Origin of the sequence: Peribacillus sp. FSL K6-5616 (assembly GCF_038008245.1) — a bacterium.
Lineage (GTDB): Bacteria > Bacillota > Bacilli > Bacillales > DSM-1321 > Peribacillus > Peribacillus frigoritolerans.
The window spans coordinates 3,448,188-3,563,530 of the sequence record NZ_JBBOYT010000001.1 but is presented as its reverse complement, the minus strand read 5'-3'; the positions used below and the strand labels follow the sequence as shown (position 1 = coordinate 3,563,530).

The window sequence follows — 115,343 nt, the reverse complement described above, 5'->3', positions numbered from 1 at the left end:
AGGCCCGCATAAGAAAATGGATTACTTTAATAAAGGGTGCTGAGATGGAGTACTTTAGATGGATATAGTAAAAGATTTAATATCAAACTATGGTTATTTTGCGATATATGGATTGTTGGCCATTGGGATCATTGGCTTGCCGGTACCTGATGAGTTCATGATGACTTTTGTCGGCTATTTGTCATCCATTTCCGTTTTGAATGTCCAGGGAGCATTCCTTGTCAGTTTCCTTGGCTCGATATCCGGGATGCTTGTCAGTTATTTCATCGGGAAAAAGGTGGGGAAGCCTTTTTTGAGGAAGCATGGTAAGTGGATCAAAATGACCCCCGCGAGGTTGGAAAAATTGGAGAAATGGTTCAATAAATACGGTCCATGGACGATTATCATAGCCTATTTCATCCCAGGAGTCCGTCACTTCGCCAGTTACATTTCCGGTATGAATGGAATGGGGAAACGAAAATACTTTATCTTTGCAGGAGCCGGGGCATTCAGCTGGTGTTTGGTATTTACGACTTTTGGCTATTTCATCGGTGTGTTGACTTAACGCAAATAAAACTTACAACATTTCTTTATTGAATCAGAAAATCCCGTTTCTGAGTATTAGAAACGGGATTTTCCATTTCTGCTTTAATTATTGAGCGGAGTATCCGCCGTCGATGACAAGCTCGGCACCAGTTACGTATGAAGCTTCATCGGATGCTAGATAAAGCACGGCATTTGCAATATCCGCCGGCTGACCTAAACGTTGTAATGGAGTTGCCTTGATCATTTGGTTCACTAGCTCTTTTGATTCTTCTAATTTTTGAGTCATCGGTGTTTCGATGATACCAGGGAATACGGCATTGACACGGACGCCCATACGGCCATATTGCGTTGCGGCAGCCTTTGAAATAGCACGAACGGCACCTTTTGAAGCTGAATAAGAGTTTAAGCCCATTCCGATTTGCGCAGTAAAGGAAGAAATGTTTACAACTGCACCACCTTTACCTTCTTTAGCCATGTGAGGAACAACGTGTTTCATTCCAAGGAATGGTCCAAATCCATTGATGCCTAACATTAGCTGCCAATCGGCCAATGTCGTATCGTTAATGCCTTTTTCCGTTGAGATACCGGCATTGTTTACCAAAATGTCGATTTTGCCAAATTTAGCGATAACTTCATCCGTCACCTTTTTCCAGCTTTCGTCTGAAGATACATCAAGTACAGTTCCATGGACGTTAGCCAGTTCATTCACGGCAGCTACAGCTTTTTCATTGATATCGGCAGCAATGACTTGTGCTCCTTCTTTTGTGAATAGGTCTACCATTTCCCTGCCCATACCAGATGCACCGCCAGTGATAATGGCTACTTTATCAGTCAATCTTCCCATCATGATCACTCCTAATTGGTTGTTATAATGATGAATGTATGTTCAAGCATAGTTCAAAAGTTATATGATCAACGAGCATTACTATAACTCTTTCAAGAATCGTCAAGGATTTTATTTTCCGGCTTGCGAAATGCCTTTTTCTTGCTGGATAAAAATGGACTTCCCATAACCCCTGCGGGTTGAAAGCGATATCAATCTTTCAATTTTCAAATTTTGATACGTAAATGATCCAGATTTAAAATGGCTTTTACCCGTTCTATTTAAAACGTTCCACAAGTAATCTTGTAGAGGCATCTCTTGCATGTTGGGGAGCACCATATGTACAATTCTATTGATTAAAATTGAATACTGCAATCTTTTTGTACTTTAAATACAAATTTTTATAACGACATTCCATTTCTAACTTTTCAGAACTTTTATGTACATAGGAGGTCATCATTTTATGAATAATAGAGTATATCTTTCCTTGGCCATCCCGCTTACGATTTCGACAATGAGTACCCCCTTGCTCGGTGCGGTCGATACGGCTGTGGTTGGAAAGTTGAGTGATCCCGCTTATATTGGCGGGGTGGCTGTCGGAACGATAATCTTTAATACGATGTATTGGCTTTTTGGTTTTCTTCGGGTCAGTACATCTGCCTTCGCTGCACAAGCGGAAGGGGCAAGGGATGAAAAGCAAACCCTGATGTCCTTGATTCGGCCTTTTTTCATTGCAGCGATCATCGGTCTGCTTTTTATCGTGATCCAAAAGCCCATTTTGAATGTATCGTTAGGCGCAATCGGTCCGGAATCGGATGTTTCCGCCTTTGCCGCAGATTATTTCGGCATCAGGATATGGGGCGCACCATTTGCTCTATTGAATTATGTCATCTTAGGCTGGTTAATGGGGAAATCGAGGATAAAAACGTCTTTGTTCATTCAAGTTTTCATGAACGTGATGAATATAATCTTATGCCTCGTTTTCGTTAATGGCTTTTCATGGTCTGTATCAGGGGTTGCTGCCGCTACACTGATATCAGAGATTTCCGCTTTTTTACTGGGCTTGTGGGTCATCCGGAAAGCGGTTAACGTACCGGATTCTTTTTCAATCCGGGAGGGGTTCGATCGGGCTTCCCTGAAAAAAATGATGGTGGTCAACAGGGATTTATTCATCAGGACCATTTGCCTGATCACGGTTTTCAATCTTTTTACGGCCAAGGGAGCGACTTTCGGGACAGAGACCCTGGCGGCCAATGCCGTACTCATTCAAATCCATTACCTGATGGCCTATTGCTTTGATGGCTTCGCGAACGCGTCAAGCCTTCTGGTCGGGAAGGCGATTGGTTCGAGAGATATAAACCTTTATAAAAAAACACTCTCACTATCGGCGCGGTGGGGCTTGTATGCCTCGTTCATACTTGCCGCATCTTACTATCTTTTCAGCGATGAGGTCATTCTCTTATTCACGGATATTCCCGGCGTCATCGAATTGGCCCATGAATATGGACTTTGGATAGTCCTATTCCCATTCAGTGCCTTTATCGGACTCATTTTTTATGGAGTGTTTACCGGTGCGACTGAAGCCGTTCCAGTAAGGAACTCGATGCTTCTGGCACTGATGGCTTTTTTAATAGTCCAATTCGCAACAGTCAGCAATCATGGCAATCATGGTTTATGGCTTGCATTCCTGGCTTTCAGTTTAGGACGTTCTTTGTTTTTAGCATTATATATCCCAAGACTGAACAGAAAAGTAACAGTGTTAATGAATGACGATAGTCTAATGAAATCATCCTCTTTTTAATAAAAGAGGGTGTTTTTTTATTTTTGTAAGGAATTTTATCGGTAGTTTGATGTTAGCAATATTGCGGGAATACGAAGAATAGGTAGCAAGGCTTGGCGAATGTGGTAGTAAAAGTGATAAAATGAAAAATATATATAAAAGAGGAGTTGTCATATTTTGAGTGAATTGAATTGGCGAGAAGAAGTTGAAAAACGGAAAATGGACTTATTGCTTGACACACAAAACTTATTGAAAATAAAAAGTGTACTTGATGAAGAACACCCGACAGAGGAGGCCCCACTCGGTAAAGGGGTGAAGGAAGCGCTTGATTTCATGCTTCAATTAGGCGAAAAAGACGGTTTTACTGTGAAAAATGTCGATAATGTCGCTGGTCATATCGAAATGGGGGAAGGCGAGGAGTTAATCGGGATTTTATGCCATGTCGACGTGGTACCAGAGGGAGATGGCTGGAGTTCGGATCCGTTTGGCGCTGAAATCCGCAATGGCCGCATATATGCCCGTGGGGCAATCGATGATAAAGGGCCGACTATGGCTGCCTATCATGCGATGAAGCTGGTCCGGGAGCTAGGAGAACCTTTGAACAAACGTGTGAGGATGATCATTGGAACCGATGAAGAATCGAACTGGCGCTGCGTTGACCGGTACTTTGAAGTGGAGGAAATGCCTTCGATCGGCTTCGCACCAGATGCTGACTTCCCGATCATCAGTGCGGAAAAAGGAATCTGGGATTTCTCGGTTATCCATCCTGCCGATGCAGGAAATGGCACGAACTCAGACGTGAATGTCATCGAGTTTTCTTCAGGTCGAAGGACGAATATGGTACCGGATTTTGCGACGGCTATTGTGGAAACGGACAACACTGCTGAAGTGGCTGCAAACTATCAGGATTATTTGCAAAAGTACTCATTGGAGGGGCAAGCCGTTCCGCAAAAAAATCAAGTGCTGCTTGAAATGAATGGTGTTTCGGCACACGCGATGGAGCCGAACAACGGAAGAAATGCAGGTCTGCATTTAGCCGTATTTTTAGCTGATCTCACTCTTGATCCGCATGCGAAAGCCTACTTCACTTTCATCAAGGATCGTTTGTTCGAAGATTCCCGCGGAAATAATTTAGGTGTGGCGTATTCGGATGAGCAAACAGGAGAATTGACGATCAATGCCGGCGTTTTCAATTATTCTAAACAAGGCGACAGCTCGATCGGTTTCAGCATGCGTTATCCGGTCACGTTTGAGTGGGAACAGCAAAAGGCGGCGCTGGAAGAAAGGCTTGCGGCATATAATTTGAAAGTGAAGACCAATTCGCATTCAACTCCGCATTATGTGGACAGTGAAAGCTTCTTGATCAAGACGTTGCAGGAAGTGTATGAAGCGGAGACAGGTGATAAAGCCGAGCTTCTTTCGATTGGCGGCGGCACATATGCCCGTTCATTGAAAGAAGGCGTTGCATTTGGCCCGCTTTTCCCAGGCAGCGAAGACATTGCGCATCAGAAAGATGAATATATTGATATTGGGGATATGCTTAAGGCTACGTCCATTTATGCACGTGCCATTCATGAATTGGCTAAATAAGAAGCAAAGAGGGAGAAAGACATGGGAAAAATCATTTTTAACGGCGACCTTAAAAGCAGGTCCGAAGTAAAGGTAGATATTGAAGACCGGGGATATCAATTCGGTGATGGCGTCTATGAAGTCATCCGGGTTTATAATGGCGAATTATTTACGGAGGATATGCATCTGAACCGGCTGATCGACAGTGCGAAGTTGATTCAGATGAAAGTTCCCTTTACCATCGCGGAAATCAAAAACCGCATGAAAGAGCTGATCGCTGAAAATCAACTGAAGGACGGTATCGTCTATATGCAGCTGACAAGAGGAGTATCTGCGCGTACACACTCTTTTCCAACTGCAGAGGTTGAACCGGCCTTTGTCGCCTATACAAAGGAAATGCCTTATACAGGCAAAATGAAGCCAGGGGTCAATGCTGTTACCACCGACGATATACGCTGGCTGCGCTGTAATATCAAGAGTTTAAATCTACTGGGAAATATAATGGCTAAACAGCAAGCGGTGGAAGCCGGCTGTGATGAAGCGATCCAGCATCGTGATGGTACGGTGACGGAGGGAAGTTCGTCAAATGTCTCAATCGTGGTGGATGGTCAACTTAAAACGCATCCGGCCACAAACTTGATCCTGAATGGAATTACCCGTCAGGTGATGCTGAAGCTTTGCGCTGATCATGGGATTCCCTATGTCGAAGAAGCCTTCACGGTCGAGGACATGATGGCAGCCGATGAAGTTCTTTATACAAGCACTAGCGTCGAAGTGACACCCATCATTAATATCGATGGCCAATCGATTGCAGCCGGGGAACCCGGTCCGATAACTCAAAGACTGCAAAAACTGTTTTCCGAGGAAATCGAGAAGCAATGCGGTTCCGTTAAATAGAGGAATGCCCCTTTGCCACTAATGGCAAGGGGGTTTTTTTATCTGTGTAGCCGGAAGCGAGATGGCCTTTCCCCGAATTCCCGATCACGTTAATTACATCGATATGCAATCCTCTCTTTTGACATTTTAAAAAACCAGGAATATACTTGCTAATAACCTAAAAAGTTTACCTATTGCAACAATTTGAGTTACGTGTAAAAGGAGTAGAAATAGATATGTCCGATGTGTTGCATCAATCTTCTTCGAGAGGAATAAAAAATCTGCTTCCCTATCTGGGGCCTGCCTTCATAGCAGCTGTTGCCTATATTGATCCAGGGAATTATGCGACCAATATTACAGCCGGATCTAAATATGGCTATACGTTATTATGGGTTATCTTCGCCTCCAATTTAATGGCTGTGCTAATCCAATCACTATCAGCTAAATTGGGGATAGCCACTGGAAAGAACCTTCCGGAGCTATGCAGGGAAAAATTTTCGAAAAAAACATCTTTCTTATTATGGATTCAGGCTGAAGCCGTTATAATGGCAACCGACCTAGCTGAATTCATAGGAGCCGCACTAGGGATTTATTTACTATTTGACTTACCGTTGATCACATCGGCAATCATAGCAGGGATTGGTTCCTTTGCCATTCTGGAAATCCAGCGCAGGGGATATCGAACATTCGAAGCCCTGATCACGGTCATGATATTTGTCGTTGTGATAGCTTTTGGCGCTCAAGTTTTTTATGCAAAACCTGACACTTCAGCCGTTGTTTTAGGACTCTTCACTCCGAAATTCGACGGAGTGGACAGCATTTTACTATCGGCCGGCATGCTTGGAGCCACCGTTATGCCACATGCGATATACCTCCATTCCTCTTTGACTCAAAGACGGATAGTCGGAGTAAACGATTTGGAAAGAAAAAGGATTTATCGTTTTGAGCTAATTGACATTGTCATCGCCATGTTGATTGCAGGTGCGATCAATGCCGCCATGGTCATCGTTTCAGCTGCCCTATTTCATAAGAATGGAGCACTAGTGGAGGACTTGGATGTTGCCTATCAACAATTCGGGGCCATGATTGGACCATCAGTCGCGATGTTCTTCGGAATAGGATTATTATTTGCCGGTTTATCGAGCTCATCCGTTGGTGTAATGACAGGTGATGTTGTCATGCAAGGATTCATTAAAAGACATATTCCGATTTATTTAAGAAGGGTCATTACTACCGTCCCGCCCCTGCTCATAATATTATGGGGAGTGAATCCATCCAAAGCGCTTGTGATGAGCCAAGTTGTACTCTCGTTTGGCATCGCGTTTGCCTTAGTGCCATTGATCATGTTTACAAGCAATAAAAAAATCATGGGCAGCCTGGTCAACCATAAAATCACCTCGGGCGCCGCTTGGCTTATAGCTGTACTTATTATTGGACTGAACTTGTTCCTGCTTTACGAAACACTGTTCAGCTAACATGGAAATGGCAGGGGAGGACCGATTCTTGGTCCTTTTTTGCTGTGTTTTTCGTTAATCGACCAGCCCGAAAAAATATATCCCGGACCTGCGTATGATCCGTGGGGCTTCGTTCATAGTATGGTAGATTAGGGATATTCCTGTGGAGGGAATATTTATTAGGAAGCCCAGGAAAAGGTATAGGCAATGGGAATTATGGTAAAATTAAAGGGAAAACAGGAAGGAATGGAAGTGACCATGAATACTCATTTTTTCTTTGCTTTAGTATTGCCTGATGATATTAAGGCCTATTTAAATGCTGTTACGGAACAACTAAAGCCAGACTTTCCATTTAAGAAATGGCTGCATCCAGCCGATTATCATATTACGATGGCATTTTTGGGCAATGCTCCCGATACATTGAAAGAGGATGCTTTGGGGCGTGTGGGAAGCGTGCTTGCCAATGAGGCCTCATTCGGCTTGGAGCTCGGCGATATTGGCGGTTTCGGCAAGAGTGACAGTCCAAGGATTCTTTGGGCAGGCGTCAAGCAGCAAGAAAGGCTTTTTTCCATTCAAAGGAAAGTCTATAATTCCTGTATCGAAGCGGGTTTTGAACTTGATAAAAAGCCGTTTAAGCCTCATATTACACTGGCAAGAAAATTCGAGGGGGAAAATCCCTTTTCGCTGGAGGGCGTTCGCCAGATGGCGAATGTGCAGGATAAGCATTTTGAAGCAGATCAGGTTGCGTTATATCAAACACATCTTGGAGCTTCCCCTTCATACGAGAAGATTTTCACGATAAACCTCCAAAAATAGAAAGATGGGTGGTGGTCGAATGGCACAGCTCATAAAGATGCAAGATTATATTTCCCGGTATGAGCAGGATATTTATCGTTATCCTACCCAATTTGCACGGTTGAAAAAACAGCAATGGGATAGATTGAAGGCTGCTTATAATGCGGGTGACCTAGATCAGTTGTATAGCGAACATACTGAAAGTGAAACACAGGTCAAACTTGATCCGCCTCAGGAAGATTCGAAGCGCCTGTTTAAAAAGGTGAAAGGCATATTCCGCCGGACAGGTAAACAGGAGTCAGAGGCGGAAGAACTGCCGGTGCCGAACCAGATTGAAGATACTAATGTTTTTTCATTAAGATTTCCGTTCCGGCCAGCCAGTCTCGATGAATTAAAGCAAAATTTTTTAAATCAATTGCTTCGTTTTCAAATGAAATGGGGGAGTTCGACGCTTCGTGAAAAGTCATTTGTGGACCAATCATTCTTTTTGGATGAGAGGCTCCGCTTTTTTCTGCAGCGTTTTCCGGATACGTTTCTCGTATTATATAAACCTATCTTTCTTTTGAAAAATGCGCCTGTTGAAGTCGAAGTCATTTTATTGACCCCGGTTGATGCTTGGTGCATCACATTTCTGGAAGCGGAAGAAGACGCTGCTTTCATCGGGTCAAGTGAACGGTTCTGGGTCCGCAGGCATCATAAGCACCCTGATAAAAAAGTGCTCAATCCTTTGCTTGGTGCAAATCGGATGACGAACATCGTCTCCCAGTTATTTGAGCTATATGGAGTGAACATGCCGATTAAAAAGGTGATTTTATCCCGGAATGGATATGTCGATTATCCCGAAGCCCCTTATGATATTACGATATTGGACAAACGGACCTTCCCGGAATGGTTCGAAAGGATGCGGGCCATATCGTCTCCGCTCAAGGCACAGCAGTTAAAAGGGGCACAGGCTTTGCTTGAATATTGCCAAACTACATCCAGCCTGCGCCCTGAATGGGAAGCGGAGTATAACCAAACGGATGGAAATCAGCATGCCGCACCTTAAAGAAACGGTGTATTTCATTGTCAATCCAATGGCAGGAAGTGGAGAGAGTTTGAAGGTTTGGAAAAAAGCCGAGAAAATACTGCAATCAAAAGCTGTTCCCCATGAGGTGTTTTTTACACGGGAAAAGGGGCATGCGCTAAGATTGACGATGGAGATCCTATCAGGGACGAAGCAGGATACCCGGATGATCGCTGTCGGGGGAGATGGCACGATCAATGAAATGATAAATGGCGCCATTGGTTTCCCCCACGCTATCATCGGCTCCCTTGCGGCTGGATCGGGCAATGATTATGTAAGGGGCATTCAAAAAACCGAGAGTGTGGAAGAAGCTCTTTCTTTATTTCAGGATAATGCCTTTAGTGCCATTGATATCGGACAGTTCGAGACGAATGGCAAGATGGGGTATTTCGTGAACAGCCTTGGAATGGGCATTGATGCTGAAATTTCCGATGAAGCGGAACGTTCCCCCCTGAAAAAATGGTTTAATTTTGTCAGAGCGGGTAAATTAATTTATCTGTTCATTTTTATAAAAAAGATAGTGACTTACAAGCCCGGCTGCATGGAATTGATCATTGATGGAGACCGGCATCTTTTGAAAAAGGTTTGGTTCATCGTCATTGCGAACCAGTCCTATTTTGGCGGCGGGATGAAAATTTCACCGATGTCGAAGCTGGATGATGGCAGGTTGAACGTGATTGCGGTCCATGATATTCCTTTGTTGAAATTATTGACCGTCTTCATCACCGTTTTATGGGGCGGTCACCTGAACATTAAAAATGTTGATTCTTTTTCCGGTAAAATGATAAAAATGAAGAATGAAGGGTCAGTGAAAATCCAGTCTGATGGGGAAATTGTTGGTAGGAACGAAGTAGCTGCAGTGGTTCTGAAAGAGAAATTGCGCGTCATGTTACAGGCTGATAACCGATACAAAAATATGAAATGATTTATTTGTTTTTGTTTTATGCGTATAATCGTTTTATAGTACTTGACGAAGAAACCGTTTTTCAACTAAAATTTAATTTATGGCTATTGTTTAATTGCTCAATAGCTATATGGCTATTGTTTAATTGCTCAATAGCTATTTTTTTATTTCTCTAAAATGAGGATGTTTTTAATTGCGGGTATCATCCCGATGCAAGTATATATGCAGCTTCGCCAGCAGGCGGATTTTTTATAAAACATGGACTCAAAGTAGTGGTAATACATACACTAGGTGAACGTACCCACATTTGTATGATTAAGCGAGGAAATCGAAGGTGAACCAGTTGGAACATTTATTAGGTCAGGAGTGGGATATATCCCCTGCTGGAGGAGCTACGGGAGAAGCCTTTATTGCCGAGAAAGAGGGGCAGAAGCTCTTCCTTAAACGAAATTCATCGCCATTTTTAGCTGTTCTTTCAGCTGAGGGCATTGTTCCAAAGTTAATGTGGACAAAACGCCTGGAAAATGGGGATGTAATTACGGCCCAGCATTGGATGGAAGGCAGGGAGCTATCTCAGCAGGAAATGAACAATATAAGAGTCGCAAAGCTGCTTCAAAAAATTCATCAATCCGATCCTTTGTTAAGCATGCTCAAAAGGCTTGGGAAATCCCCTTTACGACCTGAAAGTATACTTACAGACATAGAAACCGGGTTATCTTCGGATGTTACGGACATTCCGATTATCAAACAGGCCATCCATTTTTTACAGAACAATCTCCTGTTGATTGAATGCGACGAAAAAGTCGTCTGTCATTGTGATGTGAACCACAATAATTGGCTCATGACAGAAACGGACGGATTGTTCCTGATTGATTGGGACGGAGCGGTCATAGGCGATCCGGCCATTGACCTCGGCATACTCCTTTATTCATATGTCCCGAGGGAAGAATGGAATCAATGGCTTGCCCGTTACGGCAAGAAGCTTGACGCAGGCCTGGAGATGAGGATGAAATGGCACACGGTTTCACAACTTGTGCTTTCCATCCAATGGCATCATCGCAGGAAGCGGTACGAGGAAAGAAATGAATTACTGCAAAAACTGGAAGCGTTATTGATGTTCAGCTGATCAGAATTGATCTATATCATCCACCCACTGGGACAGGTCGTTCTGGTGGGTTGAAATATGTGCATCTAAATCGGCGGTACCGATGCCCGTCTGGCTGTATTCGTAAATCTCCGTCAGTATCGTTTTCACATTGCTGTCAATTTCCATATTGATCATTAAGGATTTGACGAGCCTTTCAACCTGTTCACATTCAGAAACGGATCCGCAGCAGTCTGTTTGGTGGTTGGTCAATATATCTTTCAATAGTGACATTTGGTGTTCATGGGAAAGCGGCATATAATACCTCTCCTTTCTTAAACATGGATTCAAGGGATACCCAGGTGGTACTCGCCTGCCCTTCACTTATTTATGGTGTGTTTTGCTGAAAGTTTTATACATGAAAACTACAGTGACTGTCGCCTGGATGGCCGGCAGTTTTTTTATTTGATCAGTGGGTGTTTCCTGAAAAAATCAACTTGCAGGAATCCATACACTCGTGTTATGGTTTGAACGATTATATTATAAATAGGGGTGTCATCATGCGTTTAAGAAATAAACCTTGGGCTGAAGACCGTTTGAATGATTTTCCACAATATGTAATTCAGCAGCCGGTGAGCCATAAAGGTAAATGGCATGAAGTTTTCGGAAACGATAATCCGTTATATATTGAAGTGGGTACGGGAAAAGGCCGTTTCATCACAGAAATGGCAAAGGCCCATCCTAATGTGAATTTCATTGGAATTGAAGTATATGGAAGCGTCATTGTCGCAGCATTGGACTTGCTGATTGAAGCGGATGTTCCAAATTTAAAGCTGTTGAATGTTGACGCAGCGAACTTAGGGGACTATTTTGCAAAAGGTGACGTGGATCGCGTCTACTTGAATTTCTCTGATCCATGGCCGAAATCACGTCATGCAAAACGTCGGTTAACATATAAGACCTTCCTCGAAGTATATGAAGGCATCCTGCCGGACAAAGGCGAGATTCACTTCAAGACGGATAATCAAGGGTTATTCGAATCTTCCTTGAAAAGTATTTCCGAATACGGCATGCTCTTGAAATTTGTAAGCCTTGATTTGCATAACAGCAGTTTTGAAGGCAACATCATGACTGAATATGAAGAAAAGTTCTCGAGTAAAGGCAATCGGATATACCGATTGGAAGCAATGTTCCAATAATCAACGATCAGAAACCAGGTGCACAGCATCTGGTTTTTTTGTTTATGATTTACGGGATGACTTGATTGTTATCAATTTCAATATATGGAAGCGGGTGTTAAACTAAAGGCAGAGGAGGGGTAAAATGGAAACGATGCAAATAGGGGAAATAAAATTAACATGGTTGAATGGCGGTGTGACACACTTGGATGGCGGTGCGATGTTCGGTGTTGTACCGAAACCGCTTTGGTCCAAGAAGTATCCCGTTAACGAAAATAACCAAATCGAGTTACGTACGGATCCGATTTTGGTGCAGGCCAATGGATTGAATATGCTTATAGATTCCGGTATTGGCAATGGAAAGATGAATGACAAGCAGAAACGGAATTTTGGGGTGACGGAGGAATCCAATCTTGTCGAAGATCTTGGCAGACTTGGAATTCAGCCAAATGATATCGATTACATTTTAATGACCCATCTACATTTCGATCATGCCTGCGGGTTGACGAAACGTGAAGGTGAAACTTGGGTGCCCGTTTTCGAGCGTGCAGAAATCATCACGACCAAAACGGAATGGGCGGAAATGAAAAACCCGAATATTCGTTCAAAAAGTACATATTGGTCAGAAAACTGGGAGGCTGTAGCTTCTCTTGTACGTCCTTTTGAAGGGGAACAGGAAATTACGGCTGGCATTAAAATGATCCATACCGGGGGGCATAGTGATGGACATGCGATCATCATCATGGAAGATGGCGGGGATAGATTGATCCACATGGCAGATATCATGCCGACGCACGCGCATGCGAATGTCCTCTGGGTCCTCGCTTATGATGATTATCCCATGACTTCCATCGAGGCGAAGGAAAAGTGGATGAAATCCGGACTGGAAAATGGGTCCTGGTATAGCTTCTACCATGATGCCCAATACTGTGCCATCAAATGGGATGCAACGGGTAAGGAGATACTAGCCGAATTGAAACGGAAGCGTTAAGAAGGAAAGCAAAAGGAGGACGTCATCTTGACGGCCCTCCTTTTTTTGTTTCAATCATTTTGTGCATTAAGCTCCAATATCGTTCCTGTCGAGGCATCTGCAACAAATTCGAATTGCTCGCGTTTACCTTCTGTATTTCTGGTGATCCCGCCTTTGTACACTTCATAGTCCAAATCGTTTTTTGTATAGTTCTCCGGCTTCATCAAGATCCATGAGCCATATATATTTCCGTCCTTTTTGACTGTTTCCTTCACTTGGGCCAAGACTTTATCGGGAGAAGGTTTACTTGATTGATCCAATAATTGTTTTGCTGCATAGCCAGCAGCAAACCCGGCTGCAGTACCTAGTAAAAACGTTTTCCAATTCATTGATTTCTCCTCCATTGCATTTTATAAAATCACTTCTTCTAGTATACAGAAGAACGCTTTATTTGACTAATAATTTGAAATTTTACCCATAAACTGATAAATTAGAACTTTCTAGTGTAACATGATGCTAAGTTTTGTAAAATAGAAAGAAACAATACATAGTTAGGGGTAGAAAAATGAATCATGAGACTTTGGAGCTTTTTAAAACATTGACGGAATTACCGGGAGCCTCGGGAAATGAACATGCAGTTCGGAGTTTCATGAAGAGTGAGTTGGAAAAGTATTCGGATGAAATCGTCCAAGATCGCCTTGGCGGAATATTTGGGGTAAAAAGAGGCAATGAGGATGGGCCGACCGTCCTGGTTGCCGGGCACATGGATGAAGTGGGATTCATGGTCACATCCGTAACTGAAAATGGAATGATCCGCTTTCAGACCCTAGGAGGCTGGTGGAGCCAAGTGCTTTTGGCACAAAGAGTCGAGATCATAACCGATAACGGTCCCGTCATTGGTGTCATCGGTTCGATTCCGCCCCATTTGCTTGATGAATCGCAACGCTCAAAACCAATGGATATCAAAAATATGCTGATTGACATTGGAGCGGATGATAAAGAAGATGTGAAGAGAATCGGTATTAAGCCCGGTCAGCAGATTGTACCGATTTGTCCATTCACGCCGATGGCCAATGAGAAGAAAATCCTCGCAAAAGCGTGGGATAATCGTTATGGCTGCGGACTTGCGATTGAATTGTTAAAAGATTTAAAAGGTGAAACGCTGCCGAATGTCTTATATTCCGGGGCAACCGTGCAGGAGGAAGTGGGATTACGGGGTGCGCAAACTGCAGCTCATATGATCAAACCGGATCTTTTCTTTGCTTTGGATGCAAGTCCGGCGAACGATATGTCCGGCAGTAAAAGTGAATTTGGCCAGTTGGGAAAAGGGGCACTGCTCCGCATTTTTGATCGTTCGATGGTTACGCATCGCGGCATGAGGGAATTCATCCTTGATACGGTCGAATCGAATGAGATTCCGTATCAATATTTCGTTTCCCAGGGCGGCACGGATGCAGGGCAAGTCCATATTGCAAACGAAGGCATTCCAAGCGGGGTGATTGGCATTTGTTCCCGCTATATTCATACACATGCATCCATGATTCATATTGATGATTATGCCGCTGCCCGTGAACTGATAGGGAAATTGGTTCGTTCCTGTGATAAAACGACATTCGAGACCTTGATAAAAAACGGTTGATGGAGGAAGCTGAAATGGAAAGGGATGCTGTCATAATCCTTTTCCATCAGCTTTTTTTTACATAGAAGGAAGGTAATTATATTGAAAATAGCAGTAGGAAGTAAGAATCCCGCGAAAGTAAGTGCCGTGCTTGGTGTATATGAAGATGCTGAAATCATTTCGCTTCAAGTGGGGAGCGGGGTTCCGGAACAGCCTTTTTCAGACGAGGAAACGATGGAGGGGGCCATGACACGTGCCCGGAATTGCTTGATTCACAGTGATGCCGATGTGGGCATCGGACTTGAAGGCGGTGTCGTGAAAATGGGACAAGCCCTGTTTCTGTGTAATTGGGGCGCAATGGCCACGAGGGACGGTGAGGTCTTTGTAGCTGCCGGAGCGAGAATCCCGGTTCCGGGAATCGTTGCCGGGAAGCTGCTGGAGGGTGAAGAGTTGGGCCCGGTGATGGACGCCTTCACAAAGCAAGAGAATATTAGCAAAAAGGAAGGGGCGATCGGCGTATTTACAAATGAGCGAATCACCAGGGGCGAAATGTTCCTTCATATCATGAGGATGCTAGCCGGTCAACACGAATATAAGCTGAAAATGAGAAAGCACGATTTATGAATCACTGTCATGGAAAGGCGTCTTCGAATGGAACGAACACTGCCAAAACTGAGCAGAATAGGACAGGGTTTTATTGAGCGGTCTTGCTACTATAGTGACAGGGGGTGAGCGGATATGGGGTGGGTAGAGTCAATCCAAAAGGCCATCGACTATATCGAAGAGCACTTATTGGAGGACCTTACGATCGAGAGCATTTCCAGGCAGGCGAATGCTTCGGCTTTTCATTTTCAACGGACCTTCACCATTTTAACGGATATTTCCATTGGTGAATATATCCGGCGTCGAAGACTGACTTTAGCGGCCCAGGAGATATCATCCGCAAATGGCAAGGTCATTGATTTAGCCTACAAGTACGGCTATGACACCCCCGAGGCATTCTCAAAAGCTTTTCGAAGGCAGCATGGGGTTTCTCCAAGCGAAGCGCGAAAGTATATGGGGAAGCTGAAATTCTATGAACGCCTGATGATACAGGTCATTCTGAAAGGGGCAAAACCGATGAAATACAATATCCTTGAAAGGGATTCCTTTCAATTGATTGGAATCAAGCAAGAGTTTTCCTTGGTTAATGAAGAGAATTTGATTGGGATTCCAAAGTTGTGGGAGAAAGTCAATTCGAATGGAACAGGAGATAGGTTAGCGAAGTTGAACAATGGCCAAATAGATGGCTTGCTTGGTGTATGTGTCGATAAGCGGGCTGTGGAAAAAACTGAAACGATGGATTATTGGATAGGTGCAGAGTATGCCGGGAAAGTGCCTGAAGAGTTTTCGACCCTTACGATACCGGCTTCCAAGTGGGTTGTATTTGAAGTTCACGGACCTATGCCTGATAGCATGCAACAAGCTTGGAAGCGGATTTTTTCCGAATGGTTCCCTACAAGCGGTCATGAACATGCCGGAACTCCTGAATTGGAAGTATACGACAATGCGGATGCTTCAAACCCTGACTATTACTCCGAAATTTGGATTCCGATTAAAAAGGGATAGTATTCAACCATCAAAATCAATCGTTATTCGCTTGCAGGGGGTTAGGCATCTAATTTGCCCCTGCAAGCTTTTTTATTTGTAAATATGAAATGATCAGCCCTTCATTCTTGTACTGGTTAAGGACAGGGAGATTTACAGGCCGTCTTCAAAAATATAAGAAAGTACCTTCATGGCCTGGTTCACGGATTCGACCGTGACACTCGCCTTTTCCGATAATTCCTTTAAGGCATGGTGATGGGTTTCCGGCCGAATCAAAATAAGCGGTTTTCCCAGGGAAATGGCGGTGCTTGCGTCCATGGCAGTATTCCACTGCTTGTATTTCTCGCCAAACAGAGCGACGACAAGATCGGCTTTTTTCATCAAAAGACCTGTCCGCAAATTATTGATTTGGGAAGCGGCTGCATCCTTCAGGATAGGATTCGGCTGTTCCCCGAGGACATCTTCACCGATATTATCGGAGCGTTCATGATTTTCCATCGGGCCGACGAATTCTAATGGAAGCTTCAGTGCAGCGGCCTTATCTCTCAACTCACTTCTCCAATTTGAATGGATTTCCCCAGCAAGATAAACGGTTAACTTCATTGTTTTCCTCCTCGATATTAAAATTGCTTTCATTGTACCATGTTTTTTAGAAAATGGATGAATTCCATAAATAAGGATAATATTATCCATAAGGTAGTAAAAGAGACGGCTGGAGGAATGACGATGGCTTTATCGAATAAGAATTTCCTTGTTATCCTGTTGATAAGCAGTTTGATCGTAGGCTGCTCAGGGATCGAGAGACAAACCGAAAAGGCAATGAAGGCTGCTGAAGTGGCTTTTCGTGACGATGAAAAACAGCCCAATCAAGAGGCAGGGCTAATTCAGGTCCATCTGCCAAAGGATTTTAAAGTAGTGGAAGAACATGATAATAACTTGATTTTACAAAAAGGTGATCAGATTTATATATTATTTGTCAATCCAAATGAAAAAGAAGACAGCTCCGTGTTATATTTGGCGATTAAGGAACAAGAGGATCAATTTGAAGTGCTGCATTCTTTTCAAACTGATGATAAATTCGGCTTTATTTCAATTAAAGAAATACCGAAAGAAAAGTATGAGCTTGCAGTGGGGATCGGCGGGGTGAAGCTGACAACGGAAACGGATAAAGACCAATTAAAAACCGATGCAAAACAAATGATGGAAATCGTTTCATCCGTGCCTCAGAAATAAGCTGACCCCTGCCTTTCGACCAATCCGTATTAATGGTTGATTCGCGGAGAGTCTGGTATGATGGGATTATAAAAACTAAGGTGTCATTTAGAGCAGGAGGAATATTCAAATGGAAAAATTACAAACCGTCGAGCAATATGATGCATTGAAAAATGAAGGCAAACATATCTTTCTTTTTTCCGCTACATGGTGTGGAGATTGCCGTGTAATCGAACCGATAATGCCGGAGATAGAAACGAAATTTCCTGACTTTACATTCATTTATGTGGACCGTGATGAATTCATCGATGTGTGTGCGGCTAATGATGTATTCGGTATACCAAGTTTCATCGCCTATGATAATGGTAAAGAGCTAGGCAGATTCGTAAGCAAGGATCGCAAAACGCAAGAACAAATTGAGGAATTCATTCAATCACTATAATCAAAATCCCCTTCTCGCTGGGGATTTTTCAATGAAGAGGAGGGTCAGTCATGAAAATGGACAGCACGAAGCTGAAAAATATTTTGAAGGAACGTTTAAAGGATGAGGGTCGGACATTCAAATTCGATAGCAAGCAAGATACGTTACGGGTGGAAAATGTGAAGACCGGGAAAGGGATCACCATCGAGTTGCCTCCTGTACTTGCTAACTATGAAAACGTACAGGAAAAGGCCATCGATGAAATTATTTATTACGTGGAAGAGGCCCTGAATGTAATGGGGGAAGAACACAGCATGGAAGGCAAGGAGAAATTCATTTTCCCAGTCATCCGCTCGACCTCCTTTCCAATGGAATCGGAAGACGGAAATCCGTTTTTATTCGATGAGCATACAGCTGAAACCCGGATTTTTTATGCCCTTGATTTAGGTAAAACCTACCGTCTTATAGATGAAAAGATGATTCAACGGGAAAATTGGCAGGGTGACAGGATCCGTGAAATTGCCCTTTTTAATGCCCGTTCCCTCTCCACTGAAATGAAGTCGGATATCGTTGCAGGTAATGCATTTTATTTTTTGAACACGAATGATGGATATGATGCCAGCAGGATCCTGAATGAATCATGGCTTCGGGAAATGAAGGACAAGATCGAGGGAACCATGGCTGTGGCCATTCCCCATCAGGATGTCATCATCATTGCCGATGTGAAGAATGATACGGGCTATGATATTCTGGCGCAAATGGCGATGAGCTTCTTTGCCAGCGGTCATGTTCCGATAACGGCTCTATCATTCCTTTACGAAGAAAATGAGTTGGAGCCCATCTTCATTATGGGTAAAAACAAAAAGCGTGAACAATAATATAGAGAATCACAAAAGGACCGTGTCAGCATCTGGCAGCGGTCCTTTTAAGTTTGATAGAGTTTATAATTCTCTTGTAGTTGATATTTATTTTTTAATCGGTGATAATATAATTGTAATATTTTGAAAATATGGATAAAAAATAGAACGAGATTGAGGCGCCAAGGAGCAAGTACCAAAAATATCCTTTGGAGCTAAACCCTCTGTCCGTTTTATCGTCCAATATAGAGTAACGAATTACGCTGTTATTCAACGGGGCTTGATGTATAAATGTCCACGAAAGGCACACCTGACCAAGGGGGAGAATAATCGTGAACGTGAAAAGCAAATTAATGAACATGCTGGAAGCCCGTAAAGGGGAAATCGTTCAAATCCGCCGTCATTTACACGAAAATCCGGAACTATCCTTCAAAGAAGAGAAAACGGCACAATATATCATTGATTTTTATAAGGGGAAAGATGTGTCGATACAAACGAATGTAGGAAATGGTTTAGGGATCATCGTAACGATCGAAGGCGGAAAACCTGGGAAAACGATAGGTCTCCGTGCCGATTTCGATGCATTACCGATTACAGAAGAAGCGGAGGTCCCGTTCCGTTCAAAAAATGAAGGTGTCATGCATGCCTGCGGACACGATGGGCATACCGCTTATTTATTGGTACTGGCAGACTGCATCAATGAGCTGAAAGACTCCCTATCAGGTACGATTAAAATAATCCATCAACATGCAGAAGAGACACCCCCAGGCGGAGCAAAAAGCATGATGGAATCAGGGGCTTTGGATGAACTGGATGCTGTTTTTGGAATCCATTTATTTCCGTCGCATCCAGCAGGGGTTGTCGGGTATCGCGGCGGCTATTCGATGGCTGGACGGACCTATTTCAAACTTGCGATAAAGGGTGTGGGCGGTCATGGTTCCTCCCCGCATATGGCGAATGATGCAATTGTGGCAGGGGCCCATTTCGTGACAGCCGTACAAACCGTAATCAGCCGTCGCTTGAACCCTTTTGATATGGGCGTGGTCACAATTGGCTCCTTCGATGGAAAAGGAAGCTTTAATGTCATTAAAGATCGTATAGAAATTGAAGGGGATGTCCGTTATATGACAGCTGAAACCCAACAGCTGATCGATAAGGAAATCCACCGGATCGTCAAAGGGATAGAAACGGAATTCGATGTTCAGTGCGAACTTACATATGTGCCCGATTATCCTCCGCTATATAATGACCCTGAACTGACTGAATTCGTGAAGAATAGCCTGGAAAGCATGAATGACAAAGAGATCAAGAAGGTTGTCGAATTTCCGGTTTTTTCAGGTTCAGAAGATTTTTCGTATTATGCAGAAAAGATACCAGGCTGCTTCTTTTACATTGGCTGTAAACCGAAAGGGGTGGAGAAGGCTTATTTCAATCACCATCCTAAATTCGATATTGATGAAGATGCCCTTTTGATCGCTTCCAAATCAGTGGCGCAGGTTGTTTGCCGTTTTTATGAATGGAACTAGTCCCTTGGTCTTTGTTTGCAAAAAAAACGGAGAAACCCACAAAACACCGTTCGGTATTAACGAACGGTGTTTTATGGGTTGCGACAGGCATTTGGATTCTGCCGGAGGTTTCATGAAGGATGATGCAATGAATTGGCCAGTCTGTTTTCAAGTCAGCATGAAAACTTAATCTCTTTGTAAACGCGATTTAATAGCTGTGTTTTATTTAAATAGTAGACTAGGGGCTAATGTTATTTCGCGATGATAGGTTTAAACCCATTCCGGAAGGGGTTTAATAGGGTAGGAGTTATGCGAAATACGTTTAGGTAGTAAGAATGCGATAAAAAAGTAGATACTAATCCAATTTAGCTTAAATTTTCTCGATATTTTTAAAATAACTGGTAGAATTAGTTACATAACTACAGATGTAGAAAGAGTGATAGTTTTGAAATGGCTAAATAAGATGAAAAAATGGTTCCAAGCAGAGGAAATTATTGAAATCGAAGAGATTATTATAGATGAACCGCTTGATGAAGAGACATTGAGGAAAATGGATTTTTCGAAGCTTACGAAGTCAAAGAAAGAAGAAATAAAGGTTTACAATCAAAAAGTGGAAAAAATGTCCCAGACGCCAGACCCGGATACGAAAATCCTGTTTCAATATCCAAAAGGCCAGTTCAAGTTTCCGCTCATTCCAGACCGGGAGCAGAATAAAAGAAAACCTAGGGAAAGAAACAGGGAAGACAACGAACCCAAACAGGGGAAGAATGTGACTAAAGAAACAACGAGAAGGCCTGTAAGGGATCCTGAACCAAAACGGAGAAGCTTTGACCGGGAGGAAACTTCAAAAATAGTCCCGTCAAATACTCCATTCCGCCCAACGGAAATCCCATCACCCATTTACGGGTTCCGTCGTCCGGAAAAAAAAATAGTCCCTTCTGAAGAAATTGTCGAATATGAATTGGAAAGCAAAATGCCCATCCTTAAAAAGGAAGAACCCGCTATCGAGATTCCGGTATCGATCCCTGAAATCTCAAAAGATGCGTCACATGAGGAAATGACGGAAGAACCCGCCATTCTTATACCGGAACAAGCGGAAAAAAAAAGGGAAGATACGGAGATACCCGCTTTCTTTCGTAGAAATTCCATTGAGTCATTGCCAGAAGAAGCGGTAAGCGAGCCTAACATCATTGAGCCTGAGGTAGAAAAAGAGGCCATTGAACAGGACCAAGTCGATTTTGGACGCGAAGTCGCTGTATCCATCATGGAACAGGCGGACGACACACGGCCTGAAGCGATATCGGTTCATGGGGAGGCAGCTGTACAATCAATTCAACCATCCGTTAGTCAAGGGACAATGCCTGAAAGTGACTCATCTGAGGCAATACCTGAAGTGCAGCCTAAAAGTCCGAAAAAACATATTCCATTTAATGTGATGATGCTTAAGCAAGATCGGGAAAAAAATGGCTTCATGAATAAAATGATGCCGAAAAAAAAAAGCCTTAATCCGGAAAGGGCAGTAGTTTCACCTGATAAACGAGCTATGGATGATGCTGCCCAAATGGAGGCAGGACAAGTGGAACCATCCGCCATTCCCGAACGGAAGCCGGAGGAAGGCAGAGTTATGCCGAAAGAGGAGACTCTGGACATTACACCTGCCTTTTTGGACACCGAAACCGCCGCCGAGCCTGAAAATACAGGTGAATCCATTATTGGTTCCGACCCTAAGCCGCTTCTAGAACAGGAATCCCCCATTTCTGGAGATGGGTATCAAGAAGCCGTTTTAACAGAGACAGCGGAAAGTGGCCAGGGCAATGCCCTTGAAGTTTTTGAATCCGTGGAAGCGGATGATAATCCATACTATGTGTTTCCGAATATCGAATTGCTGACACCTCCCACTTATGCTGTGCATGATGATGAGTGGCTCGGGGAACAGACTGTATTACTTGATCAGACATTGAAAAATTTCAATGTCCGTGCAAAGGTCGTCAATGTCACCCAAGGACCGGCAGTCACTCGTTTCGAGGTGCATCCGGAGCCGGGAGTGAAGGTGAATAAAGTGACGAACCTGATGGATGACATCAAATTAAGCCTTGCTGCCCAGGATATGAGGATGGAAGCGCCCATTCCGGGTAAACATACAATCGGCATCGAGATTCCGAACAGGAAAAGCAAACCGGTATTTTTGCGTGAGGTTTTGGAAAGTACTGAGTTTCAAGAGCATGAATCACCGCTTGCCGTGGCTTTAGGACTCGATATATCCGGTCAGCCGATTATCACGGATTTGAGAAAGATGCCGCATGGTTTGATAGCCGGGCAAACGGGATCGGGGAAAAGTGTCTGTATCAACACCATGCTGGTCAGCTTGCTGTATAAAGCGACGCCGCAGGAGCTGAAATTACTGTTGATCGATCCGAAAATGGTCGAGCTCGCCCCATATAACCGGATCCCGCATTTGGTCAGTCCAGTCATAACCGATGTAAAAGCCGCTACGGCTGCGTTGAAATGGGCTGTAGAGGAGATGGAACGGCGCTATGAATTGTTTGTACATGCCGGTGTACGTGATATCACCCGCTTTAATGAACAAGCGGAAAAAGCCGGTCAATATTCAAGCAAGCTGCCTTATATCCTGGTGATCATCGATGAGCTTGCTGATCTAATGATGATGTCCCCGGCTGATGTAGAGGAAGCGATTTGCCGGATTGCTCAAAAGGCCCGTGCCTGCGGCATCCATTTGATTGTAGCCACTCAAAGACCTTCAGTCGATGTCATAACTGGATTGATCAAGGCAAATATCCCGACAAGGATCGCTTTTTCGGTTTCTTCACAAGTCGACTCCCGTACAATCATCGATAGCGGCGGTGCAGAAAAACTTTTGGGAAGAGGGGATATGTTATTCGCTGAAAACGGCTCTTCAAAAACGGTGCGCCTGCAAGGGACTTTCGTGAGTGATGAAGAAATCGATCAAGTGGTCAACCATGTTAAACGGGAGCAGCAGCCGAAATACCTGTTTGAACAGGAAGACTTGCTGAACAGGGCCCAGGTTACGGAAGAAGCGGATGAACTGTTTTTCGAGGCATGTGAATTTGTCGTGAGCCAGCAGGCCGCATCTGCATCGAGCGTCCAACGGCGTTTCCGTGTCGGATATAACCGTGCAGCGCGCCTAATAGAAATGATGGAGCAACAGGGAGTCGTTTCCGAATCCAGGGGCTCAAGACCGAGGGATGTATTGATTACGGAAGAAGAGCTGGAATTTTTACATGTTAATTAAGAGAACCTAATAAAAGGAAATTGTATATAATGTGAAAGGGTGAAAACCCTTTTTTATCACCTTAATTGAGGGAAAAGCCAATGATTTGATAAATTGGCATCTGCCTGACATGGATGAATGAATAAAAAAGTGATATAATAGTTTTTTGTTGATGAATGATTGAAAATAAAAGCTTGAAAACCTATGAAGAAATTGCGTTACTAACAAGTCTCGTAATGGAAAAACAAATAAAAGATGACGTCATATACTGTCATACAGGTAGACGATTGGTGGAGGTTCGCTTTATGACTGCTTACCATTTTGTGGGAATTAAAGGGTCGGGTATGAGTGCTCTTGCACAAATACTGCATGATATGAATATTGAAGTGCAGGGTTCCGATTACGAAAAAGAATTTTTTACACAATTGGCATTAGAGAAAGCCGGGATTAAAATCCTTCCTTTCAACGAGGAAAATATTCAACCTGGAATGACCATCATTGCAGGAAATGCGTTTCCGGATAGTCATCCGGAAATCTTGAAGGCAAAAGAACTTGATTTGCCGATTATCCGTTATCACCGTTTCCTAGGTGATTTCATGAAAAACTTCATCAGCGTGGCAGTTACGGGAGCGCATGGTAAAACATCGACGACCGGCTTACTTGCCCATGTAATGGGGGGCGCTAAACCGACATCCTTCTTGATTGGGGATGGAACGGGTAAAGGAATCGTGAATTCTGATTACTTCGTTTTCGAAGCATGTGAATATCGCCGTCATTTCCTTTCCTATTATCCGGATTATGCAATCATGACGAATATCGATTTTGATCATCCTGATTATTACGCTAATGTCGAAGACGTGTTCGAGGCTTTCCAAACGATGGCCCTTCAAGTCAACAAAGGCATCATTGCGTGCGGGGATGATGAGCATTTACCACATATTCAGGCGAAAGTACCGGTTATTTTTTACGGATTTGCAGAAGGAAATGATTTTCAAGCGAAAAATGTTTCCGTCACTCCGGATGGCACGACTTTTGATGTGCATGTAAGGAACAATTACTATGATACATTCACTATTCCTACTTTTGGAAAGCATAATGTGTTGAATGCACTTGGTGTCATTGCACTTTGTAAATATGAAAACTTGGATACGGAAGCTGTGAAAGCCCAATTGCGGACTTTTGGCGGAGTTAAACGCCGGTTCTCCGAAAAGGAAATCGGAAGTCAGATCATCATTGATGATTATGCACACCATCCGACCGAGATCTCTGCAACTGTTGACTCGGCGCGTCAGAAATATCCAGAGCGTGAAGTTGTTGCTGTATTCCAGCCGCATACTTTCTCGAGAACGCAGGCATTCCTGGATGAATTCGCCGACAGCTTGAATTTGGCCGACAAAGTATACTTATGTGAAATTTTTGGATCTGCCCGTGAACATCAAGGAAAGTTATCGATTGAAGACCTTCAAGATAAGATTCCGGGTGCCGAGCTGATTACGGAGAACACAACATCTATATTGCAAAACCATGATAACAGTGTCGTGTTATTCATGGGTGCGGGGGACATTCAAAAGTTCCAAGCAGCCTATGAGCATTCACTGCAGGTAAAATAAAAAAAACGACCATCCGTTAGTAGCGGATCGGTCGTTTTTTTATTGGGTTATTTTAAATTTTCCGGATTTAAATTTTCCAGTTCCGGTAAAACGAAGCGTCCGTCCTTACGTATCAAGACGTCATCAAAGTGGATTTCCCCGCCGCCATATTCAGGCCGCTGGATATTGACCAGGTCCCAGTGAATGTCTGAATGGTTTCCGTTAAAGGCATCATCATAGCATTGTCCTGGAGTGAAATGAAAACTTCCATCAATTTTTTCATCAAAGAGGATATCTTGCATCGGGTGTAGAATATAAGGATTTACACCAATTGCAAATTCACCGACATATCGTGCGCCTTCATCAGTATCAAAAATTTTGTTGATGCGTGCCGTATCATTCGCAACCGCTTCAACGATTTTTCCATCCTTGAATGTCAACTTCACGTTTTCAAAAGTAAAACCCTGATATGGGGAAGGAGTATTATACGAAATCACTCCATTGATGGAATCTTTAACTGGAGCCGTATATACTTCACCGTCAGGAATGTTCAGCTCACCCGCACATTTGATGGCTTTAATGTCTTTGATGGAGAAGGTTAGATCCGTACCGGGCCCAGTTAAGCGGACCTTATCCGTTTTATCCATCAAGTCGACAAGGTTGTCCATTGCAGCGCTCATTTTGCCATAGTCGAGGTTGCAGACTTCGAAATAAAAGTCTTCGAATGCTTCTGTGCTCATTTTGGCTAATTGGGCCATGGAATTTGTCGGGTAGCGAAGTACGACCCATTTTGTTTTTGGTACGCGGATATTTCTATGTACTTTACCGACTGTCTGTCCATGAATCGCCATCTTCTCGGAAGGGACATCGGATTGTTCATTGATATTATCCCCGGCACGAAGCCCGATATAAGCATCCATCTGCTTCATTACGTTTGCTTCAAACTCACCCATCATCTTGTACTGTTCTTCTTTGGCACCCATCAGCAAGGCCCGATCCACTTGGTGGTCCTTTAATAGGACGAATGGGTAACCACCTGCTGCATAGGCTTCATTCACAAGTGCGTTAACAAGTTCACGCTGCAATCCAAAGTTTTCGATCAAGATTTTTTCACCTTTTTGAAGCTTCACGGAATAATTGATTAAGTTTTTGGCCAATGTACCAATTCTGGGATCTTTCATAAAAAATACCTCCATTGTTTAAATTCGACTTATCTTTTCTATCATACCCGATTTCCTGCCATAAGTGTCACCCATGAATTTCAAGGAGGAACTGGATGCAGACAACAATATTTCCAGATTAGGGTTTGATAGGGTATATTGAAAAAATAAATACGTTTATAATAATAGGGAAGGGGTAATTAATATCTAACAGCTATTAAATAAGTCGATTTTTTTCGGAGGTGTTCCAATGGAGATTATTTTATACGTAAGTGCTGCTGTTGCAGCGATAGCTTTTTTGGTACTCGTTATTTTTCTAACGAAGGTACTGACATCACTTCAAACTACCCTGGACAGTGTGGCCCGGACGCTGACAGGACTAGAGAGCCAAATGCAGGGCATAACGCTCGAAACTACTCAGTTATTACATAAAACGAATACGTTGGCCGAAGATTTGCAGCAAAAGTCAGAAAACCTGAACACGGTGGTGGATGCGGTGAAGGATGTAGGTACATCCATCTCCAGCTTTAATTCTTCCATCCAAAAGGTTTCCCATAAAGTGCAGGCTGAGATTGATAATAATCAAGAAAGAATCTCACAAATTGTACAATGGAGCAATGTAGCCATGGAGATCAGGGACAAATGGAAGTCCAGGAGCAAACAGGCAGCCCCGACCCCGACTGAAAGGGCAGAGTTAGAAAGGGAAGCGCTGGAAACAGATAACTTACCTAAAAAAAGGTTTTTACGTTCTAGATCATAAAATCTAGTTAAATAAAAATGAACTGAAAATTGAAAGGGGAATGTATTATGACTCAAAAAGAATTTCCGACAAAGGACTATCAGAAATCATATGAGGACGAACGCGACTCGATCAATTCTAAGGACTTTATGATTGGCGCCTTGATCGGCGGGATGATCGGAGCGGCTACAGCTTTGTTCATGGCTCCGAAAACAGGCAAGGAATTAAGGAATGACTTCAATGAACAAGCTAGAAACATTTCCGAGAAAACAGAAAGATTAAGACAAACGGCGATGGAAAAAGGTACAGTCCTTGCTGATACTGCAAAAGAAAAAACAAACTCCGTCACGGAAATCGTTTCAAATAAATCTTCGAATATCGTCAACAAAGTGAAGAGCCTGAAAACAGGAAAAGAAAACGGCGACGCTGCTGATGATACAACGAATTCAAGCAATAAGGATATTGATGTAACCGGAACTACCGATGCTCCTATCGTATCCGTCGAAACGAACTTTGCTAACAGCAATGATTCGGAAAATAATCCTGCAGATCCTACAAGCGGAAACAAGAATGCGGCAAAATTAAAACTTGATGAAGCGAAAAAGGCATTTGATGAAACGGAGAGTAAACTAAAGAATTAAACTCCCTGTCTTCCTTTAATGGGAATGAAGAGTCATTAAGGGACGAAGAATAAGGCGGTGAAGTGCTTCGATGGCTTCATCGCCTTTTTGATGGTAAAATTTATATGACAAGGAAAGGAGACTGCTATATGGTCATGAGCCAAATCGAAACAGAAGAACAATTCAATGAGCTTCTAAAAGAGGATACATTCCTGCTTTTTAAGCATAGCGTAACATGCCCTGTAAGTGCTGAAGCATTTGAACAATATGAGAGGTACATCTTAGGGAACGAACAACTTAAAACGGCCTATTTGGCCGTCCAGGAAGCTCGTCCACTATCCAATTATGTGGCAGATACTTTTGATGTCAAACATCAATCACCTCAGGCCATCCTTTTTAAAAGTGGAAAACCTGTCTGGAATGAATCTCATTGGCGGATTACATATGATTCATTGAGCAAGGCCATTACAGAATGAATGTGAAGGCCGGATCCCTTTGGTAAGGGGTCCGGCCTTTTATTATTCCATTGATTGGAGGGCCTAAGGATGTTAATCCTGGGGAAACCTTTTCTAGAGTGGCCCTTCCTGTTCATTTCGCTAGGCAAAGCTTCTCTGCTCAATTCTGGATGGCTCCCAGCAAGTGGCAGAAAATTTAAACTTTTCTATGCTCTTGTGAAAAATGATCAATTAAATGATAGCTTTCCTGTTCTATTTCCAATATAATTCCTACAACGGATGTGTTTCAATATTCTGTGTAATCGTTTTTCTGGCATGAGCGGCACCTAGTTTTATGCATTTATAACTTTAATGCTTAAAAGCGTTTAATTATTAAAGAAAAATATAGTGACATTTATGGACACTTCATTTATAATTGATTTAATCATACATGAAATATTCTAAATTTTTCATTGATAAAACAATCGGGGTGGATGTTCGAGGATCCGGATGGGATTTTTTTATTTTGAGTCCGCTGAACCGATTTCTATTTTAAAAAACGAAGGGATGGATTTGTAATGAGCAACAAAGAGCTTGATGGACTTCGTAATCAACTGGATGATGTGAACCTTCAGTTATTACATCTTATTAATCAACGTGCTGAACTTGTACAGGAAATTGGTCGCGTTAAAGAAAAACAAGGTGTAAACCGTTACGATCCGGTCCGTGAAAGAACAATGCTGGATCTTATCGAAGCCAATAATCAAGGACCGCTTGATCTTGGTTCGATTAAACATATTTTCAAAGAAATCTTTAAATTGGGCTTGGAGCTGCAAAAAGATGATCAGAAGAAAACGCTTCTTGTATCAAGAAAACAAAAAGCTGAAGACACGATCATCGACATCAAGGGTGAATTGATAGGTAACGGGATCCCTAGCTTCGTTTTCGGACCATGTGCCGTTGAATCTTATGAACAGACAGCTGCGGTGGCGGAAGTCATTAAAGCTAAAGGTTTGAAATTGATGCGCGGCGGTGCCTTTAAGCCACGTACATCTCCATATGACTTCCAAGGGCTTGGTTTGGAAGGTTTACAAATACTTAAACGCGTTGCTGATGAATACGGCTTGGCTGTCATCAGTGAAATCGTGAGTGCCAATGATATTGAAGCGGCGATCGATCATATCGATGTCATCCAAATCGGGGCTCGCAACATGCAAAACTTCGACTTGCTAAAAGCGGCAGGTGCAGTAAATAAACCTGTTCTGTTAAAACGCGGACTGGCTGCAACGATTGAAGAGTTCATTCATGCAGCGGAATACATCATGTCGCAGGGCAATGGCAACATCATCCTTTGTGAACGCGGTATCCGCACTTACGAAAAAGCAACAAGAAATACACTTGATATCTCTGCTGTACCGATCTTAAAACAAGAAACACATTTACCGGTCATGGTTGATGTAACGCATTCAACTGGACGTCGCGATCTATTGCTTCCTACGGCTAAAGCGGCTCTTGCAATCGGTGCTGACGGTGTTATGGCTGAAGTGCATCCGGATCCTTCCGTTGCCCTATCGGATTCTGCTCAGCAAATGGACTTCAAACAATTTGATGAATTCTACGATGAAATTAAACGTTTGAACTGGGTAACTGTTTAAGCTAAGAATGTCTTTAATTGATCTACTTACGGCCCTTACCAACTTGGCAAGGGCTTTTTTTAATGGTAAAATACTAGTTTTTGCAGAAAAACCTTCGAAATAAGCACTATTGGATTGCAGGAAAGATTCGACTATCGTATGATAAATAACAAGAATGAGAACTGTTCGGAAGATTGAGTCATACATAAAGTGATATCTATGTGAATTTTATACTTGAATAGGGTATTGAATATTTGACTGAGAAGAGAGTAGGACTGCTTTTTGTTAGGCAGATCGTTCCTAAAATAATCTTCCTTATAGAGAAAAACGCATAAAAGATTTTTTTCCGAAATAATTCGGGTCTTTTATGGGGAAAATGAAAGAAATGGAGGAATGGATGAATGAATAATATAACCATTTATGATGTGGCGCGTGAGGCGAATGTTTCCATGGCCACCGTTTCCCGCGTAGTTAACGGGAATCCAAATGTAAAGCCTGCAACAAGGAAGAAAGTTTCCGATGTGATTGAAAAGTTAGGGTACCGTCCGAATGCAGTGGCAAGGGGACTTGCCTCAAAGAAAACGACTACAGTCGGGGTCATCATCCCGGATATCTCGAGCATCTTTTTTGCCGAATTGGCACGGGGCATAGAAGATATAGCCACCATGTATAAATACAATATCATTCTAAGCAGTTCTGATGAGAATATAGATAAGGAATTCCATTTGCTGAATACGATGCTTGGAAAACAAGTGGATGGTATCGTATTCATGGGCGGCAACATTTCTGATGAGCATGTCAAAGAGTTTACTAATTCACCGGTTCCGATCGTTCTGGCAGGTTCGGTGGATGAAAGCGGGCAAGTTCCATCTGTTAATATTGATTATGAGGCGGCGGCATTCGACGCAGTGACCTTCTTTGCTAATAAAGGCCACAAGCATATCGCTTTTGTAAGCGGAAACCCTTCCGCGCTGATTAATGAAATGAAATTGACTGGATATAAACGGGGATTGAAAGAAGCTGGTCTTTCATTTGATGAAAGGTATATTGTTGAAGGTGATTATACATATGATTCAGGAATTGAATCTTTTGAAAAGTACCTGGAAGTTGAAGACAGGCCGACGGCATTCATCGCCGGTGCTGATGAAATGGCGCTTGGTATTGTCCATGCCGCACAGGACAAGGGGTATAATGTGCCGGAAGACTTTGAAGTGATCAGCTTCGATAATACGAGATTGACATTGATGGTGCGTCCGCAAATCACGACGATCGTTCAACCTTTATATGATATTGGTGCGGTTGCGATGAGGCTTCTTACAAAGTTGATGAATAAAGAACAAGTGGAGGAAGGTCTTGAAAAAGTGATCCTGCCGCATCGGATTGAAAACCGTCAATCAACGAAATGAACTGGTTTGGAGAGTGTCCCGAGGGCACTCTCTTTTTGTTACTCTTGACCGAACAAAAAAAGATCGTTTTTCAACGATCTTTTGGTTAACTTTGTTCATTGCTTTTCGATGTTTGCTTGGAAGACCTGATGGGATAAAGGGCCTTTTCAAGCGTCAGGGCATTCTTCTCGGTAATTTCAGGCTTTCTCGGAATGGGTTCGTATATATCTTCCATGTCATCCCATTCAGTCGGTAGGGGAACAGGGGACTCATGCTGCCAGCTATCGAGCCATTCCTTTGATAGGGGACCTGAAATATCATTATTCGTCATCTCAAGCCAGACCCTCGCCCAAGCCCTCGGGACGACGCGCCATATATCATATCCGCCGCCGCCTACTGCAATCCAGCGTCCTTCGCAATACTTATGGGCCATTTCATGGGCCAACTTTGGTATTTCCCTAAAAATCTTCATGGTCGCAGATAAATGTGTGAGCGGATCGTAATAATGGGAATCGGCTCCGTTTTGCGTTAATATGACATCCGGTTTGAAGTATTCAATGACCTCTTTAAAGGAAGCCCTATAGCATTCGAGCCAGGATTCATCTTCAGTGAACGCATCGACCGGGATGTTGAATGAATAGCCGTAGCCTTTTCCCTGGCCCCGCTCGTTAATCGTGCCGGTGCCGGGAAATAAGTAGCGCCCCGTTTCATGAATGGATAGGGTGCATACATCGGGATCATCATAAAATGACCATTGGACTCCGTCACCATGATGTGCATCGGTATCGACATACAAGACACGCGCCCCATATTTCTTTTGCAGGTATTTAATCGCGACCGAACTATCATTGTAAATGCAAAAGCCCGAGGCTTTCCCGCGGAAACCGTGATGCAGGCCACCGCCAAGATTAAGTGCGTGCAGGGACTGACCGGTCATGACGGCATCCACAGCGGTCAAGGTACCGCCTACAAGCAAGGCGCTTGCTTCGTGCATTTTGGGGAAGATAGGGGTATCCTCTGTTCCCAGTCCATAATTTACTGCCTTATCAGGGGGAAGCTTTCCCTGGCCCGCTAATCTGACAGCGTTTACATAATGGTGATCATGGATCAGTTCCAATTCTGCATCGGTAGCCATTCTGGGCTTGATAATTTGATCATCATTGATGGCATGGTGTTTTTTTAATAAATCAAGCGTGAGTTTAAGCCGTTTTTGATTGAATGGATGCTCATCGTTGAATTTGTAGGTAAGGAGTTCATCCGAATAGACGAAAAGGGATGTATCATTCATGTGAAATCCCCGGTAGACTAGGCCATAAAACGGTATAGCCTTCTTTCTTCAAATCCTCCACCACCATAAATGGATTCATCGTCTGTACACGAATTACAAGAATTTTATAATCGGTTCCATTTTTTTCAGGATAAACAAGGGTGCTCAGGATATTCGTATTGCGCTTTTTGAAAATATGGGCAATATCATGAAGGGAACCTGCCTTATCCGGGATTCTGATTTCGATTTGGGAACCGGGCTGATTGACTCCTGTCAACTCAACGTATGAATGAAGTAAATCAGAACCGGTTATGATGCCCACTAACTTCCTGCCCTTTACGATTGGAAGGCAGCTGATATTGTTTTCACAAAAAACAGCCCCGATTTCTTCCACGAAATCAAGCGGGTGCCCTGTGATTATTTCCGTTTTCATGATTTTTGATAATGGTTTTTGTAAATCATTTTTGTATTCTTCGGTACGGAAAATAGAAGGGGCAGCATCCCGAATATCACGGTCGCTGACTAATCCCACAAGTTGAAAGCTGTCATCGACAATGGGTATATGGCGAATTCGTTTCTCCCTAATGATCAAGACAGCGCTATGGATGGTATCCGTTGGAGTGAGGGTGATGATATCCTCATTCATTATTGTTTCAACAATCATTTTCCTTCCTCCTCTTCCTCTCCTCTTTAATACATAAACCGATTCATAAAACGCAATTGGTCGAACTTCTGGATGGATTCCGGCGGGACTCTTTTGCCAATTCGGGCCATCAGGCAGTTGGCCGGGTGGGAACTGATTTCAGGATCATCTGTTGCAAAGTAGACCAAGCCACCAACGCTCATCATTTTTTCCATGACCTTGCGATAGTCCCAAATATTCAGCCCTGTCCCTTTCAAATCCCAATGCCAATAGTATTCAGTGGTGATGATGATGAAGTCTTCAACCGAATCGTCTTCCATTGAAAGGCGGATCAGGTTCTTCCCGACGGAGGCACCCCGGTATTTAGGGATGACCTCGATTGCACCAAGCTCAATCAGGTCCTCCATCTTGATTTCCGACCAGCGCTCCAAGGGATCGGGATATAAGTAAGTTACATAACCCACGATTGTTTCATTTTCACGGGCGATGAAGATCCTGCCCTCAGGCAAGTCTGCTATCTCTATTAACGCTTTATGCTGCAAAGCAGGGGGGCGAAAGGCGACCAAGTCTTCGTGAAACTCATAAGCGGACATTTTCTCGCCGCTTAACGGCCCCTCGATGATGAGCGTTCCGCTTAATGTCTGCAGTTCCTTAGTGTAGAAGGTCTTACTATATTCCATTCTTTCACCACCCTTGTTATATAGTGATCTTACACTCTCGCATTCCGAAGCATCGCTTTTAAACCGAATGGAAAGCTTACATAAATTATACATGAAAACAAGGGGCATAATTCAGAAAGTTCAAGGCGCTTTTGTTACAGTGCTCCTTCTTCCCCGGCTATCATATGGATCCACCTTGACCATGACCATATACCAGTATCTTTCAACATTCACCAAGAAGGGATTTCCCTAATATGGAAGTGATTAATATTTTAAAAATTGAGATAATTCGATTCTTATACTATAATAAAAATATAGAGCCGAATGAAGGGGGAGTTTGTCGTATGAATGTGAAAGCGTTACCAGTAGTGGAAGGTAATTTTAATTTAAAGAATTATGATGAAAAATACAATAAGTTTGACTGGTCTGAGCCGGAAAAGGAATTCTCCTGGTCTGAAACCGGTAAAGTGAATCTTGCGTATGAAGCCATTGACCGCCATGTCGAAACATACAAAAAGAATAAAGTGGCCCTTTATTACAAAGACGATAAAAGAAATGAAAAGTATACATTCAAGGAAATGAAAGATTATACGAACCAAGCGGCCAATGTATTCAAGAACATTGCCAATGTGGAAAAAGGTGATCGTGTTTTCATTTTCATGCCTCGCTCCCCGGAGCTGTATTTTGCATTGTTGGGTGCGATTAAAACGGGAGCGGTCGTGGGGCCGTTGTTCGAAGCCTTCATGGAAGGTGCCATAAGGGATCGTCTTGAAGATAGTGAGGCAAGTGTGATTGTGACGACACCTGAACTTTTGCCGCGCGTGCCAGTGGATGAATTGCCCCATTTAAAGCATATTTTCTTGGTGGGGGAAAATATAAAAGAAGAAGGAAAGTACCATCACTTCAATAAGAAATTAAAAGAAGCCGACAAAAAATTCGACATTGAATGGGTCGATCGGAATGACGGTTTGATTCTTCACTATACCTCCGGTTCGACAGGAAAACCAAAAGGGGTGCTTCATGTTCATAATGCGATGATCCAGCATTATCAAACGGCAAGATGGGTCCTTGATTTGCAGGAAGAGGATGTGTACTGGTGCACAGCGGACCCTGGTTGGGTGACAGGGACGTCTTACGGGATTTTTGGACCTTGGCTGACAGGGACCTCGAATGTCATTGTGGGCGGGCGTTTCAAGCCTGAATCCTGGTACAAGACCTTGGAGGACTTTGGTGTCACGGTATGGTATAGTGCACCGACTGCCTTCAGGATGCTGATGGGCGCGGGTGACGAGATCGTTAAGCGGTTCGATTTAAGCACTCTCCGCCATATTTTAAGTGTCGGTGAACCGTTGAACCCGGAAGTGGTGCGTTGGGGAATGAAGGTATTCAATCACCGGATCCATGATACATGGTGGATGACGGAGACCGGGGCTCAGGTCATCTGCAATTATCCTTGCCTGGAAATCAAACCGGGTTCGATGGGTAAACCGATTCCTGGCGTGAAAGCGGCAATAGTGGATGATCAAGGCAACGAGCTTCCGCCGCATAGAATGGGGAACCTTGCCATCAAGAAAGGCTGGCCTTCGATGATGAAGACCGTCTGGAAGAATGAAGCGAAATATGAATCTTACTTTATGCCAGGTGATTGGTATGTTTCCGGAGATTCCGCATATATGGATGAAGATGGATATTTCTGGTTCCAAGGCCGTGTTGATGATGTCATCATGACGGCAGGGGAGAGGGTCGGACCTTTCGAAGTGGAAAGCAAGTTGGTCGAGCATCCAGCTGTAGCTGAAGCGGGGGTCATCGGTAAGCCGGATCCGGTTCGGGGGGAAATTATCAAAGCGTTTATCGCCCTTCGTGACGGATACGATGCGAACGATGAGTTGATTGAGGATATTCGTACATTTGTAAAACATGGTCTAGCAGCACATGCAGCACCTCGTGAAATTGAATTCAGGGATAAACTTCCTAAAACACGAAGCGGTAAAATCATGCGCCGTGTCTTGAAAGCTTGGGAACTTGATTTGCCAACCGGTGATTTATCATCGATGGAGGATTGAGAAACTGAGTCATACGGATTATTGAAAATGAAAAAGGCATCCATTGTCACTTTCATGGATGCCTTTTTGGGAGATTATAAGGAAACAGGCTGTCGGGGGTTACCCGACAGCCTGTTTTAGTTCAAGTGTGTCATTCTTCCTCTTCTTCCGCTTTATCCGTTTCTTGCTCTTGATCCTTGACTGTACCTTGATCTTTGTCAGTCTCTTGAATTTCTTTATCTGTATTCTCTTTGTTTGTGTCTTGAACTGGCTCTTTTTCTTTATCCGTTTCCGTTTCTTTTTCTGGTTGTATATCTTTTTCCGGTTGTTTATCTGTATTTTTATCTGGACCGTTCTCTTCTTTTGAGTCTGTCTTTTTAACTTCGTTAACTATTTTATCTTTTCCGCGATCATCTTTATTTTTCGTGGAGTCTTCTTTGGAACTTGTCTTTTTAGCGCCGCTTTCAACATGTTGGGAAGGGGCTGATTCTTTACCGACAATGTCGACGGCCGTTACGTAATAAGATCCGCCAGAGCCGACTTTGTAAACAAGATTCTCCCCAGCATTGATGCTCGCCACTTTTTTGCCGTCTTTATAGACACGATAACCGACGACATCTCCTTCATGATGCAAGCCCCATGTAATCTTATCGTTGCTGATCGTTATGGATAGGGGATCTGGTGCTTTGCCATTATCATTCAATTTCGCTGTCGCCCCGACGACATTTCCTGATTTTTCGGCTCCGGGAATCACAGATCCCGGGTCAACGACATATTTCAATCCGATATCTGCAAAGGAATCGGGATTCAACATGAACCCGCCGCTTGTGAATTCGCCAGGCGTTTGCGGAAGGGCTGCGTAGCGTTTGCTGCCGACTGATACATATTGACCATCTATGAAACTATCATCCGCCCTGGATGGAGCATATTTCGCGATGAATAAATCCGATTTGACAAGCCCGGCCTTTTGGCATGAGCTTGAAGGCAGCAGTCCTGAAACGCCACAGAAGGAACGGCTGACAATTCCGCCCGGCCTTTCAAATCGCTTATCGGGGTCGATGAGTTTAGGGTCGACTTTATATGCGGCATTGATCAAATCTGCCCAATAATACATATTACGTTTATTATATTCAAGACCATTATAAGTCCCTTGCAAGGATTTCGGCTTGTCATAACCGAGCCATGTCCCGAACGATACATTCGGGTTGCTGGCTACAAACCAGGCATCCCAATAGTTTTGTGAAGTACCGGTTTTACCTGCCCAATCACTTGAGAAAGCAAGGCGGTTCCTGACCGAGGCCGCCGTCCCGCTGTTTACGACATCACGCATCATATCAAGCGTCAGGTAAGCGGCTTGCGGAGAGAAAACATCCACTGGTTTCACTTTATGCTGATAGATGACTTTACCATCTTTCGAAACGATTTTATCGATCATATAAGCATCGATGAATTCTCCTGAATTGGCAAAAGTGCCATATGCATTGACGTTTTCTTCAACGGTTACACCTTTTTCCATCGCACCTAATGACACGGCAAGATTGGAGTAATCCCCTTTCGTCACGGTGGAGAAGCCCATTTTTTCCAAATACGAAGCGGGGCTCAGGTTGAATATTTTCTTGTAAAAGAGCGCTGCCGGGATGTTATAGGAATTCTTCAGGGCCTCGCGGGCAGTCGATACTCCCGTATAGCTGCCGCCGCCATAGTTTCCTGGACTCCACGGTTTGCCGCCTGTTGGAATGGAGATCGGCACGTTGGCCGATACGCTGCCAGGCGAGATCTTGCCTAGCTCGATGCCTGGACCATATATCACCAGCGGCTTCATCGTTGATCCGTTCGAGCGCAATGATGCGGTGGCGTGGTTCGTCTGTTCCCGCTTGAAATCGCGGCCGCCTACGAAACTGATGATTTTCCCTGTTTTATTCTCGATAAGAATCGCTCCGGCCTCTACGGGCTGGCTTACTGTCTTCATTTCCTTCGTATCCGGGTCGGGGACTTGCGCCAGTTTATCGTACCCGAAATTCGGATAGTTTTTCGTTACTTCCTGCATCTTGTCATAAATCTTTTTGTTGACGGTCGTATAAACCTTATAGCCATTTTGCCGCAGCTTACGGTCGGCAAGTGCTAGATATTGAGCTTTTAAATCATCATTCTTTAAATCTTTCTCTTCATATCCATCTTCTTTTGCCAGACTGACAGAGAGGATTTCGATGGAGCGTTTTTCGATTTCATAGGTGAGCCATGGATATTTCTCGGATGGCATCTCCGTTTTACCGATAAAGTCTTTTGTAATGTCGTATGCGTTTGCTTTATCATATTCTGCTTTTGTTATGTACCCGTTACTATACATCCGCTTTAAAACGGTTTTCATCCGGTTGATGCCGGGCTCTTGATTTTCCTTCAATTTTCCTTTCTGGGTATATGGTGTATATCCGAAAGGGCTTTGCGGCAATCCAGCGATAAAGGCTGATTGGGGCAGTGTCAGATCTTTGGCCTCCACGCCAAAAATACCTTCAGCGGCGGACTCGACCCCGGCGATGTTACGGCCTGAAGAGTTTCGTCCCAAAGTGGAGACGTTTAAGTACGTTTCCAAAATTTCTTCTTTTTCAAAGAACTTTTCGACCCGGAGTGCAAGAAGAATTTCTTTTGCTTTCCGTTCAAACGATACTTCGTTGGTCAGGACTTGGTTTTTAATGAGCTGCTGTGTTAATGTACTTCCTCCCGATTGGACGGTTGCATTCGAAAATTCCTGGTAAATCGCACGCAGGATGGCTTTCGGGACAACCCCGTCATGCTCATAAAAATACTCATCTTCTGTAGCGATGACTGCATTTTTAAGATGCTCGGAAACTTTATCGATGGACACTTCCTCACGCTCAAGGTCACTCTTAAGCTTGCCCAAGTATACTTCATCTGCAAAGTATACTTCAGAGGTCTCTTCATAATTGTAAATGTCTTTTTTCAAATCTTCTTTTGAGCGTACTGGCTCATCATTGACGAGGGCAGCGAAATAGCCGGCTCCGACGCCGCCGGCGAATGAGAATCCTAGGATCCCGACAATAATGAGGATCAGTGTTAAATTCCAAATGACTTGGTATGTAACCCGCGCGTTCTTATGTGTTTTTTCACTTTGGAAAAAACGGGTCAGCTGCTTCCAGACTGTTTGAAATCTATCTTTTTGATTATTATTCATCGTATCATACCCCCTGAAATCACATATATTATAGCATATAACAGGTAGGGGAAAGGGCATCTTTCTTATTTTTCTATAATCTGTAAGGGTGATGTTGACAAGGATTCTTATGTATGATAAAAGTTTATTAACAACAATAAAATGATTAAATGATCGCGATGATAGGACCCAGTAGTCAGACTATCCCTGTTTCAGAGAGCCGGTGGTTAGTGGAAATCGGTACAAATGGTATGATGAATTACTTCCTGGAGCATTTGCTGTGAAATGATTAGTAGCAGGAAACGGCTGACGACCGTTATTCGTCTTGAGCGGAGGGCATATTATGTCCTCAAGTTGGGTGGTACCGCGAATTCATTCGTCCCTTCATATTTATGAAGGGGCGTTTTTGTGTGCTTTTTGCGGGTTTTTCTAAGATGGAGGAGGAATATTTAATGGAATTGCTTAAAGACCTCGAGTGGAGAGGAATTATTTATCAACAAACGGATGAAGAAGGTTTTAAGAACCTTTTGGAAAAAGAGAAAATTTCTTTATACTGTGGTGTCGATCCAACTGCGGATAGCATGCACATCGGTCATCTATTGCCATTCTTGACATTGCGCCGTTTCCAGCAGCACGGTCATCGTCCCCTTGTGCTGGTAGGCGGTGCGACAGGACTCATCGGTGATCCAAGCGGTAAAAAAGAGGAACGTCAGCTGCAAACGCTGGAAAAAGTGCTTTATAATGCAGACTGCATAAAAGGGCAGTTATCCCATATCTTTGAATTCGACGGTGAAAATGGTGCGGTCATGGTCAATAACTATGACTGGATAGGCAAAATCGATATGGTTACGTTCCTGCGTGATTACGGGAAATACATCGGCATTAACTACATGCTGGCAAAAGATACGGTTGCTTCCCGCTTGGATACGGGAATTTCCTTCACTGAATTTGCGTACACGATTTTACAGGGAATTGATTTCGGTCATTTATACAGCAATTACGACTGTAAATTGCAAATAGGCGGCAGTGATCAATGGGGCAACATTACGACCGGCCTTGAAATGATCAGGAAATCCAATGATGAGAATGCCAAAGCATTCGGTATGACGATCCCGCTCGTAACGAAAGCGGATGGAACGAAATTCGGTAAAACGGAAGGCGGAGCGATTTGGCTTGACCCGGAAAAAACGACTCCGTATGAATTTTACCAATTCTGGATCAATACGGCAGATGCAGACGTCGTGAAATACCTGAAATTCTTCACATTCCTGTCTCGTGAGGTGATTGAAGAGTTAGAGCAATCCGTACAAAACGAACCGCATTTGCGTAAAGCGCAAAAAGCTTTAGGGGAAGAAATGACCCGTTTGATTCATGGTCAGGAAGCTCTTGACCAAGCAATCAAAATCTCTGCCGCCTTATTCAGCGGTGAGGTGAAGAATTTAAGTGCAGCGGAAATCAAATTGGGCTTTAAAGATGTCCCTAGCTTCGAACGTGAAAGCAAGGAAGATATCGGTTTGGTCGATTTAATCGTTGAAGCGAAAATTTCGCCATCAAAGCGTCAAGCCCGTGAAGATATTCAGAACGGGGCAATCTCCATAAATGGGGAGAAAGTGACCGATCTGCAATATGTAGTGACGGAAGCTGCCAAGATTGAAGGGGAGTTCATCCTCGTTCGTCGCGGCAAGAAGAAATACACATTAGTGAAATGATTGTCCAAAGCCCGGCTGAATCCCAGCCGGGCTTTGTTCTGCAAAGATGTTTAGGTGCAAAAAAAACCCCATCCAAGGATGGGGTTTTTGAAGTTATTAACGAGAGTAGAACTCAACGATAAGAGCTTCGTTAATTTCAGCAGGCAATTCAGAACGTTCTGGTAAACGAGTGAAAGTACCTTCTAATTTCTCAGCATCGAAAGTAAGGAAATCAGGAACGAAGTTAGTTGCTTCAACTGATTCTTTGATGATTGAGAAGTTGCGTGATTTTTCACGAACTGAGATTGTTTGTCCAAGAGACACTTTGTAAGATGGAATGTCTACGCGGCTTCCGTCTACAGTGATGTGACCGTGGTTAACAAGTTGACGTGCTTGACGACGTGTACGAGCTAAACCAAGACGGTAAACTAGGTTGTCAAGACGTGATTCAAGAAGAATCATGAAGTTTTCACCATGTACACCTTTAAGTTTGCCAGCGCGGTCGAACATTGTGCGGAATTGACGCTCAGTGATTCCGTACATGTGACGAAGTTTTTGTTTCTCTTGTAGTTGCATTCCGTATTCAGAAATTTTTCTACGTTGGTTAGGACCATGTTGTCCTGGAGCATAAGGGCGTTTTTCTAATTCTTTACCAGTACCTGTTAGGGAAATTCCTAAACGACGGGATAGTTTCCAGCTTGGGCCAGTATAACGAGCCATAGGATGACTCCTCCTTTAAATGTTTTTATTTTGGTAAAATAAAAACCGTGTGAATGTACGATCATGACCATTTTGTTTTCATGTACCTTCGCCCTAGCAGCAGAGGGTTACGAGATACACCTCTGGATTGAGGAACAAAATGAGAACATAAAGGCTATCACATAGGCTGCAATATTTTACACAAAGAGTATTGTATAATATTCTGCTCAATGAGTCAAGGACAGTTGTGATAATTATAGAATAGAGAATGGCGGCAGGAAAAATACAATTTTATCATGAGAAAATGAATGCAACAATTATGGATGGTTTCCGGGATTGCTTGGGAGCCCTTGCCACGGGTTTCCTTTGCATCATTTAAAAGTGAAATGTCAAAAGGGCCGTTGAGAAGTTATATATTGAGAAGGGTTCAGTAAAGGGTTTGTACCTGGGTACTGAAATGGAAAAGGGAGCAGGCATGGGTTGCCGCTCCCTTTAACTTTTATAGATGATTGGAAAGGATTTCAGCGAACTTCTCCAGTCCTTGCTGATCCATTTCGTCAAAACGGTCCGTTATCGGGCTGTCGATATCGAGGACACCAAGCAATTTGCCATCCTTCATGAGCGGGATGACAATTTCAGATCTTGATGCCGCATCGCAGGCGATATGTCCAGGGAATTGGTGGACATCCTCAATGCGCAGGGTTTTTTCAGTTGCCGCTGAAGTTCCGCATACGCCCTTGCCCATTGGAATGCGGACACAGGCCGGAAGCCCCTGGAAGGGTCCTAGTATTAATTGGTCTTCTTCATATAAATAAAAGCCAACCCAGTTAATCTCATCGAGAAACTGATTAAGTAAAGCTGCCGCATTGCTTAAATTGGCTATCCTGTTCGTTTCATCTTCGATTAAGGCAAGTAGTTGTTTTTGGACCAGTTCATAGTTTTTTTCTTTTTTTCCTTGATACATTTCGACATTAAACAAAAGCGTTCACCTGTCTTCCTCATATTTTTACAGCACTTTCTAATCATGATGCTCCATTGTTGGGAAATTGTCGAGAACTTACTAAAGGATTCAGGCTCTTTCGTGAAGAAGTAGTCCATAAGACTTGTCTCAAAGAAAGCGAGGGATTGCCTGAATGAATCGCCAGACGCCAACGAAACAAGCCATTGTGGATGCTGCATTGCATTTATTTCATTTAAAAGGCTATCATGCTACATCCATACGGGATATTGCGAATAAAGCGAAAGTGAACGCTGCCAATATTGCCTACTATTTCAAGAATAAGCAGGGGTTGCTGGAATTCTGTTTCACTTCCTATTTAGAAGAATATATCCTGGTCCTTGAGACGAACATGACGCTGCTTGAACTTAAAGGCCCGCAGCATTGCTTGATGAACCTTGTAAAGGATATCCTCGCTTTCCAGAGGGAAAACTTCCTTGCTGCACGGTTCATATATGGGGAATCTTCACTCGATTCCAATTTAAACCGTGAAATTCATTCGACTTATTTTACAAAGGAAAAGTCATATTTTCAATATATATTGGAACAAGGAATCAAGAGCAGGAGTTTCCAGCAGGTCTCCGTTCCCATGTATATGCTGCAGTTGAAGGGATTATTGACGGCCCCTGTCCTGCATACCCATTATGCGATGGATGTGCTTCATGTATTCCCGCAGGAAGCGTATTATACGAATATTTATGCCAATGAAGTCGGGCGTTTTCTGCAAGATACCCTTTTCATTGCCGAAGACCTGCAGCCGCTGTTAGCTGGCCGGGGCTGAAGTGTAAACATGAGTTACCCATTATACCCTTCAATCAGTGCCTGGTGGCCCTGACCCAAATCTTTAGCCTGATGGGCATCGGAACCGTAAATGAGCGGAATGCCGAGTTCTAAAGCACGCTTTGCAAATCGTTCAGGAGGGTAGGGTTCACCGCATAGCGGCTTTACAAGTCCAGCTCCATTATAATCCAGTTCATACCTTTGATCCTTGATCATTTCGAGAACCTTGTAAACCCGCTCGTCAAAACTTGATGCCGGCGGATATCGATGCTGGAATTTATGGACAAGCGTAATGTGCCCGATCCGTTTTGGTTTATAAATGCCTAAATCAGTTTCTATTGACTTTTCCAGTGTATCGTAATATTTGGCATAAACCGATTCCACTGAACCTAGTTCATTGGCAATCTCAGCGAACCCAATTTCGCTGAAATCGATACAATGCCAGCTGTTTTGATGCTTGATGAAGTGAACGGAAAGTATACTATCATCAAGGAATTCTCCGATTTCGTCGAGGAATTCTTTTGTTTCTTTTTCATACCCCTCTATAAAGTCAACCTCCAGACCTGTTTTGATCAGGATTTTGTCTTTATAGCGTTCTTTCAGTACGCGGAGCTCTTGAAAGTAATCCAGGAGCAGGGCAGCGTCCATCCCGCTGTCTTTTTCAGGCGTAGGATCTTGAAAATTTCGTGGCAATGGAGCATGTTCCGTAAATGTGATTTCCTTTAATCCTAGCTCGATTCCCCGCGTAATATATTCATCGAATTTATCCGTAGAGCCGTGAGGGCAAAACGGAGTGTGCACATGACCGTCAGCTTTCATGGTCCTTCCCTCCCAAAAAACAGGTATTTGTAGCAATTTTCTACAAAAAAATCATTTTTCTCGTCAAAAATTATTGCTAACATGGTATCATAAAAGCATTAAATTTAACATTTTTACAATTCATATATAAATAGCAAGACTGTAAGGACTAGAACAGGGGGCTTACCATGGATTACATAATTGGGGTAATTGTATTAATTTTGATTTTCATCATTTGGGGTTATTTTTTCAAAAAGAGATATTTTAAAGAAATCGATCGACTGGAATCCTGGAAAATAAGCATCACGCACCGCCCCGTGCTGGAAGAGCTTTCTAAAGTCAAACAATTGAACATGACAGGTGAAACAGAGGAAATGTTCGAAAACTGGCGCATTGAATGGGACGCCATCATTACGGATCATATGCCCGAAGTCGAAGAGCTTTTATTCGATGCCGAGGAATTCGTCGATAAATACCGTTTCAGCCGATCAAAAGAGATACAGCGCAAAATTACAGTCAAGCTGAATGAAATAGAGGAAATGATCAAAAAGATCCTATACGAACTGAATGAACTCGTAGGCAGTGAGGAAAAGAATCGATTGGAAATTGAGGATATCAAAGAATCCTACCGTCAATTGAAGAAATCCCTGCTTGCACACAGGCATAATTATGGGAAAGCGGCTGATAAGCTGGAAAGCTCCTTGGATGAAGTGTTGCAGATCCTTCAGAAATATGAAGAAGAGACCGTGAACGGCAATTATTTGAATGCGAGGGAGCTTGTTCTCACCATTAAGGACAAATTGGCGGTTCTGTCAGTTAAAATGGAAATGCTCCCAAAATTATTGGTTGATAGCCAATCCGAGCTGCATTCCCAGCTTAATGAATTGAAGGATGGTTATGAGGAGATGTCAGGACAGGGGTACCTGTTGAGCCATATCCAATTCGAGCAGGAGATATCACGGCTTGAGGAAGAACTGGATCTATATAAAACACAATTGGAAAATGCCGAAACGGAAGCAGTGGAAAAAGGCATTAAAGAAATGCGCGAAAGCATCGAGGTTCTTTATGACCTTTTGGAAAAAGAAGTACTTTCAAAACAGTATATCTTGAAAAATGATGAAATTCTCAGGAAAACGATTAGTGACCTTGAATATGAAAACGATAAACTTAAAGTTGAAACCATACATGTTCAACACACGTATCATCTGACGGAAAATGAGCTCGATGCCCAACGGAAAATGGAAAAGCAGATTGCCCAGATTTCAAAACGCCATCAATTGCTCGTCTTGAAAATGGAGGATAATGTGATGGCAAGCTCGCTTATCAGCGAAGAGATGCAGGGGCTTGCAGTACAGTTGAAGGAATTACAGGAAAATCAGAAAGACTTTACCGTTAAATTACAGGCTTTACGAAAAGATGAAATGGATGCCAGGGATTCACTGGCAGAATTGAAGCGCAAAATGGTCGATACTGGACGTTTAATTTCAAAAAGCAATATTCCAGGTCTTCCAGAAGAGTATAAAGTGGTGCTTCAGGATGCCAAAGAAAGCATGGATGACGTTCAGGGTAAACTTGAAGAAAAGCCTCTTGAGATGGCCGCTGTTTATATTTATTTGGAAAAAGCGGTTCAACAGGTTGATAAGGTCCACGAAAAAGCCCAAGAATTGATCGAGCATATGTATTTGGCCGAAAAGGTGATCCAATTTGGAAATCGTTATCGAAGCAGCCACGATATGGTAGCCGAGAGCCTAAGGGAAGCCGAAGCGAAATTCCGAAGCTATGAATATCAAGCCGCATTGGAAACGGCAGCCACTGCCATAGAAAAGGTCGACCCAGGCAGTTTACAAAAAATCGGGGCGAACATAGAAGAAGTCCTTTCCTGAAAACCCGCCATGGCGGGTTTTTTTTCTTTTTATAGCTTAGGTGGGAAGTTAAATCATTCTCGGGAATAAAAAGAAGCAGGTATCCTATCATTCTTGGACCAGTGTTTTACATTCTCTTTCAAATTCAATTATGTTAATATTAGAAGTTGCAACAGCAACATTGAAACTTATATTTAGAAGAGTGACCATCATAGATATAAAAACATGGAAGGTGAACCCATGATTTATTTTGACAATAGTGCAACAACAAAACCGTATCCCGAAGTAATCGAATCATTCATGAAGGTTACTTCGGACTATTTCGGGAACCCTTCTTCGCTTCATGGACTTGGGGTGCAATCCGAAAAACTGCTTTCCGCTGCCAGAAAGCAGATTGCTGATTTATTAAAGGTGAAGAGTTCGGAAATATATTTCACTTCCGGGGGAACGGAAGGAAATAATCTTGCCATTAAAGGGGCCGCCCACTCTCAGGGAAATCGCGGCAAACACATAATCACGACAGCGATTGAACATCCTTCTGTAGAAGATGCATGCCAATCACTGACAAGAATGGGATATGAGATCACATATCTTCCGGTTAACGAATTTGGACAAATTGATGTAACCGATCTTAAGGATGCATTGAGGGAAGATACCATTTTGGTTTCCGTCATGCATGTTAATAATGAAGTTGGCTCGATACAGCCGATTGCTGAAGTGGGCAAATTGTTAAAACAATACCCAAACGTGCTCTTTCATGTCGATAATGTACAGGGAACAGGCAAGGTTTCCTTATCATTGCGTGAAGCCAATGTGGATTTATGTACAATTTCCGGCCACAAGGTTCACGGTTTGAAAGGGACGGGCATCCTGTATGTTCGTGAAGGCGTTCGGGTCGATCCGCTTTTCCATGGTGGCAATCAGGAAACGAAAATCAGGAGCGGCACCGAAAATGTTGCGGGAATCGTCGCCCTTTCGAAGGCTTTGCGTATTAGTATGAACAATCAATTGCTGTATCATGATAAGCTTCAGCAAATCAAAACTTATTTATATAAAGGTTTGAAGGAAATGGACGGGGTGTTGGTTAACAGTCCCGAAGAGGGTGCACCCCATATTGTGAATTTTTCCGTGCCGGGACTTAAATCCGAGGTATTGCTGCATGCACTGGAATCGGAAGGAATATATGTTTCGACGACTAGTGCCTGTTCTTCGAAAAAAAGGACGGTAAGCAAAACGGTGGACGCGATGTTCCATCATTCAGCTCGTTCCGAAAGCGTCATCCGTATCAGTACTACCTATGGGAATGAACTGGAAGAAGCAAAGCAAGTTCTGGCGGCGATACAGAAAATAGTCGCTAATTTAGAAAAAATAATGAGGGTTGCTAAATGAAATTTGATCATATAATTATCCGTTATGGAGAAATCTCCACTAAAAAAAGAAACCGTAAAGGCTTTGTAGACAAAATGAAGGCACATATCCGCTGGAGTTTAAAAGATATAGAAGGCGTAGTGCTGACAGCCAACCGGGAGCGGATGTACGTTCTCCTGAACGGTGCTGACCATGTGCCGGTCATTGACCGGTTAAAAGGCATTTTTGGAATACAGTCATTAAGCCCTGCAATAAAAATAGAGCGTGATCTGGAAGTGATGAAAACGGCAGCCTTGTATTACCTTAATCATACCCTTGAAGAGGTAAACACGTTCAAAATCACGACAAAACGCGCCGATAAGGATTTTCCATATAATACCGATGAAATTAACAGGGCAATCGGCGGGCATTTGCTCCGAAATACAGAAGATTTAAAAGTCGATGTAAAGAACCCTGATTTGAACCTGCTAGTGGAAGTGAGACGCGAAGCCGTGTATTTGACAGGTGAAATCATCCAGGGTGCAGGCGGTCTTCCATTCGGTTCAAGCGGGAAGGCGATGCTGATGCTTTCAGGCGGGATTGATAGCCCTGTTGCAGGCTTCCTTTCGATGAAACGGGGATTGGACGTGGAGGCGATCCATTTTTACAGCCCGCCGTTCACAAGCGAGCGTTCACGTCAAAAGGTCATTGATTTGGCGGGCAAGCTGGCAGAAATAAATGGAAGCATGAAAGTGCATATCGTTCCATTTACGGAAATCCAGTTATTGATTCAAAAACAAATCCCGGAAAACTACTCCATGACTACAACCCGTCGTTTAATGATGCGGGTCGCCGATCGAATCCGTGAAAAGGAAGAAGCCATGGCACTGATTACCGGTGAAAGCCTTGGACAGGTTGCGAGCCAGACGATGAGCAGCATGTTTGCCATCAATGAGGTGACGAATACACCGATCCTGCGTCCGCTGATTACCATGGATAAGACAGAAATCATCAAAATAGCAAGAGAACTCGATACTTTTGAAATATCCAATCTGCCTTACGAGGATTGCTGTACGGTCTTTACGCCGGCAAGCCCAAAAACGAAACCGAAACGTGAAAAAGTCAATTACTATGAAAGCTTCGTCGACTTTGAATCCTTGATCGAAAAAGCGGTCTCCGAAACAGAAATATTAACGGTTAAACCGGGCCAGACTTTCGATAAGGAAGAAGCGATGGAAGACTTATTTTGATATCCTTTAATTACCAATAAAAATGTGCGAATGAAGCCATGTGTTTTAACACACTCTATAATCACAAGGAGGTGAAACACACATGGCAAACAACAACAGCTCAAACGAATTATTGGTACCTGGAGTTGAACAAGCTCTACAACAAATGAAATATGAAATCGCTACAGAATTCGGCGTACAACTTGGTGCCGACACAACATCTCGCGCTAACGGTTCAGTTGGTGGAGAAATCACAAAACGCCTTGTTCAAATGGCTGAACAACAATTAGGCGGAGGTTTCAACAGATAATTTCATAAATATGGCTACAGAGAGCGGGTTTTAACACCCGCTCTCTTTACGTTTGCGGACTGAATTCGTGGACGCCGATTTAATAAATTCCTTAGTTTTACTACATAATTGTTTACTGTTTTATATAATATTAAACCTTATTGGAATGAAGAAATGTGCGACACACCTGCTAGCCGAGACCCCACCGAAAGGGAGTATGTGTAATGATTTCCACTCCAGGCACTCGCTTTCCGCGGGCGGTCCGGGGAGCCTCCTTGGCGTTCGCCTGCGGGGTCTCCCTTGGCCACGCTTTTCCCGCAGGAGTCTCGTACCTTCCGTTCCAATCACTGGAACTTCTTTTTTAAGAAATATTGTAGGGAAACTGGCTCCTCTTCTCCAATTCGTCTTTAGTCTGGCGGTTTCATCAATTTTTCGGCAAAAGGAGTTCCGAATTGCTCTCGCCTCGAACCAAAATTTAAAAAGTAAACTAGATTATCCTTCAGTATTCCTTAAAGGATTGAAGAAATGTGCGACACTCCTGCCGAATAACTGGGTAGCCGAGACCCCACAGGGGCTTGCTTTGATGAGGCTTGGCAGGCAGTCGGCGGAAAGGGAGCGGATCTTTGAAATCAACTGGAATGTTTTATTGAAAAAACTGAAGGCAAACTCACTTTAGGAATTGTCTACAGGCTATAAGAGAGCGGATTCTACACCCGCTCTCTTTTTTAATTTGTAAAAATAAATAGAAATTTTAGAGAAGTATCTTGTATAATGAGTAGGTACTAAGAGTTCATAATTGGAGGGGAAGAATATGAAGCGTGAAGACTTATTGGCTCCGGAACATTACAACTTAGTGAGTGAAATGGAACGTTATGCAAAAGATCCAGGTAAAGTTGCCGTACTTTGGGAGAACGAAACCGGAGATAAAAAACAACTTACATATGAGAATTTATTAAAAAGTGCAAATAAAATTGGAAATGCCTTCAAGAAAAAAGGACTGGGTAAAGGTGATACGGTCCTCATCATAATCCCCCGTTTGGTGGAAGCTTATCAAGTGTATTTAGCCGCATTGAAAATTGGCATGATTGTCATCCCTTGTTCTGAAATGCTTCGTGCGAAGGACTTGCAGTACCGAGTCAACCATGGTGATGTCAAAGGAATCATCAGTTATCATGAATATACTGACGAATTGAATGAAATAGAAGGAGCGGAAAGCCTCCTGAAGTTTTCAATCGGAAAACGAATCGAAAATTGGCTGGATTTGAATGAGCTCGCCGATGAGGAATCCGATCAGCTGACCATCGCTGACACGAAGAGTGAGGATATGGCATTCTTATCGTATACTTCCGGAACGACAGGGAATCCAAAAGGGGTCGTCCATACACATGGATGGGCTTATGCCCATTTGAAAACGTCTGCTGCAAACTGGCTCGGGATCAGCGAAACGGATGTCGTTTGGGCAACGGCAGGCCCAGGGTGGCAAAAGTGGATTTGGAGTCCTTTCCTGGCGGTTCTGGGAACAGGAGCGACAGGCCTTGCCTATCATGGAAAGTTCGAGGCGAAAAAATATCTTCAGCTGCTACAGGACTACAAAGTGAATGCATTATGCTGCACGCCAACCGAATATCGATTGATTGCAAAGGTGGATAACCTTGATGATTATGATTTATCCCATCTTCACAGTGCTGTATCGGCGGGAGAGCCTTTAAATCAAAAAGTGTTCGAGGTCTTTAAGAACCATTTCCAGATTGAAGTGCGTGATGGGTATGGACAGACCGAAAATACCTTGTTGGTTGGTGTAACGAAAGGCATGGAAATTAAATTGGGCTCAATGGGCAAACCGACTCCGGGCAACCATGTGGAAATCATCGATGATTCCGGTAAACCTTGTTCGCCTGGCGTAGTGGGGGATATTGCCGTACATGTCGATACACCTGCCCTATTTAAGGAATATTTTAAAGATCCCGAGCGGACATCGCAGCAGTTCCGCGGGGACTATTATATCACCGGCGATCAAGCGAAAAAGGATGAGGATGGTTATTTCTGGTTTGAGGGTCGTTCTGATGATATCATCATCAGTTCGGGATATACGATCGGACCGTTTGAAGTGGAAGATGCACTCGTTAAGCATCCATATGTTAAAGAGTGTGCCGTTATAGCAAGTCCTGATGAAATAAGGGGAAATGTGGTCAAGGCGTATGTCGTCTTGATGGATGATATCGATCCGAACAGCCAGGACTTGATCAAGACGCTTCAATCGCACGTGAAAGAATTGACTGCTCCATATAAATATCCAAGGAAAATCGAATTTTTAGAAGAGCTGCCCAAAACGACATCAGGTAAAATCAAACGGGTGGATTTACGGAAAAGGGAAGAAGCACTTCTTAACAATTGATCGAAATGCATGACCGTCAGCCTCCAAGGCTGGCTTTTTTTTATTGACAGGGGCTTGGGTAAAAGCATAAATATGGGAATTCATGATATGAGATGGTACACTTACTGCATATCTGCACAGTAACAATCATTTAATAAGGAGTGTAAAGCCGGAATGGGAACGTTATGGTTCAATGGGTCGATTTATACGATGGTTAAAGAAAATGAACAAGTGGAGGCAGTCTTCACTGAAAAGGGGGTAATTGTTGATACCGGCAGCCTGGACCATTTGAAAAATGAACATGCCGGCAATATTTCCAGGGAAATCGACTTAAAAGGACAAACGATGCTGCCGGGATTAGTGGATAGTCACCTTCATTTGGTCGGACATGGTGAAAGGCTGCTTCGTCTAGACCTCTCTTTGATGGATAGCAGGGAGTCGATCATGGAATCCTTGAAGGAAAAGTGCTCAAAGACCCCGGCCGGAAAGTGGATCGTTGCCGAAGGGTGGAATGAAAATGAATGGCCGAGACCTGAATTGATATTACGGGATGAGCTTGACGCGATATCGGCAGATCATCCCATCGTATTGAAAAGGATCTGCCGTCATGCCTTGGTGGTCAATTCGCGCGCCCTTTTGGAAGCGGATATTAAAGAAGATATAAAAGAACCTTCAGGCGGGGTGATCTGCCGTTATCCTGACGGACGTTTAAATGGATTATTTAAAGAAAGCCAGGCGCAGAACCTCATTTTAGACAGCCTTCCCGGCATTGATCAAGAGTATATCGAAAACGCGCTCACAGAGGCCATAGAAGACGCATATAAGCTAGGTTTGACTGGGGGGCATACCGAGGACCTCCATTACTACAATGGTTTCATGCCGACATATCAGGCGTTTAAATCGGTAATCGAGGACCGGGAAATGGCCTTTCGCGCCAACTTGCTCGTCCATCACGAAGCGTTTGAAGAAATGCTGGCAGCAGGCGGCGGCTATCAGAAAGGTACGCGATATATCAAATTCGACAGCATGAAGATCTTTACCGACGGCTCCTTAGGCGGACGCACAGCCCTGTTGAGCGAACCTTATGTAGATCAAAAGAATACGAATGGAGTCGCGATATTCACTGAAAACGAGCTTCAGGAATGGGTGGAAAAAGCAAGGGCTGCCGGAATGCCGATTGCTGTCCATGCGATTGGCGATCTCGCTTTTGAATACGTCTTGAATGCAATTGAAGCCCTCCCCCCGAAAAAGGGACAGAGGGACCGGCTCATCCATGCGCAGATTGTTCGGCCGGAGCTTTTGGAGCGGGCGGCGAAGCTGCCGGTAATCTTTGATATCCAACCGGGGTTCGTTCCGTCCGATTTTCCGTGGGTGGAAGAAAAGGTGCCAGCCGATCTATTGGAATCCTCCTATGCCTGGAGAACCTATTTGAATTTGGGCATCATTTGTGCGGGAGGATCGGATGCACCCATTGAACCATTAAATCCGATTTTGGGCATTCATGCAGCTGTCACAAGGATGAAAATCAACAGTGAGGACCGTACCGTATATGGTTTGTCTGAAAGGCTTTCCGTTTTCGAGGCTTTCGCATTGTATACCAAAGGGAGTGCTGCAGCAATCGGCCAGGAAAAACGCCGCGGTGTGATCAATAAAGGGTACGATGCCGATTTTACCGTGTTTAATCTGGATGTCTTTGCTGTTGCACCGGATGATCTCCTGAAAGCTAAGGCGGTCATGACGGTCATCGATGACAAAATCATGTATGATAAAAATTAACAGTTGCAAAAAAAGAAATGGAAATACAAAATTGTTAGATGGAATTAGATAAAGGAATGTAAATGGAAAGAAGGCTTGTTATGAAAGTGGATCAACAAAAAGAAGGGGCGATTTATGCAGCCCTTTCTTACATGATGTGGGGAGTTGTGCCGGTTTACTGGAAGTTCCTTCAGGGAGTCGGTGCAATAGAAATTTTAGCTCAGAGGGTATTATGGTCTTTCGTGTTCATGCTGGTTTTATTGATGTTCATGAAAAAATGGCAGGCGTTTCTTGATTATGTCAAAAACATAATGGGAAATCCGAAACTCTTTACGGCATTGCTAACGGCGTCACTGCTTGTTACAGCTAATTGGGGAGTGTTCATATGGGCCGTTAACTCAGGACGGATCCTCGACACGAGCCTTGGATATTATATCAATCCGCTCGTCAGTGTACTATTGGGAGTGATAGTCTTAAAAGAAAAATTGAGCGGGGCCCAAATCATTTCATTCCTGCTTGCAGGAATCGGAGTCTTGATCCTTGGCATTCATTTCGGCACGATCCCGTGGATCTCTCTTGTTTTGGCCATGACCTTTGGATTATACGGTCTGGCAAAAAAAATGATCAAGGCCGAATCGGCAATCGGGCTGACGCTTGAAACGATGATGGTAACGCCTCTGGCCCTAGGTTACCTGATTTACTTGATGAACAGGTCGGAAATGCAATTCTTTACAGACGGAAGCACAAGCTTGCTGTTGGTGGGCGGCGGGATTGCCACGGCATTGCCTCTTTTATATTTTGCAAAAGGGGCGGAGAAGATCCCGTTATCGATGCTTGGCATTTTTCAGTATATCGCTCCGACCTTATCTTTATTGATCGGGGTATTCGTCTATCATGAAAGTTTCACCAAAGCACATCTTTTAGCCTTTTTGTTCATATGGTCAGCTTTGGCTGTTTATACACTATCCATAACGAAATGGGGGCAGGCAAGTGCCCGCAGGTTCAAAGGCAAAGGGAATATTGGTGCGTGAAAAGAAAAAAATGCTTGGGGAGATTTCTGCCCAAGCATTTTTTTTTATGTCGTTACTCAATAAAACGGTTTTATGGCATAGGCGAAATGCCAGGGTCATGAAAGGTATATCTTCGAACCTATTTCAGAAACAATACAATTGGAAAGGCAGGCAGGATTGTTATCGGGATTGGCACGGGGGGAATTCAGTTGGAATTGTCTATAGAAGGAACTATCCAGGAAAATGATATGTGTTGTCAGGAATGCTGATATGGTGGCGTACGGCTTTCTATTGCTATTTAATTCATCGATGATTCCCTGTGCAGTGGTAATCCCGATCCCGTGGCCATAAAAGAGGTTATTCCCTAATAATAGGGCATTTTCACCTTGCCATTCAGGGGTTGCCAAGTCGTGATCAGGGTTTTTGAAGTAAACGCAATCACCTGGTAAATAGTCCCTTCCCTGGTGAACGTTGAGAGCCATATTCCTTGGAGGGCGCCAGTCATATAAAAATAGGTCTGAAAAAAGATAGTCGAAATTCCTGGGGCCGATTAAATCCAAAATCGCCTTTAAAAAAGTGACGACTATTGCTGTCCCGCATTCGAAGGCATAAAGCCCCCCATTCATGAAAATGTCAACGAGCGCATCATGAGGGAGAATCCCTGGCTGAAGGGTGAAGGTGCCATCCTTTGAAAGGTGCCAATAACGCTGATTGGATTGAGACTCCTCAAGTGTGGAAAATTCCGGCCCGCTTTTATCCAACGCAATAGCTGCCTCTATGACCCGGTTCCTCAGCTGTATCTCGAAATTAAAATCCCCAAAGTTCCGGTATTCAAAAACGTTAGAATCTTCCGCCAAGCATTGAAGAGTTTCAAGCGATCTGGCAGAGGCTGCACCTGGTTGGATTTGACTGACATCTAACCATTTGTGATTAATCTTTATCATGACATATCCACCTTTTGCTTATGAAATTAAGGGTTTAATAAAACCAGTAAACAAAAATGTCTACACGTAATGCTCATTATATGAATGCTTGCAAAGAAATGACTATTTGGAACGTGTCCGCCACCGTTGCAGCCAGGAATGATTGGAACGGAAAGAGGCAGAACTATTTTGCTTTCAATGATTTTCGTTCCAAAAGATGTTTTGCAAGATATCCTGAAGTGCAAGGAATACCTTTCAAATTAGAGAGTAGAAGCAAATTAGTATTCCTTTTTCCCTATGAATTGATATAATGAGAGAGAAAAGTTCATATGTGCGAGAAATGTAGGGGGGCCAGTACTGCTGGCTGAGATTGCATCCATTAGATGCTGACTCTTTGAACCTGATCTGGGTGATGCCAGCGGAGGGAACATATTATGACTGATTTTCTGTTTTGTATGTTAACGTCCGAATTCATCTTCGGGCGTTTTTTGTTTTTTTATCCAGTATTTGAATAGCCCCCTAATATGGTTCCGGCATATGGATCTTATAGAATGAGAATGTGTAGGAGGATAATGACTTGAATAAATTCTTACCACTGTTAACTTCGTTCTTCCTTTTAGCTGGATGCGGAGCAGGCGGAACCAATGAAAAAGAAGAAGCATCTAAAAATGAAGAATTAAAAAAGGTATTGGTCGTGCTCGATTGGACACCGAATACAAACCATACAGGATTGTATGTAGCCAAGGAAAAAGGTTATTTTAAAGAACAAGGTCTTGATGTGGAAATTATCATGCCAGGTGAAGCTGGTGCTGATAAGCTTGTCGCTTCAGGGAAATCTGAATTTGGCGTGAGTTACCAGGAGGGCATAACACAGGCCCGCGTGCAGGGCGTACCGATTGTTTCGGTAGCTGCCGTCATCCAGCATAATACCTCGGGATTCGCTTCCCCAGAGGAAAAGGACATTACGACTCCCAAGGATTTTGAAGGGAAGACTTATGGCGGCTGGGGATCTCCGGTTGAAAAGGCCATTATTGATTCACTCATGAAAAAGGAAAATGCGGATGTAAATGAAGTGGACATAGTCAATACAGGGGACATGGATTTTTTCACTTCGGTTAAAAGGGATATAGATTTTGCCTGGATTTATTATGGTTGGACAGGCATTGAGGCCGAGCTGCGGAATGAAAAGCTTAATATGGTGTACTTAACCGAATACTCTGATAAGCTTGATTACTATACGCCTGTTTTGACTACAAATGAAAAGATGATAAAAGAAGATTTCGAGACTGTTAAAGCATTCGTTCATGCAGCTTCGAAAGGGTACCAGTTTGCGATTAAGAATCCTGATGATGCAGCGGATATGTTAATCGAGTCTGCACCGGATCTTGATCCAAAACTGGTGAAGAGAAGCCAGGAGTGGCTTGCAGACAAGTATCAGGATGATGCTCCGCGATGGGGTGAACAAAAGCTTGAAATTTGGAAGAATTACAGTGAGTGGATGACTGAAAATAAGCTTCTTGAAGGTGATTTCGATCCTGAAAAGGCATTTACCAATGAATTTTTACCAAACTAGGAGGAGATACAATGGCCAATTCATTAATTAGTATACAAATTATTCCTAAAGGGGAAAATGTCATCCCTATGGTCGATGAAGCAATCAAGATCATTGAAGAATCAGGTGTCAAGTATGAGGTTCACCCGCTAGAAACGACAATGGAGGGGGAACTTTCCGAGCTTTTTGCCGTGATAGAAAAAATGAATGTAAGAATGATTGAAATAGGATCGCCGAATGTCATTTCACAAGTGAAAATATTATATCAGCCAAGCGGGATTACGATGGATACGTTAACGGAGAAATATCGGGCATGATCGGAAGGGGAATTTGGAAGAAGGGGGCTCCCTTCTTTCTTTTATTATTGTTGCTGATAGTATGGGAGTCAGTGACAGTCTTATTGAAAGTTGAAGAATGGCTGCTTCCCGCTCCATCGGCCATTTTCATTGAAGGAATTGAGTCGTCCCGCAATCTTTACGGACACCTTATATCCACAACCGAGCTTGCGTTGTCGGGATTTTTTATTGGAAGTTGCATCGGCTTATTGATCGCGGCAATCCTACACCTATTTCCAGGTGTGAAGGACGCGGTTTATCCTCTGCTCATACTATCACAAAATATACCCATCATTGTTTTGGCGCCGCTTTTGGTGATCTGGTTTGGCTTTGGCATGCTGCCTAAGTTAATCGTGATTTCACTTGTATGTTTTTTTCCGGTTGCGGTTGCATCATTGGACGGTTTTCGCCAGACACCATACGAGCTTAAGCATTATTTCAAGATGATGGGAGCGGGAAAAAACCAGTTATTTTGGAAGCTGGAACTTCCTCACTCGATCCCGTTCATTTTCTCCGGCCTGAAAATTTCAGCTACCTATAGTGTAATGGGTGCAGTTATTTCGGAATGGCTTGGGGCAAAATCGGGGATTGGTGTTTATATGACTCTCGCTTCTTCAGCGTTCAGGACAGATCGGGTGTTTGTAGCCATTTTCATCATTATGGGAATGAGCCTGATCTTTTTTGGAATCATCACTTTCCTGGAGAAATACTTGGTTTCTTGGAAGAGAAAGGAGGGCGAAAAGGATGAAGCTGGAAATTAAAGACGTCTCCTATTCTTTCGATGGCAAGCAGAATATTTTGGAGAATATGAATTTCCATGTGAATGATGGGGAATTTGTCACGATCCTTGGGCCATCGGGAAGCGGTAAAAGTACATTGTTCCACTTGATCGGCGGCATTTTGAAGCCTGATCATGGCATCATTTCACTGGATGATAAAAAGATAAATGGCTTAAAGGGCCATATCAGCTATATGCCTCAGCAGCCTTCCCTTTTACCTTGGAGAACGATATTGGAAAATGTTTTGCTTGGAAGTGAACTTACTGGGACCAGAGATAAAGAAAAGGCAAAAACCCTTTTGATGAAAGCTGGTTTAGAAGAATACGATAAAGCATATCCGCATGAATTATCTGGAGGCATGAAGCAAAGGGCCGCATTCATTCGGAGTATCTTAAGTCCACAGGACTTGATGTGCCTGGACGAACCCTTTTCTGCCTTGGATGAACTGACAAGATTGCAAATGCAACAATGGCTGTTGTCGGTTTGGGAAGAAAATCGGAGGTCGGTGCTTTTTGTCACTCACAGCATAGATGAAGCGGTTTTCCTATCAGATAGAATTTATGTGTTATCAGCAAAACCGGCTGCTGTCATCAAAGAAGTGAAAGTTCCATTTTCAAGGCCAAGAAGAGAAGAACAGCTTCTTAGTGATGAATTTATTCATTTGAAGAGAGAATTATATGCAGCACTCAAGCCAACTTTCACTACTTAAGTAAGGAGGCCATACCATTTGAGAATCATCGACAGCCATATCCATTTGGATAAGTATGATATTGTTAAGCGGAAGCAGATCCTGAAAGACATGGAAAAGGTTCAGTTGGAATCCTTGCTGACTGTTTCCATGAATTTGGCTTCTTCGATTAACAATTATCAGCTTTCACTTAAAGATTCACGAATTAAGCCTGCCTTTGGTTTTCATCCAGAGCAGCCCCTCCCGAGTGATGAAGAAGTGAATGAATTATTGAGCTGGATGCGGGAACATCGTCACAATATGGTTGCCATAGGCGAGGTTGGGCTGCCCTATTACTTAAGGCAGGAAAACCCCAATATTGATAACTCAGCATATATAGTGATACTGGAAAGGTTCCTGACCTTAGCTAAAGAGATTGAAAAGCCGGTCATCCTTCATGCCGTCCATGACGATGCACCTATCGTTTGCGACCTTTTGGATAAGCATCAAATCACAAGGGCACACTTTCATTGGTTTAAAGGGGATATCCGGACAGTTGAAAGAATGGCAGAAAAGGGCTACCGCATTTCGATTACACCTGATGTATGTTATGAGAGGGAAATACAGGAATTAGTTTCGGCCTATCCACTTAAGCTGATGATGATAGAAACGGATGGACCATGGCCGTTTGAAGGGGTTTTCAATGGGGAATGGACCCATCCCGGCATGATGCATGAAAGTGTGCGTCAAATTGCTTCGATTAAAGGATTGCCGATTGAGGATGTCTATGAAGCCCTTTATCGAAATACGAAAGATTTTTATCATATATAAAGGTACCGGTTATCATATCCGGTACCTTTTTTCGTTTAGAGAAAGGTCCTTTTAACCTTTTCCCAAAAGGAATTGTCTTTTAGCTTAACGGTCTTGATGACTTTACCGCTTAACCGGACCTTTACCTTTTCGACATGATTGATGCTTAACGCTTCATTGTCCATTCCGACGATCGGATAGCTTGGTCCGTTTTGTTCAAGGTGGACGGTCAACGTCTTAGCACCGCTTAAGATGAATGAGGAGCCTAGGGTCCGATAGGTATTATTATTGACGGAAGCAAGCTCGCTCACTTGGAAGCAAGGGAGAAGGGGATCGACAACGGCCCCATTGACCGATTTATTATAGGCGGTGCTTCCGGTCGGAGTCGCAATGATGATCCCGTCCCCGCGAAAAGTTTCAAAATGGAGTTGATCAATGAAAATATCCATGATGAACGTTTTGGTGATCGAAGAGCGGATACTGAGTTCATTAAGGGCATAGAAGGAGGGCTGATCGTCCAATTGGATAGAGATGGTTGGATATTTACGCACCTCGATTTGCTCCCTTGTCATGGCATCAATCATTTTATCACTGTCTTCCAAGTGGAAATCGCAATACATATTCAAGTTACCTGTCGTGGAAATGCCCGCATATAAACAGTCATCCCTGAACCCGGTTTTACGGGCTGCCTGCAGGAATGTGCCGTCATCACCGATGCTTACGATGATGTTCGCTTTTGTGAAATCCTGGATGACTTCATACGAATGTTGCTTCGCCAAGTCTGATAAGTATTCAACCTTGCTAAGCATCTCAGCATTCGGTGCATGGAAAAAATAAATATTCCTTCGATTGCTCATCATGTTTCCCCCCTAGTATGTATGGTGATGAAAGGGCTTTCTATATCCTGTTTACGATAAATGCAATTTGTGCAAAATGGACCAATGCATTTCCAATTTGAGGATTCTTTGCTACAATTTTATATGTCTTAGTTTATCATGGAATGAAACATTTTTGGTATTAGTTCGTATGGTAAGAAGGATACATATATTTAAGGGGGAAAACAGATGAATGGAAAGCGTTGGGCTGCACTTGGAATCGCAGCCGTTTTATTTTTTGTTTCTATTGCTGTAGGGGCGGCCACTACTCTATTTACAGCGGATACGGAAAATATCATTGATGAATTATTTGCTTCCGAAAGTGCATTTTACGAGGAAGTCATAGAAGGCGATGATTACACTAATGTTATTGCCGTATTTGATGTAGAGGGCACGATTCAAGATACAGGAGAAGCCTCATTACTTAGTTCAACAACATATAATCACCGTGCCTTCATGGATAAGCTGAAGATGGCAGAGGAAAATGATGATATCAAAGGAATCATCCTTCGGGTGAATTCTCCAGGCGGCGGTGTCGTCGAAAGTGCAGAGATTCATGAAAAGATCCTTGATATCAAGAAAGTGAAAAAACCTGTTTATGTATCAATGGGGTCTATGGCTGCTTCAGGCGGATATTATATTTCTGCACCAGCCGATAAGATTTATGCCAGCCCAGAAACGATGACCGGTTCACTTGGAGTCATCATGCAGGGGTATAATTACGAGAAATTGGCCAAGAAGTATGGTGTTGAGTTCCAAACCATCAAAAGCGGACCACACAAAGATATTATGAGTCCAACCCGGGAAATGACTGGTGAAGAACGTGAAATACTCCAAGACATGATCGATAATTCTTATGATCAATTTGTAAAAATCATTGCAGACGGCCGCGGTATGACTGAGAAGGAAGTAAGGGAAATTGCCGATGGCCGCATTTATGATGGACGCCAGGCTAAAGAAAACCATCTTATCGATGATTTCGGCCATTTGGATGATGTAATTGCCGCTATGAAAACTGATATCGGTAAAAAGGATGCTCAAGTTATCCGTTATACAGATGAGGCAGGTTTCGGTTCATTATTCAGTATGGGTGCGCAAAAAATGTTGGGAAATGATGTGGAAACGGCAGTCTTGACAAAAATCCTTTCCTCTTCAAATTCTCCACGCTTAATGTATTTGTATGCGGAATAGGGGGGCTGAAGGATGACGGAACGAAATGAAAACAATGAACAAATCGCTTCATCCAATCTAATGGCAGATCAAGAGGTTCCCGTTCAGCAGGAATTTACACCAGCCAAAAAGGCCGTGGATGATGACGAAGTCAAGAAAGTGCATTTTGCAGGTTTTTGGATGAGGTTTTGGGCCTATTTAGCGGATCTATTGGTTATCGGAAGCTTGAACCGGATCTTGATTCATCCCATCTTTAAATTTTATGAAGGGACAGATGACCTTTGGTTCTCCGCAGAGGGGTTCTTAACGGGGGTCGTATTCTTCCTATACTTTGTTTTGATGACCAAATTCTGGAACCAAACCCTAGGCAAGATGATTTTCGGGCTGAAAGTCGTTGCCTTGAAGGAAGAGAAAAAAACCATTTCATGGGGTACGATATTGTTCAGGGAGCTGATTGGCCGCTATATTTCAAAGGTCACTTGGATTGGCTATCTCTTGGCAGGCCTATTACCGAAGAAACAGGCTTTGCATGATGTCTTTGCTGACACGGGCGTTGTGTTGATCAGAAGATGATTTTTTTCATTCATAAATCTGTAAGAGCGTGATTTTCGCTTTTACAGGTTTATTTTTTTTGCATATGCCGATAATGATAGGCTGAAGGGGTGTGGGTGCATGAAGTGGCTTTTGTTGATTATGGGTATCCTCATTTTGGTGCTGCTTATTGTTGTTTTCACTAAAGTAAAAGTGTCCATCGACTACAAACGTGTCCAAAAGAATGACCTAATACATATTAAATTATCAGCTTGGTACGGGCTTTTTCACTATACATTCAAGGTTCCGGTCATGAAAATGGAAGATGACTCGGCAACCGTAGTTGTAAAGGAAGAGCAAGAAATGAACGGAAAAACAAAAAAGGAAGAAAAGAAAAAAATCACAGCCGAAGATTTGCGTGACGGATTCGCAGACATTCTGGAAATGCTTCAGCATATAATCGGATTCCATAAGATCGTCCGTCAATTCGCTGGGAAAGTCCAAGTCAAAAAATTCACCTGGCATAGTAAGGTCGGTACTAAAAACGCTGCACACACCGGTGTTTTAACTGGTGCATGCTGGGCACTTAAAGGTTCAATCATCGGTTTGCTGACAACCTATTTCAACTTTCGGATCATGCCCTCCTATTCCATTACACCCGACTTTCAGAGATGGCAGGCAAACACGTCGATTTCCTGCATATTACAATTCAGAATCGGGCAGGCTATGGTGACTGGAATAAAACTGCTTCGTTATTGGAAAGGCGGAAAGCCGCATTTCAAGTCGAGGAAATTAGCGAAGCTATCAGATGATTCCAATAAACAATCGTTCTAGAGTGGAGGGAATTTAAATGTCAGATCATCCGATCCAAGGTTTAATGAAAGAAGCTATGGAAAATCTTAAAGAAATGGTCGATGTGAACACGATCATTGGTGATCCGGTAGAAACTCCGGATGGAAGTGTCATTTTAACCGTATCCAAAGTGGGGTTTGGTTTTGCAGCCGGTGGCAGCGAATTTGTGATGGATGGAAACCATCAAGGACAGCAAGGTGGTTCCAAGCAGCCTTTTGGCGGCGGTAGCGGCGGTGGGGTTTCCATAACGCCAATTGCCTTTTTGATTGTCGGCTCCCATGGAGTGAAAATGATTCATCTCGATGAAGGGACGCATCTTCTCGAAAAAATGATGGATTTAGCTCCTCAAGTCGTCGATAAGATTCAGTCCATGCTATCAAAGAAAGACAATAATCAAAAGCAAGGCAATAATCAAAACCAAAAAAATAATCAATACCAAGGCGGCAGTCAACCAGCTGTGAACAGATACCAAGAACCTAAACAGGATATAGACTTCTAATTGCGACTCGGCATCCGCCGAGTTTTTCTTTTTGCTGCATTCTTCCACTACACAAAAAAAGCTCGGATGCAGAACTTGTGCAAGCACCATTCACATTTCCTGATTCAATTAATTGCAAAATTCCGGCAAAACAAATATTATTATGCTTGTACATATAGCAGAAAAGGGAGGAATTATTAATGGCTTCAGTTACATTTAAAAACAACCCGATCACTTTAGTGGGACAAGAACTAAAAGTTGGGGACAAAGCACCTGATTTTACAGTATTGGCTAATGACTTATCACCGGTTACTTTAAGCGACTCCAAAGGTTCTGTCCGCATTATCAGCGTTGTTCCATCCGTGGATACAGGCGTATGTGATGCACAGACACGTAAATTCAATGAAGAAGCGGCAAAATTGGATAATGTGAAAGTACTGACGATCAGTAACGACCTTCCTTTCGCGCAAAAACGCTGGTGTGCTGCCAGCGGCTTGGACAATGTTCAAGTTCTTTCCGATCACCGTGACCTTTCATTCGGTGAAGCATATGGTGTCGTCATGCAAGAACTTCGTCTATTGGCTCGCTCTGTATTCGTTGTGAACAGCTCTGATGAAATCACATATGTAGAATATGTGAGTGAAGGTACCAACCATCCAAATTACGAAGGTGCAATCGAAGCGGCGAAAGCGGCAAAATAAGATGCGAATTTAAGAAACCGGGCACAATGTGCCCGGTTTTTTGTTATAATGTTGATTTTCTTGTTGATAAACACCTTGTCGTTGAAGTGGACAGGTCCTTTTTAGGATTTAATGTTCATTGGAGTTTTGTCGATCGATACTTTTCATTTCTATTGAAGGGTATCATTTTTTATATCTGGATTAAGTTAAGGCTCGAAAGTCGGACCATTTTGTGGTAAAACAACCTTACCAGACCATTCCTGACCATTAGGTGTTCCAACTCTTATGTCAATTTCATTAGGCCACGATGGCATTTGTCTTGGTCCTGGGAAAAACCCCGCTTGTTGCCCTGCTCGAAATCCTTCTCGATACCCCTGTCGATACCCTTGTCGAAATCCTTGTCGAAAACCTTGTTGAAACCCCTGCTGTTGCCTGTTAAATTCATCTGCTGACTGAATATCATGTTGCTGATTTATCGGATTAACCTGCCCATGATAGTTTTGATATTGATTATCCATATATAATCACCACCTCATGCATGGTATTCTGTTTGGGCCTTCATTGAGCCTATCCAAGTAATAAAAAAATACAGGGCAACAACACAACCTGTATTTGAGTTTTTGGACAAAAGATTTCTATCTAAATTTCAAAACAAAGTTGATTGGACGTAAGGTACGAGACTCCTGCGGGGAAAGCGTGTCCAGGGGATACCCCGCAGGAGGCGCAAGCCGAGGGCAGACCGCCCGCGGAAAGCGAGTGCCTGGAACGGAAATCAAGTCCCCCAATAACATTTCATGGTTTGGGGTGTGACCAGTCCTAGCCACTTTTTTAGACAAAAGGTTTTCTATCTAATTTCAAAACAAATTTGATTGGACGTAAGGTACGAGACTCCTTCGGGAAAAGCGTGTCTAGGGTAGACCCCGCAGGCGCAAGCCGAGGATGCTTCCCGGACCGCCCACGGAAAGCGAGTGCCTGGAACGGAAATCAAGTCCCCCAATAACATTTCATGGTTCGGGGTGTGACCAGTCCTAGCCACTTGTTAGACAAAAGGTTTTCTATCTAAATTTCAAAACAAAGTTGATTGGAATGTAAGGTACGAGACTCCTTCGGGAAAAGCGTGTCCAGGGGAGACCCCGCAGGCGCAAGCCGAGGGCAGACCGCCCGCGGAAAGCGAGTGCCTGAAGTGGAAATCAACGTCGTACTTATTTACTTACTCATGTTTAAAATTTTGTAAAGGGAGTGGGCGCGAGAGATTCCTTATAGGAGGAATTTCAAAACGGAAAACGGTACGTTAAATAATCGAAGAATGATGAGCAGGACGTACGGCTTGTATCTCTTTCTTCTTACCTTTAAAATAGGGACAGAAGCAAACAGGAGGAATTAATAAGTGAAGTCTACCCCAGTTGAACAATTATTTTATGAATTTGATGAAACAGCTCAAATATTGCAAAGTGAACTATCATGTACGTATCTGGACGCCTTGGGCGAAACGGGCGAGAATTTCTTCCAAGGGAAAGTCCTGCAGGATGAAATCAGTGAAGTATCGAAGAAAAGGTTAGCGAAGCATTATGCAGATTTTTCACCAGAGAAATATGAGAAGGAAGCAATCCGTAAAGCGTATCAGCTTGCCATTTTAAAAGGCATGCAGCAAAGCGTTCAGCCGAATCATCATATGACTCCTGATGCAGTCGGCATGTTCGTCAGCTATTTAGTCGGTAAATTCACCAAGGACCAAAAAGAGATAGTCATGCTCGATCCAGCCATTGGGACGGGGAACTTACTATTTGCGATCATGAATCAACTTACTGATAAAAACATCGCTTCATATGGTGTCGAGATTGATGAAACCTTGATCAGGCTTGCTTATGCTGGTGCCAACCTGCAAGAACATCCACTGGAATTTTTCAATCAGGACAGCTTGGAGCCACTTTTCATCGATCCTTCAGATGTTGTGGTCAGTGATTTGCCGATTGGTTATTACCCGAATGATGTGCGTGCAGCTGAATATGAATTGAAGGCCGACAAGGGACATTCGTATGCACATCATTTGTTTATTGAACAAGGTGTTAAACACGCGAAGGATGGCGGACACCTATTCTTCATTGTCCCGAATAACCTGTTCGTCTCGGAAGAAGCTCCGAAACTCAATGATTTCCTGAAGAAGCATACACATATTCAAGGGATGGTGCAACTGCCGCTTTCCATGTTCAAGAATGAATCGGCTGCCAAAAGCATCCTGATTCTTCAAAAGAAAAAAGAGGGTATCGAAGCTCCGAAGAAGGCATTGCTTGTACAACTTCCGAAGTTGTCGGATTTCGAAGCGACAAGGTCTGTCATGCAACAGATGGATGATTGGTTTAAAGAGGAAAAATAATCAATGAAAGCTGATGCCGCAGGCATTGGCTTTCATTTTTTTTTGGAAAAGTGATGATTGGCAATTTTTCGTTATTATTTGGTTGTAATCGCATGCCATGATAAGATTGTACAATACACTGCACGTCTTCATTGAGATGCATATGGAAGAACTAACTTAGAGTAAAGGAGCAGGATCGATGTCAAAAGTCATGGCTATTAATGCGGGCAGCTCTTCATTGAAGTTTCAGCTTTTTGAGATGCCTAGTGAAAAAGTAATTACAAAAGGTCTTGTAGAAAGAATCGGCTTGAAAAATTCCGCATTCACTTTAAGCGTCGAAGGCGAAAATGTTTCTGAAACGGTGGATATACCCAATCATGAAGTGGCTGTAGGGCTTTTATTGAAAAAGCTCATTGACCATCGTATCATTGACTCCTTTGAAGAGATAGATGGCGTAGGGCATCGGGTGGTGCATGGCGGCGAGGTATTCAGTGAATCGGTTTTGATCACGGAGGATGTAATAGAGGAAATCGAAAAGCTTTCCGAGTTGGCGCCCCTTCATAATCCAGCCAATATCACCGGGATCCAAGCCTTCAGGCGAATACTTGATGATGTGCCAGCGGTTGCGGTATTCGATACCGCCTTCCATCAAACGATGGCAGCAGGTTCCTATTTATACAGCTTACCTCTTGAATATTATGAAAAGTACGGAATAAGGAAGTATGGGTTTCATGGTACTTCACATAAATATGTATCGCAGCGTGCTGCCGAAATGATTGGCCGCCCAATTGAACAGCTTCGATTGATATCCTGCCATTTAGGGAATGGTGCAAGCATTACGGCCATAAAGGGAGGCAAATCGATTGATACATCAATGGGGTTTACTCCCTTGGCCGGTGTTACCATGGGAACGCGTTCAGGGAACATCGACCCTGCACTGATTCCTTATATCATGGAGAAGACGGGAAAAACAGCAGATGAAGTGCTGGATGTCCTGAATAAGAAAAGCGGCATGCTGGCCCTTTCCGGATTTTCCAGCGACCTGCGCGATATTCAAGTTGAAGCGGATAAAGGAAATGAGCGGGCTGAACTTGCACTTAAAGTATTTGCAGACCGGATTCACAAGTACATAGGCTCCTATTCAGCTAAAATGGGAGGTGTGGACGGCATCATTTTTACAGCGGGCATCGGTGAAAACAGCCAAAAGATTAGAGGGCGTATCTTGGAGGGACTTGAATTCATGGGGGTATATTGGGATAAGGATCTCAATCATACCAAGGGCAAGGAAGCGTTCATCAATACACCTTATTCCCCTGTCAAAGTCATGGTCATCCCAACCAATGAAGAAATCATGATTGTCAGGGATACCGTGAAAATAGCTTTGAAAGAAACCTGGAAAGCATGACTTCCTGTTTTTTTTATAATGATCTCCTTATCTCTCTGGTAAGGGGGTCTTTCCAGTGAATGCAGTCTATCGAATTTCTCGCCTTCTCTTGGATTTTTTGTACTGGCAATCCATATCATTGAACGCCGGATCGCCATCATCTATTCTCGGAAATGCTTCCTTCTATGGTATACTTAAGGGAGAATCCACCAATTCTGTACATAGGAGGCTTGATGCATGGAATTCACGAACCGGGAAATGAAAGTTTGGAATGAAATTAGTGAATGGCAGGAAAAACTCTATCAATATGAGCCAACGGATCTTGCTGCATTGTATGATAAATGGTTGGAGCAGGGGTTTGCCCTTCTTCCGGAAAACGTCCAACAACAGTTTTTTGAAAAGCTTGATACCTGGCTTTTTCATTTGCATGCCATGGTTCAGAGCTCACAAGTTCAAATAGATGCAAGAGAGCGGATTTTAGCATCTGCGCGCGTGTTTAATGAAGAAATCGAAACGTTGAGTGATTTGAATCACTTATCGATCGATCAGTTGAATTACATAGCTAATCAGCATATTGCTAAGCATCGTTTATATTCTTTTGCACAAGGAGGGATGAGCGGATCAGGAGGCCTGCTTCTGCTGGGGAGCGATATTCCGGCCATGACCGTCATCAATGTCAGGATCGTACAGCTGATTGCGATGTCTTATGGTGTCGAGGTGAATACACCGTTTGAAATGATGCTGGCCCTTAAGGTATTCAATGCAGGAGCGATGCCAAAGAGGCTCCAAGGAATAGCCTGGGAAGAATTGATCCGGGAGGTCCAGACCGCAGAAGATGACTATTTTTATTTAGGAATCGAAGAATTGACAAACCCTACATGGATGGAACAGCCGCTCAAGCAGCTGTTGAAAGCATTATCCATTGCCGTTTTCCGCAAAAAACTGGTTCGGGGCATACCGTTCATCAGCATGGCCATCGGGGCTGGATCCAATTATCAAATGACCAGGAATGTCAGTGAATTTGCACAGAAGTTCTATCAATATCGTTATTTACTGGAGAAGAAGGCTGATGGAGAATGAGTGTCAAGAATCATAAAAAAGCCGTCACGGAGGCAGTTCGCTGCATGGTGATAACCGTCAGCGATACGCGTGATGAAGAAACGGATAAAAGCGGGGCACTGATGAAGGAATTATTGAAATCGAGTGGTCATGAAGTGACGGAATATGTAATCGTTAAAGATGAGCGGAAGGCGATTCAGGATGCGGTCACTTCTGGCAGCCAAAGCGGTATGGTTGATGTCATATTAACAAATGGGGGCACCGGCATCGCCAAAAGGGATGTAACGATCGAGGCGGTCAAAGAATTGATGACCAAGGAAATACCCGGTTTTGGTGAGATTTTCCGTATGCTCAGCTATCAAGAGGATATCGGGGCAGCTGCCATTCTCTCCAGGGCGATTGCCGGAGTCGTGAACAACAAAGCGGTTTTTTCCACCCCGGGTTCATCAGGGGCGGTTCGGCTTGCGATGAATAAATTGATTCTTCCGGAATTGGGACATGTCGTCGGTGAACTCCGCAAGGATTTATAAGAGGGATGCAAAAAAAAAGCCACAGTTTTAAACTGTGGCTTTTTTTTGCATGGAATAGGCCTTAATTATGCATCTTCTCCGTCACGGCTTGATTGGCACGATACCAAAGCCATAAATCATTGATGATGGAAGCAAGTTCCGCAATTTCGGAATTGAGCTGGCATGATTTGGCGAAATTACTCTCATCGGAGAGCCGAAACTGCTTTCTGTTAATCGTGGATTCCAGTTCCTTGATGCGGTCCGGGATGCTTCCCCGGATATTCTCCCAATGTACGAGTATTTGCTGCTGCTCGCCTTTTGTATATTCATCCCACTCCAGATTCAAATCGGGAATGGAGATGCCGAGCCTTTCATCATAGATAAATAGTTCTCTCATATGCCCTCCGCTTTTCGATTTATCATACTCCTAGTTTACTATATTCTCGCGGAAGCATCCAATGTGTAAATTCCCTGAAAATATTAGCGGATTATTTAGCGAAATCTTTAAAATACCCCTTGTATTCCATTAATAAAGATGATAAAGTACTAATCATAGATTGAATAAAAATAACAAACGATGAATTTTTATTCACACGAAAGGACGATGGAAATGGAAAATCAAAAAGTTGTTTTAGCATATTCCGGAGGTTTGGATACTTCCGTTGCAATTAAATGGTTACAAGATCAAGGGTACGAAGTTGTGGCATGCTGCTTGGATGTCGGAGAAGGAAAAGATTTGGACTTCATTAAGGAAAAAGCGATCACTGTCGGTGCGGTAAGTTCCTATGTCATTGATGCGAAGGACGAATTCGCTGATGAATTCGCATTGACGGCTCTTCAGGCACATACTTTGTATGAAGGGAAATATCCATTGGTATCTGCTTTATCACGTCCGCTGATTGCGAAGAAATTAGTGGAAGTGGCTGAAGCGGAAAACGCGGTAGCCGTTGCACACGGTTGTACGGGAAAAGGAAATGACCAAGTGCGTTTCGAAGTATCCATCTCCGCATTGAACCCTAATTTGCAAGTCCTTGCACCTGTTCGTGACTGGAAATGGTCTCGTGAAGAGGAGATTGAATATGCAGCGAAAAATGGCATTCCCGTTCCGATTGGCATGGCGAGCCCGTTCTCGATTGACCAAAACCTTTGGGGAAGAAGTAACGAATGCGGAATCCTGGAAGATCCTTGGGCAGCTCCGCCGGAAGAGGCATATGATTTGACTACAAGCCTTGAATGTACGCCAGATACTGCCGATATCATTGAAATTGGTTTTGAACAAGGTGTGCCGGTTACATTGAATGATAAAAACTATAAATTGGCTGACCTGATCGTCGAGTTGAATCAAATTGCCGGCAAACACGGAGTTGGACGTATCGATCACGTTGAAAATAGATTAGTAGGAATCAAATCACGTGAAGTCTATGAAGCTCCTGGTGCGATGACATTGATAGCTGCACACAAAGAACTTGAAGATATCACGCTTGTTAAAGAACTGGCTCACTTCAAACCGGTGATCGAGAAGAAAATGACTGAATTGATTTATGAGGGACTTTGGTTCTCTCCGCTTCAAAAAGCTTTGGCTGCATTCCTGAAAGAAACACAAGTGAATGTAACGGGTACGGTCCGTGTGAAACTATTCAAAGGTCATGCGATTGTTGAAGGAAGAAAATCCGAGTACTCCCTATATGACGAAAAATTGGCTACCTATACAAAAGCAGACGAATTCGATCATGATGCAGCAGTTGGATTCATTAAGCTATGGGGACTTCCGACGAAAGTGAACAGCATGGTCAATAACAAGAAGGTGACAGTGTGAGCAGCAAGCTTTGGGGAGGAAGATTTACGAAATCTGCCGAAGAATGGGTAGATGAATTTGGAGCTTCCATTTCCTTTGACCAGGAACTTGTCCTTGAAGATATTCAAGGCAGTTTAGCTCATGTAACCATGTTAAAGCAATGCAGCATTTTACCTGAAGAAGATGCGGATCAGATCATTGCGGGTCTGAAAAGCTTACAGGAAAAAGCTGAGAAGGGTGAATTGACTTTTAAGGTTGAGATGGAAGATATCCACCTCAACCTGGAAAGTATGCTAATAAGCGAAATCGGTCCAGTTGGCGGAAAGCTTCATACAGGAAGAAGCCGTAATGACCAAGTTGCGACCGACCTTCATCTGTATATGCGGAACCAAACGAAAGTGATTCTGGAACTCATCAATGATTTGCAAATAGCGATTTTGGGACAATCCAAGAAAAATGTGGAAACACTGATTCCAGGTTATACACATTTGCAGCGTGCACAGCCCATTTCGTTTGCCCACCATTTAATGGCTTATTTTTGGATGCTTGAGCGTGACAAGCAGCGCTTCACCGAGAGTTTCAAAAGAATCAACATTTCTCCATTGGGTGCTGGGGCATTAGCTGGGACGACTTTCCCGATTGACCGTGCCCTCAGTGCGGAGCTATTGGGGTTTGAGGGAATTTACGAAAACAGCCTTGATGCGGTAAGTGATCGTGATTTTGCCATTGAATTCATGAGCAACAGTGCGACAATGATGATGCATTTATCCCGTTTCAGCGAAGAAATCATTCTCTGGTCAAGCCAGGAATTCCAATTCATTGAATTGGATGATGCGTTTTCCACTGGAAGCAGCATCATGCCGCAAAAGAAAAACCCTGATATGGCGGAATTGATCCGTGGTAAAACAGGACGGGTTTATGGGAACCTAACGGGGTTATTGACTGTTTTGAAAGGACTGCCGCTTGCTTATAACAAAGATATGCAAGAAGATAAAGAGGGCGTTTTTGATACGGTTAAGACCATTGTTGGTTCACTTAAAATATTTGCCGGCATGATTTCAACGATGAAAGTGAAAACGGACGTAATGGAAAAAGCAACAAAAAATGACTTCTCGAATGCGACGGAATTAGCTGATTACCTGGCTTCAAAGGGAATGCCTTTCCGTGAGGCGCACGAAGTGGTCGGGAAGCTTGTATTGTTCTGTGTCCAGAATGGCTGCTATTTAGTCGACCTGAGCATTGAACAATTCCAGGAAACTTCCGAGTTGTTTGATCAGGATATTTATGATGCATTAAATCCTTATGAGGCAGTTAAACGCCGTAACAGTGCGGGCGGTACAGGTTTTGCCCAAGTCCTGCTGGCGATTGAAAAAGCGGAAAAACTGGTAAGTGAATAACAGGAAAAAGCTCGTTCACCAATTTGGCGAACGAGCTTTTTATCATTTTCTCTTATTGATTCGTACGCACGACCATTACATCACAGTTTGAATGGCGAACGATGCCTTCCGACACGCTGCCGATAAGGAAACGTTCGACTGCATTAAGGCCTGTTGCACCGCAGACAATTAAATCGATCGAATGCTTTTTCGCTAAATCCCTTGGAATTTGAACTTTAGGAGAACCATAGGCAACTTCTGTTTGGACCTTTGTAATCCCGGAGGCAATGGCTTCCGTTTTATACTTGTCCAATAGCTCATTGGCAAAGGTTTCAGAGTGATCACGGATAGTCATATCATAAGCTTCGACAGTAGGGAAATTCCTTGTATCCACGATGTGTGTGAGCACAAGGGTAGCATCACTGAGTTTTGCTAAGTAGATGGCCTTTTTTAAGGCCCACTCTGCTTCTTCCGAGCCGTCCACTGCTACAAGAATATTTTTATAATCTATACTATTCAAGTGAATCTCCTCCTTCTATTTCATTCCTATTATACAATGATTTACCTAATGTATCTGATTTCAATTGTAACAAATCAGCGAATGTTTATGCCAATAATCTGGAAATCAAAAATGAAACAATATGAGTCCAACCTTATTATGATGTAATGAATCATGCAGTAACGAAAATCTCTCCTTTTTACCTTATTTGTTTTTTAATGGTAACCTTTGGTGTGAGAGGGGAGTTTTTTCTTTGAGTGTTTCAAAAATAGTAAACTATGCTTTATATTCATTTATGCTTTTGTATGCTTTGACCTATTTCATTTATATTTTCTTCATCAATTTTATACATGCTTCAATCAGTTTTATGAGTATAGCAGCACTGCTGCTTCCATTTATTCTATTACTATTTTTTCAATGGATTTCATGGAAATATACTAATAAGCATAATAAAAGGAAACTCAAGATTAGATTTATAGTCATATCAAGCCTTGGCTTTGCCCTTCTGGTTTTTTGTGTGGTTCTGTTAGGGGTAAATGAATCTGAATCAAGGTTCACCACTGAAAGATGGTTAAATGATGATAAAGGAAGAGTCTACCTGGTAGATGACTTAATCAATCAACATGAATTGATAGGCATGACAAAAGATGATGTGTTCACGTTTTTAGGGTCCCCAACAGAAACGGAATATTTTAAAGAGGAAGATAATGTTGTTTATTATCTCGGTGACGAGAGGGGAATCATAAGAATAGACAGTGAATGGCTGGTCATTTGGTTTGACGGCAGTGATAAAGCAATGAAGTATGAACTGCGGACCGATTAGTTGATATGTTGAAAAAATACCCCCGTCTTAAATGAAGGCGGGGGTATTCGGATTTCGTTATATTAATGGTTCATGCATTATCACTTTATGATTTGCAGGCTCTTCGGGAATTTGGTCAAAACCTCACAGCCGGCATCGGTGATCAGTAGATCATCTTCAATCCTGACACCTGCAACATTTGGAACATATATGCCAGGTTCGATGGTATAAACCATTCCGGATTGAAGTTCGAGGGAATTCGTTTCAGTCAAGGATGGATACTCATGGACACTGATCCCAAGTCCGTGGCCGAGCCTGTGCGGGAAGAATTCACCGTATCCTTTATCCCTGATGATGTTTCTGGCCGTCAAGTCTATCTCGGAACAGGATACACCAGGTTTACTGGCTGCAACGGCAGCTTCTTGTGCTCTACGTACAGTTTCATATATTTCTGCCTGTTTATCATTGATATCTCCGTAAGCAACCGTTCTAGTAATGTCAGAGCAGTACCCTTCATGAACGACGCCAAGGTCAAAGAGGACAAGGTCGCCGCGCTGAACCTTCGTATTCCCAGGTGTGCCATGCGGGGAAGCGCCATTTTTACCAGTCAGGACCATGGTGGAGAAAGACATTTGGCTCACTCCGGCCTTTTTCAATTCGTATTCAATCGCTGCAAGGATTTCCATTTCCGTTTTACCTTCATGAATTTCGCTGACACCCACTTCAATCGCAAAGTCGGCAAGGCGGCATGCTTCACGGATTTTGACCATTTCATCTTCCGATTTGATCATTCGCATCTTTTGAAGTTTTTCTTCTGCGGAAACAAGCTTCGGTGCTCCGAAGTGTTGTTGGACCTTTTCATAACGTTCCACATTCATATGCTCTTTTTCAATGGCCATTGTATGAATGGTTAAACCGCGATCCTTGACTGCTTGCTTAACTTTTTCCCAAGGATTTTCAATGTCGGTGTAACCGATGATATCTCCATCCCATCCAGCCTGTTTAGCATCCGGAACTTCCATCTGCGGGCAGACAAGGAAAGGTTCGGCATTTGCAAAAATGGCAAGTGCCAGCAGTCTTTCATGAGGATCACTAAAAAACCCGCTCAAATAGAAGATGCTCTCTGTAGATGTAAGTAAAGCGGCTTCAGCCTCATTCGCCTGTAGCCAAGTTTGTAGTTCTTTCAAACGTTCATTCATGACGGTACCTCCATTAATAAGATATAATTACCTTAGCAATATTTAAAAGTATAGTAAATGGGAAAGGCCTAAGAAAGCTACATAAAAAAATTGTTGGTATGGGAAGGGAGCATCAAAAATGAAAGTATCTTTTCATGGACATGCAGTTGTAAAAGTCGAAACGAATGGTAAAACGATTTTAATCGATCCATTCATTACTGGAAACGAATTGACCGATTTGAAGGTGGAAGATGTGAAACCGGATGTGATCATCTTAACACATGGCCATAATGACCACGTCGGTGATACGGTTGAATTGGCCAAAAGGCATGATGCGCTTGTCATCGGCATTGCAGAGATTGCCGACTACCTGGGTGATCAAGGGGTCAGGACCCACGGGATGAGCATCGGCGGAGCTTTCGAGTTCGACTTTGGAAAAGTGAAACTGACGCCAGCTTTCCATGGAACGGGATTCAATAATGGAGAGGGGCAAATCATTTATTTAGGAATGCCTGCTGGAATATTGCTTACGATAGAAGGGAAAACGATCTATCATGCAGGGGATACAGCGGTATTTTCCGATATGAAACTGATCGGGGAACGACATCCGATTGACTTGGCATTCTTGCCTATCGGCGACAATTACACCATGGGCCCGGAAGATGCAGCACTTGCAGCGAAATTCCTTCAAGCCAAACAAGTCGTGCCGATTCATTACAATACTTTCCCTGTCATCAAACAGGATCCTGAAAAATTCCTCGACTTGCTTGAAGAGGAAAATGGACTGATCATGGAAGCCGGGGATGAAATAGACTTTTAAAAGGAGCGGGAGCCTGCAGGTGCTTCCATCAGACTATAGATAAGTTCGATGATAATGGAGTGTGTCGACAGTTTTTTTTAGGTTTGTAATATTTGACCGTTTCTTTCCACTGCAGGCACTCGCTTTCCGCGGGCGGTCCGGGAGCCTCCTTGGCGCTTATGCGCCTGCGGGGTCTCCCTTGGACTCGCATTCCCGCAGGAGTCTCGCACCTTCCGTTCCAATCAACTCTGCATTAAAACTAAGAGAGAAACCCAATTGCCCTCAGTTTTGGAAGGTTTGTAAGTTGACTTTTTCTTTCTCCATTAAGACTTAATAATTTATATCCGCCTTTACTAAAGACTTTTTGTTTTTTATTAGAAAAGGAGTACTTTAGGAAAATAAGTCAAGTTCATTATTTTACATATACACTTCCGTATATCTCATTATCGAGATAGCGTCCAGTTTCCAAATCTAATGCATGGGAAAGTCGTGGTTGTTGGTGCGTTTGTCTGCACCGCTGTGGACCAAGTGATGATTGGTGTTTTACAATACTACTGCTTCCTGTTTTCCTTGCAAACTACCCCGTACAGTGAGTTTCTTTTCTAAACTTCATTTTTATTTCTGACACTTCTTTATTATCTGTCTGTTTAGAATCATTTTCCTCTCCATTGACTGCCACTTTAGTACCTGCTTCGGAACATCCATCTATAGTTAGGGCGCTCAAAGCAACTATTATTGAATTGATATGTTTGACAAAAACTAATCCCTCCTTTTGTATATCGAGTAAATTCACTCCTCTTTTATGAAAAAAGAATCCATACAAAGTGAATCTATCTGAAAGTAAACTCTCGCTCAGCAGCCAAGTCTTTTTTCCTTTCACAGGCATAAAATGAATAGATGAAAAAAAGGGGGGATTGGATGAAACAGAGGTTATTACTGTGTTTGCTTTTATGCGGTGTGATGCTGTATTATGCCGTGCCGCGCTTGTCGTTGGAAAGTGGCGGTCTGGAGGGTCTGTTTGCTGGATCCTGGCTGTTGTTTGCATTGTTGGCGGTAGCAGGAAACTTGACGGGCATACTATATTCTCCTAAGAAACAAAAGGTAAAACGACAGCCGGAATACAAAAGGTTGCGCCAATACTAGTAGTTGTTTGATAAACTGGGCTCTTTGACCTTATAATGGAGAATAGGAATACCGTGAAAAGGGTGAAGCGCTTGGCTACAAAGCATGAACAAATATTGAAACATATCGATGGGCTCCCTGTCGGCGAAAAGATTTCCGTCCGTCAAATAGCGAAAGCATTGAATGTTAGTGAAGGTACGGCATACCGGGCAATTAAAGAGGCGGAGAACCAGGGCTACGTGAGCTCGATTGAGCGGGTAGGCACGATCCGCATTGAGAAAAAGAAAAAAGAGAATATTGAAAAGCTCACTTTTGCAGAGGTAGTCAATATTGTTGACGGACAAGTTCTTGGAGGGAAAACGGGACTTCATAAGACATTAAATAAATTCGTCATCGGGGCGATGAAGCTGGATGCCATGATGAGATATACAGGGGCAGGAAACCTGCTGATCGTCGGGAACCGTACACAGGCCCATGAGCACGCGTTAAAAGCGGGTGCAGCGGTGCTGATCACCGGGGGATTCGATACTGAAGAGCCTGTTAAAAGGTTAGCCGATGAATTGGAGATGCCTGTCATCTCAACGAGTTACGATACGTTTACCGTCGCAACGATGATCAATCGGGCGATTTATGACCAATTGATCAAAAAGGAAATCTTGCTGGTGGAGGATATTTTGACACCCGTACAGGAAACGACCTTTTTGACAGTGGGTGACCGGGTTCAGACCTGGCATGAACTGAATCAGGAATCGGGGCATAGCCGTTTCCCTGTTGTCGATGACAATATGAAGGTTCAAGGAATGGTCACATCAAAAGATATCATCGGACAGGAAGAGATGACTCTCATCGATAAGGTGATGACGAAAAACCCGATGACCGTAGGCGATAAAATGAGTGTGGCATCTTCTGCACATATGATGGTTTGGGAAGGGATCGAGTTAATCCCGGTCGTGAATGACAGTCATATCCTAAAGGGTATCGTGAGCAGGCAGGATGTGCTGAAGGCATTGCAAATGAGTCAAAGGCAGCCACAGGTCGGCGAAACGATCGACGATACGATCACCAGCCAGCTTGTGATGACTTCGAATCGCGGCAAGGGCGAGGAAGTGTATAACTATGGCGTCACCCCGCAGATGACCAATTACCTTGGTACCATTTCAAGCGGTGTGTTCACGACATTGGTCACCGACTCGGCAAATCGTGCACTTAGAAGCTATAAGCGCGGTGACTTGGTCGTGGAAAACATGACGATCTACTTCATCAAGCCAGTCCAGATCGACAGTACACTTGAAATCCATCCGCGTGTCCTTGATGTAGGACGTAAATTCGGAAAAGTAGATGTCGAGGTGTTTAACCAAGGCAAACTTGTCGGCAAGGCGATGTTGACTTGTCAATTGCTGGACCGATCATGAAAAATAAAAAGGATAATCGAAATTCGATTATCCTTTTTGATTTGCAGCTTCTTCGATTGCATGCGGCAAATAAAATTTATACATTTTATAGCCGCCCCAAATACTGAATAAGCCAACGAAGATGAAAACGGCGGCAATGATATAAGTGATGGTCGTGTGGAATAGAAAAAGCTGATTGATTCCGAATAGTGCGACAAACGCACCGAGGGCAATGGAAGACTTCCCTGAAATCCACTTTTTCTCCATCGGCATTCTGGTTCGGACCGATTTGATTTTATAAAACAGATAGACCCCTAGTGAAAGAACGATCAAGGTGACAAGAATAGGCATCGTTTGAAATTCCCCCAATTTAACATATGTACCTTTTTATTGTAGCGGGAAATGAAAGAGAATGCCACAGTAAACAAGATGAGTCTTCCTATTTCCGCAATTTTTTGATTAAATGAAATATATCATCTTTATAAGGCTCGATAATACATATGTTAAGGGGAGATCAATATGAAAGCTGAAATATTAGCAGATATAAAGCGTTATGATACTATCATTCTCCATCGTCATGTCCGTCCAGATCCGGACGCTTATGGATCACAGGGGGGATTGGCGGAAATCCTGAAAGCATCTTTCCCCGAAAAGCGAATTTATACGGTCGGGAAAGAGGAACCGTCATTGAATTATTTAAGAAGGCTCGATGTGATTTCGGATGAAACATATCAAGGTGCCTTGGTCATCGTTTGTGATACCGCAAATACGGACCGGATATGTGATGCACGTTACACGACGGGGGATAAACTGATTAAGATCGATCATCATCCTAATGAAGATCCATATGGGGATATGCGCTGGGTCGATACATCGGCAAGTTCCACAAGTGAAATGATTTACGAGTTTTACCAGTTCGGTAAAGAACAAGGCTTGAAGATGAGTGATGAAGCGGCACGCCTTCTATATGCAGGCATTGTTGGCGATACAGGTCGTTTCCTATTCCAAAGCACGACTGAAAAGACATTTGCCTATGCCAGTGAATTGATTCACTATTCGTTCTCCCGCCCGCAGTTATATCAGGAGATGTATGACGTCGAGGAAAGCATAGTCCGGTTGAATGGATATGTGCTGCAGCATTTTGAAATCCTTCCATATGGAACGGGGAAAATGATCATCACGAAAGATATACTTGAAAAATTCAATGCTTCCACATCTGAGGCATCGCAGCTCGTTTCCTCGCTAGGTTCGATTAAAAATGTTAAGTCATGGGTCTTTTTCATTGAAGAGGATCAAGAAATCAGGGTCCGTTTCCGTTCTAAAGGACCGATCATCAATACGATTGCCCGTAAATATAACGGCGGAGGCCACCCGTTTGCAGCAGGGGCTTCGATCTATTCTTGGGATGAAGTGGATAATATCCTTGCCGACATGGAAGAGTTGAATAAAGCGGAATGATAAAAACTTAAAGACCAAATCACAATGATTTGGTCTTTTAAATTCGGTGGATATTCACCCATCCTTAAGAAGTAGTCCTTTTTAGTTTGATTTCTATATTCATTTTCGTATAAAACATGATTTCAACGACTTCAAGTTGATAGCGCTTTTTATTGATGGTCACGATCTTATTTTCTATCGATTTTTTCAACAGCACCTTTCCGTCATAGACACTGGCGACATCTTTGGCGAGAAGAGAGGATAGGTCGTCCTCAATCACATCCTCGGCTTCAGCAATACTCAGCCGATCCAGACTGTATTTTTCATTCGTGATGGTAACTTCCACTTCCTGAATCGTCAGGATCTCCTCGTTTTTCTCGTTCAATTTTTTATAATCCTGCTCCCAAATTGCGATTTCCCCATTTAAATCCTTGATCTCTTCTCTTTGTTCGTGAAGGGTCCGGATCTGCTTCTCCTGCTGGACACCATGCATATAAAAGAAAATCACCCAGCTGATCAATCCGCCAAGTGCGGCCCCTGCAAAAAAACGCTGCCAGGTAGGAGTCCGGTGATAGGGAGGAATCCTCATGGTGAAATATGCTCCTGCGTGAACCAGTTGATGATCAGTGCTCCTGTCTGTGCCCCTCCAAGTGCAGATAGTATCAATAGGACCTGCTTGACTATATCCTTCGTTTCCCCGTGGAAAATACCGCGTTCAAAATTATAGACCATATCAAAGGTTCCCCCGATCGCAGCGACAATCGCCCAAATACGAAGGCTGTCCGACAGCCGGAATACAGTCGTCATCGGGGCTTGTCCTGTAAAAAAAGCGGCGAGGCCCCCGATTATCGAGCCGCCAAGCAATACGCCAAGCGATATGAAAAAGCTGTTGAGGAAGGCTGGAACAAAGGCTTCATTCATATATCATCATCCTTTTTTGCTTGATATTCTTCTATTCCATTTATATGGGATATTCAGAGGTATTATGATAGTCGCCGGAAATCAGGAAGTTAAATTGCATTGGTAATGAGAACATATTTTCTTTTTTTGAAATAAACACTATAATGAAAAGAAACATGCCTTACAAAGGTGGGAGAAAAAAACGTGTATACTCATCTCCATATTCAGAGCGGATACAGCCTGCTGACAAGTACGGTGAAGATCACTGAACTTGTGGCCAAAGCGAAAGCGGATGGCTGTACAAGTCTTGCCTTAACCGATCGAAATGTTATGTACGGTTCGGTCTATTTTTATAAAGAATGCAAGAAGCAGGGCATTAAGCCGATCATCGGCATACTTGCGGATGTCCTTGATGAACGGGAATCTCCACATGGACTTCTTTTATTGGCAAAGAGTCTGCAAGGATATCAAAACCTGCTTAAAATAAGCAGTGCCATAAAAACGAAATCCCCGTCAGGCATTCCAATGAATTGGCTTAAAGCCTATTCCGGGGGCTTGATTGCAATCACACCAGGTGCAGAGGGGCAAATAGAAACGCTATTGAGAGAAGAAAACCCTGAAGAAGCCAAACAGGCAGCAGGGCGATTTCTGCAAATTTTTGGTCATGATAACTTTTATGTATCCATACAGAGACTGTCGATTGCGGATGAGGAAAAAGGTAACGAAGCCATAAGTCAGTTGGCGAGAGATTTAGAGATAAAGATTGTCGCGACGAATCCAGTCTATTATTTGAACGAAAGCGATGCACTCGCTCATGAAGTCTTATTGGCAATCGGAAATGGCGACAAGCTTGCGGATGAGACGCATACGGTTCTTGATTCCGATCAATTTTATTTGAAAAGCCGTGCTCAGATGGCAGAACTATTCCATGACAGGCCGGATGCACTCGAAAATACACTGCATATTGCCGAGCAATGCAATCTGGACATTCCATTTCATCGTTCACTTCTGCCTAAGTACCCTACTGAGGATGGAGCCACAGCCGAGGAAATGCTCGAAGCCATCTGCTTCCAAGGGCTGAAGAAAAGAGTGCCGGAACCATCCATTCAATATGAAGAGCGCCTGCGATATGAATTGGATATCATCACCAAGATGAAATTCAGCGATTACTTTTTAATCGTTTGGGACTTCATGAAATTCGCTAAGGACCATCAAATCCTGACTGGTCCAGGAAGGGGGTCGGCCGCAGGGTCGATGGTCGCTTATGTGCTGTCGATCACGGATGTCGATCCAATCGAACATTCCTTGCTATTCGAGCGTTTCCTGAATCCGGAACGTGTCTCGATGCCCGATATCGACATTGACTTTCCGGATAACCGCCGTGAAGAAGTGATTGCCTATGTCGCGAAGAAGTACGGGGAACTTCATGTAGCACAGATCATTACATTCGGAACATTGGCTGCCAAGGCTGCGTTAAGGGACACAGGACGTGTTTTCGGACTGAATTCAAAGGAACAGGAAGCGGTATCGAAAATGATTCCAGGCCGTCTGGGCATCACGCTTCCCGAGGCTTTCAAGGAATCGAAAAGGCTTAGGGAATTCGTTAATGAGAGTGACCTGAATCAAAAACTATTTCAAACCGCGTTATTGCTTGAAGGGCTGCCTCGCCATGCTTCGACACATGCCGCCGGCGTCGTCATCAGTGACCAGGCACTGACCGAACATATACCGATTCAGGGAGGGCATGAGGGCATCCACCTGACTCAATATCCAATGGACCTTCTCGAAGAACTGGGACTTCTAAAAATGGATTTTCTTGGACTCCGCAATTTAACGCTCATCGATAATATTATAAATAACATTAAAAAGGGAACGGGGAAAAAGCTCGACTTGTCCCATATTCCGATGGATGACCCTGAGACGCTGGCCCTTTTAGGCAGAGGCGAAACAACCGGAGTGTTCCAATTTGAATCGGATGGCATCCGAAAGGTTTTGATCAAGCTGAAACCGAACCGATTCGAGGATATCGTCGCGGTCAATGCCCTATATCGTCCAGGTCCGATGGAAAATATACCGCTGTTCATCGAGCGAAAGCATGGACTTGCTCCGATTGATTACCTGCACGAGGATTTGAAGGATATCCTCGAGCCTACATACGGGGTCATCGTTTATCAAGAACAAATCATGCAAATCGCCTCCCGCTTAGCAGGGTTTTCATTAGGGGAGGCTGACCTGCTCCGACGTGCCGTTTCGAAGAAGAAGAAGGATGTTCTGGATCAAGAGCGGCAGCATTTCGTGAGCGGCGCATTGAAACAAGGATACTCCGAAAAAACGGCAGATGAGATTTATTCCTTGATTGTCCGCTTCGCTAACTATGGATTCAACCGAAGTCATGCGGTGGCGTATAGTTTCATCGCTTATCAGCTGGGTTACTTGAAAACCCACCATCCGGAATATTTCATGGCAGCACTTTTGACATCGGTTGTCGGGAATGATGAAAAGATTTCGCAATATATCCGAGAAGCAAAGAAGAAAGGGATAGCGGTTCTGCCCCCCTCGATTAACCGGAGCGGTTACCCGTTTTTACCGGAAAAGGAAGGGATCCGTTATAGCCTTGGAGCCATAAAAGGGATAGGCGGGACGGTCCTAAAAGATATCTTTGCTGCGAGGCGTCAGAAGAAGTTCGCTGATTTATTCGATTTCTGTTTGCGCGTTTCGGGGAAAATCGTAAATAGAAAAGTGTTGGAAGCGCTTGTCCATTCAGGTGCATTTGATGAATTCGGTGAAGACCGGGCAACATTGTTGGCGAGCTTGGACGTAGCGATCAATCATACGGAATTGGTTAATCCGGATGATGACCTATTCGATATGTTTTCGGATGGCGAGTTTTCACTCAAACCGAAATACCACCGGGTCGATCCTATCCCAATCGAGGACAAACTCTCGTTGGAAAAAAGCGCATTGGGGCTTTATCTATCGAATCATCCTGTGACAAGCTACAGAGAACTTTTTCAGCACTTCGGCTGTTTGACAATAGATGAAGCTATTAATAAAAAGGAATCGAAAGTCTTACTTGGCGCTTACATCACCTCGGTTAAAACCATAAGGACAAAAAAGGGCGATGTGATGGCTTTCTTGAGCGTCAGTGATGAAGAGGGGGATATTGAAGCGGTCGTTTTTCCAAATGTTTATAAAAACCACTCTGCCGACTTGAATCATGGACAACTCGTTATGCTGCAAGGGACATTGGAAGAGCGGGATGGAAAAACCCAGCTCCTGATCCGGAACGTGTACCCGCTTGAAAAAGTGAAGCAGATGAAAGAGGAAAAAAACGGAACGATATTCCTGAAAATTGAGGCTGGCAAGCAAACGAAGGATACACTGCAAAAAATAAAAAAAATTTTAATGCAGCATAGCGGTGAAACCAAGGTCATGCTTTTTTACGAGAGGGAAAACCGCTATGTACAGCTATCTTATTGGGATTGGGTCAATCCTACAGATAGATTGATGCAGGCATTATTTGACTTGGTGGGAAAAGGGAATGTGGTTTACAAGAAAGAATAACTGTTTTACAACTTTAATAGTTATGTTATATTGAAAACAGGCCGCTGTGGTCTGACCACTAGATTTCAGCATATAAGATAATGGGTTACCCAATTTGTTTTAGGAGTGAAACTATGACATTAAGAGAAGAAGCGTTACATATGCACCGCTTGAATCAAGGAAAATTAGAAACAGTTTCGAAAGTGCCGGTTAGGAACGCAGTAGATTTGAGCCTGGCTTATTCTCCTGGTGTCGCAGAACCGTGTAAAGATATTTACGATAAGCCGGAAACCGTTTATGACTATACAATGAAGGGGAATACTGTTGCCGTCATTTCTGATGGAACGGCTGTTTTGGGACTTGGAAACATCGGTCCGGAAGCTGCTATGCCGGTCATGGAAGGAAAAGCCGTTTTATTTAAAAGTTTCGCCGGAGTGGACGCTTTCCCGATTTGTTTAAAAACGACGGATGTGGACAAAATTGTAGAGACCGTTAAATTACTCGAACCGACTTTCGGTGGAGTGAACTTAGAAGACATAGCCGCACCAAATTGTTTTGAAATTGAAGAACGACTCAAGAAAGAAATGAATATTCCTGTTTTCCATGATGATCAGCACGGTACAGCCATTGTTACTGTTGCCGGTCTTGTGAACGCGTTACGACTGGTGAATAAATCAATGTCAGAAATTAAAGTGGTAGCGAATGGCGCAGGCGCTGCGGGCATTGCCATCATTAAATTGCTTTATAGCTATGGAGTTCGCGACATCATCATGTGTGATACGAAGGGTGCCATTTATGAGGGCCGTTCGACAGGTATGAATGATACAAAAGAACAAGTGGCGAAAGTGACCAATCGAAATAAGGTTTCAGGACCTTTGGAATCTGTCATTGAAAACGCTGATGTATTTATAGGTGTTTCTGCCGCAGGTGCATTGACAAAAGAAATGGTTTCTTCGATGAATCGGGATGCGATCATTTTCGCGATGGCTAATCCAGATCCGGAAATCATGCCGGAAGATGCAAAAGCAGCGGGTGCCAAGGTTGTTGGAACTGGCCGTTCGGATTTCCCGAATCAGGTCAATAACGTCCTTGCTTTCCCAGGGATTTTCCGTGGTGCCTTGGATGTACGTGCGACTCATATCAATGAAAAAATGAAGGTCGCTGCAGTAAAAGCCATTGCTGGATTAATACAGGAGCATGAGTTGAACGAAGACTACGTGATCCCTGCTCCATTTGATGAGAGGGTGGCACCTGCCGTTGCGGCTGCTGTTGCCAAGGCAGCGATGGAAACTGGAGTAGCTAGAATCAATGTAGATCCAGAGGTAATTAAAGAAAAAACAAAGAAATTAGCGATCATTGGAAAAAGTGAGGAATAATTAATTTGGCAGGTCGTACTTCTTCATCCAAAATTTATCTCGATGTCGTTGAGAGCCTACGTAGCATGATTGAAGCGGACAGCCTCCTGCCGGGAGATAAAATCCCATCAGAACGGGAGTTATCGGATCGTTTTAATGTTGGGCGTTCCTCTGTCCGTGAAGCATTGCGTGCCTTAGAGCTATTAGGTTTAATAGAAACAAGGCGTGGTGAAGGGACGTTTATTAGGGATTTCCAGGAGCATAAGCTAGTCGAGCTTCTGGGAACCTTTTTTTTGCAAGATAAAAAAGTACAAGAAGATTTGGCTGAGACGAAAAGGCTGATTGAAATTGACTGTTTGCGGATCGTCGCTTTTTTCGCTACGGCTGAGGATATCAAAAGATTAATGGCCTGGGTCAAAGCGGATAAGTTTCATGATGATGATTTCTTTTTAAGAATTGCCATTATGAATCGCAATCGATTGCTGGAAAGAATTTGGCGCATTGTCAACAGCTATGCTAGAACATCAGAGATGGTACAGGGTAATGTGAAAAAAGAAGATTATCTGGCACTTCTTACATATTTGCTCGAACGTGATGAAGAAAAAGCCATCGAAACGTATCTTATTAGAATTAGAAATATGTCGAAGGGCGAATGACACCTTTTTACACGATACTAATTTTATTTCTGATATAGTTTGTACCAAGTATCATAAAATAGATAATTGGTGGTAAAGGGAGGATTAAGCTTGCTTAAAGAGCTATTTGCGAAGTCTAAGAAGAAATATGCAACGGTTCCTTTTGATCGGGAGAAACAAGATGTACCAGAAGGAATCATGACAAAGTGCACCGGCTGTAAAAAAATCATGTATACAAAAGAATTGGTGAAAAATAAGAAAGTCTGTCTGCATTGCGGGTACCATCATCCGATGTCTTCCCATGAGCGCATCGAATTTTTATTCGACGAAGGCACTTTTAATGAATTTGATAAAGAAATGATTTCCGTTAACCCGCTTGATTTTCCGGATTACTTGGAAAAATTGGAAAAAGATAGAAAGAAAGCCAAGATTAATGAGGCGGTTGTCACAGGAGTCGGAAGCATCAATGGGTACCAAGTTTCAACTGCCATCATGGATTCGAATTTCCGGATGGGAAGCATGGGATCCGTTGTTGGCGAAAAAATTACCCGTGCCATTGAACGTGCTGGTGAATTGAAGATTCCGTTCATCATATTTACGGCATCAGGCGGCGCCCGGATGCAGGAGGGTGTTTTGAGCTTGATGCAGATGGCAAAGACAAGTGCAGCACTCAAGATATTCAGCAATGAAGGCGGACTGATCATATCAATGATGACCCATCCTACCACAGGCGGGGTTTCGGCAAGTTTCGCGTCACTTGGCGATATTAATTTAGCCGAACCTGGAGCCCTTATTGGATTTGCGGGACGAAGAATCATTGAGCAGACGATTCGTGAAGAGCTTCCTGAAGATTTCCAAACGGCTGAATTCTTGTTGAAGCACGGTCAATTGGATGCGGTCGTCAAACGTACGGAAATGAAGGAAACCTTGACGACGATCCTTAAAATCCATGCCCCGGGCGGTGAGTGGTTATGATTTACGAATTAGAGTTCGAGCGTCCCATTACGGACCTGAGAAATAAAATTAAAGAGCTAAAGACAATTTCGAAGGATGCTGATGTAGACCTTACAGCAGAAATCGAAACATTGGAAAAGCGTTTAGAGAAGCTGGAAGTGGATATCTACAACCATCTTAAACCATGGGATCGAGTTCAGATTGCCCGGCATCCAGCCCGTCCGACGACGCTTGATTACATTCCGCTGTTATTCAATGACTTCATCGAGTTTCATGGTGATCGTTATTATGGGGATGATGAAGCGATTGTTTCTGGAATCGCAGAATTTAATGGACTTGCCGTGACTGTCATCGGTCATCAACGCGGGAAGGATACGAAGGAAAACATCCGTCGTAACTTCGGCATGCCTCATCCTGAAGGCTATCGAAAAGCTTTGCGTCTGATGAAACAGGCTGAAAAATTCAACAGGCCGATTATTTGTTTCATTGATACGAAGGGAGCTTTCCCTGGTAAAGCTGCTGAAGAGCGCGGGCAAAGTGAAGCCATTGCGAAAAACCTTTTCGAAATGGCAGGGCTGAAGGTGCCGGTCATCAGTATTGTCATAGGTGAAGGCGGAAGCGGCGGTGCATTGGCACTTGGCGTCGGAGACCGAATTTTCATGCTTGAGAACTCAACATATTCCGTGATTTCCCCTGAAGGGGCTGCAGCCTTGCTGTGGAAGGATGCCTCTCAGGCTAAGAGGGCTGCGGAAACGATGAAAATCACGGCTCCCGACTTAAACCGCTTAGGAGTCATCGATGAGATCATTCCTGAAGTGAGGGGCGGCGCCCATCGGGATTCGAATTTACAGGCAGAAGCCATCAAGGAAATCCTGAAACGTTCATTCAATGAACTGTTGCCATTGAATAGTGATGATCTTATCAACCAGCGTTATATGAAATTCAAGAAAATCGGTGAATATGAATTTGCAAAACAACAACCTGAGGGCGAACCTAAGGAAGTGGAACAGCATTCATAAACACATTTTGGAAAAGGAAAAACGTGCTGCCTGGGGCAACACGTTTTTTCATCCTTTCATTCGCGCATATGTATTCATTACCGAAACGAGTAAAGAATATGGTTTGTGTGTAGAATGTAAAGTTTCACACCATTTTACTTCAATTTCTGAAGAGAATCGGTTAGGCTTATAACATCAAGTATGCATAAGTGAGACAGTTACTGCTTATTGAAGCTTGAAAAAGGGTACAATGATATAGCGAAGCTTAAAATGATTAGTGCTGTAGAGAGGTGACATTTATGAAAAGAATAGGTGTATTGACAAGTGGAGGAGATTCTCCAGGAATGAATGCGGCAGTCCGAGCAGTTGTCCGGAAAGCAATTTTTCATGAAATGGAGGTCTTCGGTATTTATCATGGCTATCAGGGTCTGATAAATGGCAATATAAAGAAGCTTGAACTTGGGTCGGTCGGGGATATCATTCATAGAGGCGGCACGATGTTACATACTGCTCGCTGTCCGGAATTTAAGACGGAGGAAGGCCAGCTGAAAGCGATTGAACAATTGAATAAACATGGTATCGAGGGCATTGTCATAATTGGTGGCGATGGTTCTTACCGCGGGGCGAGAGCTTTAACGGAAAGGGGTTTCCCTTGTATCGGGGTTCCTGGAACGATTGATAATGACATACCGGGTACGGACTTTACGATTGGTTTCGATACGGCCCTGAATACAGTCATCGATGCTATCGATAAAATTCGGGATACGGCTACTTCTCATGAAAGGACTTATGTGGTTGAAGTGATGGGAAGAGATGCCGGCGATATTGCGCTTTGGGCTGGATTGGCTGGCGGAGCTGAAACGATTCTTTGTCCTGAATATGAATATGAGATAGATGATTTGATTGGAAAGCTGAACCGCGGACATGACCGAGGGAAAAAGCACAGTATCATCATAGTAGCCGAAGGTGTTGGAAGTGCCGTTGATATCTCCAGGAGTATTGAGGCGAAAGCAGGAATTGAAACCCGTGTAACTGTCCTGGGCCATGTTCAGCGCGGAGGATCTCCCTCTGCAAATGACCGGGTATTGGCAAGCCGGCTTGGGGCAAGAGCCGTTGAATTGCTTCTTGAAGGAAAAGGGGGCAGGGCTGTCGGAATCGAACAAAATCAACTTGTTGATTATGATATCATCGAAGCTCTTGCCAAACCGCATACAATTGACAAGAAAATGTATGAATTATCCGCTGAGCTATCCATTTAATCATTATTGACCGATTGGAATCGCTTTTTAGTAATGGGTATTTAAAAGAAGACATAAAACACTGCGCCCCTTGTCTTCAAGAAGTGGACAGGCGGCGAGTTTTCCTTAAAGGAGGATGACACTATGCGTAAAACCAAGATTGTTTGTACGATTGGCCCCGCAAGTGAAAGTATAGAAAAACTGGTTCAATTAATAGAGGCGGGAATGAATGTAGCACGGCTTAACTTTTCTCATGGAAATCATGAAGAACACGCCGCTAGAATCCGCAATATCAGAGAAGCGAGCGAAAAAACGGGTAAACAGGTTGCCATCCTGTTGGATACAAAAGGACCTGAAATACGGACAAATAATATGGAAAATGATTCTATGGAGCTTGTAGCCGGCAATGAAGTCATTATTTCCATGAATGAAGTCCTGGGAACACCTGAAAAATTCTCCATTACCTATGAAGGGCTTCTGCATGATGTTCACCTAGGATCTAAAATCCTTTTGGATGATGGATTGATCGGGCTTGAAGTGTTGAAGATTGATGAGGTCAGAAAAGAAATCCATACGAAAATCTTGAATAGCGGTACACTTAAGAACAAAAAAGGCGTCAATGTTCCAGGAGTTTCGGTTAACCTGCCCGGCATAACGGAGAAAGATGAACAGGATATCCTTTTTGGGATCGAACAGGGTATCGACTTCATTGCTGCCTCATTTGTACGCAGGGCTTCCGATGTGCTTGAAATAAGTGAATTATTGCAGCAAAATGGTGCGGAACATATTCAAATCATCCCTAAAATCGAAAATCAAGAGGGCGTGGACCGTCTTGATGAGATCTTGGAAGTTTCAGATGGCTTGATGGTGGCACGTGGAGACTTGGGAGTGGAAATTCCTGCAGAAGAAGTGCCATTAGTCCAAAAACAAATGATCAAAAAATGTAATAATGCCGGGAAACCAGTCATAACGGCTACACAAATGCTCGATTCGATGCAGCGTAATCCAAGGCCGACCCGTGCAGAAGCAAGTGACGTGGCCAATGCCATATTTGATGGAACGGATGCAATCATGCTTTCTGGCGAAACAGCTGCTGGAACCTACCCTGTCGAAGCGGTGCAAACGATGCATAACATTGCTTCACGTGCTGAAACTGCCCTTGATTATCGGGATATATTATCAGTCAGAAGCAAAGTGAACCGTCATAATGTCACGGATGCTATTGGTCAATCCGTTGCCCACACTGCGCTTAATCTTAATGCCGGGGCAATCATCACGCCTACAGAAAGCGGTCATACGGCAAGGATGATTTCCAAATACCGCCCTAAAGCACCGATCATTGCGGTTACATCCAATGATCATGTTTCAAGAAGGCTTGCTTTGGCATGGGGAGTCTATCCGCAGATTGGTCCAAAAGCGACGACTACCGATGAAATGCTTCAAACCGCAATAGATGAAAGCCTGCATTCTGGCTTGGTTTCCCATGGGGATTTAGTCGTCATTACAGCCGGTGTGCCTGTAGGTGAAACAGGTACGACTAACTTGATGAAAATTCATGTGTTAGGAGAGGTTCTTTTGAAGGCTCAAGGAATCGGCAGGAAATCAGCGAAAGGTGAAGTGGTTATCGCTAAGAATGCCAAGGAAGCTTTGGAAAAAGTGAAGGAAGGCTCTGTATTGGTTACAATCGGTTCTGACCGCGAAATGATGCCGGCAATTGAAAAGTGTGCGGCATTGATTACGGAAGAAGGTGGTTTGACAAGCCATGCAGCTGTTGTAGGAGTCACATTGGGCATACCGGTCATCGTTGGGGCGGAGGACGCAACCAAGGTTTTCACGGATGGTCAAAGAATAACGGTCGATGCAGGTCGTGGAGTCATTTATGATGGACATGCAAACGTTCTGTAAAACGAAATTTTGGCTGATTCCCTGCCAATGAGGTAAGATGGATGTACCGCACCAGAAATGGGCTGTGCAGGAGGAATGAAGATGAAATATTTTTTAATGTTTATCATTGCGATGCCGGTCGTTGAAATAATTGTCCTTTTGCTGTCAGGCAATCTGATTGGTTTTTGGCCAACACTGTTCCTGATTGTAGCCACAGGTTTGATCGGAGCCTATTTGGCTAAACGGCAAGGGATGGAAACGTGGAAAAAGGCACAGGAACAGATTCGTTACGGAATGATGCCAGGAAATGAAATCATTGATGGAATCTGTATCTTTATCGGAGCTGCACTGTTGCTGTCCCCTGGGCTCATCTCGGATATCATGGGATTGATCCTTGTGTTTCCGCCAACCCGGAATCTCCTCAAACCGATTGTTATCCGGTTTATCATGAACAGGATGAATAAAGGGAAAGTTACCATTATTCGGCATAAATAAATATAAGGCTGTCTAAAGGCGTAAGCTTTTAGGCAGCCTTTTTGGTCTTTGAAAAAGATCCGCAACAGCATCCCGTTTTTTTATGGGGTGCTTTTTTGCTTTACAAATGGCTCCCTGTTTCACCATTGAATGATGATTCCCACGAGAATGAAATGTGTATAATAACAGGATTTTTAAATGATTAACCCTTGGAAACATTGGTAAATAAGGCTTTTCCAAATTTTTTTAGATTTTTTAGAAAAAACTGGTGACAAATTTATACAACGTGTTATATAATACAAACAGGAAATAAAACATCTGTATTATAACATAAAAGAGTTGGAAAGGATGTGGAGAGGCAACATGATTACGGAAGCAAAAGGCTTACAGATTACAGGCAACATTAAGCCAGGATATGAACAAATACTTACAACGGAAGCTCTTCAATTCATCGAAAGAATGGAACGGCATTTTAGTGGAAGAAGGGCAGAACTTCTAGAACGGCGGAAAAGCGTTCAGGAAGAACTGAATCAAGGCAAGCTTCCTGATTTCCTTGTAGAAACGAAGCATATTCGTGAAAGTGATTGGACGATTGCGCACCTCCCGAATGATTTGCAGGATCGCAGGGTTGAAATCACTGGACCTGTTGATCGTAAAATGATCATAAATGCCATGAACTCAGGTGCCAATGTATTCATGGCGGACTTTGAAGATGCCAATTCACCCACTTGGGAGAATTGCATCGATGGCCAATTGAATCTGCGCGATGCAATCCGCGGAACCATATCATTTAAAAATCCAAATGGCAAAGTGTATGAATTAAATGAAAGAACAGCTGTGCTAAAGGTAAGGCCACGCGGCTGGCATTTGGAGGAAAAACATGTCCTTTTGGATGGACAGCCTATATCAGCCAGCATTTTTGACTTTGGACTGTACTTTTACCACAACGCAAAAGCATTGGTCGAAAAACAAAGCGGTCCATACTTTTACTTACCGAAAATGGAAAGCCATCTCGAAGCTAGATTATGGAATGAAATATTCGTATATGCCCAGAACGATTTGAGAATCCCGCAAGGAACCATCAAGGCAACGGTCTTGATAGAAACAATTCTTGCTGCATTCGAAATGGACGAAATTCTGTACGAGCTGAAAGAACATTCGGCAGGCCTGAACTGTGGCCGCTGGGATTATATCTTTAGTTTCCTGAAAAAATTCCGTAACTCGGATGATGTCATTTTCCCAGATCGGCAGCAGGTCACGATGACCGTCCCGAACATGAGGGCGTATTCCTTACTGGCAATCAAAACATGTCACAGCCGTAATGCTCCTGCAATTGGCGGGATGGCCGCGCAAATTCCCGTTAAAAATGACCCGGTTAAGAACGATGAGGCTTTTGCGAAAGTTAAGGCAGATAAAGAACGCGAAGCAAGAGACGGTCATGATGGAACATGGGTTGCCCACCCAGGTATGGTAAGCACGGCAAAAGAGGTTTTTGACCTGCTCGTCCCAAAACCGAATCAAATTTTCCGGAAACGGGAAGATGTCCATGTAACAGCACAAGAGTTGCTGGCTGTACCGGAAGGAACGATCACAGAGGCAGGCTTAAGGACGAATATTAATGTAGGCATCCAATATATCGCCTCATGGTTAAGCGGCAGAGGTGCGGCACCTATCAATAACTTAATGGAAGATGCTGCAACCGCTGAAATTTCAAGGGCTCAAGTCTGGCAATGGATCCGTCATCCAAAAGGCATTCTCGAAGATGGCAGGAAAATAACCGAGGAATTATTCCATCAAATCAAAGAAGAAGAATTGGCGGTCATTAAATCGGAAGTAGGGGAAGAAACTTTCAAATCAGGAAAGTTTGAAGAGTCTACTAAACTATTTGAACAATTGATTGAAGCCGATGACTTTGCAGATTTCTTAACTAGCGCGGCATACGAAAAATTATCTTAATATTCAAAAAAATATAATATGAATTAGGAGGAAATAATGATGATGAATGAGAGAGCGCAAAAATTACAACAAAGCTGGGAAAATGACTCACGGTGGACTGGTATTAAACGTCCTTATACGGCCGAGGAAGTCATTAAACTGAGAGGTTCCATCGATATTGAACAAACATTGGCACGCCGCGGTTCCGAAAAACTATGGAATCTCTTAAAAACAGAGGATTTCATCAATGCATTAGGAGCATTGACCGGTAACCAAGCCATGCAGCAGGTGAAAGCTGGTTTAAAAGCAATCTACTTAAGCGGCTGGCAAGTGGCGGCAGATGCTAACATCGCAGGGCAAATGTACCCTGACCAAAGTTTATATCCAGCCAACTCCGTGCCGCAAGTTGTTAAACGCATTAATCAGACACTTCAGCGTGCAGACCAAATCAGCTTTGCTGAAGGGAAAAATGATATCGATTGGTTCGCTCCAATCGTGGCGGATGCTGAAGCAGGTTTTGGCGGTTCCCTTAACGTCTTCGAATTAATGAAAGGCATGATCGAAGCTGGAGCGGCTGGCGTTCACTTCGAAGACCAGCTTTCTTCCGAGAAAAAATGCGGTCACCTAGGCGGTAAAGTCCTTCTTCCAACCCAAACGGCAGTACGTAATTTAGTTTCCGCCCGATTGGCAGCCGATGTAATGGGTACACCGACCATCTTGATTGCCCGTACGGATGCTGATGCTGCAGATTTGATCACCGACGATATTGATCCGGTCGATGCACCATTCATCACGGGTGAAAGGACTCCAGAGGGATTCTACCGCACGAATGCAGGTCTTGACCAAGCAATTGCAAGAGGCCTTGCTTATGCGCCATATGCCGACCTTATCTGGTGTGAGACTTCTGAACCTAATCTAGCGGATGCTCGCCGCTTTGCCGAGGCCATCCATGCAGAGTTCCCGGGAAAATTGCTTGCATACAATTGTTCCCCATCATTTAACTGGAAAGCGAAATTAAGTGATGAAGAGATTGCCAATTATCAAGTGGAATTGGGTAAATTGGGTTATAAATTCCAATTCGTTACACTTGCAGGCTTCCATTCATTGAATCATAGCATGTTCAACCTAGCTCTTGGTTATAAAGAACGCGGCATGGCTGCATACTCTGAACTTCAACAAGCGGAATTCGCTAGTGAGCCGGACGGCTATACAGCAACACGTCATCAGCGTGAAGTGGGAACGGGTTACTTTGATGAAGTGGCACAAGTCGTTTCTGGTGGAACATCATCCACAACAGCACTTGCAGGATCTACTGAAACAGAACAATTCGAGACGTCGAAATAATTCTAGTTTAAAACCAAAAATCCGCCTTGTACCCGAGGCGGATTTTTAAATGGAAAAGAGTGAATGCTAATGGATGTCTGGATTGACTTAAGTGGTTTTCTTTGTATCCCCGATGATGAAAGTCCATATGGCCTTGAAGACATTGGCACGCTGAAGTGTATTGAATATGACAAGTACGACAGGTCCTGCAATCAGTCCTAGAAAACCAATCAATTTGAATCCGATGAATAAGGCGATGAGAGTGGCAAGCGGATCCAAACCAATACTGGATGAAAGTACTTTTGGCTCTATTAGCTGACGCTGGACAACGACGATTATGTACAGGACGGATAAACCGATTGCGAGACTTGTATTCCCGGCGATGAATTCAAAGATGATCCAAGGAATGAAAATCGTACCTGTCCCTAAATAGGGAATGATATCGACCAGTCCGCATATCAGGGCAATGGTAATTGAATAATTCACCCCTAAAATGAGAAATCCGATTAAAATCGTGACAGTCGTCAATGAAACAAGAGTGAATTGTGCCCGGATGAACCCGAATAAAGCCCGTTTTAAATCCCTGAATAATCGCTTTGCACCTGCAAAAATCTTATCAGGCAACACTTTTCCGGTCATGCGGCCGAAGGTATCCCAATCTTTGCTGATGAAAAATGTGCCAAGCAAAGTAAAAAGGAGTGCCGTTGCTGTAGTTGGAAACCATCCGATGATTGTGGGGATGTTCTTCAAGAAGGCTTGAATGAAGCCGCTTACTCCCGTCGTGATGGATTCACCGATATTTTGGATATTCTTGAGGATTGTGTCTTGCTGTTCGGTATCCAAATTATTGAACATGGCAGCTATTTGATTATATAAAGGGATGACGGTGGTAGCGATATATGTTTCTATATAATCCACGATGGTTTCAATGTGTTTCGGGATGACTCCGGCAAGGTAATTGGTGCCTGAAATGATCTCGGTGACCAGTAAGGTGACAAGACCCGCGAATAAAAGGAAAATGAGTAAAAGGGAAACGAATACAGCCAACCCCCTTGGCAGCCGCCCTTTCCTTTCGAAAAAAATGACCAGGGGATTCATCAAGAAAGCGATGATCATGGCAATGATGAATGGATATGTATATTTAGATAAATAAAACAAGGCAATTCCGCCTAAAATTATCCCTCCGACGACCAGTAAAGAACGAATGAAACGATACATATATACCGGATTCAAGTCATATCCTCCTTCAACCATTAAGTTTGTATTATAATTGTAACGATGATGGAAAAGAAAGGAAAGATTCTTTCATCTTTCGTTTTGAATTTTTTCTGCAGATGCATCGTTCCTTAAATCATTTTTCTCCCAAGAACAAGGGAGTTTGTTATGTTAAAATAACAAAAAACAGAAGGAAGAAGGTGAAGGGATAATGATCAACGGTCCTGTCGTTTTTTTAATTCTACTTGCTGCAATCGGTTGGTTTGGGAAAAATACCTCACTGATCATGGCTGCGGGTTTTCTTTTAAGCATGAAACTGATTGGCCTTGACGCTAAAGTGTTTCCATACCTGGAAGCGAAAGGAATCAACCTGGGTGTCACGATCATCACGATCTCCGTACTCATTCCCATAGCAAACGGGGCGATTGGTTTCAAGGAACTAGGAGACGCGATAAAATCCCCTTATGCCTGGATTGCACTTGCATCCGGAATAGCCGTTGCGCTCATAGCAAAAAATGGGATTACACTGCTGTCGCATGATCCGCACATTACCACCGCTCTTGTATTTGGGACGATTCTTGCGGTCGCCTTATTCAAAGGTGTGGCTGTCGGCCCGTTAATCGGGGCAGGAATTGCTTATTTATGCATGCAGATCTTCAATTTTTTTAAATGAAGCGAGAGGCTAAGGGGAGAAAAGCCCGTCAATACTGGAAATGTAAATTTTCTATTTAATGTTTCGTTTATTCTGCTTTGAGACATTTTTTTTGAAAAAAACGATTTTAAACGCATGAATAAAGCAAGAGAATATGTAGCTAATTTTTCTAATAAAATAATAATTTTTTCACATTTTAAGTGCTTTTCATTCCCAAAAAAGTGTTTATTGTTTATAATAATCATGTAACTGCTCTGATTTATTAAAATTGGGATTCAGAATATCATTGATATTTTTGAGGAATCTTAAAAAAAAAGATGTAGTTATTGAGCAAGCGCTCACTAGGAATAGCTACAAGCATTATTTTTAGAATTTCTTATTAAAGATTATCGTACATTTTACTATTGTTGGGGTCATATTCTGTGAACGCTTCCAATACAAGATGTATGTCTTCTGCTAAAAAATAGATGGTTGTTTACAATAGCTAATTTCTTGGAAGCGCTACATTTATACGCTAATAGCAAGGGCATAGGGGAATATCTAGGAAAAGGAGAGATTTAGTATGACAGCAACAAAAGGTCTTGAAGGTGTGGTAGCAACAACTTCATCAGTAAGCTCCATTATCGATGACACATTAACGTATGTAGGTTATGACATCGATGATTTGGCTTCGAACGCAACATTCGAGGAAGTAATCTATCTTTTATGGCACGGAGCTCTTCCGAACAAAAGCCAACTAGAAGAATTAACTAAACAACTTGCTGAAAATGCTGAAATTCCAGCTGAAGTGGTTAATCACTTCAAAACATACCCAATTGATAAAGTACATCCAATGGGAGCTCTTCGCACTGCAGTATCTCTTCTTGGTCTTTATGATGAAGAAGCAGATGTAATGAGTGAAGAAGCTAACTATCGTAAAGCAATCCGCATCCAAGCAAAAATCCCTACATTGGTAACAACTTTCGCTCGTGTCCGTCAAGGGAAAGAAGCTGTTGCTCCACGTACAGATTTAAGCTTTGCTGCTAACTTCTTATATATGTTAAGCGGTAATGAACCAACGGCAATCGAAGAAGAAGCATTCAACAAAGCATTGGTTCTTCATGCTGACCATGAATTAAACGCTTCTACATTCACTGCACGCGTTTGTGTGGCTACATTAGCTGATATCTATTCTGGTGTAACTGCTGCCATCGGCGCTTTAAAAGGCCCACTTCACGGCGGAGCTAACGAACAAGTCATGAAAATGCTTACAGAAATTGGTTCAGTTGATAACGTTGAGCCATATATCAACGAAAAATTAGCCAATAAAGAAAAAATCATGGGCTTTGGCCACCGTGTATACCGTAAAGGTGATCCTCGTGCTAAACACCTTAAAGAAATGTCACAAAAACTGACTGAACTTACTGGGCAACCGCAATATTATGATATGTCCATCAAAATTCATGAAATCGTAACCGGTCAAAAGAATCTTCCGCCGAACGTGGATTTCTATTCTGCTTCCGTATACCACAGTTTAGGCATCGAGCATGACCTATTTACACCAATCTTTGCTGTAAGCCGTGCTTCAGGCTGGATCGCTCATATCCTTGAGCAATATTCAAACAACCGCCTTATCCGTCCGCGTGCAGAGTATGTTGGACCAGGTATGCAAAAATATGTACCGATTGAAAACCGCTAATTAAAAGTTTTTTCGAAAAATCATTTTTTATTTCATCGAATTTGTAGTAAATTAATAGATGTGAGTAAAAAAGGTTAGTGGTTCTGCCTTATTTAAGGGCAGGCCATCTAACCTTTGAATTTGAATCGGAGGTAAGAGACATGACACAAAGCCAAAAAATCACAGTTACTAACGGTGTTCTTAACGTACCAAACAACCCAATCGTTCCTTATATTGAGGGAGACGGAATCGGTCCTGATATCTGGGCTGCAGCATCCCGCGTTTTAGACGCAGCAGTTGAAAAAGCTTACAATGGCGAAAAGAAAATCGAATGGAAAGAAGTTTTAGCTGGACAAAAAGCATTTGACCAAACGGGCGAATGGCTTCCACAAGAAACTCTTGATGTCATTAACGAATATCTAATCGCTATTAAAGGACCTCTTACAACTCCAATCGGTGGCGGTATCCGCTCATTGAACGTTGCATTGCGTCAAGTATTGGACTTATTCGTATGTCTTCGTCCAGTGCGTTACTTTGATGGTGTACCTTCACCAGTTAAACGTCCAGAAGACACTGACATGGTCATCTTCCGTGAAAACACTGAAGACATCTATGCTGGTATCGAATATGCAAAAGGTTCTGACGAAGCTAAGAAATTAATCGAATTCCTTCAAAATGAATTCGGTGTTCAAAAAATTCGTTTCCCTGAAACTTCAGGTATCGGAATTAAACCGATTTCCGAAGAAGGAACAAAACGTCTTGTTCGCGCTGCACTTAACTATGCGATCAAAGAAGGCCGTAAGTCATTAACGCTTGTTCATAAAGGTAACATCATGAAATTCACTGAAGGTGCATTCAAAACTTGGGGTTATGAAGTTGCAGAACAAGAATTCGCCGATAAAGTGTTCACGTGGAACCAATATGACAAAATTAAAGATGCTGAAGGCACTGAAGCTGCTAACAAAGCACAATCTGCTGCTGAAGCTGAAGGCAAAATCATCGTTAAAGATTCCATTGCTGATATCTTCTTACAACAAATCCTGACTCGTCCTAAAGAGTTTGATGTTGTTGCAACAATGAACTTGAACGGAGATTACATTTCTGATGCATTAGCTGCACAAGTTGGCGGAATCGGTATCGCTCCAGGAGCAAACATCAACTACGAAACTGGACATGCCATCTTCGAAGCAACTCACGGAACGGCTCCTAAATATGCTGGTCTTGATAAAGTTAATCCATCTTCAGTTCTTCTTTCAGGCGTTCTTTTACTTGAGCACCTTGGCTGGAACGAAGCTGCAAACAGCATCACTAAATCAGTGGAACAAACAATCGCTTCTAAAGTTGTTACATACGACTTTGCCCGCCTAATGGATGGTGCAACGGAAGTTAAATGTTCTGAGTTCGCTGACGAGCTTATCAAAAACCTTAAATAATTCATTATATGCTTTCTGGAAAAGTGCCTGAACGGGCTGCTTTTCCAGGAGGCTTATATATATTTTCAGAGGATGTTAAAAGTATTCCAAAAGTATTTATATATTTTAAGGAGGAAATAACATGTCTAAACGTAAAAAAATCACAGTTGTAGGTGCTGGATTCACTGGTGCTACAGCAGCATTCCTGGCAGCTCAAAAAGAGCTTGGTGATATCGTTTTAGTTGATATTCCGCAAGCTGAAAACCCTACAAAAGGTAAAGCTCTTGATATGGCGGAAGCAGGACCTGTTCTAGGTTTCGATGCTAACATCATCGGTACATCCGACTATGCAGAAACAGCTGATTCCGACGTGGTGATCATCACTGCCGGAATTGCCCGTAAGCCCGGCATGAGCCGTGACGACTTAGTTCAAACTAACCAAAAAGTTATGAAATCAGTAACTAAAGAAGTCGTTAAATATTCCCCTAATACAACAATCATCGTTTTGACTAACCCTGTAGATGCAATGACTTATACTGTATACAAAGAATCCGGTTTCCCTAAAGAACGCGTTATCGGGCAATCAGGTGTTCTTGATACAGCTCGTTTCCGCACTTTCGTGGCTCAAGAATTAAACTTATCCGTTAAAGATGTAACTGGATTCGTACTTGGCGGACACGGAGACGATATGGTTCCTCTAGTGCGTTACTCTTATGCAGGCGGAATTCCTTTGGAAAAATTGATCCCTCAAGATCGTTTAGAAGCAATTGTGGCTCGTACCCGCACTGGCGGCGGGGAAATCGTAAACCTTCTAGGAAACGGAAGCGCCTATTATGCACCGGCTGCATCCCTGGTGGAAATGGCTGAAGCGATCCTTAAAGATCAACGTCGCGTTCTTCCGTCAATCGCTTATCTCGAAGGTGAATACGGATTTGAAGGCATCTACCTTGGAGTGCCGACTGTACTTGGTGCAAACGGCATTGAACAAATCATCGAACTTGATTTGACTGAAGGCGAAAAAGCGGCACTCTCAAAATCAGTTGAATCAGTTAAAGCAGTCATGCAAGTCCTTCAATAAGAGATCATAATCGAACTGCCCGGTTATTGGAAGAAAAGGCACGGCCTTATTCCGACTCCGGGCAGTTTTTTAATCCGCTTCAAAAGAACCCTGGAACTTATAATCTCCCTGCTGAAGATAGGAATAACTTTATTTCCGTTTTTTTTATGTGTAAATTTCATATAATATTCTTTATAATGGAATTGGATGAGTAGACCAAGAAATTGGTCTTTTGGGTAATACATAATTCAGGAGGATCTAATGTCAAAGAAAATTCTCGTAGTGGATGATGAGCAATCAATAGTTACCTTACTTCAGTACAATTTAGAACAATCAGGCTATACGGTGATCACAGCTTTGGATGGAGAACAAGGGCTGGCGGCTGCCGTGGATATACGACCCGATTTAGTGGTATTGGATTTGATGCTACCTAAAATGGACGGGCTTGAAGTATGTAAGCAGCTTCGCCAGCAAAAAATCAATATACCGATCTTGATGCTGACAGCTAAGGACGATGAATTTGACAAGGTGCTGGGACTGGAGCTGGGGGCGGATGATTACTTGACCAAGCCATTTAGTCCCAGGGAGGTAGTGGCCCGGATTAAAGCCATTTTAAGAAGATCCCAGTTGCAATCGAACGGAAGTGAGTCAAATCAGGATCAGGAAGAGGGTCTCCTGAAATTAGGGGAATTGAAAGTGTTCCCGGAACGATACGAAGCATTCTTTGATGAACAGCAATTAGAATTGACTCCAAAGGAATTTGAATTACTTTTATATTTGGCGAAGAATAAAGGAAGAGTGCTGACCAGGGATCAACTTCTCAGTGCGGTATGGAATTATGATTTCGCGGGAGATTCACGGATCGTCGATGTCCATATTAGCCATCTTCGTGAAAAAATAGAGAAAGATACAAAAAAACCACTCTATATTAAAACGATAAGGGGCTTGGGGTATAAGCTTGAGGAGCCTAAAAAAGAATGACGACCTATCGTAAAAAGCTCTTATATACCCTCATCACATTGGTGATGGTCGTCCTGATGGCCGTGGGCTTTTTATTAGGGCACTTGTTCAAAAGTTATTATATTAAAACGTTCAATGAGCGTATACAGAACGAAACATTTTTCATTTCTACATATATTCAGGAGCATGGCGGGATCGAGTCCTTTTTGGAAAAAGGGAAGACGGCAAAACTGACACCCCTTTTAGATTCTAATTTAACCATTCTTTCCGCGAGTGGGGAAATATTATACGATTCGACATCATCCAATGAAATACTTAAAAGCCATGCCAATGTCCTTCGCAAAATAACTTTGGAAAAAGGGCTTAAGAATGGGGAAGGGTATGAAGTGGTCGAAGGCGAATCGGACCTCCATTATTATTGGAAGACGGTTGAAAAGGACGGCGAGATCGAAGGCTTTGTCGTCCATAGCAATGAAATAGAGGCCATCCATCAAGTGAATAAACAAATGTGGCAAATATTGATCATTTGTTTAGGGGTTGCCTTGATCATCATCCTGATGCTTGCGAGTAAAATCACTTCATATTATACCCGTCCGATCGAAGAGGCGACGATGGCAGCCATTGAACTGGCAAAAGGGAATTACGGAACCCGGACATTCGGGAGGCATTCCGATGAAACGGGAATGCTGACAACTTCCTTGAACATATTGGCGAGGAATCTTCAGGAAACAGAGATAGCGAGGGAAATGAATCAGGATCGTTTGGAAACTCTTGTTGAGAATATCGGTAGCGGGGTCTTGCTGATAGACAGTAAAGGGTATACGACCTTGATCAACCGGGAATTCAAGAAAAGCTTCCGAGTGAACGCCGCTACGTTTTTGTTTCAGGAATATTATTCGGTCATTAAAGACCAGGAAGTGATAGCCATCATCGAAGAGATCTTTCGAACGGAAAAAACGATAAAACGGCAGGTGAAGATACCGCTTGCCATAGAACGTAAGCATTTTGAGATTTACGGCGCTCCAATAATCGGGAATCATGATGAATGGAAGGGGATCCTCCTCATTTTCCATGATATCACCGAATTGAAAAGGCTCGAGCAGATGCGGAAGGATTTCGTGGCTAATGTGTCCCATGAATTGAGGACTCCGATCACTTCCATTAAAGGCTTCTCTGAAACATTGTTAGATGGCGCCTTAAAAGACGAAAAGACCTTAAAGCACTTTTTATCGATTATCTTGAAAGAAAGTGACCGGCTGCAAGAACTCATTCAGGAGCTTTTGAATTTATCCAAAATGGAGCAACAGGAATTCGTTTTAAACGCAGGGGTCGTGGATATTACGAAAGTGCTTGGGGAAATACAAGAGATGCTTATAGGCAAGCTGAAGGAAAAAGAAGTATCCCTTGAAATTAAAACATCACCGGAACCAGTTTTCATTGAAGGGGAATCTGACAGGATCAAACAGGTTTTCATCAATTTGATTACGAACGCATTGACATATACACCAAATGGCGGCAGGGTCACCGTTGACATCATTGAAAATGAACAGACCGTCGATATTACAGTTCAAGACAACGGGATCGGCATCGAAGAAAAAGAACTTCCAAGGATCTTTGAACGGTTCTACCGGATCGATAAGGCGAGGAGCCGCGATTCAGGAGGGACGGGCATTGGACTGGCAATCGTCAAGCATATAATAGAGGTCCATAAAGGTAAAATCAACGTGGAAAGCACACCTGGAACCGGGACGACTTTTACAGTGACTTTAAATAAAAGCTTAAAAGGGAAAATGTAGCGGGCATCTTATTTACATGTCCTTTACAATTCCTTAAAATGGACTTCATAATGCAGGGGTACAATGGTTGTACAACCCCTCATCCAAGGAGTTAAACATTGACAGAGACATAGTCTCTGTTTGATTATTTAGAAGTTCAACCAAAATTTGAAAGCAAAGATGATTGGAACAGGTAGACAAAACTCCTGTAGGAATAGCGTCTAAGTTCCCAATCAACATTCAAATCGTACACCCTTAATAAACTGTAGGCAGAGACATGGTCTCTGTCTTTTAATTTTGGCTATATTCCCCGGGAACCATTCCTCTATCCTATTTTTCTAGGAAAATATTTGATTTTTATGAAACTTTAGGCCCTTTCTTGCGTAAATAAGATATAACTGCAAAGAAGGGGTGATACATATCGTTAGCTTAAAAAGGATATATACAATTACAGGACTTGTCTTTCTTATTTTAATTTTGGGTGTAGTTGCGATATCGACCTGGTACACGGTTGATGAATCCGATCAAGCTGTCATAATGACGTTTGGTAAAGTGGAGGAGACGATAACGGAACCAGGACTTCACTTTAAACTGCCTTGGCCAGTTCAATCGGTCGAGAAATTATCCAAAGAAACATTCAGTCTTAAATTTGGATATAAGGAAGAGGATGGAGAGGTGACGGATTACCCGAGTGAGACCAAAATGATTACGGGTGATGAAAATATTGTGCTGGCCGACCTGGTCGTTCAGTGGAAAATCACCGACCCTCCAAAATATCTATACAATGCAGAAGATCCAGAAAAAATATTATACGATACGACTTCAGCTGCATTACGGAGCATAATCGGCAGCACGAAAATCGATGATGCCCTTACATCTGGTAAAGCGCAAATCGAAGCGGATGTACGCGATTTATTGTCACAGCTAATGGAGAAGTATGATGTCGGGATTTCCATATCTGCGGTTAAACTCCAGGACGTGGAGTTACCGAATGAAGAAGTGCGGAAAGCATTTACCAATGTAACGGATGCCCGTGAAACGGCGAATACGAAAATCAACGAAGCGGATAAATATGAAAATAAGCGTATGAATGAAGCGGAAGGGGAAAAAGATGCCATCATTTCACAGGCTAATGGGGATAAAGCTGCCCGTACGGAAGCTGCCCGCGGAGATGTTGCGGTCTTTGAAAAATTACTCAGTGAGTATAAAGGCAATAAGGGGATTACGAAGGACCGCCTTATTATTGAGACCCTTGAGGAAGTATTGCCGAATGCAGAGATTTATATTATGAATGATGATGGAAACACAATGAAGTACTTGCCGCTTCGCTCGCTTGAAAAGGAGGAAACGAAAAAAACTCCTGCCCCTGATGAAGCCGCCATACCTGAAGAAGAAACGAAAAAAGGGAATGCATCGGAAGAAAAAGCGACAGGGGAAGGGGGCACTAAACAATGAGTGGAAAAATAATAGATTTCTCTGAGTTGAAAAAAGGGGATTTTCATTGGAGGGGCTATGTGAGAATCGGCATTTTCCTGATTATTTTCATCGCGCTGCTGCTAATCATCTTCACCAATGTCTATATAGTCAAAGAGGGCGAATACAAGGTCGTCCGCCAATTCGGTGAGGTGGTAAGGATCGATAAGACCCCGGGATTGAAGGCGAAGGTGCCATTCATTCAGAGTATCATGACCTTACCGAAGTATCAGATGACTTCCGATGTTTCCGAAGCGGAAATCAATACGAAAGATAAAAAGCGGATGCTGATCGATAACTATGCAGTTTGGAGAATAGAAGATCCGAAGAAATTGATTACAAATGCAAGGACACTTGAGAATGCCGAAACGAAAATGGAAGAGTTCATCTATTCGGCAGTTCGTTCAGAGCTGGGCCAGCTGAATTATGATGAAATCATCAATGATGAGAAGTCATCCAGGGGAAGTTTAAACGACCGCATAACCGAAAAAGTCAACGATTTGCTGCAAAAGGACAGTTATGGAATCAGCTTGACGGATGTCCGGATCAAGCGGACTGACCTGCCTTCCGAAAACGAAGCATCCGTCTTCAAGAGGATGATTTCCGAGCGGGAATCGAAAGCGCAAGAATACCTGTCCAAAGGTGATGCGAAGAAAAACCGTATCATTGCGGATACCGATCGGAAAGTGAAGGAACTGCTTTCTACTGCGGAGGCTGATGCAGAAGTGATCAGGGCAGAAGGAGAAGGGGAAGCAGCGAAAATCTATAATAAATCGTTTTCCAAAGACCCCGAATTCTATAAACTATACCGGACTCTTGAATCCTACAAGAAAACGATTGGAGATCAAACGGTCATCGTTCTGCCTTCTGATTCCCCTTATGCCAGCTTGTTAATGGGAAATACTAAATAACCTTGATGCCGTCATTTTTCTTTCCGCTTCTACTCATGGTAGAATAGAGAAGGAAAATGAACGGCTTTTTGCGTTTTTATATAGAAGCTATAACTACATAAACCTGTATGACTGGAGGAAGACGGATTTGGATAAAAAGCTAGTGCTCATAGATGGAAACAGCATCGCATACCGTGCGTTTTTTGCGCTTCCGCTCTTGAATAATGATAAGGGGGTCCATACGAATTCCGTGTACGGATTCACCATGATGCTCAACCGCATTCTTGAAGAAGAAAAGCCGACGCACATACTTGTGGCATTCGATGCGGGTAAAACGACATTCAGGCATGCATCATTTAAAGAATATAAGGGGGGGCGCCAAAAAACGCCGCCAGAATTATCCGAGCAATTCCCTTTCATTCGGGAGCTGCTTGATTGTTTTCAAATAAAAAGGTATGAACTTGAGAACTACGAAGCCGATGATATTATCGGTACGCTGTCTTTACAAGCGGAAAAAGATGGTTTTGAAGTGAAGGTCATTTCCGGTGATAAGGATTTAACGCAATTATCCTCCCCTAGTACGACAGTTTCCATCACGAAAAAGGGGATTACTGAAATTGAGGAATACACTCCAAAGCATATACATGAAAAATACGGTCTATCCCCTTTGCAAATCATTGATTTGAAAGGGCTGATGGGAGATGCCTCCGACAATATCCCAGGCATTCCGGGTGTTGGTGAAAAGACTGCCCTTAAATTATTGCATCAATTTGAAACGGTTGAAAACCTTCTGCAGTCGATTGATGAGGTAAGCGGACAAAAATTGAAAGAGAAAATTGAAGAACATAAAGACCTGGCCTTATTAAGCAAAGAGCTGGCTACGATAACGAGGGAAGCGCCGCTTGAAGTTTCCGTTAACGAGACCGAGTACACTGGCATGGATCAGGATCGAGTCATCTCATTCTATAAGGAGCTTGGTTTTTCGACTTTGCTCGATAAATTGGATGTAACGGAAAGCGCACCGCTTGAACAGGAGAAGATAGAGGTGCACACTGCTGAAATGACAGAAGGAATGTTTGCGGATGAAAGTGCCTTGTATGTTGAAATTTTAGAAGATAATTATCATCGAGCCGACATAATAGGGATCGCTATCAGTAATGAACAAGGTCATTTTTACTTCAATGGAGAGGATGCTCTGAGTTCCGATGCATTTAAATCCTGGGCAGGGGATGAAACAAAAAAGAAAACGGTTTTCGATGCGAAGTGTACGGTCGTGGCACTGCGTCATCGGGGAGTCGAAATAAAAGGCATCGATTTTGATGTGTTTTTGGCATCCTATATCCTTGATCCGGCAGAGTCAGTGGACGAAGTTGCAGAAATCACGAAAACCCAAGGTACGATCCGGCTTGAAACAGATGATGTTTTTTATGGAAAAGGTGCAAAACGCAAAATACCTGAGGAAGCGGAATTGAGGGAGCATATCGCCAGAAAATCGAAGGCAATCTTTTCTCTGAAAGAACCGATGATAGATAAGCTGCAAGAGTTCGAGCAGTATCACCTATTTACGGAACTGGAGCTGCCATTGTCGATCATCCTGGCAAATATGGAATGGCAGGGAATCAAGGTGGATATAGGCCGACTGAAAAACATGGGCCAGGAATTAGCCATTCGCCTAAGAAATATAGAAGCGCGAATTTTCGAATTGGCTGGAGAGGCGTTCAATATCAATTCACCTAAACAGCTTGGGGCCATCCTGTTTGAAAAGTTGGAGCTTCCGGTCATGAAGAAAACCAAAACAGGTTATTCGACTTCAGCCGATGTGCTGGAAAAACTGGAGAGCAAGCATGATATCGTTAAGGAGATACTGCTGTATCGCCAGCTTGGTAAGCTGCAATCCACTTACATTGAAGGATTGCTTAAAGTGGTCAATGGCAAAACGGACAAGGTGCACACCCGGTTCAACCAAGCATTGACCCAGACCGGCCGGTTAAGTTCTACAGATCCCAATCTCCAGAATATCCCGATCAGACTGGAAGAAGGAAGGAAAATCAGGCAGGCCTTCATTCCTTCCGAAAAGGATTGGATCATTTTTGCTGCCGACTACTCCCAGATCGAATTACGTGTCTTGGCGCATATCGCCAATGACAGCGGATTGGTGGAAGCATTCCAGGCCGGGATGGACATCCATACAAGGACAGCCATGGACGTATTCCATGTATCGGCAGATCAAGTCACCTCGAACATGAGGCGCCATGCCAAAGCGGTCAACTTCGGAATCGTTTATGGTATAAGTGATTACGGACTATCGCAAAGTCTTGGAATCACGAGAAAAGAAGCTGGAGAGTTCATCGAGAAGTATTTACGAAGCTTTCCAGGTGTTCAGGAATATATGGAAGAAAGCATACATGAGGCCCGTCAAAAAGGTTATAGCACGACTCTGATGCAAAGAAGGCGATATATACCTGAGATAACAAGCAGGAATTTCAACATCAGGAGTTTTGCCGAACGGACAGCGATGAACACGCCGATTCAAGGCAGTGCCGCTGATATCATCAAGCTTGCCATGATCAACATGAATAAACGCCTGAAAAGGGAAGGGCTCAAAACGAGAATGCTTCTACAGGTGCATGATGAATTGATTTTTGAAACCCCTCCTGAGGAAATCGAAATCCTTAAAGTGATCGTTCCGGAGGAAATGGAGAATGCCATTGAATTGAACGTGCCCCTTAAAGTGGATTATGCTTTCGGGCCAACATGGTTTGATGCCAAATAATAAAAGATAGGTGATTGCAATGCCAGAACTTCCAGAAGTGGAAACAGTCAGAAGAACGTTAGAGCAGCTCGTACTCGGAAAAGAGATCAAGGAAGTGTCCGTTTTCTGGCCAAAGATCATTAAAGCGCCTGAGCCTGTCGAACAGTTTCAGGATGCCTTAAGGGGGCAGACGATTTCTGCAATAGGCCGTCGGGGCAAGTTCCTCATTTTCACCTTGGATGATTATTCGATGGTTTCGCATTTAAGGATGGAAGGGAAATACGGCGTCCATCCAAAAGAAGAGCCGTATGATAAGCATACCCATGTGATCTTCACTTTCACCGATGGCAGTGAACTTCGGTACAGGGATGTCCGGAAATTCGGAACGATGCATCTATTTGCCAAAGGGGAAGAATTTGAACAGTTGCCCCTGTTGCACTTAGGGCCTGAACCGTTGTCCGAAGATTTTACTGTCGAGGGGCTAAGCAGGAAGTTGGCAAGAACCAACAGGAAAATCAAGCCCGTTCTCCTTGATCAAACCGTTGTCGTCGGGATTGGGAATATATATGTGGACGAGTCGTTATTCCGTTCCGGTATCCATCCGGAGAGAATGGCATCTTCACTCTCGTTGCAGGAAATCGAAACGTTGCATGCTGAAATCATTGCGACGTTAGGTGAAGCTGTGGAAAAAGGCGGAAGCACGATTCGTTCATACATTAATTCCCAAGGGCAAATCGGCATGTTTCAGTTGGAACTGAATGTTTATGGACGAAAAGGCGAGAACTGCAAAACATGCGGCACGCCACTTGAAAAACTGGTTGTTGCAGGACGCGGCACACATATTTGCCCGTCATGCCAGCCATTAAAATAGGTCATGTTTTTTCAAACACATCGGATGGGCTCCTTCCATATACTAGGGTAGCAACGAGTAGGGAAGGAGTAATATTCCGATGTGGCTACAAATTATTTTTCTCGCTTTTGCAGTTAGTATTGACGGATTTGGCGTCGGTTTGACATTCGGTATGCGGAAGATGAAAATCCCCTTAAGGTCAATAGCGGTCATCTCATTTTGTTCTGCATTGAGTTTAGGCATAGCGATGGTCATCGGACAATTCATCAGTCAGCTCATATCTATCGGGGCTGCTGAAAAAACAGGCGGCATCATCCTCATTTTTCTTGGTGCCTGGATGGTATACCAGTATTTTAAGCCTGAAAAAGATTTGAAAGATGATAGATATCATGAAAAGATCATCTTTAATTTTGAAATTAAATCACTTGGGGTAGTCATTAATATTTTACAAAAACCATTGAATGCCGATTTTGATAAATCAGGTACGATTACAGGTGTTGAAGCGCTTGTTCTGGGGTTTGCACTTTCGCTGGATGCATTCGGGGCCGGAGTTGGAGCGGCTATGATCGGGATTTCACCGATCATCCTCGCAGGGTGCATCGCTGTTATGAGTTCGATTTTCATTTGGAGCGGAATTCAAAGCGGAAAATTGCTTTCGAATAATAAAGTTGTCCAGCATTTGACCTTTCTTCCAGGGGTACTATTGATTATCATCGGTTTATTCAAGTTATGATAAGGGTAAAAGGGGGAGCTTATGGGACAAATCATCGGAATCACCGGAGGCATTGCCAGTGGGAAAAGCACCGTCAGCCTCTATTTACAGGAACTCGGATTCACGATTGTCGATGCAGATCTGGCTTCCCGTGCTGTCGTTGAGCCAGGTGAAGAAGCCTATCACCAAGTTGTGGAGGCATTTGGAGAAGATATCTTATTGACGGAAGGGAATATAGATCGCGTAAAGCTCGGGTCGATCATATTTAATGATCAAGAAAAGAGATTGCTATTGAATGGCATCGTGCATCCTGCCGTCAGGAATTGGATGCGGGTGAAAACGGAAGCGGCACTATCATCAGGAGAAGAAACGGTGTTCATGGATATTCCGCTCCTATTCGAAAGCAAGCTGACATTCATGGTGGATAAGACGCTTTTGATCTATGTGGATGAGCAAGTTCAATTGGAGCGATTAATGAACAGGAATGGTCTTTCGGAGACGGAGGCACTTGCCAGGATCAATTCGCAAATGCCCTTGGCCGATAAAAAGGCCTTAGCGGATGCCGTCATCGATAATAATGGTGACATTAATGAAACGAAGCGGCAAGTGAAGGGCATACTTAGTGAATGGTATGTCATATAATCATGATAAAAAGAAGAAACCACCCGGTTTCTTCTTTTTATGTTGAAAAAATAAGAACAATCCGCATTTTTATTAGCACAATTCCTTTGAATTATGTTATACTAATTACATGTGAAAGGTAATAAGTATAACACTAATATTTCTGGAGGGTCCGAACAATGAATTCAAGAATAGCGATTAACGGATTTGGGAGAATTGGAAGAATGGTTTTCCGAAAAGCCATATTAGATGAGAGTTTGGACATTGTAGCCATAAATGCAAGCTATCCAGCTGAAACTTTAGCACACTTACTAAAATATGATACGATACATGGTAAATTCGACGGTATCATTATAGCTGAAGATGATTCACTAGTAGTGAATGGCCGCCGAGTAAAACTAATAAATAACCGCGATCCAAAGCTATTGCCTTGGAAAGAGATGAACATAGATATTGTAATTGAAGCCACTGGCAAATTCAATGATCGTTCTAAAGCGGCTCTTCATTTAGACGCAGGAGCAAAAAGAGTTATATTATCAGCCCCGGGTAAAAATGAAGACGTTACCATTGTAATGGGAGTGAATCAGGAGGTGCTGGAAATTGACAAGCATTTCGTCATATCCAATGCATCTTGTACAACGAACTGCCTTGGACCAGTTGCAAAAGTGCTTGATGAAAAATTCGGCATAGACAACGGTTTAATGACAACGATACATTCTTATACAAATGATCAAAATAATATCGATAACCCGCACAAAGACTTGAGACGTGCCCGTGCCGCTGCGGAAAGCATGATTCCTACGACTACAGGAGCTGCAAAAGCCATCTCACTAGTGTTGCCGCAATTAAAAGGCAAGCTTCATGGAATGGCGATACGCGTACCGACACCAAACGTATCTTTAGTCGATCTTGTTGTGGATTTAAACCGTGATGTCACGATTGAAGAAGTGAACCAAGCCTTCATCGATGCTTCAGAAAATGAACTCAAAGGAATCATGGAATTCACGATGGAACCTTTAGTTTCCAGTGATTTCAAAACGAATCCACACTCTGCAATCATCGATGGATTGACGACGATGATGATCGGGGACAGGAAAGTGAAGGTCCTTGCTTGGTATGATAATGAGTGGGGTTACTCCAACCGTGTAGTGGACCTTGTAAAATTGGTTGGCTCCGAGTTGAAAAAAATGTCCGAAGTCGAATTATCAGTAAAATAAAATGAAAAACCCGAGCCTGCTAAAATTTTTTAGCGGGCTATTTTTCATGCAGTGATCCATGAATTCCCGCCTGCTTTATGGCGCTGAATAAACCGAAGACGGAATTTGGTCCACATTGGAACCTTCGCTATATCCCCATTACATATAAAGTTTATCTTTCCAAAAATTAAATTTGGAGTTGCAAAAAAAATTCAAACCATATATACTATGAATCGTGAACTTCTTCAAAACGGTTTGCATGATGGCTACTTAAAGGGTTAGGACCTCTTTGGACTAACTTTCCCCCGTGGTAGTTATCAGAACTTATTTTTAAATCATGGTAAGGGGGAAGCTTAATATGGAAACAGCTTACACTATGGAAACAATGGGTAGACATGTCATTTCTGAACTTTGGGGTTGTGACTTTGAAAAACTGAACAATATCGATTTAATTGAAAAGATTTTTGTTGACGCTGCTTTGAAATCAGGTGCAGAGGTACGAGAAGTTGCCTTTCACAAATTTGCTCCACAAGGAGTCAGCGGGGTTGTCATCATTTCTGAATCACACTTAACGATTCACAGTTTTCCAGAACACGGCTATGCGAGCATTGATGTCTATACATGCGGTAACTTGGATCCGAATATTGCGGCAGATTATATTGCAGAAGCTTTGAATGCGCAAACACGTGAAAACATAGAATTACCACGTGGATTAGGTCCTGTACAAATGAAAAAAGCCAATATAAGTGCCCTATAAAAAAATGTATACACAGAGATGCCATGGGTGCATCTCTTTTTTAATGCAATGAATCGGCAGTCTGCTTCACTTTATTGGAGAGGATTGCCTTGTAGCACAATGCCCTTGGCAACGGTGCTTCAACGGCAGAACAAAAAGTGCCTGCTGCCGGAAGTTACACTTTTTACTTGTACTGTCCGTTCCTTTTAATATAAGATTAAGATAGAGAAGTAATTCCTTGGGGAACATTTAGATAGGGGAGTCCTACATAAAATACGGAGCTGATAATGATGAAATGCCCATCATGTCAATATAACGGAACAAGAGTGCTCGATTCCAGGCCAGTCGATGAAAGTAAATCGATTCGACGACGCCGTGAATGTGAGGCATGTGGTTTTCGATTCACGACATTTGAAAAGGTGGAGGAAACACCGCTTATTGTAGTGAAAAAGGGCGGGACACGTGAAGAGTTCAGTCGTGATAAAATCCTGCGTGGCTTAATCAGGGCTTGCGAAAAACGTCCGGTTCCCTTGAAAGAACTAGAGCAAATTACCAGTTATGTAGAAAAAGAACTACGCAACCAGGGCATATCGGAAGTGAAAAGCGACAGTGTCGGCGAAATGGTAATGGACAAGCTGGCAGAAGTCGATGAGGTTGCCTATGTAAGGTTCGCATCCGTCTATCGACAATTTAAAGATATCAATGTCTTTATTGATGAACTGAAAGATTTAATAAATAAAGAAAGAAAGTAGAGCTGAAGATTCACTTTGGCTCTTTTTTCACTACATCTTTTGAAAGGTTTGAATGGAGATGTCAATGCATTGGCAAGAATTGCTCCCAGCTGATTCATATTTGGTCTCATCTGCGGGGCTGCTTCATGATTATGATCGGAAAATACTTACCCGACTATATCAACCTCTTATTGGACCTATCTGCATTAGCCTATATATGACGTTATGGAGTGAGTTGGAGGAAAACAGGCTATGGTCGGAAACCTCCTCGCATTATCAATTAATGAATACCATCGGCCTTAAGTTAGGTGATATTTACGAAGCCCGCCTTTTACTTGAAGGAATCGGCCTGTTGAATGTATATAAGAAATCGAAAAATGAAACGAAGGAATTCATTTATGAGTTAAACCCGCCGCTTTCACCCCAGCAGTTTTTCACGGATGGAATGCTGAATATTTACTTATACAAAAAAATCGGTAAAGCTCAATTCAACCGGTTAAAGAGATTCTTTTGTGATGACCATATCTTAACCGATCAATATGAAGGTGTGACTAAATCTTTTGCGGAAGTATTCTCATCAGATCATTTGGACTCTTTATATGTAACGGATGAAGCGAAAAACGAATGGAAACCGGTGCCTGAACAGCAATACATCGATCGGGCGGAAGGCGTTGAGCCATCGGGGTTTGATGACTTATTCGATTTTGACCTTTTATTTGCCGGGATGAAATCCTCGATCGTGCCGAAAAAGGCTTTTACTCCGAAAATAAAAAGTACGATTGCCAAACTCGCTTTTTTATATGGCATCGATCCGCTGGAAATGCAAAAACTAGTAATGGATGCCGTTTCATTGGATGATGAGATTGATGAGGAATTGCTTAGAAAGGCGGCAAGGGATTGGTACCAGATCGAACGGCAGGCCGATATGCCTTCCCTTGTCAATCGGGTGCAGCCAATTCGTGAACGGACACAAAAAGAAGAACCGAAAACAAAGGAACAAGAGTTAATCCGTCATTTGGAGACGATTTCCCCGAGGGAGCGGCTAATGCAATTGTCTGGCGGTGCAGAGCCGTCAAGCGGTGATTTGAAAGTGGTTGAGGGCGTGATGATCAATCAAAAGCTGAATCCGGGTGTCGTCAATGTCTTGATTGAATATGTCATGCTCAAAACGGATATGAAGTTCACGAAGGGTTATGTGGAAAAGCTGGCAGGCCATTGGGCACGGCTAAAGGTCTCAACAGTCGTCGAGGCGATGGAATTGGCCAAAAATGAACATAGGAAATATCAGGACTGGGCTCAAGGAAGCAGGAATGCTGCAAAGGGCAGCCGGAAAAAGGCGATACGGGAAGAAGTGGTTCCTGAGTGGCTTGAGAAAAAAGAAGAAGCACAGCAGGAGCAGAATGCGGATCAGCCTGAATTGGATGCTCAGAAACGTGAACTTCTGGAGAAATGGAAGCTGTGGAAAGCGGGAGGTGAAATGAACGATGGAAAAGATTAATAGGTCCCTTAATAAATTGGCCAATACAAATCAATTTCAACAGCGTTATGAAAAGCTGAAACAGGAGATTTTTGAAAACGAACAAGTGCGGTTATTCATGAATGCCAACAGCTCGACGGTCACGAAGGAAATGATTGATAAAAACTTGGGGAAGCTTTATGAGTTCACTTCACAGAGCAATAAGTGTGATAAATGTCCGAGCTTGGATGGCTGCATCAATATGATGCAAGGGTATTATCCTAAATTGGTGGTTCAAGGAAAAGCCCTGAACCTGCATTATGAAGTCTGCCCGAGGAAATTGGCAGAGGATGAAAAGCGGAAACGGGAAAAGCTGATCCGCAGCCTGTATGTACCGAAGGATATTTTAAAGGCGAGCATTGAAGATTTTACCCAAACGGATAATGAAAACAAACGCTTGTCTGTCCTAAGTAAAGCGATGTCGTTCATTATGGAATATGAGCCGGGTAAAAGGCAAAAAGGCTTGTATATATATGGGAAATTCGGTGTTGGGAAAACGTACTTATTAGGTGCGATCGCCAATGAACTTGCAAAAAGGCAAATTTCCTCCCTTATAGTCTATGTACCTGACTATTTGAGGGAACTTAAGGGATCGATAGGTGATAATACGGTCAATGAAAAAATTGAAATGGTGAAAACGGCACCTATCCTCATGCTTGATGATATTGGAGCGGAATCCATGACGAGCTGGGGACGCGATGAGGTTTTTGGTCCGATTTTGCAATTTAGGATGCTGGAAAACCTACCGACGTTTTTCACTTCGAATTTTGACTTGAATGGCCTGGAGAACCACCTGACCTTTTCACAGCGCGGTGAGAAAGAAGAAGTGAAGGCGGCCCGGGTACTGGAAAGAATTCAATATTTAGCTGAGCCGGTCAAGCTTGATGGCGTGAATCGGAG

Annotated in this window: 106 protein-coding genes, 1 riboswitch and 1 other annotated feature (1 of these 108 only partly in view); of the genes, 83 read left to right on the top strand and 23 right to left on the bottom strand. The window is 43.2% G+C overall.

The features are described 5' to 3' along the window. The first annotated feature begins 58 nt into the window (after nucleotides 1-58). On the top strand, nucleotides 59-544 hold the full coding sequence (locus MHB45_RS17065; RefSeq protein ID WP_034309313.1) for a DedA family protein: 486 nt from the start codon (nucleotides 59-61) through the stop codon (nucleotides 542-544). A gap of 87 nt (nucleotides 545-631) precedes the next feature. Here the strand turns inward: MHB45_RS17065 and MHB45_RS17060 are convergent, their stop codons facing one another. Then, on the bottom strand, nucleotides 632-1,369 hold the full coding sequence (locus MHB45_RS17060; RefSeq protein WP_340908018.1) for an SDR family NAD(P)-dependent oxidoreductase: 738 nt from the start codon (nucleotides 1,367-1,369) through the stop codon (nucleotides 632-634). Nucleotides 1,370-1,811: 442 nt separating this feature from the next. Here MHB45_RS17060 and MHB45_RS17055 point away from each other — a divergent pair, with 442 nt between their 5' ends. The 8 genes from MHB45_RS17055 to MHB45_RS17020 all read left to right on the top strand — a co-directional run bounded on the left by MHB45_RS17055 (nucleotide 1,812) and on the right by MHB45_RS17020 (nucleotide 10,918). Continuing rightward, complete coding sequence (locus MHB45_RS17055) at nucleotides 1,812-3,149, top strand: MATE family efflux transporter (protein ID WP_048682209.1); 1,338 nt, start codon at nucleotides 1,812-1,814, stop codon at nucleotides 3,147-3,149. A gap of 156 nt (nucleotides 3,150-3,305) precedes the next feature. Beyond that, nucleotides 3,306-4,718, top strand: a complete 1,413-nt coding sequence (gene pepV, locus MHB45_RS17050; RefSeq protein ID WP_048682212.1) for a dipeptidase PepV — start codon at nucleotides 3,306-3,308, stop codon at nucleotides 4,716-4,718. Between the two features lie 21 nt (nucleotides 4,719-4,739). Further along, nucleotides 4,740-5,594 carry a D-amino-acid transaminase gene (gene dat, locus MHB45_RS17045; protein WP_072273393.1) on the top strand — a complete coding sequence of 285 codons (855 nt, stop codon included), beginning with the start codon at nucleotides 4,740-4,742 and terminating at the stop codon, nucleotides 5,592-5,594. A 215-nt stretch (nucleotides 5,595-5,809) separates the two neighbouring features. Beyond that, the gene (locus tag MHB45_RS17040; protein WP_260088765.1) at nucleotides 5,810-7,048 is read left to right on the top strand and encodes an Nramp family divalent metal transporter; all 1,239 of its coding nucleotides are present in this window, start codon (nucleotides 5,810-5,812) and stop codon (nucleotides 7,046-7,048) included. 186 nt (nucleotides 7,049-7,234) lie between these two features. Then, nucleotides 7,235-7,843, top strand: coding sequence for an RNA 2',3'-cyclic phosphodiesterase (thpR, locus tag MHB45_RS17035; protein WP_048682220.1), 609 nt, complete (start codon nucleotides 7,235-7,237; stop codon nucleotides 7,841-7,843). Nucleotides 7,844-7,862: 19 nt separating this feature from the next. Next, nucleotides 7,863-8,870 (top strand): hypothetical protein, encoded by a 1,008-nt coding sequence (locus MHB45_RS17030; protein ID WP_048682223.1) that lies wholly within the window; start codon nucleotides 7,863-7,865, stop codon nucleotides 8,868-8,870. Next, a complete protein-coding gene (locus MHB45_RS17025; RefSeq protein ID WP_142398451.1) occupies nucleotides 8,782-9,813 on the top strand; it encodes a diacylglycerol/lipid kinase family protein in 1,032 nt (343 codons plus the stop codon). The genes MHB45_RS17030 and MHB45_RS17025 overlap by 89 nt, the downstream gene beginning before the upstream one ends. 322 nt (nucleotides 9,814-10,135) lie before the next feature. Then, a complete protein-coding gene (locus tag MHB45_RS17020; protein ID WP_048682303.1) occupies nucleotides 10,136-10,918 on the top strand; it encodes a phosphotransferase family protein in 783 nt (260 codons plus the stop codon). Here the strand turns inward: MHB45_RS17020 and MHB45_RS17015 are convergent, their stop codons facing one another. Next, the gene (locus tag MHB45_RS17015; RefSeq protein WP_034309293.1) at nucleotides 10,919-11,194 is read right to left on the bottom strand and encodes a YtzH-like family protein; all 276 of its coding nucleotides are present in this window, start codon (nucleotides 11,192-11,194) and stop codon (nucleotides 10,919-10,921) included. A gap of 242 nt (nucleotides 11,195-11,436) precedes the next feature. Here MHB45_RS17015 and trmB point away from each other — a divergent pair, with 242 nt between their 5' ends. After that, the gene (trmB, locus tag MHB45_RS17010; RefSeq protein ID WP_072273390.1) at nucleotides 11,437-12,075 is read left to right on the top strand and encodes a tRNA (guanosine(46)-N7)-methyltransferase TrmB; all 639 of its coding nucleotides are present in this window, start codon (nucleotides 11,437-11,439) and stop codon (nucleotides 12,073-12,075) included. Nucleotides 12,076-12,199: 124 nt separating this feature from the next. Continuing rightward, on the top strand, nucleotides 12,200-13,045 hold the full coding sequence (locus tag MHB45_RS17005; protein WP_048682229.1) for a YtnP family quorum-quenching lactonase: 846 nt from the start codon (nucleotides 12,200-12,202) through the stop codon (nucleotides 13,043-13,045). Nucleotides 13,046-13,095: 50 nt separating this feature from the next. Here MHB45_RS17005 and MHB45_RS17000 read toward each other — a convergent pair whose 3' ends face one another. After that, nucleotides 13,096-13,413 (bottom strand): PepSY domain-containing protein, encoded by a 318-nt coding sequence (locus MHB45_RS17000; protein WP_034309283.1) that lies wholly within the window; start codon nucleotides 13,411-13,413, stop codon nucleotides 13,096-13,098. Between the two features lie 176 nt (nucleotides 13,414-13,589). Here MHB45_RS17000 and MHB45_RS16995 point away from each other — a divergent pair, with 176 nt between their 5' ends. From MHB45_RS16995 to MHB45_RS16985, 3 genes are all read left to right on the top strand, one after another. Beyond that, nucleotides 13,590-14,663 carry a M42 family metallopeptidase gene (locus MHB45_RS16995; protein WP_340908017.1) on the top strand — a complete coding sequence of 358 codons (1,074 nt, stop codon included), beginning with the start codon at nucleotides 13,590-13,592 and terminating at the stop codon, nucleotides 14,661-14,663. An 81-nt stretch (nucleotides 14,664-14,744) separates the two neighbouring features. Further along, entirely contained in the window at nucleotides 14,745-15,266 is a 522-nt protein-coding gene (locus MHB45_RS16990) for a DUF84 family protein (protein ID WP_072273389.1), read from the top strand. A 114-nt stretch (nucleotides 15,267-15,380) separates the two neighbouring features. After that, nucleotides 15,381-16,250: an AraC family transcriptional regulator gene (locus MHB45_RS16985; RefSeq protein ID WP_048682241.1), complete on the top strand. Its 870-nt coding sequence runs from the start codon at nucleotides 15,381-15,383 to the stop codon at nucleotides 16,248-16,250. Between the two features lie 132 nt (nucleotides 16,251-16,382). Here MHB45_RS16985 and MHB45_RS16980 read toward each other — a convergent pair whose 3' ends face one another. Continuing rightward, a complete protein-coding gene (locus MHB45_RS16980; protein ID WP_048682245.1) occupies nucleotides 16,383-16,832 on the bottom strand; it encodes a YtoQ family protein in 450 nt (149 codons plus the stop codon). 123 nt (nucleotides 16,833-16,955) lie between these two features. Here MHB45_RS16980 and MHB45_RS16975 point away from each other — a divergent pair, with 123 nt between their 5' ends. The 6 genes from MHB45_RS16975 to murC all read left to right on the top strand — a co-directional run bounded on the left by MHB45_RS16975 (nucleotide 16,956) and on the right by murC (nucleotide 25,084). After that, nucleotides 16,956-17,462 (top strand): hypothetical protein, encoded by a 507-nt coding sequence (locus MHB45_RS16975; RefSeq protein WP_048682248.1) that lies wholly within the window; start codon nucleotides 16,956-16,958, stop codon nucleotides 17,460-17,462. Between the two features lie 109 nt (nucleotides 17,463-17,571). Continuing rightward, on the top strand, nucleotides 17,572-17,883 hold the full coding sequence (locus MHB45_RS16970) for a thioredoxin family protein (protein ID WP_034309264.1): 312 nt from the start codon (nucleotides 17,572-17,574) through the stop codon (nucleotides 17,881-17,883). Between the two features lie 50 nt (nucleotides 17,884-17,933). Continuing rightward, on the top strand, nucleotides 17,934-18,740 hold the full coding sequence (locus tag MHB45_RS16965) for a DUF1444 domain-containing protein (protein WP_048682251.1): 807 nt from the start codon (nucleotides 17,934-17,936) through the stop codon (nucleotides 18,738-18,740). A 317-nt stretch (nucleotides 18,741-19,057) separates the two neighbouring features. Then, nucleotides 19,058-20,245: an amidohydrolase gene (locus MHB45_RS16960; protein ID WP_048682306.1), complete on the top strand. Its 1,188-nt coding sequence runs from the start codon at nucleotides 19,058-19,060 to the stop codon at nucleotides 20,243-20,245. A 424-nt stretch (nucleotides 20,246-20,669) separates the two neighbouring features. After that, the gene (locus tag MHB45_RS16955; protein WP_410175761.1) at nucleotides 20,670-23,495 is read left to right on the top strand and encodes a DNA translocase FtsK; all 2,826 of its coding nucleotides are present in this window, start codon (nucleotides 20,670-20,672) and stop codon (nucleotides 23,493-23,495) included. A gap of 284 nt (nucleotides 23,496-23,779) precedes the next feature. Then, nucleotides 23,780-25,084: a UDP-N-acetylmuramate--L-alanine ligase gene (gene murC, locus MHB45_RS16950; RefSeq protein WP_034309255.1), complete on the top strand. Its 1,305-nt coding sequence runs from the start codon at nucleotides 23,780-23,782 to the stop codon at nucleotides 25,082-25,084. A gap of 47 nt (nucleotides 25,085-25,131) precedes the next feature. Here the strand turns inward: murC and MHB45_RS16945 are convergent, their stop codons facing one another. After that, the gene (locus tag MHB45_RS16945; protein ID WP_072273387.1) at nucleotides 25,132-26,244 is read right to left on the bottom strand and encodes an aminopeptidase; all 1,113 of its coding nucleotides are present in this window, start codon (nucleotides 26,242-26,244) and stop codon (nucleotides 25,132-25,134) included. Nucleotides 26,245-26,473: 229 nt separating this feature from the next. On the opposite strand from MHB45_RS16945, the gene MHB45_RS16940 reads away from it, so the two are divergent. The 5 genes from MHB45_RS16940 to ccpA all read left to right on the top strand — a co-directional run bounded on the left by MHB45_RS16940 (nucleotide 26,474) and on the right by ccpA (nucleotide 31,056). Then, nucleotides 26,474-26,983: a DUF948 domain-containing protein gene (locus tag MHB45_RS16940; protein WP_034309251.1), complete on the top strand. Its 510-nt coding sequence runs from the start codon at nucleotides 26,474-26,476 to the stop codon at nucleotides 26,981-26,983. 47 nt (nucleotides 26,984-27,030) lie between these two features. After that, entirely contained in the window at nucleotides 27,031-27,603 is a 573-nt protein-coding gene (locus MHB45_RS16935; protein WP_034309249.1) for a YtxH domain-containing protein, read from the top strand. Between the two features lie 128 nt (nucleotides 27,604-27,731). Further along, nucleotides 27,732-28,058: a bacillithiol system redox-active protein YtxJ gene (ytxJ, locus tag MHB45_RS16930; RefSeq protein ID WP_161922272.1), complete on the top strand. Its 327-nt coding sequence runs from the start codon at nucleotides 27,732-27,734 to the stop codon at nucleotides 28,056-28,058. Between the two features lie 536 nt (nucleotides 28,059-28,594). Beyond that, a complete protein-coding gene (locus tag MHB45_RS16925) occupies nucleotides 28,595-29,671 on the top strand; it encodes a bifunctional 3-deoxy-7-phosphoheptulonate synthase/chorismate mutase (protein WP_063232679.1) in 1,077 nt (358 codons plus the stop codon). Nucleotides 29,672-30,051: 380 nt separating this feature from the next. Further along, the gene (gene ccpA / locus MHB45_RS16920; protein WP_048682265.1) at nucleotides 30,052-31,056 is read left to right on the top strand and encodes a catabolite control protein A; all 1,005 of its coding nucleotides are present in this window, start codon (nucleotides 30,052-30,054) and stop codon (nucleotides 31,054-31,056) included. Nucleotides 31,057-31,141: 85 nt separating this feature from the next. Here the strand turns inward: ccpA and MHB45_RS16915 are convergent, their stop codons facing one another. The 3 genes from MHB45_RS16915 to MHB45_RS16905 are packed head-to-tail and all read right to left on the bottom strand — an operon-like array spanning nucleotide 31,142 to nucleotide 33,625. Continuing rightward, entirely contained in the window at nucleotides 31,142-32,323 is a 1,182-nt protein-coding gene (locus MHB45_RS16915) for an acetoin utilization protein AcuC (RefSeq protein ID WP_048682269.1), read from the bottom strand. Beyond that, nucleotides 32,316-32,966: a CBS domain-containing protein gene (locus MHB45_RS16910; RefSeq protein ID WP_161922273.1), complete on the bottom strand. Its 651-nt coding sequence runs from the start codon at nucleotides 32,964-32,966 to the stop codon at nucleotides 32,316-32,318. The genes MHB45_RS16915 and MHB45_RS16910 overlap by 8 nt, the downstream gene beginning before the upstream one ends. 26 nt (nucleotides 32,967-32,992) lie before the next feature. After that, entirely contained in the window at nucleotides 32,993-33,625 is a 633-nt protein-coding gene (locus MHB45_RS16905; protein ID WP_048682275.1) for a GNAT family N-acetyltransferase, read from the bottom strand. Between the two features lie 323 nt (nucleotides 33,626-33,948). On the opposite strand from MHB45_RS16905, the gene acsA reads away from it, so the two are divergent. Beyond that, entirely contained in the window at nucleotides 33,949-35,667 is a 1,719-nt protein-coding gene (acsA, locus tag MHB45_RS16900; RefSeq protein WP_323066013.1) for an acetate--CoA ligase, read from the top strand. 130 nt (nucleotides 35,668-35,797) lie between these two features. Here acsA and MHB45_RS16895 read toward each other — a convergent pair whose 3' ends face one another. After that, on the bottom strand, nucleotides 35,798-38,836 hold the full coding sequence (locus tag MHB45_RS16895; RefSeq protein ID WP_161922274.1) for a transglycosylase domain-containing protein: 3,039 nt from the start codon (nucleotides 38,834-38,836) through the stop codon (nucleotides 35,798-35,800). Between the two features lie 149 nt (nucleotides 38,837-38,985). Next, nucleotides 38,986-39,202 (top strand) — a binding site (T-box leader). Between the two features lie 65 nt (nucleotides 39,203-39,267). On the opposite strand from MHB45_RS16895, the gene tyrS reads away from it, so the two are divergent. Beyond that, nucleotides 39,268-40,524 carry a tyrosine--tRNA ligase gene (tyrS, locus tag MHB45_RS16890; protein ID WP_034309231.1) on the top strand — a complete coding sequence of 419 codons (1,257 nt, stop codon included), beginning with the start codon at nucleotides 39,268-39,270 and terminating at the stop codon, nucleotides 40,522-40,524. Nucleotides 40,525-40,620: 96 nt separating this feature from the next. Here the strand turns inward: tyrS and rpsD are convergent, their stop codons facing one another. Together rpsD and MHB45_RS16880 are read right to left on the bottom strand one after the other, a co-directional pair. Next, nucleotides 40,621-41,223, bottom strand: coding sequence for a 30S ribosomal protein S4 (gene rpsD, locus MHB45_RS16885; RefSeq protein ID WP_034309220.1), 603 nt, complete (start codon nucleotides 41,221-41,223; stop codon nucleotides 40,621-40,623). Nucleotides 41,224-41,701: 478 nt separating this feature from the next. Beyond that, complete coding sequence (locus MHB45_RS16880; protein WP_034309218.1) at nucleotides 41,702-42,181, bottom strand: GAF domain-containing protein; 480 nt, start codon at nucleotides 42,179-42,181, stop codon at nucleotides 41,702-41,704. 154 nt (nucleotides 42,182-42,335) lie between these two features. Between MHB45_RS16880 and refZ the strand changes: the two genes are divergently transcribed. Then, complete coding sequence (gene refZ, locus MHB45_RS16875) at nucleotides 42,336-42,980, top strand: forespore capture DNA-binding protein RefZ (RefSeq protein WP_034309217.1); 645 nt, start codon at nucleotides 42,336-42,338, stop codon at nucleotides 42,978-42,980. A gap of 14 nt (nucleotides 42,981-42,994) precedes the next feature. Here the strand turns inward: refZ and hisJ are convergent, their stop codons facing one another. After that, on the bottom strand, nucleotides 42,995-43,798 hold the full coding sequence (gene hisJ / locus MHB45_RS16870) for a histidinol-phosphatase HisJ (RefSeq protein WP_072273382.1): 804 nt from the start codon (nucleotides 43,796-43,798) through the stop codon (nucleotides 42,995-42,997). A gap of 167 nt (nucleotides 43,799-43,965) precedes the next feature. Between hisJ and ezrA the strand changes: the two genes are divergently transcribed. The 7 genes from ezrA to rarD all read left to right on the top strand — a co-directional run bounded on the left by ezrA (nucleotide 43,966) and on the right by rarD (nucleotide 53,664). Beyond that, nucleotides 43,966-45,660 carry a septation ring formation regulator EzrA gene (ezrA, locus tag MHB45_RS16865; RefSeq protein WP_048682287.1) on the top strand — a complete coding sequence of 565 codons (1,695 nt, stop codon included), beginning with the start codon at nucleotides 43,966-43,968 and terminating at the stop codon, nucleotides 45,658-45,660. 219 nt (nucleotides 45,661-45,879) lie between these two features. Then, complete coding sequence (locus tag MHB45_RS16860; protein ID WP_048682290.1) at nucleotides 45,880-47,028, top strand: cysteine desulfurase family protein; 1,149 nt, start codon at nucleotides 45,880-45,882, stop codon at nucleotides 47,026-47,028. Continuing rightward, nucleotides 47,025-48,236 carry a tRNA uracil 4-sulfurtransferase ThiI gene (gene thiI, locus MHB45_RS16855; protein ID WP_034309205.1) on the top strand — a complete coding sequence of 404 codons (1,212 nt, stop codon included), beginning with the start codon at nucleotides 47,025-47,027 and terminating at the stop codon, nucleotides 48,234-48,236. Before MHB45_RS16860 ends, thiI begins: the two co-directional genes overlap by 4 nt. Nucleotides 48,237-48,318: 82 nt before the next feature. Continuing rightward, a complete protein-coding gene (locus tag MHB45_RS16850; protein ID WP_034309203.1) occupies nucleotides 48,319-48,525 on the top strand; it encodes an alpha/beta-type small acid-soluble spore protein in 207 nt (68 codons plus the stop codon). Between the two features lie 790 nt (nucleotides 48,526-49,315). Next, nucleotides 49,316-50,899: an acyl-CoA synthetase MbcS gene (gene mbcS / locus MHB45_RS16845; RefSeq protein WP_054400025.1), complete on the top strand. Its 1,584-nt coding sequence runs from the start codon at nucleotides 49,316-49,318 to the stop codon at nucleotides 50,897-50,899. 153 nt (nucleotides 50,900-51,052) lie between these two features. Then, nucleotides 51,053-52,654, top strand: a complete 1,602-nt coding sequence (locus MHB45_RS16840; protein WP_202186138.1) for an amidohydrolase — start codon at nucleotides 51,053-51,055, stop codon at nucleotides 52,652-52,654. Nucleotides 52,655-52,734: 80 nt separating this feature from the next. Continuing rightward, entirely contained in the window at nucleotides 52,735-53,664 is a 930-nt protein-coding gene (gene rarD / locus MHB45_RS16835) for an EamA family transporter RarD (RefSeq protein WP_048677941.1), read from the top strand. Between the two features lie 95 nt (nucleotides 53,665-53,759). On the opposite strand, the gene MHB45_RS16830 is transcribed toward rarD, so the two are convergent. After that, on the bottom strand, nucleotides 53,760-54,587 hold the full coding sequence (locus tag MHB45_RS16830; RefSeq protein ID WP_340908016.1) for a protein-glutamine gamma-glutamyltransferase: 828 nt from the start codon (nucleotides 54,585-54,587) through the stop codon (nucleotides 53,760-53,762). A gap of 313 nt (nucleotides 54,588-54,900) precedes the next feature. Continuing rightward, nucleotides 54,901-55,010: riboswitch (TPP riboswitch) on the top strand. A gap of 133 nt (nucleotides 55,011-55,143) precedes the next feature. Here MHB45_RS16830 and MHB45_RS16825 point away from each other — a divergent pair. From MHB45_RS16825 to MHB45_RS16805, 5 genes are read left to right on the top strand one after another with little or no spacing between them, the layout of a single operon-like run. Further along, nucleotides 55,144-56,139: an ABC transporter substrate-binding protein gene (locus tag MHB45_RS16825; RefSeq protein ID WP_340908015.1), complete on the top strand. Its 996-nt coding sequence runs from the start codon at nucleotides 55,144-55,146 to the stop codon at nucleotides 56,137-56,139. A gap of 11 nt (nucleotides 56,140-56,150) precedes the next feature. Further along, nucleotides 56,151-56,435 (top strand): thiamine-binding protein, encoded by a 285-nt coding sequence (locus tag MHB45_RS16820; RefSeq protein ID WP_034309193.1) that lies wholly within the window; start codon nucleotides 56,151-56,153, stop codon nucleotides 56,433-56,435. Beyond that, nucleotides 56,432-57,214: an ABC transporter permease gene (locus MHB45_RS16815; RefSeq protein WP_048677939.1), complete on the top strand. Its 783-nt coding sequence runs from the start codon at nucleotides 56,432-56,434 to the stop codon at nucleotides 57,212-57,214. Before MHB45_RS16820 ends, MHB45_RS16815 begins: the two co-directional genes overlap by 4 nt. Then, nucleotides 57,198-57,941: an ABC transporter ATP-binding protein gene (locus MHB45_RS16810; protein ID WP_048677938.1), complete on the top strand. Its 744-nt coding sequence runs from the start codon at nucleotides 57,198-57,200 to the stop codon at nucleotides 57,939-57,941. Before MHB45_RS16815 ends, MHB45_RS16810 begins: the two co-directional genes overlap by 17 nt. Before the next feature lie 18 nt (nucleotides 57,942-57,959). Beyond that, entirely contained in the window at nucleotides 57,960-58,730 is a 771-nt protein-coding gene (locus MHB45_RS16805) for a TatD family hydrolase (protein ID WP_161922278.1), read from the top strand. 35 nt (nucleotides 58,731-58,765) lie between these two features. On the opposite strand, the gene MHB45_RS16800 is transcribed toward MHB45_RS16805, so the two are convergent. After that, a complete protein-coding gene (locus MHB45_RS16800; RefSeq protein WP_048677936.1) occupies nucleotides 58,766-59,566 on the bottom strand; it encodes an NAD kinase in 801 nt (266 codons plus the stop codon). A gap of 207 nt (nucleotides 59,567-59,773) precedes the next feature. Here MHB45_RS16800 and sppA point away from each other — a divergent pair, with 207 nt between their 5' ends. From sppA to tpx, 5 genes are all read left to right on the top strand, one after another. Then, nucleotides 59,774-60,775 (top strand): signal peptide peptidase SppA, encoded by a 1,002-nt coding sequence (sppA, locus tag MHB45_RS16795; protein ID WP_072273376.1) that lies wholly within the window; start codon nucleotides 59,774-59,776, stop codon nucleotides 60,773-60,775. Nucleotides 60,776-60,787: 12 nt separating this feature from the next. Beyond that, a complete protein-coding gene (locus tag MHB45_RS16790) occupies nucleotides 60,788-61,327 on the top strand; it encodes an RDD family protein (protein WP_072273375.1) in 540 nt (179 codons plus the stop codon). Between the two features lie 99 nt (nucleotides 61,328-61,426). Beyond that, on the top strand, nucleotides 61,427-62,119 hold the full coding sequence (locus tag MHB45_RS16785; protein WP_048677934.1) for a DUF2953 domain-containing protein: 693 nt from the start codon (nucleotides 61,427-61,429) through the stop codon (nucleotides 62,117-62,119). A gap of 16 nt (nucleotides 62,120-62,135) precedes the next feature. Further along, nucleotides 62,136-62,636: a GerW family sporulation protein gene (ytfJ, locus tag MHB45_RS16780; protein WP_048677933.1), complete on the top strand. Its 501-nt coding sequence runs from the start codon at nucleotides 62,136-62,138 to the stop codon at nucleotides 62,634-62,636. Between the two features lie 179 nt (nucleotides 62,637-62,815). Further along, complete coding sequence (gene tpx, locus MHB45_RS16775; RefSeq protein WP_034309176.1) at nucleotides 62,816-63,316, top strand: thiol peroxidase; 501 nt, start codon at nucleotides 62,816-62,818, stop codon at nucleotides 63,314-63,316. A gap of 185 nt (nucleotides 63,317-63,501) precedes the next feature. Here the strand turns inward: tpx and MHB45_RS16770 are convergent, their stop codons facing one another. Further along, nucleotides 63,502-63,813, bottom strand: a complete 312-nt coding sequence (locus tag MHB45_RS16770; RefSeq protein ID WP_034309173.1) for a hypothetical protein — start codon at nucleotides 63,811-63,813, stop codon at nucleotides 63,502-63,504. A gap of 869 nt (nucleotides 63,814-64,682) precedes the next feature. Here MHB45_RS16770 and MHB45_RS16765 point away from each other — a divergent pair. The 4 genes from MHB45_RS16765 (at nucleotide 64,683) to MHB45_RS16750 (ending at nucleotide 68,621) form a co-directional block, all read left to right on the top strand. Continuing rightward, nucleotides 64,683-65,669: a class I SAM-dependent methyltransferase gene (locus MHB45_RS16765; protein ID WP_034309170.1), complete on the top strand. Its 987-nt coding sequence runs from the start codon at nucleotides 64,683-64,685 to the stop codon at nucleotides 65,667-65,669. Nucleotides 65,670-65,847: 178 nt separating this feature from the next. Beyond that, nucleotides 65,848-67,053: an acetate kinase gene (locus MHB45_RS16760; RefSeq protein ID WP_048681078.1), complete on the top strand. Its 1,206-nt coding sequence runs from the start codon at nucleotides 65,848-65,850 to the stop codon at nucleotides 67,051-67,053. Nucleotides 67,054-67,269: 216 nt separating this feature from the next. Continuing rightward, nucleotides 67,270-68,112, top strand: a complete 843-nt coding sequence (locus MHB45_RS16755; protein WP_048681081.1) for an EcsC family protein — start codon at nucleotides 67,270-67,272, stop codon at nucleotides 68,110-68,112. Continuing rightward, a complete protein-coding gene (locus MHB45_RS16750) occupies nucleotides 68,109-68,621 on the top strand; it encodes a MogA/MoaB family molybdenum cofactor biosynthesis protein (protein ID WP_034309163.1) in 513 nt (170 codons plus the stop codon). The genes MHB45_RS16755 and MHB45_RS16750 overlap by 4 nt, the downstream gene beginning before the upstream one ends. Nucleotides 68,622-68,682: 61 nt before the next feature. On the opposite strand, the gene MHB45_RS16745 is transcribed toward MHB45_RS16750, so the two are convergent. Then, the gene (locus MHB45_RS16745; RefSeq protein WP_034309161.1) at nucleotides 68,683-68,997 is read right to left on the bottom strand and encodes a hypothetical protein; all 315 of its coding nucleotides are present in this window, start codon (nucleotides 68,995-68,997) and stop codon (nucleotides 68,683-68,685) included. A 213-nt stretch (nucleotides 68,998-69,210) separates the two neighbouring features. Here MHB45_RS16745 and MHB45_RS16740 point away from each other — a divergent pair, with 213 nt between their 5' ends. Then, on the top strand, nucleotides 69,211-70,416 hold the full coding sequence (locus MHB45_RS16740; protein WP_048681084.1) for an argininosuccinate synthase: 1,206 nt from the start codon (nucleotides 69,211-69,213) through the stop codon (nucleotides 70,414-70,416). Next, on the top strand, nucleotides 70,413-71,792 hold the full coding sequence (gene argH, locus MHB45_RS16735) for an argininosuccinate lyase (RefSeq protein WP_161922279.1): 1,380 nt from the start codon (nucleotides 70,413-70,415) through the stop codon (nucleotides 71,790-71,792). The genes MHB45_RS16740 and argH overlap by 4 nt, the downstream gene beginning before the upstream one ends. 52 nt (nucleotides 71,793-71,844) lie before the next feature. On the opposite strand, the gene MHB45_RS16730 is transcribed toward argH, so the two are convergent. Next, on the bottom strand, nucleotides 71,845-72,282 hold the full coding sequence (locus MHB45_RS16730) for a universal stress protein (protein ID WP_034311454.1): 438 nt from the start codon (nucleotides 72,280-72,282) through the stop codon (nucleotides 71,845-71,847). A gap of 241 nt (nucleotides 72,283-72,523) precedes the next feature. Here MHB45_RS16730 and MHB45_RS16725 point away from each other — a divergent pair, with 241 nt between their 5' ends. Beyond that, complete coding sequence (locus MHB45_RS16725) at nucleotides 72,524-73,093, top strand: hypothetical protein (protein ID WP_048681090.1); 570 nt, start codon at nucleotides 72,524-72,526, stop codon at nucleotides 73,091-73,093. A gap of 80 nt (nucleotides 73,094-73,173) precedes the next feature. On the opposite strand, the gene MHB45_RS16720 is transcribed toward MHB45_RS16725, so the two are convergent. Then, entirely contained in the window at nucleotides 73,174-74,271 is a 1,098-nt protein-coding gene (locus tag MHB45_RS16720) for a M24 family metallopeptidase (RefSeq protein ID WP_048681093.1), read from the bottom strand. Between the two features lie 118 nt (nucleotides 74,272-74,389). On the opposite strand from MHB45_RS16720, the gene MHB45_RS16715 reads away from it, so the two are divergent. Further along, entirely contained in the window at nucleotides 74,390-75,070 is a 681-nt protein-coding gene (locus tag MHB45_RS16715) for a metal-dependent hydrolase (RefSeq protein ID WP_048681095.1), read from the top strand. Nucleotides 75,071-75,626: 556 nt separating this feature from the next. On the opposite strand, the gene MHB45_RS16710 is transcribed toward MHB45_RS16715, so the two are convergent. Further along, a complete protein-coding gene (locus MHB45_RS16710) occupies nucleotides 75,627-75,842 on the bottom strand; it encodes a hypothetical protein (RefSeq protein ID WP_048681098.1) in 216 nt (71 codons plus the stop codon). A gap of 125 nt (nucleotides 75,843-75,967) precedes the next feature. Between MHB45_RS16710 and MHB45_RS16705 the strand changes: the two genes are divergently transcribed. After that, on the top strand, nucleotides 75,968-76,192 hold the full coding sequence (locus MHB45_RS16705) for a hypothetical protein (RefSeq protein WP_034309145.1): 225 nt from the start codon (nucleotides 75,968-75,970) through the stop codon (nucleotides 76,190-76,192). 71 nt (nucleotides 76,193-76,263) lie between these two features. Continuing rightward, a complete protein-coding gene (locus tag MHB45_RS16700) occupies nucleotides 76,264-77,583 on the top strand; it encodes a DRTGG domain-containing protein (protein WP_034311452.1) in 1,320 nt (439 codons plus the stop codon). 27 nt (nucleotides 77,584-77,610) lie between these two features. Here MHB45_RS16700 and MHB45_RS16695 read toward each other — a convergent pair whose 3' ends face one another. Next, nucleotides 77,611-77,913 (bottom strand): YtpI family protein, encoded by a 303-nt coding sequence (locus tag MHB45_RS16695; protein WP_034309143.1) that lies wholly within the window; start codon nucleotides 77,911-77,913, stop codon nucleotides 77,611-77,613. 168 nt (nucleotides 77,914-78,081) lie between these two features. Here MHB45_RS16695 and MHB45_RS16690 point away from each other — a divergent pair, with 168 nt between their 5' ends. Beyond that, complete coding sequence (locus MHB45_RS16690) at nucleotides 78,082-79,020, top strand: DHH family phosphoesterase (protein WP_251539780.1); 939 nt, start codon at nucleotides 78,082-78,084, stop codon at nucleotides 79,018-79,020. A gap of 64 nt (nucleotides 79,021-79,084) precedes the next feature. On the opposite strand, the gene ytrI is transcribed toward MHB45_RS16690, so the two are convergent. Together ytrI and MHB45_RS16680 are read right to left on the bottom strand one after the other, a co-directional pair. Continuing rightward, nucleotides 79,085-79,588 carry a sporulation membrane protein YtrI gene (ytrI, locus tag MHB45_RS16685; protein WP_048681104.1) on the bottom strand — a complete coding sequence of 168 codons (504 nt, stop codon included), beginning with the start codon at nucleotides 79,586-79,588 and terminating at the stop codon, nucleotides 79,085-79,087. Continuing rightward, nucleotides 79,585-79,920, bottom strand: a complete 336-nt coding sequence (locus tag MHB45_RS16680) for a YtrH family sporulation protein (RefSeq protein WP_034309135.1) — start codon at nucleotides 79,918-79,920, stop codon at nucleotides 79,585-79,587. Before MHB45_RS16680 ends, ytrI begins: the two co-directional genes overlap by 4 nt. A gap of 183 nt (nucleotides 79,921-80,103) precedes the next feature. Between MHB45_RS16680 and dnaE the strand changes: the two genes are divergently transcribed. From dnaE to aceA, 10 genes are all read left to right on the top strand, one after another. Then, complete coding sequence (gene dnaE, locus MHB45_RS16675) at nucleotides 80,104-83,463, top strand: DNA polymerase III subunit alpha (RefSeq protein ID WP_260088768.1); 3,360 nt, start codon at nucleotides 80,104-80,106, stop codon at nucleotides 83,461-83,463. Nucleotides 83,464-83,576: 113 nt separating this feature from the next. Beyond that, nucleotides 83,577-84,818 (top strand): NAD(P)-dependent malic enzyme, encoded by a 1,242-nt coding sequence (locus tag MHB45_RS16670; RefSeq protein WP_048681112.1) that lies wholly within the window; start codon nucleotides 83,577-83,579, stop codon nucleotides 84,816-84,818. A 5-nt stretch (nucleotides 84,819-84,823) separates the two neighbouring features. Further along, complete coding sequence (locus MHB45_RS16665; protein WP_105718762.1) at nucleotides 84,824-85,453, top strand: FadR/GntR family transcriptional regulator; 630 nt, start codon at nucleotides 84,824-84,826, stop codon at nucleotides 85,451-85,453. 90 nt (nucleotides 85,454-85,543) lie between these two features. After that, nucleotides 85,544-86,407 (top strand): acetyl-CoA carboxylase, carboxyltransferase subunit beta, encoded by an 864-nt coding sequence (gene accD, locus MHB45_RS16660; RefSeq protein ID WP_048681116.1) that lies wholly within the window; start codon nucleotides 85,544-85,546, stop codon nucleotides 86,405-86,407. Further along, on the top strand, nucleotides 86,404-87,405 hold the full coding sequence (gene accA / locus MHB45_RS16655; RefSeq protein WP_053535914.1) for an acetyl-CoA carboxylase carboxyl transferase subunit alpha: 1,002 nt from the start codon (nucleotides 86,404-86,406) through the stop codon (nucleotides 87,403-87,405). Before accD ends, accA begins: the two co-directional genes overlap by 4 nt. Before the next feature lie 278 nt (nucleotides 87,406-87,683). After that, nucleotides 87,684-88,643, top strand: a complete 960-nt coding sequence (gene pfkA, locus MHB45_RS16650; RefSeq protein ID WP_048681124.1) for a 6-phosphofructokinase — start codon at nucleotides 87,684-87,686, stop codon at nucleotides 88,641-88,643. 123 nt (nucleotides 88,644-88,766) lie between these two features. Next, nucleotides 88,767-90,527, top strand: a complete 1,761-nt coding sequence (gene pyk / locus MHB45_RS16645) for a pyruvate kinase (RefSeq protein ID WP_063594385.1) — start codon at nucleotides 88,767-88,769, stop codon at nucleotides 90,525-90,527. Between the two features lie 81 nt (nucleotides 90,528-90,608). Beyond that, nucleotides 90,609-91,001, top strand: a complete 393-nt coding sequence (locus MHB45_RS16640; protein WP_034309123.1) for an FxsA family protein — start codon at nucleotides 90,609-90,611, stop codon at nucleotides 90,999-91,001. Between the two features lie 342 nt (nucleotides 91,002-91,343). After that, nucleotides 91,344-92,936 carry a malate synthase A gene (gene aceB / locus MHB45_RS16635; protein WP_161922280.1) on the top strand — a complete coding sequence of 531 codons (1,593 nt, stop codon included), beginning with the start codon at nucleotides 91,344-91,346 and terminating at the stop codon, nucleotides 92,934-92,936. 39 nt (nucleotides 92,937-92,975) lie between these two features. Further along, a complete protein-coding gene (gene aceA / locus MHB45_RS16630) occupies nucleotides 92,976-94,259 on the top strand; it encodes an isocitrate lyase (protein ID WP_034309118.1) in 1,284 nt (427 codons plus the stop codon). An 87-nt stretch (nucleotides 94,260-94,346) separates the two neighbouring features. Here aceA and ytvI read toward each other — a convergent pair whose 3' ends face one another. Next, nucleotides 94,347-95,471 (bottom strand): sporulation integral membrane protein YtvI, encoded by a 1,125-nt coding sequence (ytvI, locus tag MHB45_RS16625; RefSeq protein ID WP_048681137.1) that lies wholly within the window; start codon nucleotides 95,469-95,471, stop codon nucleotides 94,347-94,349. Nucleotides 95,472-95,664: 193 nt separating this feature from the next. Here ytvI and MHB45_RS16620 point away from each other — a divergent pair, with 193 nt between their 5' ends. The 17 genes from MHB45_RS16620 to dnaI all read left to right on the top strand — a co-directional run. Beyond that, nucleotides 95,665-96,126 carry a DUF441 domain-containing protein gene (locus MHB45_RS16620; RefSeq protein WP_034309113.1) on the top strand — a complete coding sequence of 154 codons (462 nt, stop codon included), beginning with the start codon at nucleotides 95,665-95,667 and terminating at the stop codon, nucleotides 96,124-96,126. Between the two features lie 541 nt (nucleotides 96,127-96,667). Beyond that, a complete protein-coding gene (gene citZ, locus MHB45_RS16615) occupies nucleotides 96,668-97,783 on the top strand; it encodes a citrate synthase (protein WP_048681140.1) in 1,116 nt (371 codons plus the stop codon). An 83-nt stretch (nucleotides 97,784-97,866) separates the two neighbouring features. Continuing rightward, nucleotides 97,867-99,195, top strand: a complete 1,329-nt coding sequence (icd, locus tag MHB45_RS16610; RefSeq protein WP_260088772.1) for an NADP-dependent isocitrate dehydrogenase — start codon at nucleotides 97,867-97,869, stop codon at nucleotides 99,193-99,195. Nucleotides 99,196-99,316: 121 nt separating this feature from the next. Next, on the top strand, nucleotides 99,317-100,252 hold the full coding sequence (gene mdh / locus MHB45_RS16605) for a malate dehydrogenase (RefSeq protein ID WP_034309103.1): 936 nt from the start codon (nucleotides 99,317-99,319) through the stop codon (nucleotides 100,250-100,252). 240 nt (nucleotides 100,253-100,492) lie between these two features. Further along, nucleotides 100,493-101,212, top strand: a complete 720-nt coding sequence (locus MHB45_RS16600; protein ID WP_048681145.1) for a response regulator transcription factor — start codon at nucleotides 100,493-100,495, stop codon at nucleotides 101,210-101,212. Continuing rightward, nucleotides 101,209-102,987, top strand: coding sequence for a two-component system histidine kinase PnpS (pnpS, locus tag MHB45_RS16595; protein WP_072273368.1), 1,779 nt, complete (start codon nucleotides 101,209-101,211; stop codon nucleotides 102,985-102,987). Before MHB45_RS16600 ends, pnpS begins: the two co-directional genes overlap by 4 nt. A 399-nt stretch (nucleotides 102,988-103,386) precedes the next feature. Beyond that, nucleotides 103,387-104,421 (top strand): FtsH protease activity modulator HflK, encoded by a 1,035-nt coding sequence (hflK, locus tag MHB45_RS16590; RefSeq protein WP_048681237.1) that lies wholly within the window; start codon nucleotides 103,387-103,389, stop codon nucleotides 104,419-104,421. After that, nucleotides 104,418-105,350: a protease modulator HflC gene (gene hflC / locus MHB45_RS16585; RefSeq protein WP_034309097.1), complete on the top strand. Its 933-nt coding sequence runs from the start codon at nucleotides 104,418-104,420 to the stop codon at nucleotides 105,348-105,350. Before hflK ends, hflC begins: the two co-directional genes overlap by 4 nt. A 127-nt stretch (nucleotides 105,351-105,477) precedes the next feature. Then, a complete protein-coding gene (polA, locus tag MHB45_RS16580) occupies nucleotides 105,478-108,102 on the top strand; it encodes a DNA polymerase I (protein WP_340908014.1) in 2,625 nt (874 codons plus the stop codon). Between the two features lie 19 nt (nucleotides 108,103-108,121). Further along, nucleotides 108,122-108,952 (top strand): DNA-formamidopyrimidine glycosylase, encoded by an 831-nt coding sequence (mutM, locus tag MHB45_RS16575; RefSeq protein WP_048681155.1) that lies wholly within the window; start codon nucleotides 108,122-108,124, stop codon nucleotides 108,950-108,952. A gap of 79 nt (nucleotides 108,953-109,031) precedes the next feature. Further along, on the top strand, nucleotides 109,032-109,664 hold the full coding sequence (ytaF, locus tag MHB45_RS16570; RefSeq protein ID WP_034309090.1) for a sporulation membrane protein YtaF: 633 nt from the start codon (nucleotides 109,032-109,034) through the stop codon (nucleotides 109,662-109,664). A gap of 21 nt (nucleotides 109,665-109,685) precedes the next feature. Then, the gene (gene coaE, locus MHB45_RS16565; protein WP_048681157.1) at nucleotides 109,686-110,285 is read left to right on the top strand and encodes a dephospho-CoA kinase; all 600 of its coding nucleotides are present in this window, start codon (nucleotides 109,686-109,688) and stop codon (nucleotides 110,283-110,285) included. Nucleotides 110,286-110,443: 158 nt separating this feature from the next. After that, nucleotides 110,444-111,481 carry a glyceraldehyde-3-phosphate dehydrogenase gene (locus tag MHB45_RS16560; RefSeq protein WP_048681161.1) on the top strand — a complete coding sequence of 346 codons (1,038 nt, stop codon included), beginning with the start codon at nucleotides 110,444-110,446 and terminating at the stop codon, nucleotides 111,479-111,481. A 355-nt stretch (nucleotides 111,482-111,836) separates the two neighbouring features. Further along, nucleotides 111,837-112,217: an adenosylmethionine decarboxylase gene (speD, locus tag MHB45_RS16555; protein WP_034311443.1), complete on the top strand. Its 381-nt coding sequence runs from the start codon at nucleotides 111,837-111,839 to the stop codon at nucleotides 112,215-112,217. Between the two features lie 269 nt (nucleotides 112,218-112,486). Next, nucleotides 112,487-112,948, top strand: coding sequence for a transcriptional regulator NrdR (gene nrdR / locus MHB45_RS16550; RefSeq protein ID WP_034309080.1), 462 nt, complete (start codon nucleotides 112,487-112,489; stop codon nucleotides 112,946-112,948). Between the two features lie 64 nt (nucleotides 112,949-113,012). Further along, nucleotides 113,013-114,425, top strand: coding sequence for a replication initiation and membrane attachment family protein (locus MHB45_RS16545; protein ID WP_309138933.1), 1,413 nt, complete (start codon nucleotides 113,013-113,015; stop codon nucleotides 114,423-114,425). Beyond that, nucleotides 114,412-115,343, top strand: partial view of a primosomal protein DnaI gene (dnaI, locus tag MHB45_RS16540; RefSeq protein WP_048681168.1) — the 5' portion only. The gene runs 7 nt beyond the window's last position; the window shows 932 of its 939 coding nt (coding positions 1-932); it begins with the start codon at nucleotides 114,412-114,414; its stop codon lies off the right edge, out of view. The genes MHB45_RS16545 and dnaI overlap by 14 nt, the downstream gene beginning before the upstream one ends.

Excerpts from the sequence above, each read along its gene's own strand:
- MHB45_RS16690 (WP_251539780.1), top strand. The coding sequence starts at position 78,082 with ATGAAAGCTGAAATATTAGCAGATATAAAGCGTTATGATACTATCATT.
- MHB45_RS16640 (WP_034309123.1), top strand. The coding sequence starts at position 90,609 with ATGAAATATTTTTTAATGTTTATCATTGCGATGCCGGTCGTTGAAATA.
- refZ (WP_034309217.1), top strand. The coding sequence starts at position 42,336 with ATGAATCGCCAGACGCCAACGAAACAAGCCATTGTGGATGCTGCATTG.
- MHB45_RS16910 (WP_161922273.1), bottom strand. The coding sequence starts at position 32,966 with ATGATTGTTGAAACAATAATGAATGAGGATATCATCACCCTCACTCCA.
- MHB45_RS16695 (WP_034309143.1), bottom strand. The coding sequence starts at position 77,913 with ATGCCTATTCTTGTCACCTTGATCGTTCTTTCACTAGGGGTCTATCTG.
- accA (WP_053535914.1), top strand. The coding sequence starts at position 86,404 with ATGATTTACGAATTAGAGTTCGAGCGTCCCATTACGGACCTGAGAAAT.
- mdh (WP_034309103.1), top strand. The coding sequence starts at position 99,317 with ATGTCTAAACGTAAAAAAATCACAGTTGTAGGTGCTGGATTCACTGGT.
- MHB45_RS16985 (WP_048682241.1), top strand. The coding sequence starts at position 15,381 with ATGGGGTGGGTAGAGTCAATCCAAAAGGCCATCGACTATATCGAAGAG.
- MHB45_RS17030 (WP_048682223.1), top strand. The coding sequence starts at position 7,863 with ATGGCACAGCTCATAAAGATGCAAGATTATATTTCCCGGTATGAGCAG.
- MHB45_RS16915 (WP_048682269.1), bottom strand. The coding sequence starts at position 32,323 with ATGAATGATACATCCCTTTTCGTCTATTCGGATGAACTCCTTACCTAC.
- ytxJ (WP_161922272.1), top strand. The coding sequence starts at position 27,732 with ATGGTCATGAGCCAAATCGAAACAGAAGAACAATTCAATGAGCTTCTA.
- MHB45_RS16945 (WP_072273387.1), bottom strand. The coding sequence starts at position 26,244 with ATGAAAGATCCCAGAATTGGTACATTGGCCAAAAACTTAATCAATTAT.
- MHB45_RS16785 (WP_048677934.1), top strand. The coding sequence starts at position 61,427 with ATGAAGTGGCTTTTGTTGATTATGGGTATCCTCATTTTGGTGCTGCTT.
- MHB45_RS16850 (WP_034309203.1), top strand. The coding sequence starts at position 48,319 with ATGGCAAACAACAACAGCTCAAACGAATTATTGGTACCTGGAGTTGAA.
- MHB45_RS16800 (WP_048677936.1), bottom strand. The coding sequence starts at position 59,566 with ATGAGCAATCGAAGGAATATTTATTTTTTCCATGCACCGAATGCTGAG.
- MHB45_RS16620 (WP_034309113.1), top strand. The coding sequence starts at position 95,665 with ATGATCAACGGTCCTGTCGTTTTTTTAATTCTACTTGCTGCAATCGGT.
- MHB45_RS17065 (WP_034309313.1), top strand. The coding sequence starts at position 59 with ATGGATATAGTAAAAGATTTAATATCAAACTATGGTTATTTTGCGATA.
- MHB45_RS16860 (WP_048682290.1), top strand. The coding sequence starts at position 45,880 with ATGATTTATTTTGACAATAGTGCAACAACAAAACCGTATCCCGAAGTA.
- citZ (WP_048681140.1), top strand. The coding sequence starts at position 96,668 with ATGACAGCAACAAAAGGTCTTGAAGGTGTGGTAGCAACAACTTCATCA.
- aceB (WP_161922280.1), top strand. The coding sequence starts at position 91,344 with ATGATTACGGAAGCAAAAGGCTTACAGATTACAGGCAACATTAAGCCA.
- MHB45_RS17015 (WP_034309293.1), bottom strand. The coding sequence starts at position 11,194 with ATGCCGCTTTCCCATGAACACCAAATGTCACTATTGAAAGATATATTG.
- ccpA (WP_048682265.1), top strand. The coding sequence starts at position 30,052 with ATGAATAATATAACCATTTATGATGTGGCGCGTGAGGCGAATGTTTCC.
- MHB45_RS16770 (WP_034309173.1), bottom strand. The coding sequence starts at position 63,813 with ATGGATAATCAATATCAAAACTATCATGGGCAGGTTAATCCGATAAAT.
- pyk (WP_063594385.1), top strand. The coding sequence starts at position 88,767 with ATGCGTAAAACCAAGATTGTTTGTACGATTGGCCCCGCAAGTGAAAGT.
- MHB45_RS16760 (WP_048681078.1), top strand. The coding sequence starts at position 65,848 with ATGTCAAAAGTCATGGCTATTAATGCGGGCAGCTCTTCATTGAAGTTT.
- pfkA (WP_048681124.1), top strand. The coding sequence starts at position 87,684 with ATGAAAAGAATAGGTGTATTGACAAGTGGAGGAGATTCTCCAGGAATG.
- MHB45_RS16740 (WP_048681084.1), top strand. The coding sequence starts at position 69,211 with ATGGAAAATCAAAAAGTTGTTTTAGCATATTCCGGAGGTTTGGATACT.
- tyrS (WP_034309231.1), top strand. The coding sequence starts at position 39,268 with ATGGAATTGCTTAAAGACCTCGAGTGGAGAGGAATTATTTATCAACAA.
- MHB45_RS16940 (WP_034309251.1), top strand. The coding sequence starts at position 26,474 with ATGGAGATTATTTTATACGTAAGTGCTGCTGTTGCAGCGATAGCTTTT.
- aceA (WP_034309118.1), top strand. The coding sequence starts at position 92,976 with ATGATGAATGAGAGAGCGCAAAAATTACAACAAAGCTGGGAAAATGAC.
- MHB45_RS16755 (WP_048681081.1), top strand. The coding sequence starts at position 67,270 with ATGGAATTCACGAACCGGGAAATGAAAGTTTGGAATGAAATTAGTGAA.
- MHB45_RS16560 (WP_048681161.1), top strand. The coding sequence starts at position 110,444 with ATGAATTCAAGAATAGCGATTAACGGATTTGGGAGAATTGGAAGAATG.
- MHB45_RS16745 (WP_034309161.1), bottom strand. The coding sequence starts at position 68,997 with ATGAGAGAACTATTTATCTATGATGAAAGGCTCGGCATCTCCATTCCC.
- mutM (WP_048681155.1), top strand. The coding sequence starts at position 108,122 with ATGCCAGAACTTCCAGAAGTGGAAACAGTCAGAAGAACGTTAGAGCAG.
- ytfJ (WP_048677933.1), top strand. The coding sequence starts at position 62,136 with ATGTCAGATCATCCGATCCAAGGTTTAATGAAAGAAGCTATGGAAAAT.
- MHB45_RS16895 (WP_161922274.1), bottom strand. The coding sequence starts at position 38,836 with ATGAATAATAATCAAAAAGATAGATTTCAAACAGTCTGGAAGCAGCTG.
- MHB45_RS16790 (WP_072273375.1), top strand. The coding sequence starts at position 60,788 with ATGACGGAACGAAATGAAAACAATGAACAAATCGCTTCATCCAATCTA.
- mbcS (WP_054400025.1), top strand. The coding sequence starts at position 49,316 with ATGAAGCGTGAAGACTTATTGGCTCCGGAACATTACAACTTAGTGAGT.
- hisJ (WP_072273382.1), bottom strand. The coding sequence starts at position 43,798 with ATGAAAGCTGACGGTCATGTGCACACTCCGTTTTGCCCTCACGGCTCT.
- MHB45_RS16935 (WP_034309249.1), top strand. The coding sequence starts at position 27,031 with ATGACTCAAAAAGAATTTCCGACAAAGGACTATCAGAAATCATATGAG.
- MHB45_RS16705 (WP_034309145.1), top strand. The coding sequence starts at position 75,968 with ATGAAACAGAGGTTATTACTGTGTTTGCTTTTATGCGGTGTGATGCTG.
- hflC (WP_034309097.1), top strand. The coding sequence starts at position 104,418 with ATGAGTGGAAAAATAATAGATTTCTCTGAGTTGAAAAAAGGGGATTTT.
- sppA (WP_072273376.1), top strand. The coding sequence starts at position 59,774 with ATGAATGGAAAGCGTTGGGCTGCACTTGGAATCGCAGCCGTTTTATTT.
- MHB45_RS16600 (WP_048681145.1), top strand. The coding sequence starts at position 100,493 with ATGTCAAAGAAAATTCTCGTAGTGGATGATGAGCAATCAATAGTTACC.
- MHB45_RS16715 (WP_048681095.1), top strand. The coding sequence starts at position 74,390 with ATGAAAGTATCTTTTCATGGACATGCAGTTGTAAAAGTCGAAACGAAT.
- MHB45_RS16975 (WP_048682248.1), top strand. The coding sequence starts at position 16,956 with ATGGCTTTATCGAATAAGAATTTCCTTGTTATCCTGTTGATAAGCAGT.
- MHB45_RS16970 (WP_034309264.1), top strand. The coding sequence starts at position 17,572 with ATGGAAAAATTACAAACCGTCGAGCAATATGATGCATTGAAAAATGAA.
- MHB45_RS16830 (WP_340908016.1), bottom strand. The coding sequence starts at position 54,587 with ATGATAAAGATTAATCACAAATGGTTAGATGTCAGTCAAATCCAACCA.
- MHB45_RS17060 (WP_340908018.1), bottom strand. The coding sequence starts at position 1,369 with ATGGGAAGATTGACTGATAAAGTAGCCATTATCACTGGCGGTGCATCT.
- acsA (WP_323066013.1), top strand. The coding sequence starts at position 33,949 with ATGAATGTGAAAGCGTTACCAGTAGTGGAAGGTAATTTTAATTTAAAG.
- ytrI (WP_048681104.1), bottom strand. The coding sequence starts at position 79,588 with ATGAGGATTCCTCCCTATCACCGGACTCCTACCTGGCAGCGTTTTTTT.
- coaE (WP_048681157.1), top strand. The coding sequence starts at position 109,686 with ATGGGACAAATCATCGGAATCACCGGAGGCATTGCCAGTGGGAAAAGC.
- MHB45_RS16905 (WP_048682275.1), bottom strand. The coding sequence starts at position 33,625 with ATGGAATATAGTAAGACCTTCTACACTAAGGAACTGCAGACATTAAGC.
- MHB45_RS16545 (WP_309138933.1), top strand. The coding sequence starts at position 113,013 with ATGCATTGGCAAGAATTGCTCCCAGCTGATTCATATTTGGTCTCATCT.
- MHB45_RS16750 (WP_034309163.1), top strand. The coding sequence starts at position 68,109 with ATGAGTGTCAAGAATCATAAAAAAGCCGTCACGGAGGCAGTTCGCTGC.
- MHB45_RS16995 (WP_340908017.1), top strand. The coding sequence starts at position 13,590 with ATGAATCATGAGACTTTGGAGCTTTTTAAAACATTGACGGAATTACCG.
- thpR (WP_048682220.1), top strand. The coding sequence starts at position 7,235 with ATGGGAATTATGGTAAAATTAAAGGGAAAACAGGAAGGAATGGAAGTG.
- MHB45_RS16965 (WP_048682251.1), top strand. The coding sequence starts at position 17,934 with ATGAAAATGGACAGCACGAAGCTGAAAAATATTTTGAAGGAACGTTTA.
- pnpS (WP_072273368.1), top strand. The coding sequence starts at position 101,209 with ATGACGACCTATCGTAAAAAGCTCTTATATACCCTCATCACATTGGTG.
- MHB45_RS17005 (WP_048682229.1), top strand. The coding sequence starts at position 12,200 with ATGGAAACGATGCAAATAGGGGAAATAAAATTAACATGGTTGAATGGC.
- nrdR (WP_034309080.1), top strand. The coding sequence starts at position 112,487 with ATGAAATGCCCATCATGTCAATATAACGGAACAAGAGTGCTCGATTCC.
- MHB45_RS17055 (WP_048682209.1), top strand. The coding sequence starts at position 1,812 with ATGAATAATAGAGTATATCTTTCCTTGGCCATCCCGCTTACGATTTCG.
- thiI (WP_034309205.1), top strand. The coding sequence starts at position 47,025 with ATGAAATTTGATCATATAATTATCCGTTATGGAGAAATCTCCACTAAA.
- dat (WP_072273393.1), top strand. The coding sequence starts at position 4,740 with ATGGGAAAAATCATTTTTAACGGCGACCTTAAAAGCAGGTCCGAAGTA.
- MHB45_RS16840 (WP_202186138.1), top strand. The coding sequence starts at position 51,053 with ATGGGAACGTTATGGTTCAATGGGTCGATTTATACGATGGTTAAAGAA.
- MHB45_RS16810 (WP_048677938.1), top strand. The coding sequence starts at position 57,198 with ATGAAGCTGGAAATTAAAGACGTCTCCTATTCTTTCGATGGCAAGCAG.
- ezrA (WP_048682287.1), top strand. The coding sequence starts at position 43,966 with ATGGATTACATAATTGGGGTAATTGTATTAATTTTGATTTTCATCATT.
- speD (WP_034311443.1), top strand. The coding sequence starts at position 111,837 with ATGGAAACAATGGGTAGACATGTCATTTCTGAACTTTGGGGTTGTGAC.
- tpx (WP_034309176.1), top strand. The coding sequence starts at position 62,816 with ATGGCTTCAGTTACATTTAAAAACAACCCGATCACTTTAGTGGGACAA.
- ytaF (WP_034309090.1), top strand. The coding sequence starts at position 109,032 with ATGTGGCTACAAATTATTTTTCTCGCTTTTGCAGTTAGTATTGACGGA.
- trmB (WP_072273390.1), top strand. The coding sequence starts at position 11,437 with ATGCGTTTAAGAAATAAACCTTGGGCTGAAGACCGTTTGAATGATTTT.
- rarD (WP_048677941.1), top strand. The coding sequence starts at position 52,735 with ATGAAAGTGGATCAACAAAAAGAAGGGGCGATTTATGCAGCCCTTTCT.
- MHB45_RS16820 (WP_034309193.1), top strand. The coding sequence starts at position 56,151 with ATGGCCAATTCATTAATTAGTATACAAATTATTCCTAAAGGGGAAAAT.
- MHB45_RS17040 (WP_260088765.1), top strand. The coding sequence starts at position 5,810 with ATGTCCGATGTGTTGCATCAATCTTCTTCGAGAGGAATAAAAAATCTG.
- MHB45_RS16680 (WP_034309135.1), bottom strand. The coding sequence starts at position 79,920 with ATGAATGAAGCCTTTGTTCCAGCCTTCCTCAACAGCTTTTTCATATCG.
- MHB45_RS17000 (WP_034309283.1), bottom strand. The coding sequence starts at position 13,413 with ATGAATTGGAAAACGTTTTTACTAGGTACTGCAGCCGGGTTTGCTGCT.
- MHB45_RS16980 (WP_048682245.1), bottom strand. The coding sequence starts at position 16,832 with ATGAAGTTAACCGTTTATCTTGCTGGGGAAATCCATTCAAATTGGAGA.
- rpsD (WP_034309220.1), bottom strand. The coding sequence starts at position 41,223 with ATGGCTCGTTATACTGGCCCAAGCTGGAAACTATCCCGTCGTTTAGGA.
- murC (WP_034309255.1), top strand. The coding sequence starts at position 23,780 with ATGACTGCTTACCATTTTGTGGGAATTAAAGGGTCGGGTATGAGTGCT.
- MHB45_RS16720 (WP_048681093.1), bottom strand. The coding sequence starts at position 74,271 with ATGAATGAACGTTTGAAAGAACTACAAACTTGGCTACAGGCGAATGAG.
- MHB45_RS16925 (WP_063232679.1), top strand. The coding sequence starts at position 28,595 with ATGAGCAACAAAGAGCTTGATGGACTTCGTAATCAACTGGATGATGTG.
- MHB45_RS16815 (WP_048677939.1), top strand. The coding sequence starts at position 56,432 with ATGATCGGAAGGGGAATTTGGAAGAAGGGGGCTCCCTTCTTTCTTTTA.
- MHB45_RS16670 (WP_048681112.1), top strand. The coding sequence starts at position 83,577 with ATGACATTAAGAGAAGAAGCGTTACATATGCACCGCTTGAATCAAGGA.